Source organism: Sphingomonas sp. GM_Shp_2 (assembly GCF_026540875.1).
Classification (GTDB): Bacteria; Pseudomonadota; Alphaproteobacteria; order Sphingomonadales; family Sphingomonadaceae; genus Sphingomonas; species Sphingomonas carotinifaciens.
Genome location: NZ_JALNUQ010000002.1, coordinates 1 through 111657 on the forward strand (window position 1 = coordinate 1; position 111657 = coordinate 111657).

The 111657-nt window shown below is 68.0% G+C and carries 112 protein-coding genes and 1 tRNA gene (1 of these 113 only partly in view); 66 read left to right on the forward strand and 47 right to left on the reverse strand.

The features are described 5' to 3' along the window. From OXR08_RS00750 to rimP, 5 genes are all read right to left on the reverse strand, one after another. Positions 1 to 131, reverse strand: a 131-nt coding sequence (locus tag OXR08_RS00750) for a translation initiation factor IF-2 associated domain-containing protein (RefSeq protein WP_267347298.1), incomplete at its 3' end; no start/stop codon positions are given. Positions 132 to 163: 32 nt separating this feature from the next. Further along, positions 164 to 925 (reverse strand): DUF448 domain-containing protein, encoded by a 762-nt coding sequence (locus OXR08_RS00755; RefSeq protein ID WP_267347180.1) that lies wholly within the window; start codon positions 923 to 925, stop codon positions 164 to 166. Beyond that, on the reverse strand, positions 906 to 1130 hold the full coding sequence (locus OXR08_RS00760; RefSeq protein ID WP_149681249.1) for a 4-oxalocrotonate tautomerase family protein: 225 nt from the start codon (positions 1128 to 1130) through the stop codon (positions 906 to 908). Before OXR08_RS00760 ends, OXR08_RS00755 begins: the two co-directional genes overlap by 20 nt. Further along, positions 1130 to 2773 (reverse strand): transcription termination factor NusA, encoded by a 1644-nt coding sequence (nusA, locus tag OXR08_RS00765; protein ID WP_112381578.1) that lies wholly within the window; start codon positions 2771 to 2773, stop codon positions 1130 to 1132. Before nusA ends, OXR08_RS00760 begins: the two co-directional genes overlap by 1 nt. Next, positions 2773 to 3348 (reverse strand): ribosome maturation protein RimP, encoded by a 576-nt coding sequence (gene rimP / locus OXR08_RS00770; protein ID WP_112381577.1) that lies wholly within the window; start codon positions 3346 to 3348, stop codon positions 2773 to 2775. The genes nusA and rimP overlap by 1 nt, the downstream gene beginning before the upstream one ends. 164 nt (positions 3349 to 3512) lie before the next feature. Here rimP and OXR08_RS00775 point away from each other — a divergent pair, with 164 nt between their 5' ends. Both OXR08_RS00775 and OXR08_RS00780 read left to right on the forward strand, forming a co-directional pair. Further along, on the forward strand, positions 3513 to 4688 hold the full coding sequence (locus OXR08_RS00775; protein ID WP_267347188.1) for a PQQ-dependent sugar dehydrogenase: 1176 nt from the start codon (positions 3513 to 3515) through the stop codon (positions 4686 to 4688). Further along, the gene (locus OXR08_RS00780) at positions 4685 to 5866 is read left to right on the forward strand and encodes a PQQ-dependent sugar dehydrogenase (protein ID WP_267347189.1); all 1182 of its coding nucleotides are present in this window, start codon (positions 4685 to 4687) and stop codon (positions 5864 to 5866) included. The genes OXR08_RS00775 and OXR08_RS00780 overlap by 4 nt, the downstream gene beginning before the upstream one ends. A 9-nt stretch (positions 5867 to 5875) precedes the next feature. Here the strand turns inward: OXR08_RS00780 and OXR08_RS00785 are convergent, their stop codons facing one another. The 3 genes from OXR08_RS00785 to OXR08_RS00795 all read right to left on the reverse strand — a co-directional run bounded on the left by OXR08_RS00785 (position 5876) and on the right by OXR08_RS00795 (position 7645). Continuing rightward, positions 5876 to 6700, reverse strand: a complete 825-nt coding sequence (locus OXR08_RS00785) for a WecB/TagA/CpsF family glycosyltransferase (protein WP_267347191.1) — start codon at positions 6698 to 6700, stop codon at positions 5876 to 5878. 97 nt (positions 6701 to 6797) lie between these two features. Further along, positions 6798 to 7211 carry a PaaI family thioesterase gene (locus OXR08_RS00790; RefSeq protein WP_112381574.1) on the reverse strand — a complete coding sequence of 138 codons (414 nt, stop codon included), beginning with the start codon at positions 7209 to 7211 and terminating at the stop codon, positions 6798 to 6800. Beyond that, positions 7208 to 7645 carry a PaaI family thioesterase gene (locus OXR08_RS00795; RefSeq protein WP_112381573.1) on the reverse strand — a complete coding sequence of 146 codons (438 nt, stop codon included), beginning with the start codon at positions 7643 to 7645 and terminating at the stop codon, positions 7208 to 7210. The genes OXR08_RS00790 and OXR08_RS00795 overlap by 4 nt, the downstream gene beginning before the upstream one ends. 65 nt (positions 7646 to 7710) lie before the next feature. On the opposite strand from OXR08_RS00795, the gene OXR08_RS00800 reads away from it, so the two are divergent. Continuing rightward, complete coding sequence (locus tag OXR08_RS00800) at positions 7711 to 8493, forward strand: crotonase/enoyl-CoA hydratase family protein (RefSeq protein WP_267347194.1); 783 nt, start codon at positions 7711 to 7713, stop codon at positions 8491 to 8493. 249 nt (positions 8494 to 8742) lie between these two features. Here the strand turns inward: OXR08_RS00800 and OXR08_RS00805 are convergent, their stop codons facing one another. Both OXR08_RS00805 and OXR08_RS00810 read right to left on the reverse strand, forming a co-directional pair. Next, a complete protein-coding gene (locus OXR08_RS00805) occupies positions 8743 to 9015 on the reverse strand; it encodes a hypothetical protein (protein ID WP_267347196.1) in 273 nt (90 codons plus the stop codon). A gap of 71 nt (positions 9016 to 9086) precedes the next feature. Next, positions 9087 to 10424: a DEAD/DEAH box helicase gene (locus tag OXR08_RS00810; RefSeq protein ID WP_149681241.1), complete on the reverse strand. Its 1338-nt coding sequence runs from the start codon at positions 10422 to 10424 to the stop codon at positions 9087 to 9089. Between the two features lie 268 nt (positions 10425 to 10692). On the opposite strand from OXR08_RS00810, the gene OXR08_RS00815 reads away from it, so the two are divergent. Together OXR08_RS00815 and OXR08_RS00820 are read left to right on the forward strand one after the other, a co-directional pair. Next, entirely contained in the window at positions 10693 to 11697 is a 1005-nt protein-coding gene (locus OXR08_RS00815; protein WP_267347197.1) for a fumarylacetoacetate hydrolase family protein, read from the forward strand. Beyond that, complete coding sequence (locus OXR08_RS00820; RefSeq protein ID WP_267347199.1) at positions 11697 to 12104, forward strand: hypothetical protein; 408 nt, start codon at positions 11697 to 11699, stop codon at positions 12102 to 12104. The genes OXR08_RS00815 and OXR08_RS00820 overlap by 1 nt, the downstream gene beginning before the upstream one ends. A gap of 16 nt (positions 12105 to 12120) precedes the next feature. Here the strand turns inward: OXR08_RS00820 and sugE are convergent, their stop codons facing one another. Next, the gene (gene sugE, locus OXR08_RS00825) at positions 12121 to 12438 is read right to left on the reverse strand and encodes a quaternary ammonium compound efflux SMR transporter SugE (protein ID WP_112381568.1); all 318 of its coding nucleotides are present in this window, start codon (positions 12436 to 12438) and stop codon (positions 12121 to 12123) included. Between the two features lie 212 nt (positions 12439 to 12650). Here sugE and OXR08_RS00830 point away from each other — a divergent pair, with 212 nt between their 5' ends. The 5 genes from OXR08_RS00830 to rarD all read left to right on the forward strand — a co-directional run bounded on the left by OXR08_RS00830 (position 12651) and on the right by rarD (position 18049). After that, complete coding sequence (locus OXR08_RS00830; protein ID WP_267347201.1) at positions 12651 to 13934, forward strand: 3-methyl-2-oxobutanoate dehydrogenase (2-methylpropanoyl-transferring) subunit alpha; 1284 nt, start codon at positions 12651 to 12653, stop codon at positions 13932 to 13934. 50 nt (positions 13935 to 13984) lie between these two features. Beyond that, positions 13985 to 14992 (forward strand): alpha-ketoacid dehydrogenase subunit beta, encoded by a 1008-nt coding sequence (locus tag OXR08_RS00835; protein ID WP_267347299.1) that lies wholly within the window; start codon positions 13985 to 13987, stop codon positions 14990 to 14992. Between the two features lie 2 nt (positions 14993 to 14994). Further along, positions 14995 to 16353 carry a dihydrolipoamide acetyltransferase family protein gene (locus OXR08_RS00840; protein ID WP_267347203.1) on the forward strand — a complete coding sequence of 453 codons (1359 nt, stop codon included), beginning with the start codon at positions 14995 to 14997 and terminating at the stop codon, positions 16351 to 16353. Between the two features lie 14 nt (positions 16354 to 16367). Then, complete coding sequence (locus tag OXR08_RS00845; RefSeq protein WP_267347204.1) at positions 16368 to 16598, forward strand: hypothetical protein; 231 nt, start codon at positions 16368 to 16370, stop codon at positions 16596 to 16598. Positions 16599 to 17152: 554 nt separating this feature from the next. Beyond that, the gene (gene rarD / locus OXR08_RS00850) at positions 17153 to 18049 is read left to right on the forward strand and encodes an EamA family transporter RarD (protein WP_267347206.1); all 897 of its coding nucleotides are present in this window, start codon (positions 17153 to 17155) and stop codon (positions 18047 to 18049) included. A 6-nt stretch (positions 18050 to 18055) separates the two neighbouring features. Here rarD and OXR08_RS00855 read toward each other — a convergent pair whose 3' ends face one another. From OXR08_RS00855 to pgi, 6 genes are all read right to left on the reverse strand, one after another. Then, complete coding sequence (locus OXR08_RS00855) at positions 18056 to 19489, reverse strand: glucoamylase family protein (protein WP_267347207.1); 1434 nt, start codon at positions 19487 to 19489, stop codon at positions 18056 to 18058. A 58-nt stretch (positions 19490 to 19547) separates the two neighbouring features. Continuing rightward, the gene (locus OXR08_RS00860) at positions 19548 to 22589 is read right to left on the reverse strand and encodes a carboxypeptidase regulatory-like domain-containing protein (RefSeq protein ID WP_267347208.1); all 3042 of its coding nucleotides are present in this window, start codon (positions 22587 to 22589) and stop codon (positions 19548 to 19550) included. Positions 22590 to 23013: 424 nt separating this feature from the next. Beyond that, positions 23014 to 24363 (reverse strand): glutathione-disulfide reductase, encoded by a 1350-nt coding sequence (gorA, locus tag OXR08_RS00865; protein WP_267347209.1) that lies wholly within the window; start codon positions 24361 to 24363, stop codon positions 23014 to 23016. Further along, on the reverse strand, positions 24363 to 24776 hold the full coding sequence (locus OXR08_RS00870) for a PIN domain nuclease (protein WP_267347211.1): 414 nt from the start codon (positions 24774 to 24776) through the stop codon (positions 24363 to 24365). The genes gorA and OXR08_RS00870 overlap by 1 nt, the downstream gene beginning before the upstream one ends. After that, positions 24773 to 24964 carry a type II toxin-antitoxin system VapB family antitoxin gene (locus OXR08_RS00875; protein WP_267347212.1) on the reverse strand — a complete coding sequence of 64 codons (192 nt, stop codon included), beginning with the start codon at positions 24962 to 24964 and terminating at the stop codon, positions 24773 to 24775. Before OXR08_RS00875 ends, OXR08_RS00870 begins: the two co-directional genes overlap by 4 nt. 44 nt (positions 24965 to 25008) lie before the next feature. Beyond that, a complete protein-coding gene (gene pgi, locus OXR08_RS00880) occupies positions 25009 to 26502 on the reverse strand; it encodes a glucose-6-phosphate isomerase (protein WP_267347214.1) in 1494 nt (497 codons plus the stop codon). A gap of 150 nt (positions 26503 to 26652) precedes the next feature. Between pgi and lepB the strand changes: the two genes are divergently transcribed. From lepB to era, 3 genes are all read left to right on the forward strand, one after another. Beyond that, a complete protein-coding gene (lepB, locus tag OXR08_RS00885) occupies positions 26653 to 27516 on the forward strand; it encodes a signal peptidase I (protein WP_112381558.1) in 864 nt (287 codons plus the stop codon). Next, complete coding sequence (gene rnc / locus OXR08_RS00890) at positions 27465 to 28178, forward strand: ribonuclease III (RefSeq protein ID WP_149681229.1); 714 nt, start codon at positions 27465 to 27467, stop codon at positions 28176 to 28178. Before lepB ends, rnc begins: the two co-directional genes overlap by 52 nt. A gap of 240 nt (positions 28179 to 28418) precedes the next feature. After that, positions 28419 to 29312 (forward strand): GTPase Era, encoded by an 894-nt coding sequence (gene era / locus OXR08_RS00895; protein ID WP_267347217.1) that lies wholly within the window; start codon positions 28419 to 28421, stop codon positions 29310 to 29312. Positions 29313 to 29316: 4 nt separating this feature from the next. Here the strand turns inward: era and OXR08_RS00900 are convergent, their stop codons facing one another. After that, a complete protein-coding gene (locus OXR08_RS00900) occupies positions 29317 to 30045 on the reverse strand; it encodes an NAD-dependent deacylase (protein ID WP_267347218.1) in 729 nt (242 codons plus the stop codon). A 200-nt stretch (positions 30046 to 30245) separates the two neighbouring features. Between OXR08_RS00900 and OXR08_RS00905 the strand changes: the two genes are divergently transcribed. The 6 genes from OXR08_RS00905 (at position 30246) to OXR08_RS00930 (ending at position 36586) form a co-directional block, all read left to right on the forward strand. Further along, complete coding sequence (locus OXR08_RS00905; RefSeq protein ID WP_160146731.1) at positions 30246 to 30401, forward strand: hypothetical protein; 156 nt, start codon at positions 30246 to 30248, stop codon at positions 30399 to 30401. A gap of 118 nt (positions 30402 to 30519) precedes the next feature. Beyond that, entirely contained in the window at positions 30520 to 31248 is a 729-nt protein-coding gene (gene dapB / locus OXR08_RS00910) for a 4-hydroxy-tetrahydrodipicolinate reductase (protein ID WP_112381801.1), read from the forward strand. Beyond that, positions 31245 to 31907, forward strand: a complete 663-nt coding sequence (gene nth, locus OXR08_RS00915; RefSeq protein WP_267347220.1) for an endonuclease III — start codon at positions 31245 to 31247, stop codon at positions 31905 to 31907. Before dapB ends, nth begins: the two co-directional genes overlap by 4 nt. A gap of 14 nt (positions 31908 to 31921) precedes the next feature. Next, the gene (locus OXR08_RS00920) at positions 31922 to 33664 is read left to right on the forward strand and encodes a copper resistance system multicopper oxidase (RefSeq protein ID WP_267347300.1); all 1743 of its coding nucleotides are present in this window, start codon (positions 31922 to 31924) and stop codon (positions 33662 to 33664) included. Continuing rightward, a complete protein-coding gene (locus OXR08_RS00925) occupies positions 33661 to 34593 on the forward strand; it encodes a copper resistance protein B (RefSeq protein WP_267347221.1) in 933 nt (310 codons plus the stop codon). The genes OXR08_RS00920 and OXR08_RS00925 overlap by 4 nt, the downstream gene beginning before the upstream one ends. Before the next feature lie 199 nt (positions 34594 to 34792). Continuing rightward, positions 34793 to 36586 (forward strand): ABC transporter ATP-binding protein, encoded by a 1794-nt coding sequence (locus OXR08_RS00930; protein WP_267347222.1) that lies wholly within the window; start codon positions 34793 to 34795, stop codon positions 36584 to 36586. Positions 36587 to 36766: 180 nt separating this feature from the next. On the opposite strand, the gene topA is transcribed toward OXR08_RS00930, so the two are convergent. Then, a complete protein-coding gene (gene topA, locus OXR08_RS00935) occupies positions 36767 to 39352 on the reverse strand; it encodes a type I DNA topoisomerase (protein WP_267347223.1) in 2586 nt (861 codons plus the stop codon). A 303-nt stretch (positions 39353 to 39655) separates the two neighbouring features. Here topA and OXR08_RS00940 point away from each other — a divergent pair, with 303 nt between their 5' ends. Then, positions 39656 to 39985: an SMR family transporter gene (locus OXR08_RS00940; RefSeq protein WP_267347224.1), complete on the forward strand. Its 330-nt coding sequence runs from the start codon at positions 39656 to 39658 to the stop codon at positions 39983 to 39985. Positions 39986 to 40020: 35 nt separating this feature from the next. Here OXR08_RS00940 and dprA read toward each other — a convergent pair whose 3' ends face one another. Then, on the reverse strand, positions 40021 to 41103 hold the full coding sequence (dprA, locus tag OXR08_RS00945; RefSeq protein ID WP_267347225.1) for a DNA-processing protein DprA: 1083 nt from the start codon (positions 41101 to 41103) through the stop codon (positions 40021 to 40023). Beyond that, a complete protein-coding gene (gene plsY, locus OXR08_RS00950) occupies positions 41096 to 41704 on the reverse strand; it encodes a glycerol-3-phosphate 1-O-acyltransferase PlsY (protein WP_240313384.1) in 609 nt (202 codons plus the stop codon). Before plsY ends, dprA begins: the two co-directional genes overlap by 8 nt. Before the next feature lie 117 nt (positions 41705 to 41821). On the opposite strand from plsY, the gene murI reads away from it, so the two are divergent. Both murI and hemA read left to right on the forward strand, forming a co-directional pair. After that, positions 41822 to 42619, forward strand: a complete 798-nt coding sequence (gene murI, locus OXR08_RS00955) for a glutamate racemase (protein ID WP_267347227.1) — start codon at positions 41822 to 41824, stop codon at positions 42617 to 42619. A 179-nt stretch (positions 42620 to 42798) separates the two neighbouring features. Beyond that, entirely contained in the window at positions 42799 to 44040 is a 1242-nt protein-coding gene (gene hemA, locus OXR08_RS00960) for a 5-aminolevulinate synthase (RefSeq protein WP_112381546.1), read from the forward strand. Positions 44041 to 44232: 192 nt separating this feature from the next. On the opposite strand, the gene OXR08_RS00965 is transcribed toward hemA, so the two are convergent. From OXR08_RS00965 to OXR08_RS00975, 3 genes are read right to left on the reverse strand one after another with little or no spacing between them, the layout of a single operon-like run. Further along, positions 44233 to 44670, reverse strand: coding sequence for a DUF3429 domain-containing protein (locus OXR08_RS00965; RefSeq protein ID WP_112381545.1), 438 nt, complete (start codon positions 44668 to 44670; stop codon positions 44233 to 44235). Beyond that, positions 44670 to 45218 (reverse strand): Uma2 family endonuclease, encoded by a 549-nt coding sequence (locus OXR08_RS00970; protein WP_267347229.1) that lies wholly within the window; start codon positions 45216 to 45218, stop codon positions 44670 to 44672. Before OXR08_RS00970 ends, OXR08_RS00965 begins: the two co-directional genes overlap by 1 nt. A gap of 11 nt (positions 45219 to 45229) precedes the next feature. Beyond that, a complete protein-coding gene (locus OXR08_RS00975; RefSeq protein WP_267347230.1) occupies positions 45230 to 45715 on the reverse strand; it encodes a hypothetical protein in 486 nt (161 codons plus the stop codon). A gap of 137 nt (positions 45716 to 45852) precedes the next feature. Here OXR08_RS00975 and rpiB point away from each other — a divergent pair, with 137 nt between their 5' ends. The 6 genes from rpiB to OXR08_RS01005 all read left to right on the forward strand — a co-directional run bounded on the left by rpiB (position 45853) and on the right by OXR08_RS01005 (position 49599). Then, positions 45853 to 46290 carry a ribose 5-phosphate isomerase B gene (rpiB, locus tag OXR08_RS00980; RefSeq protein WP_267347231.1) on the forward strand — a complete coding sequence of 146 codons (438 nt, stop codon included), beginning with the start codon at positions 45853 to 45855 and terminating at the stop codon, positions 46288 to 46290. Then, the gene (gene glyA / locus OXR08_RS00985; protein WP_267347232.1) at positions 46287 to 47597 is read left to right on the forward strand and encodes a serine hydroxymethyltransferase; all 1311 of its coding nucleotides are present in this window, start codon (positions 46287 to 46289) and stop codon (positions 47595 to 47597) included. The genes rpiB and glyA overlap by 4 nt, the downstream gene beginning before the upstream one ends. 7 nt (positions 47598 to 47604) lie before the next feature. Continuing rightward, on the forward strand, positions 47605 to 47790 hold the full coding sequence (locus OXR08_RS00990) for a hypothetical protein (protein ID WP_267347233.1): 186 nt from the start codon (positions 47605 to 47607) through the stop codon (positions 47788 to 47790). Between the two features lie 9 nt (positions 47791 to 47799). Continuing rightward, the gene (gene nrdR / locus OXR08_RS00995) at positions 47800 to 48264 is read left to right on the forward strand and encodes a transcriptional regulator NrdR (RefSeq protein WP_112381539.1); all 465 of its coding nucleotides are present in this window, start codon (positions 47800 to 47802) and stop codon (positions 48262 to 48264) included. 206 nt (positions 48265 to 48470) lie between these two features. Beyond that, positions 48471 to 48818 carry a GIY-YIG nuclease family protein gene (locus tag OXR08_RS01000; RefSeq protein WP_112381538.1) on the forward strand — a complete coding sequence of 116 codons (348 nt, stop codon included), beginning with the start codon at positions 48471 to 48473 and terminating at the stop codon, positions 48816 to 48818. Positions 48819 to 48870: 52 nt separating this feature from the next. Continuing rightward, positions 48871 to 49599, forward strand: a complete 729-nt coding sequence (locus OXR08_RS01005; RefSeq protein ID WP_240313383.1) for an RNA methyltransferase — start codon at positions 48871 to 48873, stop codon at positions 49597 to 49599. A gap of 200 nt (positions 49600 to 49799) precedes the next feature. Here the strand turns inward: OXR08_RS01005 and OXR08_RS01010 are convergent, their stop codons facing one another. After that, positions 49800 to 50102: a chorismate mutase gene (locus tag OXR08_RS01010; RefSeq protein ID WP_112381536.1), complete on the reverse strand. Its 303-nt coding sequence runs from the start codon at positions 50100 to 50102 to the stop codon at positions 49800 to 49802. A gap of 191 nt (positions 50103 to 50293) precedes the next feature. On the opposite strand from OXR08_RS01010, the gene rpsD reads away from it, so the two are divergent. The 4 genes from rpsD (at position 50294) to aguB (ending at position 54826) form a co-directional block, all read left to right on the forward strand. Further along, complete coding sequence (gene rpsD, locus OXR08_RS01015; RefSeq protein ID WP_112381535.1) at positions 50294 to 50908, forward strand: 30S ribosomal protein S4; 615 nt, start codon at positions 50294 to 50296, stop codon at positions 50906 to 50908. Positions 50909 to 51040: 132 nt separating this feature from the next. Further along, the gene (locus OXR08_RS01020; RefSeq protein ID WP_267347234.1) at positions 51041 to 52678 is read left to right on the forward strand and encodes a M28 family peptidase; all 1638 of its coding nucleotides are present in this window, start codon (positions 51041 to 51043) and stop codon (positions 52676 to 52678) included. Then, entirely contained in the window at positions 52675 to 53646 is a 972-nt protein-coding gene (locus tag OXR08_RS01025; protein WP_267347235.1) for an agmatine deiminase family protein, read from the forward strand. Before OXR08_RS01020 ends, OXR08_RS01025 begins: the two co-directional genes overlap by 4 nt. A gap of 331 nt (positions 53647 to 53977) precedes the next feature. Continuing rightward, a complete protein-coding gene (aguB, locus tag OXR08_RS01030) occupies positions 53978 to 54826 on the forward strand; it encodes an N-carbamoylputrescine amidase (RefSeq protein WP_112381799.1) in 849 nt (282 codons plus the stop codon). Here the strand turns inward: aguB and OXR08_RS01035 are convergent. Then, positions 54814 to 55497: a uracil-DNA glycosylase gene (locus OXR08_RS01035; protein ID WP_267347236.1), complete on the reverse strand. Its 684-nt coding sequence runs from the start codon at positions 55495 to 55497 to the stop codon at positions 54814 to 54816. The genes aguB and OXR08_RS01035 overlap by 13 nt on opposite strands. Here OXR08_RS01035 and folK point away from each other — a divergent pair. The 3 genes from folK to OXR08_RS01050 all read left to right on the forward strand — a co-directional run bounded on the left by folK (position 55496) and on the right by OXR08_RS01050 (position 57334). Then, positions 55496 to 55975, forward strand: coding sequence for a 2-amino-4-hydroxy-6-hydroxymethyldihydropteridine diphosphokinase (gene folK, locus OXR08_RS01040; RefSeq protein ID WP_267347237.1), 480 nt, complete (start codon positions 55496 to 55498; stop codon positions 55973 to 55975). The genes OXR08_RS01035 and folK overlap by 2 nt on opposite strands. A 19-nt stretch (positions 55976 to 55994) precedes the next feature. After that, positions 55995 to 56070 (forward strand) — tRNA-Lys (locus OXR08_RS01045). A gap of 22 nt (positions 56071 to 56092) precedes the next feature. After that, a complete protein-coding gene (locus OXR08_RS01050; RefSeq protein WP_267347238.1) occupies positions 56093 to 57334 on the forward strand; it encodes an FAD-dependent oxidoreductase in 1242 nt (413 codons plus the stop codon). A 67-nt stretch (positions 57335 to 57401) separates the two neighbouring features. On the opposite strand, the gene OXR08_RS01055 is transcribed toward OXR08_RS01050, so the two are convergent. Together OXR08_RS01055 and OXR08_RS01060 are read right to left on the reverse strand one after the other, a co-directional pair. Next, positions 57402 to 57536, reverse strand: a complete 135-nt coding sequence (locus OXR08_RS01055; protein ID WP_260173177.1) for a hypothetical protein — start codon at positions 57534 to 57536, stop codon at positions 57402 to 57404. Positions 57537 to 57813: 277 nt separating this feature from the next. Continuing rightward, a complete protein-coding gene (locus OXR08_RS01060) occupies positions 57814 to 58044 on the reverse strand; it encodes a hypothetical protein (protein ID WP_267347239.1) in 231 nt (76 codons plus the stop codon). A gap of 213 nt (positions 58045 to 58257) precedes the next feature. Here OXR08_RS01060 and OXR08_RS18665 point away from each other — a divergent pair, with 213 nt between their 5' ends. Beyond that, the gene (locus OXR08_RS18665; RefSeq protein WP_267347240.1) at positions 58258 to 59196 is read left to right on the forward strand and encodes a methyltransferase; all 939 of its coding nucleotides are present in this window, start codon (positions 58258 to 58260) and stop codon (positions 59194 to 59196) included. Positions 59197 to 59235: 39 nt separating this feature from the next. Here OXR08_RS18665 and msrA read toward each other — a convergent pair whose 3' ends face one another. Continuing rightward, positions 59236 to 59775, reverse strand: a complete 540-nt coding sequence (gene msrA / locus OXR08_RS01070; RefSeq protein ID WP_112381528.1) for a peptide-methionine (S)-S-oxide reductase MsrA — start codon at positions 59773 to 59775, stop codon at positions 59236 to 59238. A 56-nt stretch (positions 59776 to 59831) separates the two neighbouring features. Between msrA and galE the strand changes: the two genes are divergently transcribed. Together galE and OXR08_RS01080 are read left to right on the forward strand one after the other, a co-directional pair. Continuing rightward, on the forward strand, positions 59832 to 60869 hold the full coding sequence (gene galE / locus OXR08_RS01075; RefSeq protein ID WP_267347241.1) for a UDP-glucose 4-epimerase GalE: 1038 nt from the start codon (positions 59832 to 59834) through the stop codon (positions 60867 to 60869). 1 nt (position 60870) lies between these two features. Next, entirely contained in the window at positions 60871 to 61749 is an 879-nt protein-coding gene (locus tag OXR08_RS01080; RefSeq protein ID WP_267347242.1) for a CoA ester lyase, read from the forward strand. Between the two features lie 211 nt (positions 61750 to 61960). Here the strand turns inward: OXR08_RS01080 and OXR08_RS01085 are convergent, their stop codons facing one another. After that, positions 61961 to 62620 (reverse strand): phosphatase PAP2 family protein, encoded by a 660-nt coding sequence (locus OXR08_RS01085; protein ID WP_267347243.1) that lies wholly within the window; start codon positions 62618 to 62620, stop codon positions 61961 to 61963. A 56-nt stretch (positions 62621 to 62676) separates the two neighbouring features. Here OXR08_RS01085 and OXR08_RS01090 point away from each other — a divergent pair, with 56 nt between their 5' ends. Continuing rightward, entirely contained in the window at positions 62677 to 62820 is a 144-nt protein-coding gene (locus tag OXR08_RS01090; RefSeq protein ID WP_160146730.1) for a hypothetical protein, read from the forward strand. Beyond that, the gene (locus OXR08_RS01095) at positions 62820 to 63014 is read left to right on the forward strand and encodes a hypothetical protein (protein ID WP_112381524.1); all 195 of its coding nucleotides are present in this window, start codon (positions 62820 to 62822) and stop codon (positions 63012 to 63014) included. Before OXR08_RS01090 ends, OXR08_RS01095 begins: the two co-directional genes overlap by 1 nt. A 3-nt stretch (positions 63015 to 63017) precedes the next feature. Here the strand turns inward: OXR08_RS01095 and OXR08_RS01100 are convergent, their stop codons facing one another. Continuing rightward, positions 63018 to 63914 carry an L-threonylcarbamoyladenylate synthase gene (locus tag OXR08_RS01100; protein WP_267347244.1) on the reverse strand — a complete coding sequence of 299 codons (897 nt, stop codon included), beginning with the start codon at positions 63912 to 63914 and terminating at the stop codon, positions 63018 to 63020. A 77-nt stretch (positions 63915 to 63991) separates the two neighbouring features. Here OXR08_RS01100 and OXR08_RS01105 point away from each other — a divergent pair, with 77 nt between their 5' ends. The 4 genes from OXR08_RS01105 to OXR08_RS01120 all read left to right on the forward strand — a co-directional run bounded on the left by OXR08_RS01105 (position 63992) and on the right by OXR08_RS01120 (position 68218). After that, on the forward strand, positions 63992 to 65725 hold the full coding sequence (locus OXR08_RS01105; RefSeq protein WP_267347245.1) for an acyl-CoA dehydrogenase: 1734 nt from the start codon (positions 63992 to 63994) through the stop codon (positions 65723 to 65725). A gap of 145 nt (positions 65726 to 65870) precedes the next feature. Then, complete coding sequence (locus OXR08_RS01110; RefSeq protein ID WP_160146729.1) at positions 65871 to 66683, forward strand: sugar phosphate nucleotidyltransferase; 813 nt, start codon at positions 65871 to 65873, stop codon at positions 66681 to 66683. A gap of 2 nt (positions 66684 to 66685) precedes the next feature. After that, positions 66686 to 67339 (forward strand): PIG-L family deacetylase, encoded by a 654-nt coding sequence (locus tag OXR08_RS01115; RefSeq protein WP_267347246.1) that lies wholly within the window; start codon positions 66686 to 66688, stop codon positions 67337 to 67339. A gap of 60 nt (positions 67340 to 67399) precedes the next feature. Further along, a complete protein-coding gene (locus tag OXR08_RS01120; RefSeq protein WP_112381519.1) occupies positions 67400 to 68218 on the forward strand; it encodes an arylamine N-acetyltransferase in 819 nt (272 codons plus the stop codon). A gap of 37 nt (positions 68219 to 68255) precedes the next feature. Here the strand turns inward: OXR08_RS01120 and OXR08_RS01125 are convergent, their stop codons facing one another. After that, positions 68256 to 68612: a GntR family transcriptional regulator gene (locus tag OXR08_RS01125; RefSeq protein WP_112381518.1), complete on the reverse strand. Its 357-nt coding sequence runs from the start codon at positions 68610 to 68612 to the stop codon at positions 68256 to 68258. 38 nt (positions 68613 to 68650) lie between these two features. Then, positions 68651 to 69229, reverse strand: a complete 579-nt coding sequence (locus tag OXR08_RS01130; protein ID WP_267347247.1) for a nitroreductase — start codon at positions 69227 to 69229, stop codon at positions 68651 to 68653. A gap of 135 nt (positions 69230 to 69364) precedes the next feature. Between OXR08_RS01130 and OXR08_RS01135 the strand changes: the two genes are divergently transcribed. Beyond that, positions 69365 to 70960: a peptide MFS transporter gene (locus OXR08_RS01135; RefSeq protein WP_112381516.1), complete on the forward strand. Its 1596-nt coding sequence runs from the start codon at positions 69365 to 69367 to the stop codon at positions 70958 to 70960. 38 nt (positions 70961 to 70998) lie between these two features. Here OXR08_RS01135 and OXR08_RS01140 read toward each other — a convergent pair whose 3' ends face one another. Together OXR08_RS01140 and OXR08_RS01145 are read right to left on the reverse strand one after the other, a co-directional pair. Next, complete coding sequence (locus OXR08_RS01140; RefSeq protein ID WP_267347248.1) at positions 70999 to 71991, reverse strand: aldo/keto reductase; 993 nt, start codon at positions 71989 to 71991, stop codon at positions 70999 to 71001. After that, positions 71988 to 73235: a cation:dicarboxylase symporter family transporter gene (locus OXR08_RS01145; RefSeq protein ID WP_267347249.1), complete on the reverse strand. Its 1248-nt coding sequence runs from the start codon at positions 73233 to 73235 to the stop codon at positions 71988 to 71990. The genes OXR08_RS01140 and OXR08_RS01145 overlap by 4 nt, the downstream gene beginning before the upstream one ends. A 75-nt stretch (positions 73236 to 73310) precedes the next feature. Between OXR08_RS01145 and glmM the strand changes: the two genes are divergently transcribed. The 7 genes from glmM to OXR08_RS01180 all read left to right on the forward strand — a co-directional run bounded on the left by glmM (position 73311) and on the right by OXR08_RS01180 (position 79941). Then, positions 73311 to 74651, forward strand: a complete 1341-nt coding sequence (glmM, locus tag OXR08_RS01150; RefSeq protein WP_112381513.1) for a phosphoglucosamine mutase — start codon at positions 73311 to 73313, stop codon at positions 74649 to 74651. Between the two features lie 48 nt (positions 74652 to 74699). Beyond that, positions 74700 to 75485, forward strand: a complete 786-nt coding sequence (gene thiD, locus OXR08_RS01155) for a bifunctional hydroxymethylpyrimidine kinase/phosphomethylpyrimidine kinase (protein ID WP_267347250.1) — start codon at positions 74700 to 74702, stop codon at positions 75483 to 75485. Next, positions 75485 to 76093 (forward strand): ribonuclease HII, encoded by a 609-nt coding sequence (locus tag OXR08_RS01160; RefSeq protein WP_149681195.1) that lies wholly within the window; start codon positions 75485 to 75487, stop codon positions 76091 to 76093. Before thiD ends, OXR08_RS01160 begins: the two co-directional genes overlap by 1 nt. 177 nt (positions 76094 to 76270) lie before the next feature. Beyond that, complete coding sequence (locus OXR08_RS01165) at positions 76271 to 77401, forward strand: site-specific DNA-methyltransferase (protein WP_112381510.1); 1131 nt, start codon at positions 76271 to 76273, stop codon at positions 77399 to 77401. Positions 77402 to 77606: 205 nt separating this feature from the next. Continuing rightward, positions 77607 to 77927 (forward strand): hypothetical protein, encoded by a 321-nt coding sequence (locus OXR08_RS01170; RefSeq protein WP_112381509.1) that lies wholly within the window; start codon positions 77607 to 77609, stop codon positions 77925 to 77927. Next, positions 77924 to 78988: a dihydropteroate synthase gene (folP, locus tag OXR08_RS01175; RefSeq protein ID WP_267347251.1), complete on the forward strand. Its 1065-nt coding sequence runs from the start codon at positions 77924 to 77926 to the stop codon at positions 78986 to 78988. The genes OXR08_RS01170 and folP overlap by 4 nt, the downstream gene beginning before the upstream one ends. Positions 78989 to 79056: 68 nt before the next feature. Continuing rightward, a complete protein-coding gene (locus OXR08_RS01180; RefSeq protein ID WP_267347252.1) occupies positions 79057 to 79941 on the forward strand; it encodes a bestrophin family ion channel in 885 nt (294 codons plus the stop codon). Positions 79942 to 80041: 100 nt separating this feature from the next. On the opposite strand, the gene OXR08_RS01185 is transcribed toward OXR08_RS01180, so the two are convergent. After that, complete coding sequence (locus tag OXR08_RS01185; protein WP_267347253.1) at positions 80042 to 81454, reverse strand: sigma-54 dependent transcriptional regulator; 1413 nt, start codon at positions 81452 to 81454, stop codon at positions 80042 to 80044. A gap of 187 nt (positions 81455 to 81641) precedes the next feature. Between OXR08_RS01185 and OXR08_RS01190 the strand changes: the two genes are divergently transcribed. From OXR08_RS01190 to cobA, 13 genes are all read left to right on the forward strand, one after another. Beyond that, the gene (locus OXR08_RS01190) at positions 81642 to 81764 is read left to right on the forward strand and encodes an aa3-type cytochrome c oxidase subunit IV (protein WP_235903855.1); all 123 of its coding nucleotides are present in this window, start codon (positions 81642 to 81644) and stop codon (positions 81762 to 81764) included. Continuing rightward, complete coding sequence (locus tag OXR08_RS01195; protein ID WP_267347254.1) at positions 81764 to 82915, forward strand: NAD(P) transhydrogenase subunit alpha; 1152 nt, start codon at positions 81764 to 81766, stop codon at positions 82913 to 82915. Before OXR08_RS01190 ends, OXR08_RS01195 begins: the two co-directional genes overlap by 1 nt. A 53-nt stretch (positions 82916 to 82968) precedes the next feature. Further along, the gene (locus OXR08_RS01200) at positions 82969 to 83262 is read left to right on the forward strand and encodes a proton-translocating transhydrogenase family protein (RefSeq protein ID WP_112381504.1); all 294 of its coding nucleotides are present in this window, start codon (positions 82969 to 82971) and stop codon (positions 83260 to 83262) included. A 23-nt stretch (positions 83263 to 83285) separates the two neighbouring features. After that, a complete protein-coding gene (locus tag OXR08_RS01205) occupies positions 83286 to 84734 on the forward strand; it encodes an NAD(P)(+) transhydrogenase (Re/Si-specific) subunit beta (protein ID WP_112381797.1) in 1449 nt (482 codons plus the stop codon). 121 nt (positions 84735 to 84855) lie between these two features. After that, positions 84856 to 85794, forward strand: a complete 939-nt coding sequence (locus tag OXR08_RS18670) for a winged helix DNA-binding protein (RefSeq protein WP_267347255.1) — start codon at positions 84856 to 84858, stop codon at positions 85792 to 85794. A gap of 285 nt (positions 85795 to 86079) precedes the next feature. Then, positions 86080 to 86277: a hypothetical protein gene (locus OXR08_RS01215; protein WP_112381502.1), complete on the forward strand. Its 198-nt coding sequence runs from the start codon at positions 86080 to 86082 to the stop codon at positions 86275 to 86277. A 651-nt stretch (positions 86278 to 86928) separates the two neighbouring features. Then, positions 86929 to 87510 carry an ANTAR domain-containing protein gene (locus tag OXR08_RS01220; RefSeq protein WP_112381501.1) on the forward strand — a complete coding sequence of 194 codons (582 nt, stop codon included), beginning with the start codon at positions 86929 to 86931 and terminating at the stop codon, positions 87508 to 87510. After that, on the forward strand, positions 87507 to 88703 hold the full coding sequence (locus tag OXR08_RS01225) for a CmpA/NrtA family ABC transporter substrate-binding protein (RefSeq protein ID WP_267347256.1): 1197 nt from the start codon (positions 87507 to 87509) through the stop codon (positions 88701 to 88703). The genes OXR08_RS01220 and OXR08_RS01225 overlap by 4 nt, the downstream gene beginning before the upstream one ends. 714 nt (positions 88704 to 89417) lie before the next feature. Further along, on the forward strand, positions 89418 to 90665 hold the full coding sequence (locus OXR08_RS01230) for an MFS transporter (protein ID WP_267347257.1): 1248 nt from the start codon (positions 89418 to 89420) through the stop codon (positions 90663 to 90665). 23 nt (positions 90666 to 90688) lie between these two features. Continuing rightward, positions 90689 to 93208, forward strand: coding sequence for a nitrite reductase large subunit NirB (gene nirB, locus OXR08_RS01235; protein WP_267347258.1), 2520 nt, complete (start codon positions 90689 to 90691; stop codon positions 93206 to 93208). After that, positions 93205 to 93543 carry a nitrite reductase small subunit NirD gene (gene nirD / locus OXR08_RS01240; RefSeq protein ID WP_112381497.1) on the forward strand — a complete coding sequence of 113 codons (339 nt, stop codon included), beginning with the start codon at positions 93205 to 93207 and terminating at the stop codon, positions 93541 to 93543. The genes nirB and nirD overlap by 4 nt, the downstream gene beginning before the upstream one ends. 85 nt (positions 93544 to 93628) lie before the next feature. Next, positions 93629 to 96253, forward strand: coding sequence for a nitrate reductase (locus OXR08_RS01245; protein ID WP_267347301.1), 2625 nt, complete (start codon positions 93629 to 93631; stop codon positions 96251 to 96253). Then, positions 96243 to 97013 carry a uroporphyrinogen-III C-methyltransferase gene (gene cobA, locus OXR08_RS01250; protein WP_267347259.1) on the forward strand — a complete coding sequence of 257 codons (771 nt, stop codon included), beginning with the start codon at positions 96243 to 96245 and terminating at the stop codon, positions 97011 to 97013. Before OXR08_RS01245 ends, cobA begins: the two co-directional genes overlap by 11 nt. A 113-nt stretch (positions 97014 to 97126) precedes the next feature. Here the strand turns inward: cobA and OXR08_RS01255 are convergent, their stop codons facing one another. From OXR08_RS01255 to OXR08_RS01290, 8 genes are all read right to left on the reverse strand, one after another. Continuing rightward, positions 97127 to 98140, reverse strand: coding sequence for a phytase (locus OXR08_RS01255; RefSeq protein WP_267347260.1), 1014 nt, complete (start codon positions 98138 to 98140; stop codon positions 97127 to 97129). Next, complete coding sequence (locus tag OXR08_RS01260) at positions 98137 to 100923, reverse strand: TonB-dependent receptor (RefSeq protein WP_267347261.1); 2787 nt, start codon at positions 100921 to 100923, stop codon at positions 98137 to 98139. The genes OXR08_RS01255 and OXR08_RS01260 overlap by 4 nt, the downstream gene beginning before the upstream one ends. 241 nt (positions 100924 to 101164) lie before the next feature. After that, entirely contained in the window at positions 101165 to 102268 is a 1104-nt protein-coding gene (locus OXR08_RS01265) for a Gfo/Idh/MocA family oxidoreductase (RefSeq protein ID WP_267347262.1), read from the reverse strand. 74 nt (positions 102269 to 102342) lie between these two features. Continuing rightward, complete coding sequence (gene msrB / locus OXR08_RS01270) at positions 102343 to 102792, reverse strand: peptide-methionine (R)-S-oxide reductase MsrB (protein ID WP_267347263.1); 450 nt, start codon at positions 102790 to 102792, stop codon at positions 102343 to 102345. 17 nt (positions 102793 to 102809) lie between these two features. After that, positions 102810 to 103745, reverse strand: coding sequence for an FAD:protein FMN transferase (locus tag OXR08_RS01275; protein WP_267347264.1), 936 nt, complete (start codon positions 103743 to 103745; stop codon positions 102810 to 102812). A 29-nt stretch (positions 103746 to 103774) separates the two neighbouring features. Beyond that, positions 103775 to 104602 carry a DUF4198 domain-containing protein gene (locus tag OXR08_RS01280; RefSeq protein WP_267347265.1) on the reverse strand — a complete coding sequence of 276 codons (828 nt, stop codon included), beginning with the start codon at positions 104600 to 104602 and terminating at the stop codon, positions 103775 to 103777. A gap of 11 nt (positions 104603 to 104613) precedes the next feature. Further along, a complete protein-coding gene (locus OXR08_RS01285; protein ID WP_267347266.1) occupies positions 104614 to 105093 on the reverse strand; it encodes a DUF2271 domain-containing protein in 480 nt (159 codons plus the stop codon). 12 nt (positions 105094 to 105105) lie between these two features. Continuing rightward, positions 105106 to 105798 (reverse strand): PepSY-associated TM helix domain-containing protein, encoded by a 693-nt coding sequence (locus OXR08_RS01290; RefSeq protein ID WP_267347267.1) that lies wholly within the window; start codon positions 105796 to 105798, stop codon positions 105106 to 105108. A gap of 355 nt (positions 105799 to 106153) precedes the next feature. Between OXR08_RS01290 and OXR08_RS01295 the strand changes: the two genes are divergently transcribed. Further along, positions 106154 to 106396 carry a hypothetical protein gene (locus tag OXR08_RS01295; RefSeq protein WP_112381793.1) on the forward strand — a complete coding sequence of 81 codons (243 nt, stop codon included), beginning with the start codon at positions 106154 to 106156 and terminating at the stop codon, positions 106394 to 106396. Between the two features lie 372 nt (positions 106397 to 106768). Here the strand turns inward: OXR08_RS01295 and OXR08_RS01300 are convergent, their stop codons facing one another. The 3 genes from OXR08_RS01300 to OXR08_RS01310 all read right to left on the reverse strand — a co-directional run. Continuing rightward, positions 106769 to 108217 (reverse strand): globin-coupled sensor protein, encoded by a 1449-nt coding sequence (locus OXR08_RS01300; protein ID WP_267347268.1) that lies wholly within the window; start codon positions 108215 to 108217, stop codon positions 106769 to 106771. 69 nt (positions 108218 to 108286) lie between these two features. Beyond that, entirely contained in the window at positions 108287 to 109660 is a 1374-nt protein-coding gene (locus OXR08_RS01305; RefSeq protein WP_267347269.1) for a hypothetical protein, read from the reverse strand. 117 nt (positions 109661 to 109777) lie between these two features. Then, positions 109778 to 111657, reverse strand: partial view of a polysaccharide biosynthesis tyrosine autokinase gene (locus tag OXR08_RS01310; protein ID WP_267347270.1) — the 3' portion only. 310 nt of this gene lie beyond the right edge of the window; the window shows 1880 of its 2190 coding nt (coding positions 311–2190); its start codon lies off the right edge, out of view; the stop codon is at positions 109778 to 109780.

The following is a 111657-nucleotide window of genomic DNA, read 5'->3' on the forward strand; positions in this document are numbered from 1 at the left end:
GCTTCGCCCGGACGGCCGAGGACGCGGCGACGCTTGGTCTCCACGATCACGGTGTTCGAGCGGCCGTGGCTGAAGCTCTGCTTCACCTTGCCGGTCTCGACCGTGCGCTTCAGCCCCAGAGGCTGGCGCATTCCGAGTTTCGGCTTGTCGTTGTCGGTCTCGCTCACTCAAATTCCTCGTGTACGTTCACGGCCGGTCGGTCACCGGAAAGGTCGGACGCCGATGCGCCTTGCGAGGCCGTTTCGCAAGGCGTTGCCACAGGGTCGGGTCCGATAAAATGCAGCCAGCGGTCGAGCGCTTCGCTCACCCGCTTTGCTGCGTTACGATCTGTCAGGCCGATATGTACCACATTCTCGCGGCCCAACGCCAACGACAATATGGGGCGTGCCACCGGCAACGCCAACCCCTTCAGGTCGGAGCCTTCGCGGTCCGAACCGACCCGCCACGCCTGTGCCAGACGGCGGGTGCCATCGGGCTTGGCATCCGCGGCATGGTAGAGCGCCTGCAACTGGCCGGAGCGTGCCGCAGTCTCGATCCGGTCGGACCCGGTGAGCAGCGCACCGGACCGCGACTCGAGCCCCAGCCGGTCGAGCGCATTGCGCTCCAGTGCCGCGGCGATCAGCGCGGGCAGGTCATCGGGGATCTGGAAATCGGCCGATTTGAAGGCACGCGCCAGTGCGCCCTTCAGCCGGCCCTTTTTCAGCGCGACCTCCAGTTCCGCACGGTTCACGCCGATCCACGCGCCCCGGCCGGGCGCCTTGGCACGGACATCGGGCAGCACGCGGCCGTCCGGCGCCAGCGCAAGACGCACCAGCCCGTCGCGCGCCTCGCGCTCGCCGGACAGGATGCAGCGGCGGACGGGGGCACCGTCCGCTGCCGCCTCTGCCTGTCTTACAGCGTCGCGCTCATTGCCCCGGGACCGCATGCGCGTCTCCCTTCGGGGCATCGCGGTCGGCGATCAACTGACCGCCGGCGCCGTAGTTTTCCGTCGACACTTCCTCGATCACGATCTGGACGGCGGCCGGGTTCTTGCCCAGCCGCTCCACCATCGAGCGGGTCACGTCGGCGACGATATCGGCCTTTTGCGCCTTGGTGGCGGAGCCGGCCAGGCGGATGGAAATAAACGGCATCAGGCCTGTTCGTCCTCCCCGGTTGCAGTGTCGGCGTCGGAGCCGGCCGCAGCCTCGGTGCCCTCTTCGCCCTCTTCGTCGGCGAACCAGTGGGCGCGCGCGGCCATGATGATCTCGTTACCCTGCTCGTCGCTGAGGCCGTATTCGGCAAGGATGCCGCCCTTGGCCTCGCGCTTGGGCGCATCGTCGCCGCGGCGACGCGGCTCGGCGCGCTTCTTCTCGACCAGCTCGTCGGTGGCGAGATCGGCGAGATCGTCCAGCGTCTTGATGCCCGCCTTGCCCAGCGTGACCAGCATCGCCTCGGTCAGATAGGGGATGTCGGCCAGGGCATCCTCGACGCCCAGCGCCTGACGCTCCTCGCGATTGGTCTGCTCGCGGCGGTCGAGCGCTTCCTGCGCACGGCTTTGCAGCTCCTGCGCCAGATCGTCGTCGAAGCCCTCGATGCTCGCCAGCTCGTCGATCTCGACATAGGCGACCTCTTCGAGCGCGCCGAAGCCCTCGGCGACCAGAAGCTGAGCCAGCGTCTCGTCCACGTCCAGCTCGTTCTGGAACAGTTCGGAGTTCTGCACGAACTCCTTCTGGCGCTTCTCGGAGGCGTCGGCCTCGGTCAGGATGTCGATCGCCTTGGCGGTCAACTGGCTGGCGAGGCGGACATTCTGGCCGCGGCGGCCGATCGCCAGCGAAAGCTGGTCGTCGGGCACCACCACCTCGATCCGGTCCTCTTCCTCGTCGATCACGACGCGGCTGACGTTCGCGGGCTGGAGCGCGTTCACCACAAAGGTCGCGGTGTCGGGCGACCAGGGGATGATGTCGATCTTCTCGCCCTGCATCTCCTGCACGACGGCCTGCACGCGGCTGCCCTTCATGCCGACGCAGGCGCCGACCGGATCGATCGACGAGTCGTGGCTGATGACGCCGATCTTGGCGCGGCTGCCCGGATCGCGGGCGGCGGCCTTGATCTCGATGATGCCGTCGTAGATTTCGGGCACTTCCTGCGCGAACAGCTTCTTCATGAAGTCCGGGTGCGCGCGGCTGAGGAAGATCTGCGGCCCGCGATTCTCGCGGCGCACGTTCAGGATCAGCGAGCGGATGCGGTCGTTGACGCGCACCGCCTCGCGCGGGATCTGCGCGTCGCGGCGGATCACGCCCTCGGCGCGGCCGAGATCGACCACGATGTGGCCGAATTCGACGCGCTTGACGACGCCGGTGATGATCTCGCCCTGGCGGTCGCGGAATTCCTCATACTGGCGCTCGCGCTCGGCATCGCGAACCTTCTGGAAGATCACCTGCTTGGCGGCCTGCGCCGCGATGCGGCCGAATTCGATCGGGGGCAGCGGATCGACGATGAAGTCGCCGACATTTGCGCCCTTTTGCAGCTTCTCGGCACCCTTCAGGTCGATCTGCTTGTAATAATCGTCGACCTGCTCGACCACTTCCACGACGCGCCACAGGCGCAGGTCGCCGGAATTGGGGTCCAGCTTGGCGCGGATGTCGTTTTCCGCACCATAGCGGGCGCGGGCGGCGCGCTGGATCGCATCTTCCATCGCCTCGATGACGATCGCCTTGTCGATCATCTTCTCGGATGCGACGGCGTTCGCGATCGCGATCAGTTCCGCCTTGTTGGCGGAAACGGCGGTGGCCATCAGTGCTGTCCTTCCGTGGTGGCGCCGTCTTCGGGCGCGTCCTGGTAAAAGAATTCGTCGGCGCCCTCGGTGGAGAGCGGCTGGGTGGCGGCGATCAGGCGATCGGTCATGAGCAGCTTTGCGTCGGCAATCTGGTCGAACCGCACCGTCATCGGCTTGAACTTGTTGACGTCGATCGTCACCGCATCACCCTCGACCCCGATCAGGTCGCCGGTCAGTTGCTTGCGGTTGTCGATCGGCTCGGCAAGGTAGATGCGTGCCTCATGACCGGCCCAGTCGGCAAAGTCCTGAAGCCGGGTCAACGGGCGATCGATGCCGGGCGAGGATACCTCCAGCCGGTACGCATGATCAATCGGGTCGCGGCCCTCCGCCTCCATCTGGTCGAACACGTCGGAGATGCGGCGCGACAGGGCGGCGCAGTCGTCGATGGTCAACTGGCGGGTATCGGGACGCTCGGCCATGACCTGCAGCGTCGGGTCCGACTGGCCGCCATACATCTTCACGCGCACCAGGGCGAAGCCGAGCGCCTGGGCCTCGGGTTCGATGATCGACGTGAGAAGGGCGATGTCCGCCATGCAAGATCCCGGATATGCAGGTTCGGCGCCGCGGTGCCGTTGCCCCGCAGCCTCTTTCACCTGACGATGTTAGAGAGTGATGCAGGATATACGCCCAAACGGGGCAAGGTACAAGCATCCTTCGGCACGGTTCCGCGTTGGATGGCAAAATCGGGAGGATGTTGATGCATGTAGGTCTGCTCGCGCTGTTGCCGGTGGCGCTGATCGCCTGTTCGGGCAATGTCGAGGCGCCGGGTGCCGACAACGCGACGATGCAGGGGGCCGCGACGCAGGGGGGCGCGACGCAAGGGGCCGCCAATGTCCCGGCAGGCGCCAAGCCGTTTACCGAGACGGTGATCGCCGACTTCGATTCGCCCTGGGCGGTGGCCTTTCTTCCCGACCGGCGGATGCTGGTCAGCGAAAAGGACGGGCGGATGCTGATGCTGTCCGCCGATGGCCGGACGCGGCGCGTGATCGCGACGCTGCCGGTCGATTCGGCCGGGCAGGGCGCGTTGATGGATATCGTGCCGGCGCCGGGCTTTGCGCAGAACAAGCAGGTCTATTTCAGCTATTCGGCGGCAGGCGATGGCGGCAAGGGCGTGGTGCTGGCGCGCGGCGTGCTGGCCGACGACCGGCTGCGCCAGATCGAGGCGCTGTTCCGTGCCGGGCCGCTGGTCGAGGGCAACGGCCATTATTCGGGGCGGATCGCCTTCTCGCCCGATGGCAAATACCTGTTCTTCACCGCCGGTGACCGGCAGAAATTCACGCCTGCGCAGGACAAGCAGGCGACGCTGGGCAAGGTGCTGCGCCTGACGCTGGATGGCAAGCCGGCGCCGGACAATCCGCTGGCAGCGCAAGGGTTCAACCCGGCGGTCTGGTCCTATGGCCACCGCAACCTGCTGGGCCTGGCGTTCGATGCCCAGGGTAATCTCTGGGAGCAGGAGATGGGGCCCAAGGGCGGCGACGAGGTCAATCTGATCCTGCCGGGGCGCAATTACGGATGGCCCAACGCGTCGAACGGATCGCATTATGACGGTCGCGACATTCCCGATCACAAGCCCGGTGACGGTTACGAGCCGCCCAAGGTGTCGTGGAACCCGGTGATTTCGCCGGGCGGGCTGATGATCTATGCGGGCAACCGCTTCCCGCAGTGGAAGGGCGACGCGTTCATCGGCGGGCTGTCGAGCACGTCGCTGGTGCGCGTCGACCTGAACGGGACCGCGGCCAGCAAGGGCGATCAGTGGGACATGGGTGCGCGCATCCGCGACGTGGCCGAGGGGCCGGACGGCGCGATCTACGTGCTGGAGGATGGTGACGACGGGTCGCAGGGGCGGCTGATCCGGCTGGATCCGCGGTCATGAGCCCGCGGCGTGCCACGCCCTTCGCACTCGCCCTGTTGCTGCTGGCGGGCGCGTGCGGCGACGATGATGGCGGCGGATCGATCGCGCCGGTGCCCGCCCCGACCGGTACGCCGACCCCGACGACCCCGACGCCGACCCCGCCCACGACCAGCGTGACGCAAAACGCGGTCGCCACTTTCGACAACCCCTGGGCGATGGTGTTCCTGCCCGACGGGCGGATGCTGGTGACCGAAAAGCCCGGGCGGCTGCGCATCGTGACGACGACCGGCACGGTCTCGGCCGCGGTCGCCGGGGTGCCGGCAGTGGCCTTTGCCGGGCAGGGCGGGCTGCAGGACGTGGTGCTGGACCCGCAATTCGCGACCAACAACCGCGTCTATCTGAGCTATGCCGAGGCGGGCAGCGGCGGCAAGGGGCTGGCGGTGGCGCGGGGCACGCTGGTCACCGATGGCACCGGCGGGCGGCTGGACAATGTCAGCGTGATCTGGCGACAGGACCCCAAGGTTTCGGGCGACGGGCATTTCGGCGGGCGCATGGCGTTCTCGTCCGACCGCCGGCTGTTCGTGACCGCGGGCGAGCGGCAGAAGGGCGCGCCGGCGCAGGACCTCGCCCAGACGCTCGGCAAGATCGTGCGGATCGACCCCGATGGCGCGGTGCCCTCCACCAACCCGTTCGTCGGGCGCAGCGGCGCCAAGGCGGAAATCTGGACGCTGGGCCATCGCAACCCGTACGGCCTGGTCTTTGCGGCCGATGGCCGGTTGTTCGAAAGCGAGCAGGGGCCGGAGGGCGGCGACGAGTTCAACCTGATCGAAGCGGGCCGAAACTATGGCTGGCCGAACGTGTCGGAGGGGAACGACTATGGCGGGGCGCCGATCCCCCGGCATTCGACCAACACCGCCTTTACCGCACCGCTCGTCAGCTGGACGCCGGTGATCGCGCCGGGCGGGATGATCCAGTATACCGGCACGCGCTTTGCCGGCTGGACCAACGATTTCGTGCTGGCCGGGCTGGTCAGCCAGGGACTGGTGCGGGTGCGGGTGAACGGCACGACGGCGAGCGAGGTCGGCCGGCTGGCGCTCGGCGCGCGCATCCGCGAGGTGGAACAGGGCCCGGACGGCACCTTGTGGGTGCTGGAGGACGGCGCGCGAGGGCGGCTGGTGCAACTGACCCCGGCGGGGTGATGGGGCCGGTCAGGCGACCGGCACCGCCTCGCGCTCGTCGTCGAACTGGTGCTTGGGCGGCAGCGGCACCGGGCGGGGTTCCTCCTCCGGCTTGAAGTTCGCCTGTCCCCAGGCGGCGACGAGCAGGAAGAAGTGGACGATGCCGACCGAATAGCGCCTGGCGAGGCGCTGCGGCTCGCTGGCCAGGCGATAGGCCCATTCCATGCGCGCGTCGCGCACCCATTGCGGCGCCCGCTGCTTGGCGCCGGTCAGCCATTCGAACAGCGCGCCGACCCCCATGGCGAGCGGCACGTCCAACCGGTCCGCATGGTCGAGGATCCAGCGTTCCTGGAGCGGATTGCCCATGCCGACGATCAGCACGTCGGGTCTCGCATCGCGGATCCGCTCGATCACCGCATCCTCGTCCTGCCACAGCGAAAAGCCGTCCTGCGTGCCGACGACTTCGGTCGACCAGCTTTCGGCAAAGATGCGCGCTGCCGCCTCGACATTCTCGGGCGTGCCGCCGACCAGGAACAGGCGCAGCTTGCGCCCGAGCCGCTCGAAGAAGAATGGCGTGAAGTCGGTGCCGTTCAGATTTTCGACGAAACCGCGCCCGCTGACCAGTCGTGCGCCGATCTCCGCCCCGATCCCGTCGCTGACCACCAGCACGTCCCGGCGCGACGCCATGCGGCGGCCGATCTTCTGGCATTCGACGACGAAATTCTGATTGGCGAAGAACAGGATCGTCCGCCGCCTGAGCGCGAGACGATGCCGTAGCGCTTCCGCCAGAACATGACGGTCGCAGTTGATGACCGGGAATCCCCCGATCGACCTTTTCGTGCTTGCCCCCTGCATACCTGCCCCCAGGTCCGCTTTCGTTGTGAGGCAAAGCTTAGATGTGGCGCGGGGTTCGGTTCCAGCGCGAAGAGGGGCTAGGCCGGGTGCGGAGATACTACTCCGAAAGAACGGGTTCCGGCCGGCTGATCCGGTAGGTCATGCGCGCGGCCGCGATCGGGCGGTCGCGGTCGTCCTGCCAGGCGATCGCCTCGACATTGGCGATGCGGCGGCCCAGGCGGACGATGCGTGCCGCGGCACGGGTGGTGTGATCGCGCCCGCCGCGCATGAAATCGACGGTGACGGTGACCGGCTTGATCCGGCCCCCGCCCTCCTCCTCCAGCCCGTGCGCCAGCATCGCGATCGCCGCCACCTCCAGCAGCCCCGCGATCGCACCGCCATGGAGAAAACCAGGACGGCCGATGACGTCGTCGGCAAAGGGCAGGACGAGTTCGGGCGCGCCGTCGGGCGTGCGTTCGATCGTGCAGCCGAGGAGGTGCGCATAGGGCGGCAGCGTCTGGGGCGGGTTCATGATTGGCGGGTGTCGCGCAGGCCGGTGGTCATGAAGGTGCCGGTGACGTGTGCGACGGGATCGTCGGGGTTGCCGTCATGCGCCTGTCCGCGGACAAAGGCGATGGAATGGGTGACGCGGTAGCATTCGCCGTGACCGATGACGGTGGCGCCGGGGGTGGCGGGGCGGAGATAGTCGACGCGCAGATCGAGCGTCGCATGGGCCACGAAACGTCCGCGTTTCAACCAGACCGCCAGGCTGGTCGCCATGTCCATGATGGTGATGATCGGCCCCGATGCGATGACGCCGCTTTCCGGATCGCCGACCAGCGCCGGATCATAGGGCAGCGCCAGTTCGGCCCAGTCGGGCCCATGCGCATGATAGCGCATGCCCAGCCGGCCGCCATGGCCGCCAAAGCCGCCTGCTGCGGCGAAACGGTCGATATCGAACCTCATCGCAACATGCTGTACACCGCTGGGCATGCGGCGCAATCGGCGCCAGGCGTGAGTGGAGAGTGGTGATGGAAGACCGGGTGGCGATCACGCTGGCCGATGGCGTTGCCGAGGTGCGGCTGGCCCGCGCCGCCAAGATGAACGCGATCGATGCGCCCATGTTCGCGCAGATCGCCGACACGATCGCCGCGCTGGCAACGCGGGCCGAGGTGCGCGTCGTCATCCTGTCGGGCGAGGGAAATGCCTTTTGCGCCGGGCTGGACATGGCGGCGATGGCGGGCGGCGGATCCGGCCTGTTGACCGAGGAGCGGACGCACGGCGCGGCAAACCTGGTGCAGCAGGCCGCTTGGGGCTGGCGGACCCTGCCGATGCCGGTGATCGCGGCGGTGCACGGCGTCGCCTTCGGTGGCGGGTTCCAGATCATGTCGGGCGCGGACATCCGGCTGGCGCACCCCGCAACGCGCTTCGCCATTCGCGAGATGCACTGGGGACTGGTGCCCGACATGGCGGGCGTCGCCTTGTGGCGGGGCATGGTGCGTGACGACGTGGTGCGCGAGTTGACCTATACCGCGCGGGAATTTTCGGCCGAGGAAGCGCAGGCGTTCGGCTTCGTCACCCGCCTGACGGAGGATCCGATGGGGTCGGCGCGCGATCTGGCGCGGGTGATCGCGGCACGCAGCCCCGATGCGGTGCGCGAGGCCAAGGGCCTGTTCGCGGTTGCCGCGGACGGTGATGCCGCCACCATCCTGCGCGCGGAAAGTGCCGCACAGTTGCGGCTGATGCGAGGGGCGAACCAGCGGGAGGCGGTGATGGCGAATCTGGAGAAGCGGGCGGCGCGGTTTCTTGATTGAGTAAAATTTGGTTCACGCGAAGCCGCGAAGCCGCGAAGAAGATCTAATATTCGCGCGGAGGCGCGGAGGCGCGGAGGGGATTCGTTGGGGGCATTTGTTGCGTCCCCATCGATTGAGTGAGCGGTGAAGCGCTTTGCGCTTCCATAGAGTGTATGTGCGCACAGGTGGCGTCTCTGCGTTCTCTGCGCGCATGATGATTTGATGACGCTTCGCGTCGTGCGCCGGTTGGCGAAGCGTCAATTGCAGGCGTTACAGCAACACCGTTTGCGGTTTCGGCTTGGCCTGTTCGATCGCGACCAGGACCATGGCTTCCCAGATGGCGGGATCGCCGGCGGCCGCCATGTGCTGATCGGGTTCGCGCAGCGTGCGCAGGACGGCAAGCGCGTCGGGCAGGTGATCCCTCCAGTGATCGTCGACCATCGCGGAGGCCGATTCGGTTTCGCCGCCGGCGTTGATGCTGATCCGCTGGCCGCAAAGTACCCGTGCGATACGTTCGGCAGCGGGTGTGTGGGCGATGTCCATGGCATCCTCCTTTTAGGGATCGATGCCGGGACAACGCCCTGACCCTGATGGTTTATCCCTGCCCCTGGCCTTTAGCCCTGGGCGGGCGCGCCAGCGCTGCGGCCACCACCGCCCCCGCCGCCACGGCGACGCTGACGGCCGCGGGGTCCGCGCGGATCGCTGGGGCGTGCCGCATGCGTCGCCTTGGGTCGCGGCTGCTGGCGCGGCCGGTCGGCGCGCGGGGCGGGGTCCGCTCCGATCGCCTTGACGCGCTGTGCCTTGATCGCCTCAGCGCGTTTCACGAAGTCGGCGGGAAGCGGGGTGACCGGGATCTTCTGGCGCGTCAGCTTCTCGATGTCGCGCAGATAGGGCCGCTCGTCCTCGGCACAGAAGGCGATGGCGATGCCCGAGCGACCGGCACGCGCGGTGCGGCCGATGCGGTGGACATATTGTTCGGGTACGTTGGGCAACTCGAAATTCACCACATGGCTGACGCCCGAAACGTCGATGCCGCGTGCGGCGATGTCGGTCGCGACCAGGATGCGGACCTCGCCCGACTTGAACGCGCCCAGCGCACGCTCGCGCTGTGCCTGGCTCTTGTTGCCATGGATCGCGTGCGAGGCGATGCCGTTGCCCGCCAGCAGCTTCACCACGCGGTCCGCGCCGTGCTTGGTACGGGTGAAGACCAGCGCACGGTCGATCGCCGGATCGCCCAGCACGATCGTCAGCAGCGCCTGCTTCTCCGTCTGGGTGACGAAGGTGACATATTGCTCGACCCGCTCGGCGGTGGTCGCAACGGGCGTGACCGAGACGGTCGCCGGATCGTCGAGGAACTTGTCCGCCAGCTCGCGGATCTGGGTCGGCATGGTGGCCGAGAAGAACAGCGACTGGCGCTTCTTCGGCAGCATCTTCACGATGCGGCGCAGCGCATGGATGAAGCCCAGGTCGAGCATCTGGTCCGCCTCGTCGAGGACCAGGATCTCGATCATCGACAGGTTCAGGAGCTGTTGCTCGACCAGATCGATCAGGCGGCCGGGCGTGGCGACGAGGATGTCGACACCGCGCGACAGGTCGTTCTTGTTCTTGGCGATGCTGGTGCCGCCGAAGACGGTGGCGACGGTCAGCTTCGAGAACTTGCCGTAGCCGCGCGCATTGTCGGCGATCTGGCTGGCGAGTTCACGCGTGGGAGCGAGCACCAGCATGCGGCAATGCGTCGGCAGCACACGCTTGTTGGCGGCGACCAGACGCTGGATCGAGGGCAGCACAAAGGCCGCGGTCTTGCCGGTGCCGGTCTGGGCGATGCCCAGCAGGTCGCGACCCTCCAGCAGGGTCGGGATCGAATCGCGCTGGATCGGGGTGGGCTCGGCATAGCCCTTGGCTTCGAGCGCGCGGACGAGCGGCTCCGACAAACCGAGTTCGGAAAAGGACATGAGAATAGCCTTGGCAGCGGGCGCAGCCGCGATCGGCCGGCGCACCGGGGGGAAGAATGATGCCCCGCGTGACAAGGACAGCCTTTGATCGAAATATCGCGCCGGCGCCGGGACCAGGGTCCGTTCACGCTTGCCATGAACCGGCACGATCGGCGGCTCCCTTGGCTTGCAAATGTGAAAAAGTCAAGCCGCCCGACGGTTGCGTCGCGGGGTTGATCCGCGCCCCCGCTTCCGGCACGCCTGTGCCAAACAACGGAGAGGAACGCCCATGAAGCTTGCCAGCCTGAAGGGGGGTCGCGACGGCCGCCTCGTCGTCGTGTCGGACGATCTGGCCTGGTATGCCGATGCCGCGCACATCGCGCCGACATTGCAGGCGGCGCTGGACGATTGGGACCGGCTGGCGCCCGACCTCGCCAATCTGGCGACCGACCTGGCGCATGACGCGATCCCCAAGGGACGCTTTCACGAACATGATGCCGCCGCCCCGTTGCCGCGCGCCTATCAATGGGCGGACGGGTCGGCTTACGTGAACCATGTCGCGCTGGTACGGCAGGCGCGGGGCGCCGAGATGCCCGACAGCTTCTGGCATGATCCGCTGATGTATCAGGGCGGTTCGGACGGGTTTCTGGGCCCGCGCGACCCGATCCCGCTCGCCGACGAAAGCTGGGGCTGCGACCTGGAGGCCGAGGTGGTGGTGGTGACCGGCGACGTGGCGATGGGCGCCAGCCGCGACGAGGCACTGGCGGCCATCCGGCTGGTCGGGCTGACCAACGACGTATCGCTGCGCGGGCTGATCCCCGGCGAACTGGCCAAGGGGTTCGGCTTCTTCCAGTCGAAGCCGGCCTCCGCCTTTTCGCCGGTGTTCGTGACGCCGGACTCGCTTGGCGACTGGTGGCGGGACGGCAAGCTGCACCGCCGGTTGATGGTCGACCTGAACGGCAAGCCGTTCGGCCGCGCCGAGGCGGGCGAGGACATGACCTTCGATTTCGGCACGCTGATCGCGCATGCGGCGAAGACGCGCGCGCTGGGGGCGGGGACGATCATCGGATCGGGCACCGTATCCAACCGGGATGCGGATGGCGGGCCGGGCAAGCCGATCGCGGAGGGCGGGGTCGGCTATTCGTGCCTTGCGGAGTTGCGCACGGTGGAGACGATCCGGGACGGCGCGGCCAGGACGCCGTTCCTGAAGGCGGGCGACACGGTGCGGATCTGGGCCGAGGACGACCGGCATCACCCGGTGTTCGGCGTGATCGAACAGGTGGTGGGCGGCTGATGCTGCTGCTGGCGGTGTTGGCGGTGGCGGCACAGTCGGGCCCGCCCGTCGATGCGCCGGGTGCGATCCTGCAGCAGATGGGGGCGTGGGATGCGCAGCGTGCCGCCCCGCTGCCGCCGCTGGAGCCCGCCGTGGTGGCGGCGGGCCGGGCGGCGCTGGACGGGCCCTATGCCGCGGATCGCCTGTCGCCGCGGCCGACCGACGAGCAGCTTGCCGCGGCCTGGAAGGCGGGCGGCGAGGATGCGGCGGCGGGCACGTTGCGGGCCAATGGATGCCGGCTGTCGTCACGCGAGCATCTGGTGTTCGTGTGCGGCTATGAACGGCGCGGCACGGACGGCATCTGGAAACCGGGCGTGGCGGCGATGACGATCGCGCAGGACCGGTGGCGGATCGTGGCGCGACCGTAAGGGCGCGTGCCTGGCCCTATCCGTCCGACAGCTTCATCAGGACCAGGCCGGAGACGATAAGGACCGCCGCGCCGATGCGCATGGGGTGCGCCGATTCGCCAAGGATCAGCACGCCCAGCACGAAGGCGCCCACCGCGCCGATGCCGGTCCATACCGTATAGGCGGTACCCAGCGGCAGGCTGCGCATCGCAAGCGAGAGCAGGCCGAAGCTGATAAACATGCCAGCAAAGGTGATGACCGAGGGCCATAGCCGGGTGAAGCCGTGCGATTGCTTCATCGCATAGGCCCAGACGACCTCGAACAGACCGGCGATGGCAAGGATGATCCAGGGCATGAGGCAGCGTCCTTCAAAGGCTTGCTGCCGGGCCGTCCCGGTCTTGAACACCCATAAGGGGCGGGAACGTGGTCGCCGCCCGCGCCAGATAGGCGAGCCGGCGGTTCGCGGCAAGACGGGGACGAAAAGCATCGCGGGGGCTTGAAATTTTATAACAGGCGGTTGAAACGAGTGATCGACCCGAAAAACGGGCGCCACTGAATGGAGAGAGCATGGCCGGACATTCCCGCGCCAATCTGCCGCCGCTGAGCCTGCATGTGCCCGAACCGCGTTTCCGGCCGGGCGATGCGGTCGATTTCAACGGATTCGACGTGCCGCCCGCGGGCGCTGCGCGGCGCCCCGACACCGGCGATGCGCCGGCCGATTTCCATGAACTGTCCTATGGTCTCGTGCGGGTGCTGGACGATGAGGGCCATGCCGTCGGCCCCTGGGACCCGAAGCTGTCGCCGGACCTGTTGCGCCGGATGCTGCGCAGCATGGTGTTGCTGCGCGCGTTCGACGAACGGATGTTCCGGGCGCAGCGGCAGGGCAAGACCAGCTTCTACATGAAGGCGCGGGGCGAGGAGGCGGTGGCGGTCGCGGCGGCCTATGCGCTGGACGCCGACGACATGTGCTTTCCGTCGTACCGGCAACAGGGGCTGCTGATCGCGCGCGGCTGCCCGCTGGTCGACATGATGAACCAGATCTATTCGAACACCGGCGACAAGCTGGGCGGCAAGCAGCTGCCCATCATGTATTCCGAAAAGCGGTTCGGCTTCTTCTCGATCTCCGGCAATCTGACGACGCAATATCCGCAGGCGGTGGGCTGGGCGATGGCCTCCGCGGCGAAGGGCGACAACCGGATCGCGGCGGTATGGTGCGGCGAAGGGTCGACCGCGGAGGGCGACTTCCACTCCGCCTGTACCTTTGCCGCGGTGTACCGGGCGCCGGTCATCATGAACGTCGTCAACAACCAGTGGGCGATCTCCAGCTTTTCGGGTTTCGCGGGGGCGGAGGCGACGACCTTTGCCGCGCGCGCGATCGGATACGGGATCGCCGGCCTGCGGGTCGACGGCAACGACGGGCTGGCGGTCTATGCCGCGACGATGTGGGCGGCCGAGCGCGCGCGGCTGAACCAGGGATCGACGCTGATCGAGCTGTTCACCTACCGCGCCGAGGGGCACTCCACCTCCGACGATCCGACCCAGTATCGCTCCGCCGAAGAATCGGGCGCGTGGCCGCTGGGGGATCCGGTGGTGCGGTTGAAGGATCATCTGATCGCGCTTGGCGAGTGGAGCGAGGAACAGCACGCCGAACAGGACAAGGCGTGTGCGGAGGAGGTGCGCGCCGCGCAGAAGGCGGCGGAGGCGAACGGGATATTGGGGCACGGGCTGCACCAGCCGCTCGATTCGCTGTTCGACGGGGTGTTCGAGGAGATGCCCTGGCACCTGCAGGAACAGCGCCAGCAGATGCTGGACGAGGAAGAAGCGAGCGGGCGGCCGTGGGCGAGGAAGTGATGGGGGGCGAGGAAGCGATGACGGCAGGCACCCAGCCCGAAACCGCCCGGATGACGATGATCCAGGCGATCAACTCCGCGCTGGACGTGGTGATGGCGCGCGACCCGGACGTGCTCGTGATGGGCGAGGATGTCGGCTATTTCGGCGGCGTGTTCCGCGCGACCGCGGGGTTGCAGGCGAAATACGGCAAGACGCGCGTGTTCGACACGCCGATCACCGAAACCGGCATCATCGGCGTCGCAATCGGCATGGGCGCCTATGGCCTGCGCCCAGTGCCCGAGATCCAGTTCGCCGACTATATCTACCCCGCGCTCGACCAGTTGGTCAGCGAGGCGGCACGGCTGCGCTATCGCTCGGCGGGCGAGTTCACCGCGCCGATCACGGTGCGCTCGCCCTTTGGCGGCGGCATCTTCGGCGGGCAGACGCACTCGCAGAGCCCGGAGGGCATCTTCACCCATGTCTCCGGCATCAAGACGGTGATCCCGTCGACGCCGTACGACGCCAAGGGGCTGCTCATCGCGGCGATCGAGGACAACGACCCCGTCCTCTTCTTCGAGCCCAAGCGCATCTATAACGGCCCGTTCAACGGGCATTGGGATCGCCCCGCGTCGAACTGGTCGCAGCATCCCGGCGGTGCGGTGCCGACCGGATATTACAAGGTCGAGCTGGGCAAGGCCGCAGTGGTGCGCGCGGGCGAGGGCGTCACGGTCCTGTGCTACGGCACGATGGTCCATGTCGTCGCCAACACCGTGGCCGACATGGGGGTGGACGCGGAGATCATCGACCTGCGCACGCTGGTGCCGCTGGACATCGACACGATCGAGGCGTCGGTGAAGAAAACCGGGCGCTGCATGATCGTGCACGAGGCGACACGCACCGGCGGTTACGGTGCCGAACTGTCCGCGCTGGTGCAGGAACGCTGCTTCTACCATCTGGAAGCGCCGATCGAGCGGGTGACGGGGTTCGACACGCCGTATCCACACAGCCTGGAATGGGCATATTTCCCGGGGCCGGTCCGCATCGGACAGGCGCTCAAGAAGATCATGAAGGACGCTTGAGGATGGCGCGTTTCACCTTTCGCCTGCCCGATATCGGCGAGGGCATCGCCGAGGCGGAGATCGTCGCATGGCATGTCGCCGTGGGGGATCGTGTGGAGGAGGACCAGAACCTTGCCGACATGATGACCGACAAGGCGACCGTGGAGATGGAGTCGCCGGTGTCGGGCACGATCGTCGAGGTGGCGGGCGAGGTCGGCGAGATGGTGCCGATCGGCGCGGCGCTGGTGGTGATCGAGACCGAGGCGGCGGAGGCGGCGGAGGCGGTCGGCTCGGAGGAGGTGGCCGAGCAGATCGAGGCGGAAAATCCGGGGGTTGAGGAGGTTGCCGCTCCGGCTCCGGCCCCAACTCGGGCTCCGGCTCCGGCTCCGGCTCCGGCTCCGGCTCCGGCTCCGGCTCCGGAGAAGGTGGCAGCTCAGAGCGTGCCGCCTGTGGCGGCCCCTCACCCCGGCCCTCTCCCCGGCGAGGAGAGGGAGGCGCAGGCGGCTCCGGTTTCGCGTGAGCATCGGGCGCTGGCTTCGCCGGCGGTGCGGGCGCGGGCCAAGGAACTAGGCGTCGATCTGTCGCAGGTGCGGGCGGCCGAGGGGGATCGTATCCGTCACGCCGATCTGGACGCGTATCTGCGCTACGGTTCGGCGCAGGGCTATACATCCGATACCCCGCGTGCCTGGGCGGACGAGAGCGTCCGTGTGATCGGCATGCGGCGGCGGATCGCCGAGAACATGGCCGCCGCCAAGCGCAACATTCCCCACTTCACCTATGTCGACGAGATCGACGTGACCGCGCTGGAGGCGATGCGCGGCGACCTGAACGCGCATCGTGGCGATCGGCCAAAGCTGACGCTGCTGCCGTTCCTGATCGTCGCGATGTGCCGCACCCTGCCCGACTTCCCGATGCTGAACGCGCGCTATGACGACGAGGCGGGTGTGGTGACGCGGTCGGGGCGGGTGCATTGCGGGATGGCGACGCAGACCCCGGCCGGGCTGACCGTGCCGGTGATCCGCGACGCACAGGATCGCAACGTCTGGCAGCTCGCCGCCGAGATCACGCGGCTGGCCGAGGCGGCACGGGCCGGCACGATCCGCAGCGAGGAAATGGGGGGCGGCACGATCACCGTCACCTCGCTGGGGCCGCTGGGCGGCATCGCGACGACGCCGGTGATCAACCGTCCGGAAGTGGCGATCGTCGGGCCGAACAAGATCGTCGAGCGCCCGGTGTTCCGGGGCGACGACATCGTGCGCGCCAAGCTGATGAACCTGTCGATCAGTTGCGACCACCGGGTGGTCGACGGCTGGGACGCGGCCAGCTTCGTCCAGGCGCTGCGGACCTATCTGGAGACGCCGGTGTTGTTGTTCGCATCCTGATCGGAGGAACGGCGATGCGCGGGATGCATGGTGGCGACGTGACGGTGGACCGGGACGGGACGTTCCGGGGCATGGTGATGGGGGACCTGACCGTGGCGTCCGGATGCACGGTGGATGTCGCCGCGATGATCCAGGGCGACGTGGTGGTCGGCGCGGGTGCGGACGTTTGCGTGACCGGCATGGTGATGGGACGCGTCGTCAACCGCGGTGGGCGCGTCAGGGTGGAGGGGATGGTTTCGGGCTAGGCTGTGACCATGTTGCCTTAGGCCACGGCCGCGCCGGCTTTGGGGAGCTGCTTCGTGCGCCAACCTGTCTCTCGATCCACCGCCTCGATACGCGGCTGCGCCGCTACTCGACGGTTACTCGAGACGAACGGATCGGGGCGGGGCTGGCTTTGGGGAGTCGCTTCGTGTGCCAACCTGTCTCTCGATACACCGCCTCGATACGCGGCTGCGCCGCTACTCGACGGTTACTCGAGACGAACGGATCGGGCGAGGCTGGCTTTGGGGAGCTGCTTCGTGCGCCAACCGGTTTCTCGATACACCGCCTCGATACGCGGCTGCGCTGCTACTCGACGGTTACTCGAGACGAACGGATCGGGGCGGGGTTGGCTTTGGGGAGCCGCTTCATGTGCCAAGCTGTCTCTCGAAACACCGCTTCGATATGCGGCTGCATCGCTCCTCGGTAGTTACGTGAGGCGAACGGGTAGGGCGGGGTAACGTCAGCAGTTGCGAGCTCGCTTTGCGGTCGGCGCCATAGGCGCTTGCCAATCATGCTGCGCTGCAGGACAGGGCGGTTCATGACCGCCACCGCTTCTCCCGCCCGTACCGGCCTGATCCTGGGCATCGGCGCCTATGTGACCTGGGGGCTGTTGCCGCTGTACCTGAAGCTGTTGGCGGGAGTGCCGGCGTTTCAGGTGGTGGCGCATCGTATCCTGTGGTCGGTGGCGCTGTTGTTGCTGGTAGTGCTGGCCATGCGGCGGGGGGCGGCGATCCGGGCGGCGGCGCGGGGGCGGACGCTGTTGCTGCTGTGCGGGAGCGCGGGCCTGATCGCGGTCAACTGGCTGGTCTATATCTGGGCGGTCCAGCACGCGCATGTGCTGGAGGCGAGCCTCGGTTATTTCATCAACCCGCTGGTCAACGTGGCGCTGGGCGTCGCGGTGCTGGGCGAGCGCGTGCGGCGCGGGCAGGCGGTGGCGATCGGAATCGCGGCGGTGGGCGTGCTGCTGCTCGCGGTGTCGGGCGGCGGGGCGCTGTGGATCTCGCTGACGCTGGCGGTGACGTTCGGCGTCTATGGTCTGCTGCGCAAGGTGGCGGCGATCGACGCGCTGGGCGGCCTGACGGTGGAGACGCTGCTGCTCTCGCCCTTCGCCGCAATCTTCATCGCGCAGGCGCAGATGGCGGGAACGGGGGCGTTCGGGCAGTCGATGCGAATGGACGTGCTGCTGGTGCTGGCCGGCGCGGTGACGACGGCGCCGCTGCTGATGTTCGCGGCGGCGGCGCGGCGGATGCGCTATGCGACGCTGGGGCTGCTCCAGTATCTGGCGCCCACCTTGCAGTTCCTGCAGGCGGTGCTGCTCTTCGGCGAGACGCTGAAGCCCGTACACATCGTGACCTTTACCCTGATCTGGGCGGGATGTGCGCTCTACGCCTATGACAGCGTGCGCGGCAGCCGGACGCCGGCGACGCGCGCCTGATGCCCCTCAGCCCATCCAGCCGCCGCTGAACCCGGCGCGTTCCAGACCGCGGCGCAGGTGCGGATTGCGCTTCATGGTGTTCCAGACGAGGCCGGTGCGATGGTTCTCGATCATCGCGACGATCGGGCCCTGATCGATGCCGAGATGATCGGTCGCGACCCAGCCGGTGCCGGGAACGATGGAGCCATGTTGCAACCGGTGTTCGGTCTGTTTCAGCGTCAGGTTGAAGCTGTCGCGAAAGCCGTATTCGTCGTAGATGCCGGGGTAGCGCGCGATCATCGCCTGCGCGGTCGGAATGACGATTTCGGGCGCGAAGGCGATCGAGCCGAAGGCGGCGGTGGGCGCGATCGTGCCATCGTCGCGGTCGCCGGGGCCGCGCGCGGAGTAGCTGAAGAATTCGCGGTTGCGCCCGTCGATCTCCTGCACGAAGTCGCCGGGGCCGTCGCAGGCGGTGAAGCCCCACACATCCGCGCCGTAGCCGACCCATCCGCCCGGATTGGCAATGGCATAGCGTTGCTGCGCATAGGTGGCGCGGCGGCTGTTCTCGAAATAATCGATGCCGCGGCGGCGCGAATAGGCATCGGTCATGCCGCGGAAATCGACCCACACCTGGCTGTACTGGTGGCCGAACAGCGGCGGGAAGGCGGTATAGGCATCGACGTAACTGGCATCCCATGAGGGATCAAAGGTATCGGTCCAGCGCGTCCAGGTGTCGGCGGGCAAGGGGTGGCTGGGGGAGCCGAGCGCCAGCAGGTAAAGAATCAGGCTTTCGTTGTAGATGTTCCAGTCGCTGGAGATGAAGCCGCTTTCCGGCATCCAGCCCATCGACACGAAGGGCGCGCGCGGGGTGATCCAGGTCCATTCGACCGCGGTGTAGAGTTGCTCGGCAAGCGCGCGGATCTCGGATTCGCGGATATCCTCGGCATCGAACCAGCTTTGCACGAACAGCACGCCCGCCATCATCAGCGCGGTATCGATCGTCGACAGCTCGCATTTGGCGAAGCGATGCCCCTTCGTCATGCCGAGGAAGTGATAGAAGAAGCCTTTATACCCAGAAAAACCAGTGGGTTGGTCGCCCTGCGGGGCGGCGGCGAGGAAGCGCAGGGTGGCCAGGGTGCGGGTGCGGGCCTGGTCGCGGGTGATCCAGCCATTGGCGGCGCCGATCGGGTAGGCGGTGAGGGCGAAGCCGATGGCGGCGATCGAGGCGAAGGAGGGAGTGGGCCAGCGATCGGGCGCAAGGCCGGTCGCGGGGTCGGTCGAGTCCCAGAAATAGCGGAAGGTGCGCTGCTGAATGTCCTTGAGCAGCGCATCGGGCGCCGAGATCGGCGGGCCGAAGGGGGCGACCAGGATCGGCGGCGGGCTGACGCGGGCGGGGGTACAGGCGGCGACGATACCGGCGGTTCCGGCGGCGAGCAGGCTGCGGCGGGTCAGGGTCGACATGGAATCGGAAACGCCCGCCGCCTGCAAGCGGATGCATTGCAGGCGGCAGGGCCGCGGGTCAGAAGCGATAGCCGAGGCGGAACTGCACGCGGCGCGGCAGGGTCAGCACGCGCGTTGCGTTGGCCGCATCGGCGGGGCGCAGCGTATCGGGCGGGGTGGCGGACAAGTTGATGCCTTCGTCGAAGCCGGCAAAATTCTTGTTGTTGAAGGCGTTCAGCACGTCGACCGCTGCCTCAAAGCTGTCGCTGTTGCCGAAGATCGAGAAGCGCTTGGCCAGCGTCAGGTTGACCTCGCAAAAGGCGAACAGCCCCTTGATGCAGTTCTTTTCCGGATAGCCGACGCGGAACGAGCGCTGGCCCGGCTCGGTACCGTTGGTGGTATCGACGATGTTGTAGGCCGAGCCGCTGCCCAGCGTGGTGATCGTCGAGAATTTGAAGCCGAGCGGCAGATCGACGATGCCGGACAGGACGACGCGGTGGCGCTCGTCACCGACCGAGGGGCGCCAGCCATAGGCGTCGGGCACGACCTCATCGAGGCTGAACAGGTCGAACACGTCGTTCGCGCCGTTCTTCTCCGCCTTGCCGAGCGTGTAGGCGATGTTGAGGCCCCAGCCCGACGCCTCGGTATAGGTCTTGTCGAGGGTGAAGAAGAGCGCCTTGTAGCGGGTGTCGAGCCCGTCATAGCCAATCAGCACGTTCTGATAGCCGAGCGCGCGGACGGTGGAGAGCAGCGCCGGATCGTTGGGCGCGCCCAGGCCGCCATTCTGCCGCGTGGCGAACAGATAGGTATAGCCGTTGCGACCCCGCTGGTACGATCCGGAAAGCGACGCCTGGAACGGCCCGACGCGCTGGCGGATGCCGAACGAGACCTGATCGTTGACCGGCGGCTTCGTGTTGTTCTTGGTCGCGAGCAGTTCGGGCAGGCCGGTTTCGGGCTGCGTCGAGAGCAGGGTGAGCAGGCCGTCGCGGGTCAGGTAGCTGGGGTTCCAGGCGACGGTGGGCAGGCCGCGGCGCGGCGTGCCGGTCGGCGAGAAGCGGAACACGCCGACCGGGTTGATCGTGCGGCTGAGTTCGTCGACCGTGTTGTTGAAGTTGTTGCGATCATAATAGCGGCCGGCGCCGCCGAAGATGACCGTCGACTGGTCGTCCTTGATATCCCACGAAAAGCCGAAGCGCGGCGCGATGGCGCCGGCGAACGGCTTGCGGTTGTTACCCGTCGATATGTAGTTTTCGGGATCGAAGTAGAAGGTGCTGGGCAGCGCACGCAGCGCGGCGGCGGCATTGTCGGGGGTGCGGAAATTGTTGTTCTTCGCGTTAGTCTCGTAATCCCAGCGCACGCCGATGTTGAGTTGCAGCCGGCCGGTGACGTCCCAGTCGTCCTGCGCATAGACACCGACCTGCGTGTTCGAGCCGTAGATGCGGCCATTGCCGAGGCCGAGGCGCGCCTCGGACGGAAAGGCGAAGGTCAGGTCGTCGCTGGTGTCGTTGGGCGTGCCGGCATTGTCGGCGCGGTTGAAGGTGTAGCGCGGCTGGATATAGGCGTTGTTGATGAATTCGATGTCGGTGATCTCGACGCGGCCGCCGACCTTGAAGACATGGGTGTCGAGGCCGGTATAGGTCAGGTCGTTACGGAAGGTGTAGCTTTGCTGCACCTCGCGCCTGGTCGAATCCTTGCCGCCGAAGACGATGACGCCGGCATAGTCGAAAGAGGGCAGGTCCGGGTTCAGCGACGTCGGATTGAAGATGTAGCTGAGATAGTTGGCGTTGAATTCGTTGACGAAGCTGTCGCCGGTATAGGTCCATTTGAACAGATAGGTGTCGACCGTGTTGATCTTGTTCTCAGCGCTTTCATAGCTGACATTGCCGTCGAAGCCCTGGATGTCGGTTTCCTGACGGCGGCTGAACGACAGGTCGAATACCTGGCGCTCGTCCGGGGTCAGGGTCAGCTTGCCGAAATAGAAGTCCTGGCGGAACGGGCTGACAAAGGCGCCCTCGAACTCGCTCAGGCGGCGGCCGGAGAATTGCTCGAACTCGTTGATCGCGGCCTGTTCGCCGCTGGAATTGACGATCAGCGCGCGGTCCTGATCGTTGCCCTCATAGGCGCCGAAGAAGAACAGCTTGTCCTTGATGATCGGGCCGCCGAGCGAGGCACCGTACTGCTTGCGCTCGAATGCGGGCTTGGGATCGCCGCGGCGACGGACGATATAGTCGGTCTGGCTGAGCGAGCGGTCGGTATATTGGCCGAAGACCTCGCCGTGGAATTCGTTGGTGCCCGACTTCGTCACCGAGGTGATGATCGCCGAGCCGGCCTGCTCATATTCCGCCTTGTAGTTCTGCGTCAGGACGCGGAATTCCTGCACCGCGAGCTGGCCAAAGGGGTTGCCGCGGCTGTTCTGTTGCCCCGCGACGCCGCCTTCGCGCAGCTTGTTCTTCAGGCTGACGCCGTCGATGAAGACGTTGACCTGGCTGGCCGCCGAGGCGCCGGCCTGAAACCCCTTGTTCGTCTCGGAATCATTGTAGCGGACGCCGGGGGCAAGCGCGGCGAAGCTGAGGAAGTTGCGGTCGGTCTGCGGCAGGGTGCGGATCTGTTCCTGGGTTATGTTGGTCGCGATCTCGCTGGTCTTCACCTCGACGAGGCGGTTGCCGGTGACGACGATCTCACCGCCATCGCCGCCGCCGGGGGCGGCCGGCGGCGTGCCGTCGATCGTGGTTTCGGTCTCGGTCCCCGGCGCCGGGGTCGGCGCGGGCGCGGCGAGGCGGATATCGAGCGTCGCGGACTGGCCGATCGACACGATGACGAGGCGTTCGGCGGTCTCTCCGCTGGTGGCGGTGGTGGTGATGCGGTACTGGCCGGGACGCAGGCCGTTGAGGACAAAGGCGCCGTTCCCGTCGGCGGTGCTGCGCTGCGTCTGGTTGGTGCCGGTATTGACCGCGGTCACCGTGGCGCCGGCGGCGGGGGCGCCGTCCGGCCCGGTCACCTGGCCGCGGATCGAGGCGGTCGTCGTCTGCGCGGCGGCGGGCGCGGACAGGATCGCAGCACTTCCCAAAATGGTGGTGGTGGCCAGCGTGGCGCGCAGTGCGGCCGTCATCATCGTCTTCATCACGTTGTTCCCCATGGGCCGGACCCGATCGGGCCCGTGCCGGTCCTGCCTGTCGGGCTGCCGGCGCCGTGGGGCCCCCCGTCGCCGCCGGTTCTACCGGCCGGGACGTAAGGCTGGGCGGGGATGACCCGCCATCGGCAATCCTCTCCGTAACGGAGCCGTGCGCAACCCTGATGCCGTCGCCGCCGGGTGCGGGAGAGCCGCCCCTGCTTGTCGTTGCAGCAGAGCCGAACTGCTAATCCCGATCGCTTGTGTACGCCAAGCGACCTTATGGTGGAGCGTGTTGCATTCAGGGCCCGCTGTGGCGCGGCCGCCACGCGGCAGGAGGGCGGGGCGGCAGGGGCGGGCCGGCAGGGCAAAAATCGCCCGGCACCAGGAACCTTCCCGCGGGTGATGCGTGGGCGCGCACCCGCGGGAACACAGGTCAGCGCATCAGGACGAGTTCCTCGGCCATGGTCGGGTGCAGGGCGACGGTGGCGTCGAACTGCGTCTTGGTCAGACCCGCCTTTACCGCGATCGCCGCGGCCTGCAGGATTTCGGGTACGTCGGGGCCGATCATGTGCAGGCCGAGGATGCGATCCGTCTCGCTGTCGCACACCATCTTGTAGAGGGCGCGCTCGTCACGCCCGGCCAGCACGTTCTTCATCGGGCGGAAGTCGGACGAATAGACCTTGACCGATCCCAGCTTCGACTTGGCCTCCGCCTCCGTCATGCCGACGCCGGCAATGGGAGGATGGCTGAATACGGCAGAGGGGATGCAGTCATAGTCGACGCTGCTCGGCTTGTTGCCGAACACGGTGTCGGCAAAGGCCTGACCCTCGCGGATCGCCACCGGCGTGAGTTGGACGCGATTGGTGACGTCGCCGACGGCATAGATGCTGTCGCAGGTGGAGCGGTTCGCCTCGTCCACCTTGATCGCGCCCTTGTCGTCCAGCTCCACGCCGGCGCTTTCCAGGCCGAGGCCATGGGTGTTGGGCACGCGGCCGGTGGCGAACATCACGCAATCGACCACCACGGGTTCGTGGTTCGCCATGCTGACCTGCAGGCAGCCATCGTCCAGCTTCTCGATCCCCTGGAAGGTGGCGTCGAAGCGGAACTCGATCCCCTTCATCATCGAGATCTGAAGCAGGCGGTCCCGGATCGCCAGTTCATAGCCGCGCAGGATCTCCTTGCTGCGGTTCATCAGGATGACATGGGCGCCAAGCTGGTGAAAGATGCCGGCGAATTCGTTGGCGATATAGCCGGCACCGGCGATCAGGATGCGCTTGGGCACGGCGGGCAGATGGAACGCCTCGTTGGAGGTGATGCCGAGTTCATGGCCTTCGCATTCGGGCACGGCGGGGTGGGCGCCGACCGCGATCAGGATCTTGCCCGCGGTCTTTTCCGTGCCGTCGGCGAGGCGGACGCTGTTCGGGCCGGTCACGACGGCGCGCTGGTTGATGATGTCGACCCCGTGGCTTTCCAGCGTATTGGTATAGGCACCGTTGATCCGGTCGACCTCGGCCAGCACATTATCGCGCAGCGTCGGCCAGGAAAATTCGCACTGGTCGGGCACCTGCCAGCCGAAGCGCTTGGCATCGCTCAGATCCTCGGCGAAATGCGCGCCGATCGCGAGCAGCTTCTTGGGCACGCAGCCACGGATGACGCAGGTGCCGCCGACGCGGTATTCCTCGGCGACCGCAACTTTGGCGCCATGTGCCGCGGCAACCCGGCTGGCGCGCGTGCCGCCCGACCCGGCGCCGATGACGAACAGGTCATAATCAAAGTCGGACATCAATTCACTCCGGATGCGGGTTCCAGCACCGGGATCAGCCCCAGATGCCGTACGAAAGGGTCGAAGTCCCGGTCACTGTAAAGCAACGGGATGCCATCAAGGATGCAGCGCGTGGCGATGAGCGTGTCGATGGTCTTGCGGATGGTGATGCCAAGCGTGCGCAGGGTACGGTAGTGGCGGGCGGCTTCCACGGCGCATCGCTCCCCTCCGACCGGCACCACCGGATACACCGTCATCCTGCCGTGCAGCCGCCTGTATTCCGCGTCCGTCCGGCAGCCCTGCAGAACCTCCGTAAGTACCAGATCGGGAATGCCGATCGGCCTTTTATCGAGAATGGTATCGAGGTGATCGGCCTGGCGCGACGGGCGGCCGGTCAGGTAATCGATCCAGACACTGGAATCGACGAGGATCAATCACGCCTCATCGCGTCGAGGTCGCCGATCCATTCCATCTTGCCGCGCAACTCGCGGATGCCGGCCTGACGTTTCAACTGCACCAGTTGGCGAAGGGCGGCCTCGACCGCTTCCTTCTTTGTACGTGCGCCGGTCGCCTCCATGGCTTCGGCCATGAGTGCATCATCGATCTCGATATTGGTCCGCATGTGTATGGCTCCCAGGAGCCATACACATAAGAATTGCCGCGGCGTCAGTCGAGACCGGCGCGGGCGATCAGGTCGGTGGTGGAGGGGTCGAAATCACCGCCGCCCTTCTCCGCCGCCTTGGCCATTTCCTTGCCGAGTTCGACGCCGAACTGGTCGAAGGAGTTGATGCCGAGCAGTACGCCGTTCACGAAGACGCGCTGTTCGTAGAAGGCGATGAGGGCGCCGAGCGTGCGGGCGTCGACCGTGTCGAGCAGCAGGGTGGAGGAGGGGCGGTCGCCCGAGTAGCTGCGCGCCGGGTCGTCCGCCTGCTTGCCCTTCATGAGCGCCGCCCCTTGTGCGAAGGCGTTGAGGAGCAGTTGGCGGTGATGCTCTTCGGCGAGGGTGTCGCCGGGTTCGATGGAGGCGATGAACTCGACGGGGACGAGGTGGGTGCCCTGGTGGAGGAGTTGGAAGACGGCGTGTTGCGCGTCGGTGCCGACGCCGCCCCAGGTGATGGCGGCGGTGGGGCGTCCGACGGGCTGTCCGTCGATGGTGACGCCCTTGCCGTTCGATTCCATTTCGAGTTGCTGGAGGTAGCTGGGGAGGAGGCGCAGGCGCTCGTCATAGGCGAAGGGGGCGCGCGTCTCGGCACCGCGGACCTGGGTGTAGTAGAGGTCGGCGAAGGCGGCGAGGGCGGGGGCGTTCTCGTGGAGCGCGGTCAGGCGGAAATGGCGGTCCATCTCGGCTGCACCCTCCAGCAATTCCTCGAACTGGTCCCAGCCGAGCGCGAGCGCGGCGGGAAAGCCGATCGAGGACCAGAGCGAGTAGCGCCCGCCGACCGATTCCGAGAAGGGCAGCACGCGCGTCTCGTCCACGCCCCATTCCACCGCCTTGTCCGGGCTGGCGGTGAGCGCGATCACGCGGCCATACGGATCCTCGACGCCGTGTTCGGTCATCCATTGCAGGACCGAGGTGGCGTTCAGCATCGTCTCGGTCGTGGTGAAGGTCTTGGAGGCGACAACGAGCAGCGTGGTCGCAGGGTCGAAGCGCTTGAACGCTTCCTCCAGCGCGACGCCGTCGACGTTGGAGACGATCGCCACGTCGTAGCGATCGCTTTCGCGGCCGAGCGCATCGACCAGCAGATCGGGCCCGAGCGCCGAGCCGCCGATGCCGACGTGCAGGATGGAGCGGACGGGGCCGAGCGCCTCCGCCTCGATCGCGTCGATCAGCGCGCGCATCCGGTCGTGGAAACCGCGCGAGCGGGCGACGCTTTCGGGATTGCCCTCGCCGCGCTCGGCGGTGTGCTCGACCGCGCGGCCCTCGGTGACGTTGACCACCTCGCCGCCGAACAGCGCGTCGCGCTTGGCGGCAAGCCCCTGCGCCCGGGCGAGTTCGGCGAAGGCGGCGACCGCGTCACGGGTCAGGTGCGTCTTGGACCAGTCGAAATGGATGCCCGCCACGTCGAGGCTGAACGTCTTCAGCCGGTCGGGGTCCTCGGCGAAAAGCTGGAGAAGCGGCGTCCGGGGAAGCGCTTCGATCGTCGACCAGTCGGCAGCCATGGGTATATGTCCTTTGCATAAGGGGCCGTTATCCTGTCGGGGGTATGACAAGGCGACGGCGAAAGCCAAGCCCGAACGTTTCGCACCTGCGAAGGGATGCAGACGACCTGCCGCTTGACGCCGCCCAAGCGTTGCGCGAACCGATGACGCATGGCCGATACACCACCGCCCGCCGCCGCCCCGAAGGCGCAACCCGACAGCCCCAAGCGTTCGGAAGCGGGGGAGACGTTGCGCTTCCTGTTGAAGCTGGCGCTGTTCGTGTTCGTTATCCGCAGCTTCCTGTTCGCGCCCTATTCGATCCCGTCGGAATCGATGCTGCCGCGCCTGCTGATCGGCGACTATCTGTTCGTGACCAAGTGGAATTACGGCTATTCGCGCTGGTCGCTGCCCTGGGGCCTGCCGCTGATCCCGGGGCGTATCCTGGCGAGCGATCCGGCGCGCGGCGACGTGGTGGTGTTCCGCAGCCCCGACCCGGCGCCCGGCGACACCGACCCGGCGCATGACGATCACGACGTCATCAAGCGGGTAATCGGCCTGCCCGGCGACACGGTGCAGGTGCGCGGCGGGCAGGTGATCCTGAACGGCAAGCCGATCCCCAAGGCGCGGGTCGCCGACTTCACCCTGCCGCTGAGCCCGAATTTCGATGCGGAGAAATGCGGCGCCGATCATCTGGACGTGGTCGGCGGCACGCAGATCTGTCGCTATCGCCGCTATCGCGAGACGCTGCCCGGCGGGCGCAGCTACGACGTGCTGGATCAAGGCGACTTTCCCGATCGCGACGACACCGACGTCTATACCGTGCCCGCGGGCAACGTGTTCCTGATGGGCGACAACCGCGACGATTCGGCGGACAGCCGTTTTCCCGCACCGTTCGGCATGGGGTACATCCCGATGGAGCGGCTGGAAGGCAAGGCGGCGATCACCTTCTTCTCGACCGATGGCAGCGCATCGTGGCTGTTGCCATGGACCTGGTTCCAGGCGGCACGGCCGGCGCGGATCGGAGAAGGGTTTTGAACGTGCCTTCGGAATGGCTGGCCAGCGTTTTCGGCCGGGTGCCGAGGGACGCCGCGCCCTTCGCCCGCGCGCTGACCCATGGCAGCCAGGCGGCGGAGAATTACGAGCGGCTGGAGTTTCTGGGCGACCGGGTACTCGGCCTCGTCATGGCCGAATGGCTGTGGGAGCAGTTTCCGGATGAGCCCGAGGGGCAATTGTCCAAGCGGCTGAACGCGCTGGTGACGGGTGCGGTGTGCGCCGACGTGGCGCGCGAACTGGGCGTGCGCGACCATCTGCGGCTGGGCAAGCAGGCGCGCGACGACGGCGCATCGGAAAGCGACAATGTGCTGGGCGACGTGATGGAGGCGCTGATCGGTGCCTGGTACCGCGAAGCCGGGCTGGAGGCGGTGCGCGCCTTCATCCACCAGGCCTGGGGCGACCGGGTGCATGCCCATGCCAAGGCGCCGCAGCATCCTAAATCGGCGTTGCAGGAATGGGCCGCGGCGAGCAATCGCAAGCCGCCCGAATATGAAGTGACCGACCGGTCGGGGCCGCAGCATGCGCCGCGCTTCACGGTGACGGTGCGGGTCGGCAAATCGGCCGAGGCGACGGCGAGCGGAGCGAACAAGCAGGAGGCCGAGACGGCGGCGGCCAAGGCGTTGCTGGCGAAGGTCCGCGGGTAAGGGGGGAGCGGCAGTTTCGTCCCGGTCCGTTCGTGTCCGGAGCGGGTGACGAGGCCGGGTTTCGTGCGCCAATCTGTATCCCAATACACCGTCTCGATATGTGGCTGCGCCGCTACTCGATGGTTACTTGAGACGAACGGGGAAGGGGGATCATGCCGGTGCGGCTCGGGACGAGCCGCTTATTCTCTCGCCGACCGATTTCTGCTAACGGGGCGGCCTCTCTTCCCCGGAAAGCCTAGAATGACTCAACATTGCGGCCTCGTCGCCGTCGTCGGTGCACCCAATGCCGGCAAGTCCACGCTGGTGAATGCGCTGGTGGGCCAGAAGGTCGCGATCGTCAGCCCCAAGGCGCAGACGACGCGCGCCAAGTTGCTGGGTGTCGCGATCGAGGGCGACGCGCAGATCCTGCTGGTCGACACCCCCGGCATCTTCGAGCCGAAGCGGCGGCTGGACCGGGCGATGGTGGCCGCGGCCTGGGGCGGGGCGGAGGGCGCCGACATCCTGGCGCTGGTGGTCGACGGCAAGGGCGGTCTGGGGTCCAAGGTGACCGACATCGCCGAGGCGATCGCCGACCGGCCGGAGCCCAAGCACCTGATCCTGAACAAGGTCGATCTGGCGGACAAGGCCAAGCTGCTGGTCCATGCCGAAAAGCTGAACGCGCTGGTCCCCTTTGCCGAGACATGGTTCGTCAGCGCGGCGACGGGCGACGGCGTGGCCGAGTTGAAGCGTACATTCGCGAGGCTGGTCCCCGAAGGGCCGTGGCATTATCCGGAGGACCAGGTGTCCGACGCGACCGAGCGCGCGCTGGCTGCCGAGGTGACGCGCGAGCAGCTTTACCTGCAACTCCATGCCGAATTGCCCTATGCCAGCGCGGTCGAGACCGAGGCGTACAAGGAGCGCGAGGACGGGTCGGTCGAGATCCACCAGCAAATCCTGGTCGAGCGGCCGACGCAGCGTGCGATCGTGCTGGGCAAGAGCGGCGCCCGGATCAAGGAGATCGGCGCGCGCGCCCGCACCGAACTGGCGCAGTTGCTGGGCCATCCGGTGCACCTGTACCTGCACGTCAAGGTCCGCCCCGGCTGGGACGAGGACCGCGACGTGTATCGCGACCTGGGGCTCGACTGGGTGGAGTGACCCGTCAGCCGAGCAGCGAATCGACCCAGTCGGGGACGAGGACGCTTGCCGGCCCCAATCGGCTTTCGGCGAACCGGTCGCTGCCGGCCGAGCGTTCGAGATTGAGTTCCAGCGTGTCCGCGCCGTACGCGCGGGCAAGCTGGACGAAGCCGGCGGCGGGATAGACCGCGCCCGACGTGCCGATCGACACGAACAGGTCCGCGCCCGCCAGAGCCGCCTCGATCCGGTCCATCGCATAGGGCATCTCGCCAAAGAACACGATGTCGGGCCGCAGCGCGGGGGCGCCGCAGGCGGGGCAGGAGGTGCCGGGTGGCAGATCGCCCTGCCAATCGGTGCGTTCGTCGCAGGCGGCACATAGCGCCGAGCGCAGCGCGCCGTGCATGTGGACGAGCCGGCGTGTTCCTGCGCGTTCGTGCAGGTCGTCGACATTCTGCGTGACGATGAGCAGGTCGCCCGGCCATGCCGCGTCGAGCCGGGCGAGCGCGCGGTGTGCGGCATTGGGTACGGCCTCGCCAAGGGCGGCGCGGCGCGCATCGTAGAAGCCGTGCACGAGCGCGGGATCGCGGGCCAGCGCCTCGGGCGTGCAAACCTCCTCGATCGTATAGCTTTGCGGCACGCCAAAGCGGTCGCGCACGTCCCAATGGGTGACGCCGGCGGTGGAGCGGAAGGTGGGAATGCCCGATTCGGCGGACAGCCCGGCCCCGGTCAGGACGACAAGCGATGGCGTGGTCATGGGAGGAGGATATCCGGGGCACGGCCGCCAGGAAAACGGGAATGCAGCCCGATTTCCGAGCATTGTACGATTGCGTACATACCCCTTGGCTGTGCCGCTTTGGTGCAGGGACTGTGACCTGGTTCATTGCTGCGCGCTGGTGCGGTGGATAAGCCCATGCCAGATTTTGCCGCCTTTGTTGCTTGTTCGCGGAGTTTTGCATGAACCCCTATTCCGAAGCGCAGTCGCTGCTGATCCGCGCACGTGAGCTGATGGACGGTGCCGGTGACACGCTGGTCGCCGCACAGATCGAATTGCCGCTGGAGTCGCTGGACCGGCGGCTGGAAGCCGAAGCCGGCGACGTGGCGCGCGGCTGAAAGCCGGCCGGCCAACCCTCTCGCCCCCTTGCGCGGGCGCCGCGTTCTGGCAGAGCGGGGACATGACCGATCATCCCATACCGTCAGTCGCCCGTGCACCCCGGTGGGAGCGTCGGGCATGACCGCGATCGGCATCTATGGCAGCGCCGGGCGAATGGGCCGCGCGATCGCCGACCTGATCGAAGTGGAAGGCGCGACGCTGGCCGGTGGGGCCGATTCGCGTGACGATCCCTTGCCGCTGGCGCGCGCCGCCGACGTGCTGGTCGATTTTTCCACCGCCGGTGCGCTCGACGCGCATCTGGCGGCGGCGCGCACCGCCGGGACCGCGATCGTGATCGGCACGACCGGGCTGAGCGCGCAGCAGCATGCCGCGATCGATGCGGCGGCGGCCGAGATCGCGGTGTTGCAGACCGGCAATACCTCGCTGGGCGTCACGCTGTTGTCGATCCTGGTCCGCGAGGCCGCGGCGCGGCTGGGTGCGGACTGGGACATCGAGGTGCTGGAAATGCACCACCGGCACAAGGTGGATGCGCCGTCGGGTACCGCGCTGTTGCTGGGCGAGGCGGCGGCGGCGGGACGGGGCACGAGCTTGAGCGAACTGCGCGTCGACGGACGTGCGGGCCTCGTTGGCGCTCGCACCGAAGGGACGATCGGCATGGCGTCGCTGCGCGGGGGATCGGTGGTCGGCGATCACAGCGTGATCTTCGCCAGCGAGGGCGAGCGGATCGAATTGAACCACCGTGCCGATGCGCGCTCGATCTTTGCCAAGGGCGCGGTGCGCGCCGCGCTGTGGCTGGCAGGGCAGGCGCCGGGGCGGTATCGCATGGGCGACGTGCTGGGCCTGTGAAAAAGGCCGACGTCGTCGAATTCTACGCGCGGCTGGCGGAGGCGAACCCGCATCCCGAAACCGAGCTGGAGTTCGTCAATCCCTACACGCTGGTCGTTGCGGTCGCGCTGTCCGCGCAGGCGACCGATGCGGGGGTGAACCGTGCGACGCGCGGCCTGTTCGCCACCGTCGATACGCCGGCCCTGATGCTGGAACTGGGCGAGGCGGGGTTGAAGGAGCAGATCAAGACGATCGGCCTGTTCAACACCAAGGCCAAGAACGTCATCGCGCTGTCGCAGATGCTGGTCGACGACTATGGCGGCGAGGTGCCGGCGGATCGCGACGCGCTGGAACGGTTGCCCGGCGTCGGGCGCAAGACCGCGAACGTGGTGCTGAACGTGGCGTTCGGGGCGGAAACCTTTGCGGTGGACACGCATATCTTTCGCGTGGGCAATCGCACCGGGCTGGCGCGCGGCAAGACGCCGCTGGCGGTGGAGCTGAAGCTGGACAAGGCGACGCCGCAGCCCTTTCGCCTGCACGCGCATCACTGGCTGATCCTGCACGGCCGCTATGTGTGCAAGGCGCGGCGGCCGGAATGCTGGCGCTGCATCGTCGCCGACCTGTGCGCGTACAAGCCCAAGACGCCGGCGCCGGAGGCGGCCGGCACGAAATCGGCATGAGCGAGGATGACGGCATGGTGAAGCTGACCCGCCGGGGCTTTCTGGGGGCGGCCGGCGCGGTGGCGGTGCCCGGCTGGGCGCAATCGGTGTCGGCGGGGATAGCCGCGCCCTTGCCCGAAGTGTCGGGCGAGGCGATCACCCTGACGGTCGCGCACCAGATGATGCGGGTCGACGGACGCGCCATGCACGGCATCGGCATCAACGGCAGCGTGCCGGCGCCGCTGATCCGGCTGCGGCAGGGGCAGACGGCGCGGCTGACCGTGGACAACCGGCTGGACGAGGAAACCTCGCTGCACTGGCACGGGCTGCTGGTGCCGTTCCAGATGGACGGGGTGCCGGGGATCAGCTTTCCCGGCATTCCGGCACGCAGCCGCTTCACCTACGAGTTTCCCGTCATCCAGGCGGGCACATACTGGTATCACAGCCATTCGGGGTTGCAGGAGCAGATGGGGCTGTACGGCCCGATCGTGATCGATCCCGAAGGAGCGGACCCGGTCGCGTTCGACCGCGAGCATGTGATCGTGCTGTCCGACCATAGCGCGATGCATCCGCATGCGATCTTCGGCAGGCTGAAGGCGCAAGGGGGGTATTTCAACTATCAGAAGCAGACGCTGGCCGGGCTGATCGCGGGACGCGACCAGTCGGCGGGCGAGCGGTGGATGTGGGGCGGGATGCGGATGGACCCCAGCGACGTGTCCGACGTGACGGGGTCGACCTATCGCTATCTGGTCAACGGTCATGGGCCGGCGGACAACTGGACCGCGCTGTTTTCGCGCGGAGAGCGGGTGCGGTTGCGCATCGTGAACGCCAGCGCGATGACGATCTTCAACGTGCGCATCCCCGGGCTGAAGCTGACGGTGGTGCAGGCGGACGGGCAGGATGTGCGCCCCGTCGCGGTGGACGAGTTCCAGATCGCGGTGGCCGAAACCTATGACGTGATCGTCGAGCCGGATGCGGCGACGGCCTATACGCTGGTGGCCGAAGCGTGGGACCGGTCCGGCATGGCGCGGGCGACGCTGGCGCCGCGGGTGGGCATGGCGGCGGCGGTGCCGGCGCTGCGCCGACGGCCGCTGGCGACGATGAAGGACATGGGGATGGGCATGGATCACGCGGCGTCCGCCACGCCCTGCGCGCCCGAGCATGCGGCGATGGGGCATTGCGCGGGTGGAGATGGCGCCCCCGCGCCGATGCGCCATGCGATGCGCGACTTCGCCAATGCACCCGAACTGCCGCGCACGCCGACGGTGCAGACGGTGGCGCCGATGCCGGTGGACCGGACGGGCGAGCCGCCACAGGGGCTGGCGGACGTGGCGCACCGTGTGCTGGTCTATCGCGATCTGGTCGCGCTGGCGCGCAATCCGGACGTGCGCGTGCCATCGCGCGCGCTGCGCATCCACCTGACCGGCAACATGGAACGCTATATGTGGGCGTTCGACGGGGTGAAGCTGAACGAGGTCAAGGCGCCGATCCCGTTCCGGCATGGCGAACGGGTGCGGGTGACACTGGTCAACGACACGATGATGGCGCACCCCATCCACCTGCACGGCCACTTCTTCGAACTGGTCACGGGGCACGGCGACCATGCTCCGCGCAAGCATACGGTGAACGTGGCGCCGGGGGGCACGGTGACCTTCGACCTGACCGCGGATGCGGTGGGCGACTGGGCGTTCCACTGCCACCTGCTCTACCACATGCATGCCGGCATGATGCAGGTGGTGACGGTGCGGCATGATGCCACGATGGAGCATGGCGCATGAGCGTGGTGCTGCTGGGCCTGCTGATGGCCGTGCCGCAGCATTGTTCGCCGGAACATGCGGCGATGGGACATTGCACGCCTGCCCCTGTCCGCTCAGGTGGGCACGGCGCGATGGATCATGGCGCGATGGATCATGGCGCGATGGATCATGGCGCGATGGGGCATGGTGCGAGCGCGGAGGCGCCGCCGGTAGTGGGCGATGCCCCGCCGCCGCCGGTACCGACGACACGCGCGGCGGATGCCTTTTACGATCCCGTCGCGATGGCGCGCGCGGAGCGGCGGATGCGGCGCGAGCATGGCGGCATGGCGATGCATCAGGTGATCCTGAACATCGCCGAGGTGCAGGTGCGGAACGGCCGCGACGGCTATCGCTGGGACGGCGAGGGCTGGTTCGGTGGGGATATTCACCGGCTGGTGGTGAAGAGCGAGGGTGAGGGGGATTTCGGGCGCCGCGTCGATGCGGCCGAGGTGCAGGCGCTGTATGCGCGCGCGGTCGATCCGTACTGGAACCTGCAGGCGGGCGTGCGGCAGGATGTCGGCGCGGGGGCACGGCGGACCTATGCGGTGCTGGGGGTCGAGGGGCTGGCGCCCTATTGGTTCGATGTCGAGGGCGCGCTGTTCCTGTCCGATCGGGGCGACGTGCTGGCGCGGGGCGAGGCATGGTATGACCAGCGGATCACGCAGCGGCTGATCGCGCAGCCGCGGGTGGAGTTCAACCTGGCGGCGCAGGACGTGCCCGCCAGCCGGATCGGCGCCGGGCTGTCGAGCGCGGAAGCGGGCCTGCGCCTTCGCTACGAGATCGCGCGCGAGTTCGCGCCCTATGTCGGGGTGTCGTGGGAGCGGCGTTACGGGGCGACGGCGCGGTATGCGCGTCGCGATGGCGGCACGGGCGGTTTTGCGCTCGCGCTGGGGGTACGGGCCTGGTTCTAGGCGCGGTGGCGGCGATCTGCTAAAGGCGGAGCCGGACTCGATCAGCGCGAAGGAGGGCGACGATGAACAATCCGTATCCGTCCATGCCCGGCGTTCGACGCGGCGGGTGTTTCGCGCACCCCTGACGCCCGCGGCTCGCGCGCGCGCCGCCATCCCGTTCCGCTGATCCAGGGACCGCGCCGATGGGTGCGGAATTATCATGACCGATGAAGACGATGACCTGTTTCCGCGCGCGTCGGTGTTGCGGCGCGTGCTGGGGTTCACCTTTGCATTGTGGCGGCGGGCGCCGCGGCTGGCGGCGGCATGTGCGCTGGCGATGATGCTGGGCACGCTGACCGAGGTGTTCGTGCCGCTGTTCGCCGGGCGGATGATCGATGCGGTGGGGCAGGGGGCGCGAGAGGCGGCGATGTCGGCCTTTGCCGCGATCGTCGCGCTGGGCGGGGCGATGGTCGTTTTGCGCCATCTGGGATGGTGGGCGATCACGCCCCTGACGCTGAACATGATGCGCGACGTGACGGTGGAAGCGTTTGCGCGCGTCCAGCGGCTGTCGAGCGACTGGCATGCCAATGCGTTTTCGGGGTCGACGGTGCGGCGGATCACGCGCGGCATGTGGGCGCTGGATACGCTGAACGACGTGCTGCTCCTGTCGCTGCTCCCCTCGGTGACGGTGCTGGCGGGGACGGTGCTGCTGCTGGGGCTGCACTGGCCGGTGCTGGGTGCGGTGATGGGGGTGGGCGCGGTTGCCTATATCGCGCTGACGGTCGGACTGGCGACGCGAGTGCTGGCGCCGATCGCGCGGCTGTCGAACCAGTGGGATACGCGGATCGGCGGCGTGCTGGCCGATGCGATCGGCACCAATGCGGTGGTCAAGGCCTTTGGCGGCGAGGCGCGCGAGGAGGAACGGCTGGCACACACCGTCGCCAAATGGCGGCGGCGCACGCGCCGGACCTGGATGGCGTTCACCTGGGCGGGATCGGGGCAACTGGCGCTGCTGTGGGTGATCCGCGTCGCGGTGACGGGCGTGGCGCTGTGGCTGTGGGGGCAGGACCGGGCGAGCGCGGGCGACGTCGCCTATGTGCTGACCAGCTATCTGGTGCTGAACGGCTATCTGCGCGACATCGGCCAGCACATCCATCAGTTGCAACGGTCGGTGAACGAGATGGAGGAACTGGTACAGCTCCATGAAGAGCCCGCAGGCGTCGCCGATCGGGTGGGTGCGCAGCCGATCCGGGTGAGCGACGGCGCGATCCGGTTCGAGGGGGTGACGTTCCGCTATGCCGGGCAGGACAGGCCGCTCTATGCCGCGCTGGACGTGGCGATCCCGGCGGGGCAGCGCGTCGGGCTGGTGGGGCCGTCGGGATCGGGCAAGACCAGCTTCGTCAAGCTGATCCAGCGATTGTACGACGTGGATGCGGGGCGCATCACCATCGACGGGCAGGATATCGCGCACGCCACGCAAGGGTCGCTGCGCGGCCAAGTGGCGATCGTGCCGCAGGAGCCGGTGCTGTTCCACCGGACGCTGGCGGAGAATATCGGTTACGGCCGGCCGGAGGCGAGCATGGCCGAGATCGAGGAGGCGGCGCGGCTGGCCAATGCGCACGACTTCATCATGCGGCTGCCCAAGGGATATCGGACGCCGGTCGGCGAGCGCGGGGTGAAGCTGTCGGGCGGCGAGCGGCAGCGGGTGGCAATCGCCCGCGCCTTCCTGGCGGATGCGCCGATCCTGGTGCTGGACGAGGCGACGTCGAGCCTGGATTCGGAAAGCGAGGCGGCGATCCAGCAGGCGATGGAGCGGCTGATGGTGGGGCGCACCGCGATCGTGATCGCGCACCGGTTGTCGACCGTCAGGGCGCTGGACCGCATTCTGGTGTTCGATCACGGGCGGATCGTGGAGGACGGGCCGCATGAGGCGCTGATCGCCGCCCAGGACGGGCGGTATCGGCGGTTGTTCGAGCGGCAGGCCGGCGCGGGAGTGGCGGAGATTGTGGGGTAGGGGTTGGGCGGTGGCTCCCTCGCCCTCTACCCCCGGGGAGAGGGAGGGGACCCGCGGCGTAGCCGTGGGGAGGGCGAGGGGTTGCCACGCAGCGCCGCATTGCTGGTCTGCCCCTCACCCTTCCCACTGCCCAAGGGCAGCGGGCCCCTTCCCTCTCCCCGGAGGGGAGAGGGGATTAGGTTAGAAGGGGGGATCTTCTTCCGCTGCGGCGGCTTTGGCGGCCGTTTTCTTTGCCGCTGGTTTCTTGGCTGCCGGCTTCTTCTCCGCCGTCTTCTTGGCCGCAGCCTTTTTCGGTGCGGCCTTTTTCTTCTTGGGCGGCGCGGCGGCGGCGCGGGCATCGATCAGCTGGGCGGCTTCCTCCAGCGTCAGTTGGTCCTTGTCGACGGTCTTGGGGATCGTCGCGTTGGTTTCGCCGTCGGTGACGTAAGGACCGTAGCGGCCCTCCATCAGCTTGATCTCGGCCTCGGTGCGGGGATGCTTGCCCAGGATCTTCAGCGGCTCGCGCGCGGCGCCGCGGGCGGGGCGACCGCCACCGGCCGCGGCATCCGCCAGCTTGGCGACGGCGGCGTTCATGCCGGTTTCGAACACCTCGGCGGTGGACTGAAGCCGGGCATATTTGCCGCTGTGCGCCAGATAAGGGCCGTAGCGACCGATCGAGGCGGTGATCGGCTCGCCCGTTTCCGGGTGGTTGCCGATGGTACGCGGCAGGCTGAGCAGCTTCAGCGCCCATTCCAGATCGAGATCGACATCCTTGGGAATGGAGGCGCGCTTGGCCTCCTTGCCCTCGCCGAGCTGGATATAGGGGCCGAAGCGCCCCGACTTGCGCTCCACCGGCAGGCCGGTTTCGGGGTCCTTGCCCAGCGTTTCCGGGCCGGTGTCCTCACCGGCCGCCTCGCCCCCTTGCGCGAAGCGGCGGGTGTATTTGCATTCGGGATAGTTGGAGCAGGCGATGAACGCGCCGAAGCGGCCGCCGCGCAGCGCCAGCTTGCCCTCTCCGCAATTGGGGCAGAGACGCGGGTCCGAGCCGTCCGCCTTTTCCGGAAAGAGATAGGGGGCGAGGAACTGGTCCAGTTCGGCGGTGATCGCCGAGGGCTGCTGTTCCATCACCTCGTTGGTGCGCGGCTTGAAGTCGCGCCAGAACGCCTCCAGCACCGCCTGCCACTGCGCGCGGCCGCCCGAGACGTCGTCGAGTTCCTCTTCGAGTTCGGCGGTATAGTCGAAGCCGACATAACGCTCGAAAAAGCGTTCAAGGAAGGCGGTGACGAGGCGGCCGCTTTCCTCCGCGAAGAAACGGTTCTTCTCGACGCGCACATAGGCGCGGTCCTTCAGCGTCTTGATGATCGAGGCATAGGTGGAGGGGCGGCCGATGCCGAGTTCCTCCATGCGCTTGACCAGCGAGGCTTCGGAGAAGCGGGGCGGCGGCTGGGTGAAATGCTGTTCGGCCTTTACGTCCTTCTTTGCGGGCGCATCGCCGTCGCGCAGGCGGGGCAGGCGGCGCGATTCCTCGTCCGCGGCATCGTCCTGACCCTCTTCGTAGAGCGCGAGATAGCCGGGGAAGAGCACGACCTGGCCGGTCGCGCGCAGCACGTGGCGGCCGGTGCCGTCGGCCATGTCGATGGTGGTGCGCTCCATGCGGGCGGATGCCATCTGGCTGGCGAGCGCGCGCTTCCAGATCAGGTCGTACAGGCGGCCGTGATCGCCCGAGCCGGCCCGGTCGCGGGAAAAGTCGGTGGGGCGGATCGCCTCGTGCGCTTCCTGTGCGTTCTTCGCCTTGGACTGATATTGCCGGGGTTTATCCGGCACATAGCTGGCGTCGTAGCGCTCGGCGACGGCCTTGCGCGCGGCCGAGATGGCGCTGCCGTCCATCTGCACGCCGTCGGTACGCATATAGGTGATCGCGCCGTCCTCATAGAGTTGCTGCGCGATCCGCATCGTGTGGTCGGCGGAGAAGCCGAGCTTGCGCGCCGCCTCCTGCTGGAGGGTCGAGGTGGTGAAGGGGGGCGGCGGGTTGCGCGTCGCGGGCTTGGTCTCGACCGACTGGACGGAGAAGCGGCCCGCCTCGACATCGGCCTTCGCACGCGTCGCATCGCCCTCGTTGCCGATCGACAGGCGGTCGAGCTTCCTACCCTCCCACTGGACCAGGCGCGCGGTGAAGGGGGTACCGTCCTGCTCCATTTCGGCGGTGACGGACCAATATTCCTGGGGGCGGAACGCCTCGATCTCGCGCTCGCGCCCGACGATCAGGCGCAGCGCCACCGACTGGACGCGGCCCGCCGACTTGGCGCCGGGCAGCTTGCGCCACAGCACCGGCGACAGGGTGAAGCCGACCAGATAATCAAGCGCGCGACGGGCGCGATAGGCGTCGATCAGGTCGGTATCGAGTTCGCGCGGATTCTGCATCGCGTGCAGGATCGCGGGCTTGGTGATCGCATTGAAGGTGACGCGCTCCACCGCCTTGGGCAGCGCCTTGCGGTTCTTCAGCACCTCGCGCACGTGCCACGAGATCGCCTCGCCCTCGCGATCGGGGTCGGTGGCGAGGATCAGGCGGTCGGCCTTCTTCGCCTCGTCGGCGATCGCCTTGAGCTGCTTGGCCTTGTCGGCGTAATTTTCCCATTCCATCGCGAACCCTTCATCGGGGTTCACCGAACCGTCCTTGGGCGGCAGGTCGCGGACGTGACCATAGCTGGCGAGGACGCGGTAATCGCCGCCGAGATATTTCTCGATGGTTTTCGCCTTGGCGGGGGATTCGACGATGACGAGCTGCATAAGCGGGGCGTGGTGTCCTTACGTGTACGCGCGAGGATGGGGAGGGGGAGACGGTGGCGTCAAGTCGTGGCGGCGCGGGCGGTTCCCGGCATGACCGGACAGGCACCACGCGGAAGTGGACACTACGTCCCCCCGCCCGTGTCCACTTCCGATCGCGGCGGGAGCGGTCCGGACGAAGAGGGGTAGTGCGGACCGGGTTCGTTTCATGCGCACCATATAAGATGAAGCGGGGCGTGTAGGACAGCGCCGATCGATCCGGTGCGGGGCATGACAGATGTGGCGGGGATCGTTAGCGTCCCCGGCATGGCGTATCTTTACCTGTTCATCGCGATCCTGGCGGAGGTGACCGGCACGTCCTTCATGAAGCTGTCGGAAGGATTTACCCGGCCGGTGCCGTCGCTGGTGACGGCCTTGGGCTATGCGATCGCCTTTTACTTCCTGTCGCTGACGCTGAAGACGATCCCGACGGGCATCGCCTATGCGATCTGGTCGGGGGTGGGCATCGTGCTGATCTCGGCGGTGGCGTGGGTGTTCCAGGGGCAGAAGCTGGATGCCCCGGCGATGATCGGCATGGCGCTGATCATCGCCGGGGTGGTGGTGATGAACGCCCTTTCGCGCGCCGGGGGGCATTGAGGAGTTGCCCTCTCCCCCCAGGGGGAGAGGGCGTTTTAGAGTTGCAGGCTGACGCGGGCGCCGGCGTGGCGTTCCAGGCGGCCGGCGAGTTCCAGTTCGAGCAGGACCGTGTGGACGATGGCGGGGGCCGCGTTCGCCTGGCGGATGAGTTCGTCGATCGCGACAGGGACGGGGCCGAGCAGCGCGGTGATCGTGCGGCGGTCGGCGTCGCTGGCGTCCTGCGGCGGCGGGCCGGTGTAGCGGCTGGTGGGCGCTTCGACCATGCGGGGGTCGAGGGGGCGGATCTGTTCGAGGATGTCGGCGGCGGACTGGATGAGGATGGCGCCGTCGCGGATCAGGAGGTTGCAGCCTTGCGCGCGGGGGTCGAGGGGGCTGCCGGGGACGGCCATGACGTCGCGGCCCATCTCGGTGGCGAGGCGGGCGGTGATGAGCGAGCCGGACTTCGGCGCGGCCTCCACGACGACGGTGCCGGTGGCGAGGCCGGCGATGATGCGGTTGCGCGAGGGGAAGTGGCGCGCGCGCGGCTCGGTGCCGGGGGGCTGTTCGGCCAGGAGGAGCCCGCGGGTGGCAACCGCCTGTTGCAGGTCGGCATTTTCGGGCGGGAAGGCGATGTCGATGCCGCTGGCGATGACGCCCACGGTGCCGGTGTCGATGCTGCCGGCATGGGCGGCGGTGTCGATGCCGCGGGCGAGGCCGGAGACGATCGTGACACCCTCCTGCCCCAGGGCGAGCGCCAGTTGGCGCGCGAAGCGGCAGGCGGCGGCGGACGCATTGCGCGCGCCGACGATCGCGACGCAGGGGCGGCGCGCGAGCGACAGATCGCCGCGGACGATGAGCGCAGGCGGCGCGGTGTCGATATGGGCGAGCAGGCGCGGATAATCGGGGTCGCCGAGGAAGAGGTGGCGCGCGCCGAGCCGGCGGACCTCCGCGATCTCGCGCTCGACCTGCGCCAGCGGGGGCGGGGCGGGGGCGGCACCCCCGCCGCGGCGGGCAAGAGTAGGTAGCGCGTCGAGCGCCGCCTGCGCGGTGCCGAAGCGGGCGATCAGTTGCGCATAGGTGACCGGGCCGATGCCGGCGGTGCGGATGAGGCGAAGGCGGGCCGCGACCTCGTCAGCCACGCGCGCGGCGGCCGATGCGCGGCTCCGTACCGGCGAGCAGGCGCTCGATATTGGCGCCGTGCTTCCACACGACGATGAGCGCGAGCGCGATCAGCAGCATGACCAGATCGAAGCGGCCGAAGATGGCGGCCGCGACCGGCGCGCTGATCGCCGCCGCCATGCCGGCCACCGCGGAGATGCGCAGCGTGGCGAGCAGGCCGAGCCAGACACAGGCGAAGACGAGCCCGATCGGCCAGTGGAGCGCGAGCACGACGCCCATCAGCGTCGCCACGCCCTTGCCCCCGCGAAAGCGCAGCCAGACCGGATAGCAATGGCCGATGAACGCGGCGGCGGCGGCGAGCGGCGCGTCACCGGGCGAGACATGCGCGACGATCGCGACGGCCGCGAACCCCTTGACGAGATCGAGCAGCAGCGTGGCGGCGGCCAGCCCCTTGCGGCCGGTGCGCAGCACGTTGGTGGCACCGATATTGCCCGATCCGATCTGGCGCAGGTCGCCCGCGCCGGCGAGCCGCGTGAGGATGATTCCAAAGGGGATCGACCCCAGCAGGTAGCCGAACAGCAAGGCCAGCACGGGCGGAGCCCAGACGATTTCGGTTGGCAACGATACCTCTCTTCCGATGCCGGAGCATAAGGGGGCCGGTCGGCGCTGTCCAACAACCTCCATCAGAATGGCGGCGATCTTGCCGGGCGGGCGCGCGAGCCGGTAGGAGCGGCGGCCATGAGCGACGCGCGGCCGATCCTGTTCTTCGATTCCGGTGTGGGCGGATTGTCGGTGGTGGCGCCGACGACCGAGCTGCTGCCGCGTGCGCCGATCGTCTATGCGGCGGATTCGGCGGGCTTTCCGTACGGCACCAAAAGCGAGGCGGAAATTGCGGCGCGCGTGCCCGCGCTGCTGGGGCGGCTGGTGGAGCGGTATCGCCCGCGGCTGGTGGTGATCGCGTGCAACACCGCGTCCACCATCGCGCTCCCCGCGGTGCGCGCCGCGCTCGACGTGCCCGTGGTGGGGACGGTGCCGGCGATCAAGCCGGCCGCGGCGATGAGCGAAAGCCGCGTCATCGGCGTGCTGGGCACCGAGGCGACGGTGCGCCAGCCCTATGTCGACGATCTGGCGGCGCGCTTTGCGGGCGACTGCACGGTGCTGCGCCATGGATCGGCGGCGCTGGTGATGCTGGCGGAGGGGGCGCTGGCGGGCACGGCGCCGTCGCTGGATGCGGTAGAAACGGAGTTGCAGGGTCTGTTCGGACAGCCCGGCGGCGAGCGGATCGACGTGATCGTCAACGCCTGCACGCACTTCCCGCTGCTGGAAGGGGACATGGCGGCGGTGGCGCCGGCGGGGGTGCGCTTCGTGGATGGCGGGCCGGGAATCGCGCGGCGGATCGCCTATCTGACGGATGGACAGGACTGGCCGGAGGCGCCGGTGGCGGGACGGCTGGTGTTCACCCGACTCGGGGACCGCGAGCAGGCGATCGCGGCGACGCTGGCGACCCGTGGTTTTCCCATGGTCGAGGCGCTGTAGCGGCGCCTTGTTGAAAACTCGCGAAAGAGCGAGTTTCGGGACTGGCGCCGTCAAACGCGCCCCGGCGCGTTTCAAACGACCCCTTGGGACAATTTGTCCATGCGATTCGGGGCGGCTCGATCACTGTGGGCGGGTCTATCCGCTGGCCTTGTTAACCGGCGTCGCCTACATGTTGGTTCATGAGCATCGACGGCACGGACGTGCGCGTGGACTATTCGCGCGTTTTTACCCAGGCAATCGACCGGCTGCACGCCGAGGGCCGCTACCGCGTCTTTATCGACATCCTGCGCAACAAGGGCGCGTTCCCCAATGCGCGCTGCTTTGCCGGGCATAACGGGCCCAAGCCGATCACGGTGTGGTGTTCCAACGACTATCTGGCGATGGGGCAGCACCCCAAGGTGATCGCCGCGATGGAGGAAGCGCTGCACGATGTCGGCGCAGGCTCGGGCGGCACGCGCAACATCGGCGGCAACACCCATTACCATGTCGATCTGGAAGGCGAACTGGCCGACCTGCACGGCAAGGAGGCCGCGCTTCTGTTCACCAGCGGCTATGTCTCGAACGAGGCGACGCTGGCGACGATCGCCAAGATCCTGCCGGGCTGCATCATCTTTTCGGACGAGCTGAACCACGCATCGATGATCGCGGGCATCCGCAATTCGGGGTGCGAGAAGCGGGTGTTCCGCCACAACGACGTGGCGCATCTGGAAGAACTGCTGCGCGAGGCGGATCCGTCGGTCCCCAAGCTGATCGCGTTCGAGAGCGTCTATTCGATGGAGGGCGATGTCGCCCCGATCGCGGCGATCTGCGACCTGGCGGACCGGTACAACGCGCTGACCTATCTGGACGAGGTGCATGCGGTGGGCATGTACGGCGCGCGCGGCGGCGGCATTTCCGAGCGTGACGAGGTGGCGGACCGGCTGACGATCATCGAGGGAACGCTGGGCAAGGCGTTCGGGGTGATGGGCGGATATATCGCTGCGGACCGGATGATCGTGGACGTGATCCGCTCCTATGCGCCGGGGTTCATCTTCACGACCTCGCTGTCGCCGGTGCTGGTCGCGGGTGTGCTGGCCAGCGTGCGTCACCTGAAATCCTCCAGCGTCGAGCGCGAGGGACAGCAGGCATCCGCCCGGATGCTGAAGGCGATGATGCGCGAGGCCGGCCTGCCGGTGATGCTGGGCGACACGCATATCGTACCGGTGATGGTGGGCGATCCGGTCAAGGCCAAGAAGATCAGCGATATCCTGCTGGCCGAATACGGCGTCTATGTGCAGCCGATCAATTATCCGACCGTGCCGCGCGGCACCGAGCGGCTGCGCTTCACGCCCGGGCCGGCGCATACGCCGGCGATGATGCGCGAACTGACCGATGCACTGGTGGAGATCTGGGGGCGGCTGGAATTGCGGATGGCGGCCTGATTCTTCTCGGGCTTGAGAGAAGGTTTTCGCGCGGAAGCGCGGAGGTGTTCCGCCGGAAGGCGATCATACCGCTACATCGTCGGGTCGTGATGATAGGGGTGCGCTTGCTCGCACGAAACACCTCTGCGCCCCCTGCGCGAACATCATTTCTGCTTCGCTTCGTGCGACCTCTCCCGCCGGAAAGGGATTGGGTCAGCGGGTCAGCAGCGCCATCAGGATCGTCAGGGTGCCGAGGCCGAGCGACAAGGGGATGCGCAGGCCCATCCAGCCGGTTGGGGCTTCGCCGGTGGTCGCCAGATGGCGGTCGACCAGCAGGGTCAGGAACACCGCGCTGCCGAGCAGGACCAGTGGCCATGTCGTCGACAGGCGGAAGACGGCGAGCAGGAACAGCGCAAAGGCGACGAGCGAGGGCGTGACCGCGGCAAGCAGCAGCGGCGTCTGCCGCGTTTCGCGACCGAGCGCGAGCGTCCACCACAGGCCGCCCAGGAAGCTGAAGATCAACGCGGTATAGGCGAAGGTGACGATCGGCCAGGCGGGGTCGGGGATGACGATCTGCGCCAGCACCAGGGCCAGCGGCGGGAGCAGGCCGGAAAAGCCGAGCAGGCGTGCCGGGGCGGAGACATGCGCCATCAGCCGAGCGTGACCTGTACATCGGTGCCGGGCACGGGCAGCGGCGCGCCGAATCGGACGGTGCGGATGTCCGCATAATCGCCGTCGATCGGCTCGGCATGGATGTGGACAACCGCGCGGGCACCATCGACCACCCAATAAGTGGGGATGCCCGCCGCAGCGTAGAGCAGGCGCTTCAGGCTGAGGTCGCGGGCCTGCGTCGTTTCCGATACCTCGACCACCAGCCGAAGATCGGCCGGCCGCAAGAGGCGGTGTTCGGTAACCGGCGCCACAAGCAGCGCTGCATCGCAGGCGACCACCGTGTCGTTGGTCAGCGCAATTCCCACTTCACCACGAACCAGCGTTTCGTCGGCGACGCGGGCGAGGCGTATGAGGATGCTTGCCTGTGATGCGGCATGCGGGCTCATGGGAGGATTCATCCGTTCCAACTCTCCCGCGACCAGTTCGACCTTCATGCCCTCGAAGGCGCCGGCTTCGCCCATGCGCAGGAACTCCGCCGCGGTGAAGCGGGCGCGGGTGTCGGGGGCAAGGCGGACGGGGAGGTTCACGGGGCGTGATCCTATCGCAGCAGGCGGATGCGGCAATAGCCTTCACCGGGCTTCACCGTCAGGCATTCCTTTTGCCCGGCAAGCCATTTCAGGCCGGTCGCTTCCCCATCGGTGGGGCGCAGCATCAGATCCTCGCCGTTGCGGGTAAAGGCGATGCCATCGTCCTTCGCCACGCCGGCGAACTTGCCCTTGTTGTCGAGGTCCCACTGCATCTCCAGCCGGTATTTTCCAGGCGAGGTGCCGTGGCGGACGACGAGGTACATGCCCTCCACACCCCTGTAGCGGCCGACCAGATCGGCCTGATGCGTCTCGACGCTGTTGCGCGGCGAGCCGGAGAAGGTGGTGGAGTCGCCCGCCGGCGTGCGCGTCTTGGGCTGAACCGTGCCGGACGCGGTGATGTTGGTGGCGGCTTCGTTGTCCGCGGCGGGACCGGAACAGGCGGCACCGGCACAGATGACGGGGACCAGCAGGGAAAGGGAAAGCAGGCGAAGGATCATGGCGGGGCAACCCGTGACGGGGGCGTACCGTTCCCGGGCATGACTTCCCGTGCATGACTTCGCAGTGGCAATATGCGCGCGGGGGGCGTAAAGGCGCGCGCATTCTATTTTCGCTGTCGCCCGGAGCCTTTCGACCCATGCGCATCGCCATCGCTTCCGATCATGCCGCGGCCGGGTTGAAGGCGGTGTTGGCGGGATGGTTGCGGGAGCGGGGGCATGATGTGATCGACCTGGGGGCCGATGGCAGGGCCAGCGTGGATTATCCGGATTATGGCTATGCGGTGGCCGAGGCGCTGGCCGAGGGACGGGCCGAGCGCGGGGTCGCGCTGTGCGGGTCGGGCGTCGGTATCTCGATCGCCGCCAACCGGCACGCCGCCTGCCGCTGCGCGCTCGTGTCCGAGCCGCTGACCGCCGCCCTGTCGCGCCAGCATAACGACGCCAACGCGATCGCGATGGGCGCGCGCCTGATCGGCGAGGAGATGGCCAAGGCCTGCCTCGACGCTTTCCTGTCCACCCCCTTCGAGGGTGGACGCCACCAGCACCGTGTCGACAAGCTGTCGAAGGAGTTCGCATGAGCACGCAGCCCCAGGATATCGCCGCCGTCCAGCCTGATGGCTTCTTCACCCGCAGCCTGGCCGAGGCGGATGCCGCGGTGTTCGCCGGCGTGCGCCACGAGCTGGAGCGCGAGCAGACGCAGATCGAGCTGATCGCGTCGGAAAACATCGTCTCCAAGGCGGTGATGGAGGCGCAAGGCTCGGTCTTCACCAACAAATATGCCGAGGGTTATCCGGGCAAGCGCTATTACCAGGGCTGCGCGCCGTCGGACGAGGTCGAGCAACTGGCGATCGACCGCGCCAGGCAGCTGTTCGGCTGCGACTTCGTCAACGTGCAGCCGCATTCGGGCGCGCAGGCGAACGGCGCCGTCATGCTGGCGCTGGCCAAGCCCGGCGACACGATCATGGGCCTGAGCCTGGATGCCGGCGGCCACCTGACCCACGGGGCGCGCGCCGCGATGTCGGGCAAGTGGTTCAACGCGGTGCAGTACGGCGTCGACCCCGAGACGCACCTGATCGATTACGAGCAGGTCGCCCGCCTGGCGCGCGAGACGAGCCCCAAGATCATCATCGCAGGCGGCTCCGCCTATCCGCGGGTGATCGACTTTGCGAAGTTCCGCGCGATCGCGGACGAGGTCGGTGCCTATTTCATGGTCGACATGGCGCACTTTGCCGGGATCGTCGCGGGCGGGCTGCACCCGACCCCCTTCGGCCACGCGCATGTGGTGACGACGACCACGCACAAGACGCTGCGGGGCCCGCGTGGCGGCATGATCATGACCAATGACGAGGCGATCGCCAAGAAGATCAACTCGGCGGTGTTCCCCGGGCTGCAGGGCGGGCCGCTGATGCACGTGATCGCGGCCAAGGCGGTGGCCTTTGGCGAGGCGCTGCGCCCCGATTTCAAGACCTACATCGCCGCGGTGGTGGAGAACGCCAAGGTGCTGGCCGCGACGCTGCAGGAGCGCGGCGCGAACCTGGTGGCGGGCGGCACCGACACGCATCTGGCGCTGGTCGACCTGACGCCGCTGGGCATCACCGGCCGCGACGCGGACGAGGCGCTGGAGCGCGCAGGCATCACCTGCAACAAGAACGGCATTCCCAACGACCCGCTGCCCCCGGTCAAGACCAGCGGCATCCGCGTCGGCAGCCCCGCCGGCACGACCCGCGGCTTCGGTCCGGCCGAGTTCCGCGAGATCGGCCACATGGTCGCCGACGTGCTGGACGGATTGAAGGCCAGGGGCGAACATGGGGACCCGGAGGTCGAGGCGGACGTTCGTACCCGCGTGCGCGCCCTTTGCGCACGGTTCCCGATCTATCAGGGGTAAAGGCGTAATGAGCAAAATCGACAACAAGATGGCCGAAATACAGGACACGATCAGTGCTTCGCCGGACCTTAAGAAGTCCATGATGAAGTGGGCCGCTCTGGGGGCGGTGGTGGCCATTCCGCTTCCCTTCACCATGCCGCTGGGCGCCGTTGCCGGCGCGACCTATGCGTACTGGAAGCGTAAGAAGGGCTGACGATCCGCGATGCGCTGCCCCTTTTGCGGCCATGAAGACAGCCAGGTGAAGGACAGCCGCCCCACCGAAGACGGGGCGGCGATCCGGCGCCGGCGGCAGTGCGAGGGGTGCGCAGCGCGGTTCACCACGTTCGAGCGCATCCAGTTGCGCGAACTGGCGGTGTTGAAGAGCGAGCACCGGCGCGAACCGTTCGATCGCGAAAAGCTGCTCCGGTCGATTTCGATCGCGGCGCGCAAGCGGCCGATCGAGCCGGTGCGGCTGGAAAAGCTGGTATCCGGCATCCAGCGGCAACTGGAGACGAGCGGGGACGGCGAGGTGTCGTCCAAGCGGATCGGCGAGATGGTGATGGAAGGGCTGAAGGGCCTCGATTCGGTCGCCTATATCCGGTTTGCGAGCGTGTACCGCGAGTTTGGCGAGGCGAAGGATTTCGAGGCGTTTGCGGGGACTGTGGAAGAGGTGGCGCGGGGGGAGTGAGGGGACTCCAGCATGTCCTCTGCCTTCGATGAACCATCCCCGTTCGTGCTGAGCGAAGTCGAAGCACAGCCACCGACGCTTGGCCTTCGACTTCGGCGCCACGCGCCGAAGTTTATCCTGAGCTTGTCGAAGGGCTCAGGCCGAACGGATGTTGCGTCTCATTCCATGCACCACGGACCGAGGTGCATGGAGGGTGGAAGCAGCCGATGACCTTTTGGGCATATCTCCTGCGCTGTAGCGATGGCAGCTATTATGCCGGTCATACGGACGATCTGGAGCGGCGTATCGGGCAGCACCAGAGTGGCGACATGCAGGGATATACGCAAAGGCGCCGCCCCGTGAGGCTTGTTTGGTCGCAGGATTTTGTCCGACGTGATGAGGCGCTGGCTGCCGAGCGACAGATAAAGGGCTGGTCGCGGCGCAAAAAGGAAGCGCTGATCGCCGGCGACTGGGCGGACCTGCACGATGCGGCGATCCCGCCGGGGGAGCGTGCCCTTCGACTTCGCTCAGGGCGAACGGCGGGTGGGGGCAGACTGCGCGGATCTGGAGAATGATGAGCGATGGCGGACGAACGGTGATGGGGGTGATGAGGACATGGAATTGAACGTGCAGGATAGGACCACCCCGCCCCCCGTCATCGTGCTGGTGCGGCCGCAGTTGGGCGAGAATATCGGCAAGGCGGCGCGGGCGATGTTGAATTTCGGGCTCCTGGAGATGCGGCTGGTGGCGCCGCGGGACGGTTGGCCCAACCCGGCGGCGGGGCCGGCGGCGTCGGGGGCGGACGTGGTGCTGGAGCAGGCGCGGGTCTATGAGAGCGTGGCCGACGCGGTGGCGGATTGCTCGCAGGTCTATGCCACCACGGTGCGCAAGCGCGGGGTGACCAAGCCCGTCGTGACGCCGGAGGTCGCGGCCGGGGAAATCCATGCCGGGCCGGGACGCTCGGCGATCCTGTTCGGGCCGGAACGCTCCGGACTGGAAACCGACGACGTGGCGGTGGCGCGGACGATCATCACCGTGCCGATCAACCCCGAATTCGGCAGCCTCAATCTCGCGCAGGCGGTGATCCTGGTGGCGTATGAGTGGTCGAAGGGCGTGGCGCTGGCGCAGCCACCGGAAACCGAATTGCCGCCGGTGGCACCGCAGGGCGAGCTGGACGGGATGATCGGACAGCTGGAGGAGATGCTGGAGGGCGTGGGGTATTTCTTCCCGCCCGACCGGGTGCCCGCGACCAAGCGGACGCTGCGCACGCTGCTGACCAAGCCGGGCTGGTCGAGCCAGGAGGTGCGGACACTGCGCGGGGTATTGTCGACGCTGGCGCGGCCGCGGGGGCGGTAGAGCCAGATGACATGAGGTTGAACACTCTATCCGTTCGTCTCGAGTAGCCGTCGAGTAGCGGCAAGGCCGCGTATCGAGACGGTGTATCGAGAGATGGGTGGGCGCGCTGGGCGGTCTCTCGATACGTCATCTCGATACGCTGCCTGATGGCAGCTACTCGATGACTACTCGAGACGAACGGGGTGAGTTGGCGGAGGCTATCAGCGGCGGTCGAAGGCGGCGAGTTCGTAGGCGATCGAGGCTTCGACCAGCGTTTCCCACAAGTCCGCCACGACCTGTTCGGGAACGCCGAGCCGTACCGCCTCGGCACGGGCCTGGTCGATCACCTGGGCCTTGCGCGCCTCGTCCCGGACATGGCCGCGCTCGGGCTTGATGCGGGCGGCGGCGTCCATATAGGCGAAGCGGCGGGCAAGCAGCGCGACCAGATCGCGGTCGAGCTGGTCCACGCCGGCGCGGACCTCCGCCATGGTGGTGCAGTCGGGGCCGGAAAGGATCGTGGTCATGACCGCGCGCTGTGAAGCGTGGCGGCGGCGGTGTCCATTCTTGACTCTCGGGCGGCCAGCGGCTAGGCGCGCGCCTTCGCAATCGCCCCCGCACCCCGGTGAAGCGGAGGGCCCGCGCGTGTCTGCATCGTCAGGTTCGTACGGCGCGATCTACCGGGAATACCGTTGTTAGCTGTTGCCAAGGAATACACATGTCGAAGCGTCATAGCGCAAAGTACAAGCTCGACCGCCGGATGGGCGAGAACATCTGGGGTCGCCCGAAGAGCCCGGTCAACAAGCGCGAATACGGCCCCGGCCAGCACGGCCAGCGCCGCAAGGGCAAGATGTCGGACTTCGGCATCCAGCTGCGCGCCAAGCAGAAGCTGAAGGGCTATTACGGCGACGTCACCGAGAAGCAGTTCAAGGCGTCGTACATCGAGGCCGCCCGTATGAAGGGCGACACCGGCCAGAACCTGATCGGCCTGCTGGAGCAGCGCCTGGACATGATCGTGTACCGCGCCAAGTTCGCGCCGACGATCTGGGCCGCGCGCCAGCTGGTCAGCCATGGTCACATCCGCGTCAACGGCGTGAAGTGCAACGTCGCGTCGCGCCGCTGCTTCGTCGGCGACGAGATCACGCTGGGTTCCAAGGCGCAGGAAATGGCGCTGGTGATGGAAGCGCAGCAGCTCGCCGAGCGTGAAGTGCCCGATTACGTCGCCGCCGACGGCACCGCCAAGGTGACCTTCGTTCGCGTGCCGACGCTGGACGAGGTGCCCTATCCGGTGAAGATGGAGCCGAACCTGGTCGTCGAGTTCTACTCGCGCTAAGCTTCGGACAATCCGGACGGAATATGGAAGGGCGGTCCCGCTGGGGCCGCCCTTTTCCTTTGGGCGGAGTGCTGGACGCGTGCGCGGCGGGTTGGCAAGAAGGGCGCCGATAATCCGATACGGGGGTCCCGCATGCGCCAAGCCATTCTTGCCACGTTGCTTTTTTCCGCCGCCGGGGTGGCGACCGCGCAGACCAAACCGGCGATTTCGGTGGAAACGCTGAAGACGGTGACGCAGACGCTGGCGTCCGACGCCTATGAAGGGCGCGCCCCGACGACGCCGGGCGAGGACAAGACGGTTGCCTATATCGTCGAGCGCTTCAAGGCGGCGGGGCTGAAGCCGGGCAACAAGGGAAGCTGGTTCCAGGACGTGCCGATGGTGGAGATCACCGCCACCGACGTGCAGCCGATGACCTTTACCGGCGGCAAGACGCCGCTGTCGCTGGCGTATCGCACCGACATGGTGGCCGGCACGTACCGCGTGACGCCGGGAATCGCGGTCAAGGACAGCGAGGTCGTCTTCGTCGGATACGGCATCACCGCGCCGGAAAAGGGCTGGGACGATTATGCCGGCATCGATGTGCGCGGCAAGACGGTGGTGATCCTGGTCAACGATGCCGACTGGCAGGTGCAAGGGCGCGAGGGGCCGTTCGAGGGGCGCGCGATGACCTGGTACGGGCGCTGGCCGTACAAGTTCGAGAATGCCGCCAAACATGGTGCCGCGGCGGCGATCATCGTTCATCAGACCGAGCCGGCGGCCTACCCCTGGGCGGTGGTGCAATCGTCCTGGACGGGGCCGCAACTGGAACTGGACGAGGCGGGCGATCACATGGACCAGAGCCAGGTGATCGGCTGGATCCAGCAGGCCTCCGCTCAGGCGCTGTTCCGCTCGGCGGGCAAGGATCTCGGGGCGCTGACCAAGGCGGCGCAGGCCAAGGGGTTCAGGGCGGTGCCGCTGGGCGTCAAGATGTCGACCGGCTTTGCCAACACGATCCGGCGGCAGGCGTCGAAGAACGTCATCGGCGTGCTGCCGGGGACCACCGCGCCGGGCGAGACGGTGCTGTATTCGGGGCATTGGGACCATCTGGGCCGCTGCGACGCGGTGGACGGCGACGATATCTGCAATGGCGCGGCCGACAACGCAACGGGGATCGCCGGGCTGGTCGCGCTGGCCGAGGCGCAGGTGAAGGCGGGGCCGGCGAAGCGGTCGATCGCGTTCCTGGCGGTGACGGCGGAGGAAAGCGGGCTGCTCGGCTCGCGCTATTATGCCGAGCATCCGGTCTTTCCGCTGGGCCGGACCGTGGGCGGGGTGAACATGGACGTGCTGAACGTCGTGGGGCCGGTGAAGGACTTCGTGCTGACGGGTGCGGGCAAGTCGGAGATCGAGGACCTTGCCCGCCCCCTGGTCGCCGCGCAGGGGCGGACGATCAGCCCGGAGGCGAATCCGGAGCGGGGCAGCTATTACCGGTCGGACCATTTCTCCTTTGCCAAGCTGGGCGTGCCGATGCTGTCGGGCGGATCGGGGCAGGATCAGGTGGAGGGCGGGGTCGCCGCCGGCCATGCCGCGCGCGAGGATTATGTCGCCAACCGCTACCACAAGCCGTCCGACGAATATGATCCCAACTGGAACTGGGGTGGTGCGATCCAGGACCTGAACGTCTATTACGCGCTCGGCCGCAAGCTGGCGGACGATACGGGCCTGTGGCCTAACTGGTATCCGACCGCCGAATTCCGCGCCATCCGTGACCAGAGCAGGGCAAAGACCAAGTGACCACCACGACACCGCCACCCGCCGAATGGGCGCCGCATGCCGCCGTCTGGATCGGCTTTCCCAGCCATGCCGAGCTTTGGCAGGAGGATCTGGAACAGGCGCGACAGGAAGTCGTCGCCTTTGCCACCGCCGTTCATGCCGACGGGCGCGGCGAGACGGTGATCCTGGTCGCCGCGGACGGCGAGGCGGCGGAGGCGGCGCGCGCGCTGGCGCCGTTCGCCGAGGTGGTGGTGCAGCCGTTCGGTGACATCTGGCTGCGCGATACCGGGCCGATCCTGTTGGGCGACGGATCGGCGCGGCTGTTTGGCTTCAACGGCTGGGGCGGCAAGTACGACCTGCCCGGCGACGACACGGTCGGCGAGCGGCTGGCCGAGGATCGCGGGCTTGGCGCGACGCGCTGCGACTGGATATTGGAGGGCGGTGCGATCGACGGCGACGGCACCGGCACGGTGGTGACCACGCGCCAGTGCCTGCTGAACCCCAATCGCAACCCCGAACTGACGCAGGAGGGCATCGAGCGGCGGCTGGCGGACGATCTGGGGCTGACCCGCGTGGTGTGGCTGGGCGACGGGCTGCTCAACGACCATACCGACGGGCATGTCGACAATCTGGCGCGCTTCGTGGGCGAGAATCGCGTGGCGATCCCGGAAGCGTCGGAGAACGACCCCAACTGGCAGGTGTATAACGCGGCGCGTCGCGATGCGGCGGCGGCGGGGCTGGAGGTGGTCGCCGTGCCCTCGGCGGGCCGTGTCCTGCGCGACGGGGAGGTGATCCCGGCGAGCTACATGAACTTCTATATCGGCAATGCCGCGGTGGTGGTGCCGGTCTACGGTACCGAGAACGACGCGGCGGGCGTGGCGGCGATCCAGGCTCTTTTCCCGGACCGCGAGGTCGTGGGGTTGCGGGCGGATGCGATCTTGACCGGGGGTGGCAGCTTCCACTGCATCTCGCAGCAGGTGCCTCGCTGAATTTGTTCACGCGAAGACGCGAAGACGCGAAGAGGGCGGGGCCTTGGCGGTCGGGAGACCGGCTGGCTCCGTTGCTGAGGGTAAGCAGGTCCGCTTTCGCAACCTCTTCGCGGCTTCGCGGCTTCGCGTGAGTCTTCTTCCGTTTTGATTGACGCGGAGGCGCGGAGGATGTTGCGTGAGTCATGCGCTTTCGCTTTTGCCATTGGTCGGGATTGTCTTCCGGCCGAGAGGGCGTGGTTGGGGGCGGCGAGCGCAACTCTCCGCGTGAACAAATAGCCGATCGCCACGCGGGCGGATGACGAATCGGGTGGCGGCCCCTATGTGGGCGGCCATGACCGAGATCTCCGTCGCTGCGCTGCAGCTCGCCTTCTCCGACGATATCGATGCCAACATCGCCAATGTGTCGCGCCTGGTGCGCGAGGCGGCGGGGCGGGGGGCGCAGGTGATCCTGCCGCCCGAACTGTTCGAGGGCGAATATTTCTGCCGCGTCGAGGACGAGGGGCTGTTCGCCAACGCCAAGCCCGTGGGCGAGCACAAGGCGGTGCTGGCGATGCAGGCGCTGGCGGCCGAATTGAAGGTGCATATCCCGACCAGCTTCTTCGAGGCGGACGGGCCGCATCATTACAACTCGCTGGCGATGATCGGGCCGGACGGCCGTGTCGCGGGTATCTATCGCAAGAGCCATATCCCGGACGGGCCGGGATATGAGGAGAAATTCTATTTCCGCCCCGGCAATACCGGCTTCAAGGTGTGGGACGGGCCGGGTGCGACGCTGGGCGTGGGCGTGTGCTGGGACCAGTGGTATCCCGAAACCGCGCGCGCGATGATGCTGATGGGCGCGCAGCTGCTGTTCTACCCCACCGCGATCGGCAGCGAGCCGCACGACACCTCGCTGGATACCGCGCGGCTGTGGCGGCGCGCGATGGTGGGGCATGCGGTGTCCAACGTCGTGCCGATCATCGCGGCTAACCGGGTGGGCACAGAGCACGGCCAGACTTTTTACGGCACCAGCTTCATCTGCGACGAGCGCGGCGACATCCTGGCCGAACTGGACCGCGAGGAAGAGGGCGTCATCACCGCGACGCTGGATCTGGACCGGGTGAAGCGGCACCGCGCCGCCTTCGGCTTCTTCCGCGACCGGCGGCCCGAACTCTACGGACGGCTGGTTCAGGATATCTGATTGCGGCCGATGTCCACGGCGCGGGCGAAAACCGCGTCGAACATTTCGGGGGTCAGGCGGCCGGTATTCTGGTTGTACCGGGAGCAGTGATAGCTGTCGATCAGCACCATGCCGCTGGGCATGCGGTGTTCCGCCAGATGCCCGAAGCGGGCCTTGGGCAGGCGGCCGCCGAGCGCCTTGACCGCGGACTGGTGCGCGATCTGGCCGAGCGCGATCACCACGCGCAGGTTGGATAGCGCCGCGACCTGGTCTTCCAGAAAAGTGCGGCAGGTACGGACCTCGTCGGGGCTGGGCTTGTTCTCGGGCGGCAGGCATTTGACCGCGTTGAGGATGATCGCGCCGGTCAGGCCGAAACCGTCATCGACATGGCCGGCAAAGGTGCCGGTCGTCAGCCCGTGCCGGGCCATGGTGTCATAGAGCAGCGGCCCGGCGCCATCGCCGGTAAAGGGGCGGCCGGTGCGGTTGGCACCGTGCTTGCCCGGTGCGAGACCGACCACGCCCAGCCACGCGCCCGGATCGCCGAAGGCGGGGACCGGCGCATTCCACCAGTCGGGGTGTTCGGTGCGAAGATCTTCGCGCACGCTCACGAGGCGAGGGCAGCGCGGGCAATCGTGCGGCGGCTCGGTCTGCGGGAGTGCGGCGGCGGGCGGGGTGGGATAGGGATCGGACATGGTGACCACAACTTATGCCATCGCGCTCGGCTCCAATCGACCCGGCCGTCACGGAACGCCGGCCGACGAGGTCCGTGCGGCGGTGGCGGCGCTGGGGGATGGTGTGCGCGGCGTGTCGGCGATCATCACCACCGCGCCGCTGGGGCCGTCGATACGCGCTTTTGCCAATGCGGCGGTGCTGGTGGAGAGTGCGATGGCGCCGCCGGCGATGCTGCGGCACCTGAAGGCGATCGAGCGGGCGTTCGGGCGGCGGCGGGGGCGGCGCTGGGGCGCGCGGGTGATCGATCTGGACATCGTGCTGTGGTCGGGGGGGCGCTGGCGGTCGGCAGGGCTGGTGGTGCCGCATGCCGCCTATGCGACGCGGGACTTCGTGCTCAGGCCGCTGGAGCAGGTGGCGGGGACGTGGCGCGCGCCGGGTACGGGGCGGCGCGTCCGCCATCTGGCACATATGGTTGACCGCAGGCGTCCACGCCCCTAACTGCGCTGGCACCCGATGGGGGTCCGTAGCTCAGTCGGTAGAGCAAGCGACTTTTAATCGAGAGGTCCCGGGTTCGAGCCCCGGCGGACCCACCACGGGTAAGGGGTGCATCGGCAGATGGACGGCGAGCGCAACTACGACATCGTGATCGTCGGCGGCGGGCATGGCGGCGCACAGGCCGCGATCGCGCTGCGCCAGGCCAAGTTCGAGGGCAGCATCGCGGTCGTCGGCGATGAGCCCGACCTGCCCTATGAGCGACCGCCGCTATCGAAGGAATATCTGTCCGGCGAGCGCGCGTTCGAGCGCATGTTGCTGCGCCAGCCGCAATTCTGGGACGAACGCGCGGTGACGATGATGCCGGGGCAGCGGGTCGTCGGCGTCGACGCGGGCGGCCACCGCGTGACCACCGCGGGTGGCGACAGCATCGGTTATGGCCGGCTGATCTGGGCGGCGGGCGGCGCGGCGCGGACGCTGACCTGTCCGGGAGCCGATCTGGCCGGGATATATGGCATCCGCACGCGCGGGGATGTCGACCGGATCCGGCAGGCGCTGGACGGCGTGGCGCGCGTCTGCGTCGTGGGCGGCGGCTATATCGGGCTGGAAGCGGCGGCGGCCCTGGTCAAGTTCGGCAAGCAGGTGACGGTGCTGGAGGCGCTGCCCCGCGTGCTGGCGCGGGTGGCCGGCGAGCCGTTGTCGCGCTTCTACGAGGCGGAACACCGTGCGCACGGCGTCGACCTGCGGCTGAACGCAGGCGTGGCGGAGATCGTCGGCGAGGACGGCCGGGTGTGCGGCATGCGGCTGGCGTCGGGCGAGGCGATCGCGTGCGAGATGGTGATCGTCGGCATCGGCATCGCGCCGGCGGTCGCGCCACTTCTCGCGGCGGGTGCCGCGGGCGGCAACGGCGTGGATGTGGATGCGACCTGCCACACCACGCTGCCCGATATCTATGCGATCGGAGACTGTGCGGCACATGCCAACGCCTTTGCGGCGGGCGCGCAGATCCGGCTGGAGTCGGTGCAGAATGCCACCGACCAGGCCAATGTCGCGGCGCAGGCGATCATGGGTATGCCGGTCGCGTATCACGCGGTGCCGTGGTTCTGGTCCAACCAATATGATCTGCGGTTGCAGACGGTGGGATTGTCGACCGGATATGATCTGGCGGTGGTGCGCGGCGACACGGCGTCACGCAGCTTCTCGGTCGTCTACTTGCGCGGCGGGCGGGTGATCGCGCTCGACTGCGTCAATGCGACACGGGATTATGTGCAGGGCCGCAAGCTGGTGGCGGCGGGGGCGGCGGTGCCGGCGGCACGACTGGCCGACGCAAGCTCACCGCTGAAGGATATCGTCATCGCCGCGTGACGGCGGCAACCGGACAGGAATTGCGTGGGGCGCGCCGGGCGCGGCCCCCACGGCAATTGGACAGGGTTCAGGCGGCGCGCGAAACGGCGGCGGTACGAACGTCGTCGTTGGCAGCGGTAACGAGCGGCGCGACGGTCGCGACCTGGGTACCCAGAACCGCATTGCGGCGAGCGGCGAAAAGCAGAGCGATCAGGCTGAACATAATGGCCTCCATGGAGAAATGCTGCGATGCAGCGTGCTGCCTCCATGTGGCGCGGGTGGGCGATTGCAGCAAATGCAAGCTTTGCCGGTGCAGTTGCAAGAATCGAAGTTAAGTAGCTGGTAAGGCTGTCGGGGTGCTTGCCGATCGGGCGTGGCACCACGTCGCCCCGTTCGTATGCAGACAGCGCCGCACGCTCTCGCTCCGCGGCTTTGCCGCTACTCGGCAACTGTTCGGTACGAACGGGGGTGGGTGAGGAACAGCCCTATAGGCTCAGACCCTAGCGCGCGGTGTTGCGGCCTTGCAGCGAAGCGCCGGCCGCCTGCTGATTGGCTTCATCCACGGCGGCCCATTCGGCGGCGGTGCGGCAGACGCGCTTGCTCAAGCGCGATCCGACCGGCGTTTCACGGCGGCAGATCTTCTTTTCCGCCGGTGCCGGGTCCTTGGCGGGGGCGGCGGCATCCTGCGGTGCCGAGAACATGGCGAGGGCCAGAAACATCACGGTCATCATCGATCTCCCATCGAACTGAAGCGGCAGGATCGTTCGCTTTACCTGATTGTGCAACCCGCTCGTCGGCCAAGGCGCCTGCGCACTGATCGCGATCAGTGTATTTGTCGGGAAACGTACAAAGCGTGGGTCGTTACTGCACGATAATAAACGTGGACGATCAGCATGTTAACCCAGGTAAACGTTGTTCTTGATCCCGACGCCACGCAAGGGGAAGTGGCCTGGTTCTCGCCCGAGCGCCGCGCCGCATTGCTGGTGCTGCTGCGCGCGCTGGACGCGCGTGACTATCGCTTCGTGACGGCGACGCCGGCGACGCATGCCCGCGTGCTGAAGCGCCCGACGCGCCGGATCGCCGGATCGCTGCGCGACATATTGGGCTGGAGCCTGCCGTTCACGCGCGACGTGGTGGATGCCGACATGATGGCGCTGCTGGAGGCGGCGGGCGCGGTTCGGCCCCTGGGTGGGGAGCGTTATGCACCGACCCTGCGTGCGTCGACGGTGGAGGGACATCTGTTCCTGCATTCCGCCTATCCGACCCTTGCCGAGGATTCGGTGTTCCTGGGACCGGACAGCCACCGTTTCGCGCAGTTCATCGCGGCCGGCATGGCGCCCGATGCGCGACGGGTGCTGGATTATGGGGCCGGGGCGGGCGTGGGCGGGATCACCGCCGCGGCGCGGACCCGGGACGGGCACCTGACGCTGGCGGACATCAATCCCAAGGCGCTGTTCCTGGCGGGCATCAATGCGGAGCATGCCGGGTTGCGACATGCCTGCATGCAGGTGCAGGCGCCGCGCGATCTGGATGCCGGATATGACCTGATCGTCACCCATCCGCCGTTCATGATCGACGAAGGCCGACGTGCCTATCGCGATGGCGGCGATCTGTACGGGGCACGGCTGTCACTGGAATGGGTGATGCAGGGCAGCGCGCTGCTGGCACCGGGCGGGCGCCTGATCCTGCATACCGGCGTGTCGATCGTGGAAGGGCGCGACGTGCTGCTGGATGCGCTGCGCGAGCGCCTGCCGGCGACGGGGTTCGAACTCGACTATCGCGAGCTGGACCCGGACATCTTCAGCGAGGATCTGGACCAGCCCGGCTATGGCGAGGTGGAGCGCATCTCCGCGATCGGGCTGATCCTGTACCGGACGGCGTGACGGCTGCCGCCCCCCCGGATGCGGGAGGGCGGCAACGGGTCAGGCGGTGACCGCGCGCGAGCGGGCGGCGAAGCTCTTGCGCAGCTTTTGCAGCTTGGGCGGGATCACCGCCATGCAATACGGGTTCGAACGGCCCGAGGTTTCCCAATAGTCCTGATGGTAATCCTCCGCCGGATACCATTCGGCCATCGGTTCGATGGTGGTGACGATGGGCTTGGGCTGGTCGGCCTGGTTCCGCTCGATCGCCGCCTTCATCGCCGCTTCCTGTTCGGGCGAGGCGGGGAACATCGCCGAGCGATACTGGGTGCCGACATCGTTGCCCTGGCGGTTCAGCTGCGTCGGATCATGCGTGGCGAAATAGATGTCGAGCAGATCGTCGAGAGCAAGCTGTTCGGGATCGAAGCCGATGCGGATCGCCTCGGCATGGCCGGTATCACCGCCGCACACCTGCTTATAGGTCGGGTTGGCGACGCTGCCGCCGATATAGCCGCTTTCGACCGACTCTACGCCGATCACGTCCTTGAACACCGCCTCGGTACACCAGAAACAGCCGCCGGCGAGTGTCACATAGTCGGTCATGGAATAACTCCTTGGTCTTTGCGCTTAGATAAGAAGCCGCTACCGCGAGGCAATCCATGGACGGCCAAGGGAGTGACGGGCGGATGAGCGACACGCGGTTGAGCGGCAAGGTGATGGTCACCGGCGGCGCAGGCTATATCGGCAGCCATGCGGTGCTGGCGCTGGCCGATGCCGGCTACGACGTGGTGGTGGTCGACAATCTGGTCACCGGCTTTGCCTGGGCGGTCGATTCCCGCGCGACGCTGGTCGAGGCCGACGTGTCCGACATCGAGACGATCCGCACCACGATCCGCGAGCACGGCGTGCGCGCGATCATGCACTTCGCCGGGTCGGTGGTGGTGCCCGAGTCGGTCAGCGATCCGCTGAAATATTATCGGAACAACACCGCGGCGAGCCGCGCGCTGATCGAGGCGGCGGTGGCCGAGGGCGTGCCGCATTTCATCTTCTCGTCGACGGCGGCGACCTATGGCACGCCGGAGCGGGTGCCGGTGCAGGAGGGCGATCCCAAGGCGCCGATCAATCCGTACGGCATGTCGAAGCTGATGACGGAGATCATGCTGAAGGACATCGCGGCCGCGCATCCGATCAACTATTGCGCGCTGCGCTACTTCAACGTGGCGGGGGCCGATCCGGCGGGCCGTTCGGGGCAGTCGACGGTGGGGGCGACGCACCTCATCAAGATCGCGGTCGAGGCGGCGACGGGCAAGCGCGGCCATGTCGGCGTGTACGGCACCGATTTTGCCACGCGCGACGGGACGGGCGTGCGCGATTACATCCACGTATCGGACCTGGCGGCGGCGCATGTCGCGGCGCTGGAACTGCTGGTGGCGGAGCCGGGCGAGAGCCATACGCTGAACTGCGGCTATGGTCGCGGCTTCTCGGTGCTGGAGGTGCTGGACGCGGTCGACCGGGTGACCAACATGACGATCGAGCGCCGCATGGAAGGGCGCCGCGCGGGCGATCCGGCAGAGCTGGTCGCCGACAACGGCGCGATCCTGGCGGCGCTGCCCTGGCGGCCGGAGCGCGACGATCTGGACGGGATCGTGCGCGATGCGCTGGCCTGGGAGCGCAAGCTGGCCGAGATGGGCAAGTAAGGTGCGGCTGCGCTCGCTGTTGTTCGTGCCTGGCGATCGCCCCGATCGCATGGCCAAGGCGTGCAACAGCGGCGCGGACGCGCTGATCCTGGACCTGGAGGATGCGGTCGCCCCCGCGGCCAAACCGGCAGCGCGGGAGGCGGTGGCGGCGTTCCTGCGCGAACCGCGCGATGGCCGGCCGGCGCTGTTCGTGCGGATCAATCCGCTGGACGGCGAACTGGCGGAGGAGGACCTGGCCGCGATCCTGCCCGCGGGGCCGGGCGGGCTGGTGCTGCCCAAGGCGGAGGGGGCGCGGACACTGGCGGCGCTGGACGCGCGGTTGAGCGGCGAGGTGGCGATCCTGCCCATTGCGACCGAGACGCCGGCGGCGATCTTTCAACTGGGCAGCTATGCCGGGGTGACGCCGCGGCTGGCGGGGCTGACCTGGGGGGCGGAGGACCTGCCCGCCGCGATCGGGGCGGCGACCTCGCGCGAGGCGGATGGCGGCTATACCGCGCCCTATCAGATGGCCCGGTCGCTGACCCTGTTCGGAGCGCATGCCGCGGGCGTGCCGGCGATCGAGACGGTGTATCCGGACTTTCGCGACCTGGACGGGCTGGCGGCCTATGCCGCGCGGGGGCGGCGCGACGGCTTTACCGGCATGATGGCGATCCATCCGGCGCAGGTGGCGGTGATCAACGCCGCCTTTACCCCGAGTGCGGAGGAACTGGCGGCGGCGCAGGCGATCGTCGATCTGTTCGCCGCCAATCCGGGAGCGGGCGCGCTGCAACTGAACGGGCGGATGGTGGATGCGCCGCACCTGAAGGCGGCGCGCGCGCTGCTAGAGCGGTTTCCGACCGATCTGCGTCATCATGATTGCATCAGGAAGGCTGCTGGCTAGGAGCGGCGCGAAGCAGGGGCTGGTCGGCCCCTGCGAGCGTCGCGACGACGTCCAGCGGCCTTCCTGATGCAACCCCTTCGGGGCGGGCCGATTTTGGCCCAGGGCCACGTCGCTCGTCGGTCACGATGCCCCGGCATCGCTCCGCTCCTCGCTTCTTGCCCTGAACCAAAATCGGCTCCGTCACGACGGCGCAGATCGGTCGGAAACCGCTCTAGCGCTCGCCGCCGATTGAGGCGCGGGCGCGCTCGGTCGCCCACCACCAGGCGAGCGCCCACAGCGTGCCGAACGACCAGCCGGCGAGCACGTCGGTCGGCCAGTGGACACCCAGATAGATGCGGCTGAGCCCGATCGCGCCGACGAGCAGCACGGCGACCACGACGGTGTAGGTGCGCGCCGCCGACTGTCGCAGCACCTGTGTCGAGAGGGCGGCGACCGTCAGATAGACGGTGGCGCTGTTGGCGGCGTGGCCGCTGGGGAAGCTAGCATTGGTCACGGTGACGAAATGATCGACCAGATCGGGGCGGGCGCGACCGGCCCATGCCTTGATCGCATCCACCGCCATGCCGCCGCTGATCGAGGCAGCGAGGACCGCCAGGGCGGTGAGCCACAGACGCTGCACGAGCAACAGCCCGGTGACCGCGATCACCACGAGGGTGAGGATCACGGCGCCGCCAAGCGCGGTGACGTCCTTTGCGACGCGCGGCAGCCATGACGGCCCACCCCATGCCCGCAAGGAGACAAGGATCGCGTGATCGAAGGCGAAGGACCAGCGATCCACCGCCAGCCCGACCAGAAGGACGAGGCCGAGTGCGACTGCGGCGGCGGCGATGCCGGCCAGGGCGGGGGGCAGGGTGCGGGCGCGGCGGATCATGCGGCTCCAACCCCCGTTCCGTGCGTTGAGGATGCAATCATAACAGGAGAGCGATCATGGCCGATCCCCAGTTCCCAGCCAATGACGACCAGACCACAGGCGAGAATGTTGCAAGCAAGAACGAGCCCGCCGAGCGCGAAGGCGGCGAATCGCTGGAAGAACAATTGACCGAGGATCTGAGCGTGCAGGGGGGCGAGTGATGGCGCCTCCGACCCGGCCCAACGACGATGACGGCGAACGCGCGGTGACCGGTGCGCCGATCGGCAGCAGCGCGGGATCGCGCGAAGCGGTGACGGGCGACGATCAGGGACCGGGCGAGGTCGGCGGAACGGACGACTATCCCGCGGATGGCAGCACGCCGGCGCGGGGCGACTCGGTGCCGCGGAACGATTGACGATCACGGATGCGCGGCGCGGCGCAGGCGGTCGTTGATCGCCTCGCCAATGCCGTCCATCGGGATGGGCGCAACCGCGATGCGCATCGATGCGGCGGCGTCCGCGCGGTGGAGTGCGGCGAACAGATTGGCCGCGGCCTCCAGCGGGTCCCCGGTGGCCGACAGCGTTTCATCGCCACCGACCGGACCATAGCCGATCAGCCATTCGTCCGCGTCGGCCCCGACCGCGTTCAGGCGGAGCGGCTTGGCAGGGGCGTAGTGGCTGGCGAGCTGGCCGGGCGCGGTGATGACGGCGGGATGCTCGGCGCCGCGGCTGACGCTGCCCAGCACGCTTTCCAGCATGGCGGCGGTGACGGGGCCGGGGCGCAGGATGGTGCGGCCGGCGACGATGGTGGATTCAAGGCCGGCAGGGGTAGCGCCGTCGTCGAGGATCAGGGCGGCGGCGCCCAGGCTGGCGGCGACGTGTTCGGCGGTGGTGGGGCTGATGCCGCCGCTGGCGTTGGCGGAAGGGGCGGCGAGGGGGACGCCGCAATGTTCGAGCAGCGATTGCATCGCGCGGTGGCGGGGGACGCGGAGTGCCACCGTGTCGAGCCCGGCCGTCACCAGCGCGGACAGCGGCCCGCCGGCCCTGAGCGGGCGGACCAGGGTGAGCGGGCCGGGCCAGAAGGCGGTGGCGAGCGCATGCGCCTCTTCATCGAAACCGGCGAGGGTTTCGGCGGTGGCGAGATCGGGGACGTGGACGATCAGCGGGTTGAAGGACGGTCGCCCCTTGGCTGCATAGATGCGCGCGACCGCGGCGCCGTCGGTGGCGTTCGCGGCAAGGCCGTAGACCGTCTCGGTCGGCACCGCGACCAACCCGCCGGCCGCGACGACTCGGGCGGCCTCGGCCAATGCAGCCATGCCGTAGGGTAAGATGCTGGGATTTGGAGAGGCCATGGCGGGCGGCTATATCGGGTTCCAACCAGAGCGATAAGAGGATGCCGATGCCCTTCACCCCGATCACCGCCGAGCAGCGGTTCGTGCTGGACCATGTCGTGCGCGTGGGCGAGCTGGCCGCGACCGAGCGGTTCGCGGCGGCGAGCGACGATGTGATCGATGCCGTGCTGGAAGGGGTGGGCGCGTTCGCCGCGGGCGAATGGGCGCCGCTGCTGCGTGCAGGCGACACGGTGGGTGCGCGCTGGACGCCCGAGGGCGTGCGCATGCCGGACGGCTATGCCGAGGCCTACCGCGATTATGTGGACGGCGGCTGGGGCACGATCGGAGTGCCCGAAGCGCATGGCGGCCAGGGCCTGCCCTTTGCGATCCAGACCGCGGTGCTGGACACGCTGGGCACCGCCAACATGGCGTTCGCGCTGTGCCCGACGCTGACGGTGGGCGCGATCGAGGCGCTGGCGCATCATGGCAGCGCGGAGCAGCAGCGGCTGTACCTGCCGCATCTGGCGACGGGGGCATGGACGGGAACGATGAACCTGACCGAGCCGCAGGCGGGATCGGACGTGGGCGCGCTGCGCACCACCGCCACCCCGCGCGGCGACGGAACATGGCGCATCAAGGGCACCAAGATCTTCATCTCGTTCGGCGACCACGACATGGCCGAGAACATCGTCCATCTGGTGCTGGCGCGGACGCCCGATGCGCCGGTGGGCACCAAGGGGATCAGCCTGTTCCTGGTGCCCAAGTTCCGGCTGGACGCGGACGGCCGGCCGGGTGCGGCGAACGACGTGCGGGTGGTGTCGATCGAACACAAGATGGGGCTGCATGCATCCCCCACCTGCGTGCTGTCGTTCGGCGATCATGACGACTGCGTGGGCGAGCTGATCGGGCCGGAGCATGGCGGCATGCGCGCGATGTTCACGATGATGAACAATGCGCGGCTGAACGTCGGATTGCAGGGCGTGCAGGCGGCGGAAGCGGCGACGCAGGCCGCCGTCGCCTATGCGCTGGAGCGGGTGCAGTCGGCCCGCGCGGGCGGCACCTCGCGCGATGCGGTGCGGATCGTGGAGCATCCCGACGTGCGGCGCATGCTGATGCGGATGAAGGCGCAGACGCAAGGAGCACGCGCGCTGGTCTATTATGCCGCGGGGCAGGTGGACCGGGCGGGAGCGGGCGATGCGCGGGCGCGGGGCCGGCTGGAGCTGGTGACGCCGCTGGCCAAGGCGCATGGCACCGACCTGGGCAACGAGGTCGCCTCGCTGGGCATCCAGGTGCATGGCGGCATGGGTTACATCGAGGAAACCGGGGCGGCGCAGTTCTTCCGCGACGTGCGCATCACCTCAATCTACGAGGGCACCAACGGCATCCAGGCAGCGGATCTGGTCGGGCGCAAGCTGGCGCTGGGGCGCGAGGCGAGCGGGGGCGGGGTTTTTGCCGAACTGATCGCCGACATGCGCGACGAGGCGCAGGACGCACGGCTGATCGCCCTGATCGATGCCTGCGAGGCGACGGGACAGGCACTGGCCGACGCGTCCGCCGACGATCGGCTGGCGGCGAGCTACCCCTTCCTGACCATGGTGTCGGTCGCGACCTGCGGCTGGCTGATGGAGCGGCAGGGGCGGGCGGCGACCGGCGATGCGCCGTCCATGCGGATGAAGCGGGCGTGCGTGCGCTTCTATCTGGAGCAGATCGTGTCCGAAGCACTGGGGCTGGTCGCGGCGGCGCAGGCCCCGGCCGATGTGCTTTATGCCGTGGAGGCGGAGCTTTTTGCGGAATAACAGGTAGATAGACATCCGAAACTGGGTAAATCTTGATCGAGTTTAGTTCTTAACGGCTAGTCCGGTTGCGCGATTTGGCGGCCGGGTGAAACGGCATAGCGTGGCCCCTGCAAAGGTTTTCGAACCATGGATGCGGGGAGTGCAGATGAAGGTCGTCCTGTTCTGCGGGGGGATGGGCACGCGGATGCGCGATTTCGCGCCGACGACGCCCAAGCCCCTGGTCCATATCGGCGAGCGGCCGCTCCTGTGGTACATCATGAACTATTATGCCCATCACGGGCACCGCGAGTTCGTGTTGTGCCTGGGATACGGCGTCGAGGCGTTCCTGACCTATTTCCGGCAGTCGGGGGCGGTGCCGATGCCGACGGTGGCGGGCGATGCGGTGGGCCATACGTTCCGGCTGGTCGACGAATGGGGCGACGTGCTGACGGTATCGCTGGTCGATACCGGGCCGCTGACCAGCATCGGGCAGCGGCTGAAGGCGGTGCAGCGCTATGTCGCCGGCGAACCGGTGTTCCTGGCCAATTATGCCGATGGCCTGTCGGACGCGCCGTTGCCCGATATCGTGCGGGTGCTGGAGGGGCGCGCCGATACGGTGGGCGTGATGATCGCGGTGCGCCCGACGCAGAGCTTTCATTACCTGCACCACGACCATGACGGCGTGGTGACCGGGATCGAGGCGGGAACCGGCATCGACGTGCGCATCAATGGCGGCTTTTTCGCGTTTCGCGCCGAGATCTTCGATTATCTGGGCGATGACGACGATCTGGTGGAAGGGGCGTTCGACCGGTTGATCGGCGAGCGGCGGCTGCTGGCGTTTCCTTATGACGGTTTCTGGCGGGCGTGCGACACGTTCAAGGACGTGATGGCGCTGGAGGCGGCGCGGCTGCCGGAACCGGCGCCCTGGGAGGTGTGGCGCGGGGAAGCGACGGCGGACCGGCGGGAAGCGGTGGGCTGACCATGCTGGGCCTGGCGCTGGGCGCGGACCCGGCCGCACCGTTGCGGGTGCTGTGCCTGGGGGCGCATTCGGACGATATCGAGATCGGTTGCGGCGGCCTGTTGCTGACGCTGGCGGCGCGGCGGCCGGCCCTATCGGTACGCTGCGTGGTGTTCAGCGGCGGCGACGACCGTGCGGCGGAAGCGCGGGCGAGCATCGGCGACCTGCTGGGCCAAGCCGCCGTGGTGGAGCCGCATGCCTTTGCCGACGGGTTGTTCGCGCACCGGGCGCCCGCGATCAAGGCGGTGTTCGAGGCGATCAAGCGCGAGGCGGCGCCCGACCTGATCCTGACCCATCATGTCGGCGACCTGCACCAGGACCATGCGCTGATCGGCACGATGACGCGCAACACGTTCCGCGATCACCTGATCCTGGGCTATGAAGTGCCGAAATATGATGCCGACCTGCATCCGACCAACGCCTATCTGCCGCTGAGCGCGCAGGTGGCCGAGCGCAAGGCGGCGCATATCCATGCGTCCTTCCCCAGCCAGCAGGGCCGGCGATGGTTCCGGCCGGAGACGTTCCTGTCGCTGGCGCGGCTGCGCGGCATCGAGTGCAATGCGCCGGAGGGCTTTGCCGAGGGCTATCATGTGCCAAAGGCGGTGCTGGCGGTGTAGGGCGCGACGGCTGCCGGATTTGCTTTCGACAAGTGCGGCGGGGCGCGCTACCGGCGGGGCATGTTCGATCTCGACGCTTATCTCGCCCGGATCGGCCTGCCTTCGCGGGTCACGCTCGATGTGGAGGGGCTGGCGCGGTTGCAGCGCGCGCATCGCCTGTCGATCCCGTTCGAAAATCTGGACGTCGTGCTGGGCCGCGCAATCGCCATCGACAGCGACGGCGTGTTCGCCAAGCTGGTGACCGGGGGGCGCGGCGGATATTGTTTCGAGCAGAACCGCCTGTTCCTGGATGCGCTGGCGGCGCTGGGCTTTGCCGCCCGGCCGCTGCTGGCGCGGGTGTGGCTGGGCGCGGGAGAGGTGCCGCCGCTGACCCACACGTTCAGCCTGGTGACGATCGGCGAGCAGGAGTGGATCGCCGACCCCGGTTTTGGCGGCAGCTATGCGCCGCCGCTGCCATTGGTCGAAGGCGCGGAAGGGATCGCGCCCGATGGTGCACGGTTCCGGCTGGTGCGCGACGTGCAGCATGGCTGGATGCTGCTGCGCGACGGCGATGCCGCGACCACCGACGGGCGCGGGGGTGGTGAGGGGTTCCAGCCGCAATACAGCTTCACCACCGAGCGGGTGTGGGACGCCGACCTGGCGATGGGCAATCACTGGGCATCGACCGCGCCGGGCAGCCGGTTCACCAGCCTGCGGATCGCCAGCATCGTGCTGCCGCATGGTTTTGCGTCGTTGACCGACCTGCATTATCGGCGGCGGGCGGGCACCGAGCAGGCCGAAGGGGCGATCACCGACCTGCGCGTGTATCGCATGCGGTTGAGCCTGATGTTCGGGATCAACCTGGGTGCCGACGAAGTGGCGGCGCTGTTTCCGGGGTGAGCGGTAATACGCCCTCTCCCCCAAGGGGAGAGGGTATTTATGCCCGTTCGCGCTCCATCAGGTCGTTCAGGTCCAGGCCGAGCAGCGTGATGTGGTCGCGGATGCGGGGCCACTGGGTGTTGACAAAGGTGTCGCGCTCGGCGGCGCGCAGGCGCTCGGCCGCGCCCGCCAGCACGAACATGCCGACGCCGCGGCGGACCTCGACATAGCCGTCGTCCTGAAAGCTTTGATAGGCCTTGGCAACGGTGAGCGGGTTGGCGCCGTTCGCGGCAGCGAAGGCGCGGACCGAGGGCAACTGGTCCCCCGTGCGATAGGTGCCGTTGAGGATGCCGGCGGCAATGGTGCCGCGCAGGCGGATATAGACCGGGCTGTCCTCGCCGCTAAGTGCTGTCATGCTGAGTTAATACAGCATGCGAGCGGGTGAGTCGACGGTCAATCACCCCATTGTGAGACGAGGCGTTCCATATCGGGGCGGGGGCGTTCGTCGAGCGGGCGGCCGGGGGTGCCGATGAAGAAGAAGCCGACGATGCGCTCGGGCGCCTGGCCGAAGGCGTCGCGCACCACCGCCGAAAAGGCCGGCCAGCCGGTCAGCCAGCCGGCGCCGTAGCCGAGCGCGTTCGCCGCATGGAGCAGGTTCATGCCGACCGCCCCGGCGGACAGCTCCTGTTCCCACATCGGGATATGGCTGTCGGGCCGGGGGGCGGAGAGCAGCACGACCAGCGTGGGCGCCTGATGTGCGAACTGGTCGAGGGCGGCGATTTCGGTGGCGGACGCCTGCGGACGCTCGGCACGGTAGGCGGTGGTGATGACCTGCGACAGCCGGGCACGCTGGTCGTCGCCAACGATGACGAAGCGCCAGGGGGCGAGCTTGCCGTGATCGGGGGTGCGTGCGGCGATCGCCAGCATCTGCGCAAGATCGGCGGCATCGGGACCGGGGCCGATAAGGTCGCGCGGCTTGGCCGAGCGGCGCGTGGCGAGAAAGGCGAGGGGGTGCGAGCGGTCGTTGAGCATGTCACATCCTTACCGATCTACGCACGATGTTTACAGGCGCGGCTTTGCCGGCAGGTTTACAGGCGCGGCTTTGCCGCTAGGGTTCGGGCGTCCGGCACGTGGGGAGCGTGCCACCTGAATGGAGTGATCGCCCGTATGGCGAGTGCGTATGTGGCCGCAAGCCGCGGCAAGACGTTTCTGGGCCACCCACGCGGCCTGTTCCTGCTGTTCTTCACCGAAATGTGGGAGCGCTTTTCCTATTATGGCATGCGCGCGATCCTGGTCTTCTACCTGACCAAGCATTTCCTGTTCACCGACGAACCCGCCTTCGGCATCTACGCGGCCTATACCTCGCTGGTGTACGTCACGCCGGTGATCGGCGGCTATCTGGCGGATCGCTATCTGGGCGCCAGACGCGCGGTGCTGGCGGGCGGGATATTCATCGCCTTTGGCCATATCCTGATCGCACTGGTCGAAGGGCCGCAGGGTGCGCAAGGGGGCTATCTCAACGGCTTCTACCTGGCGCTCGCCTCGATCGTGGTGGGCACCGGCTTCCTGAAGGCCAATATCTCGGTGCTGGTCGGGCAGCTTTATGCGCGCGACGACGCCAGGCGCGATCCCGCCTTCTCGATCTTCTACATGGGGATCAATGTCGGCGGATCGCTGGGGCCGATCGTGTGCGGCGTGCTGGGCGAGACGGTGGGCTGGGCCTGGGGCTTCGGCGCCGCGGGTGTCGGCATGGTGCTGGGCCTGGTCGCGTTCATCTCGCTGAAGCACGAACTGCACGGCGCGGGCGAGGCGCCGTCGCTGCCGGTGCTGAAGGAGCGGGCGGTGCTGGGGCTGAGCCGCGAATGGGCGATCTACGCCGTCGGCATCCTGGCGGTGCTCGGGCTGTGGGTGCTGATCCGCTATCAGGAGGCGGTGGGCACGCTGCTGCTGGTGTTCGCGGCCGGCACGGTGGCGTTCATCCTCTACAAGGCGGTGTTCACGCTGGACAAGGTGGACCGCGACCGCATCTTCGGCGCGCTGTTCCTGATCGCGCTGTGTCCGCTGTTCTGGGCGCTGTTCGAGCAGGCGGGGTCGTCGCTGAACGTTTATACCGACCGGTCGGTGGATCGCACGATCCTGGGCTGGGAGGTGCCGGCATCGGCCTTCCAGTCGGTCAACGGCATCTTCATCATCCTGCTGGCCCCGGTCTTCGCCTGGCTGTGGACGGCGCTCGCCAAGCGGCGGCTGGACCCGAGCGCGCCGCTGAAATTCGGTATCGGCCTGATCGGGGTGGGTGCCGGCTTCCTGGTGCTGGTGGCGGGTGCCGCGGCCTATGCGGGCGCGCCGACGCCGGTGATCTTCATCTTCCTGGTCTATCTGATCCACACCATGGCGGAGCTGTGCTTCTCGCCGGTCGGGCTGGCGGCGATGACGCGGCTGTCGCTGCCCAGCATGACCGGGCTGATGATGGGTACCTGGTTCCTGGCGACGGCGGCGGGCAACTTCATCGCCGGCCTGATCGCGCAGGCGAGCGGCGGCGAGGGGGCCGGACCGGAAAAGGTGCTGGAGGTCTACGGTCGGATCGGCTGGTTCTCGATCGGGGTCGGCGTGGTCGTGCTGGTGATCTCGCCGCTGGTCGCGCGGCTGATGCATCTCGATCTGTTGAAGGAGGATGCCGGGCACGGACTGGCCGGCGAGGACGCGCTGGCCGAGCCGGCGGCGGCGGGGATCGATACGCGGGTCGAGAAGGCGCCGCGGCGGTGAGGCGTGGGGTGGGGCACGGCGCCCCACCCCGCGAACCGTCAGAGCCGGGTCATCGACAGGGCTTTTTCGCCGTAGCGCGGGCCCGCGGTGCCGCCGCGCGGGGCGGCCTCTTCGAGGCGTTGCAGGTCTTCGGCCGAGAGCGTGAGTTCGGCGGCGGCCATCGAATCCTCCATCGTCCGGCGCTGCTTGGCGCCGGGAATAGGGACGATGTCGTCACCTTGTGCGAGCAGCCAGGCGAGCGCGACCTGTGCCGGGCTGGCGCCGTGGGCGTCGGCGATGCTGCGCGCGACATCGACGATCTTCAGGTTCTGCCCAAAATTCTCTTCCGAATAGCGGGGGTCGTTGCGGCGATAATCCCCTTCGGGCAGGTCGTCGCGCGTCTTGATCTGGCCGGTCAGGAAGCCGCGGCCGAGCGGGCTGTAGGGCACGAACCCGATGCCGAGTTCGCGCAGGACGGGAAGGATGTCGCCCTCCACATCGCGCTCCCACAGCGAATATTCGGACTGGACCGCGGCGATCGGGTGGACGGCGGCGGCGCGGCGGATGGTGTCCGCACCCGCCTCCGACAGGCCGAGGCGGCGGACCTTTCCTTCCTCGACCAGTCGCGCCATCGCGCCCACCGTATCTTCGATGGGCACGTTCGGGTCGACGCGGTGCTGGTAGAAGAGATCGATCGTCTCGACGCCGAGGCGGCGCAGCGAGCCCTCGCAGGCACGGCGGACATTGTCGGGGGTGGAATCGACCCCGGTCATGCCGTTCTCGTCATAGCGGAAGCCGAATTTGGTCGCGATGACGACGCGGTCGCGCCGGCCGCGGACGGCGCGGCCGAGCAGTTCCTCGTTGACGAGGGGGCCGTAGATTTCGGCGGTGTCGAACAGGGTGACGCCGAGATCGATCGCACGCTGGATCGTCGCGATGCCCTCGTCCGCATTCGCCTCGCCATACATGCCGCGGCCGATGCCAGCCATCGGCATGCAGCCGAGGCCGAGTGCCGACACCTCGAATTCCGGGCCAAGGCTGCGATATTTCATGGATGTCCCTCATGGTCGGTCGTGCCGCTGAGGTGCGAAACGGTTGCGGTGGCGGCGAGGTCCATGCTGACATTGCCGAGTGTGCGGAAGATGTCCGGAAAGGTCTCGATGGCGATGAGCAGCCCCAACGGTGCGATGGGCACGCCGAGCGCCTGACAGACGGGGGCGATCGAGGCGTAAAAGGTGATCTGCGCCGGCAGGCTGACCGAGCCGAGCGAGACCAGCACGCCGACGAACACCGCCGAGGCGAGCGCGCCCGGCGTGATCGCGATGCCGAACCAGTGGGCGATATAGACGGCGATGCCGATGTTCATCGCCGGCTGCGTGCCGCGCAGGATCGCGACCGCGAGCGGCAGCACCATGCCCGCGGTGGACTCCGCAATGCCGAGGCGCCGGGCGCCCTGAAGCATCGCCGGCAGGCTGGCGAGGGAAGATTGCGTGCTGATCGCCACCGCCTGCGCCGGCGCCAGCGCACGGGCGAAGCGGACGATGCCGATGCGACCGCCGACCAGCGCCAGGGCATAGGCCATCAGCATGACGAGCACACCGATCGCCGAGACGATCAGAACATAGTGCGCCAGCGCGCCGAAGGCCGCGGTGCCGGCGCGGGCGCCGACGACGAGGGCCAGCGCGAAGACGCCGATGGGGGCGAGGCGGAGGACCCATTCGATCAGGATCAGCATGGCGTCGCGGATCGCGGTGAAGAAGTCGATCAGGCGCGCGCGCGGCGCTTCGTCGAGGCGGGTGATGGCAAAGGCGAAGGCGAGGGTGAAGACGATCAGCGACAGAAAGGCGTTGTTCGCCGCGGCGCTGACCACGTTGGTCGGCACGATCGATGCGATGAACTCGCCCAGCGGTGGCGGCGGCGCGACGGAGGCTGCATCGGTGAGAGCGGCGCGCAAGGCTGCGGCGGCGGCCTGCGGCACCGGGAAAAGGTCGAGCAGGAGGGGGCCGGCGAGAGCGGCCATGGTGCCGGTGGCGGTGACGGTCGCGACGAACAGGATGATCGCGCGCGCCGCGATCCGGCCGGCGCGGGCCGCCTGCGCGGTGGCGGCGACGCCGGTGACAAGCAGCGAGACGACAAGGGGGACAACCGTCATCTGGAGCGCGTTGAGCCACAGCGTGCCGAGCGGCTGGCCGATCGCGACGGCATAACCGGCGGCAACGGGTGAGATGCCGGCGATGGCGACGCCCGAAAGCAGGCCGATGACGAGGCAGAGAAGGATCAGGGGGGCTCGCGACATGCTCGCTCTTTGCAGGATTGGCGGCTAACGCACCGCAACGAGGATCAACCCCTAGCTCCGCGGACGGGAGGCGGCATGGCAAGAAAATATTTCGGCACCGATGGTATTCGCGGGGCGACCAACAGCGGCGCGATGACCGCGGCGATGGCGATGAAGGTCGGCATGGCGGCCGGCGCCTATTTCCTGCGCGGCGACCACCGCCACCGGGTGCTGATCGGCAAGGATACGCGCCTGTCCGGCTATATGCTGGAATCCGCGCTGGTCGCGGGCTTCACCAGCGTCGGCATGGACGTGATCATGGTCGGCCCGCTGCCGACCCCTGCGGTCGCGATGCTGACCCAATCGATGCGCGCGGATATCGGCGTGATGATCTCCGCCAGTCATAATCCTTTTGCCGACAATGGTTTGAAGCTGTTCGGGCCGGATGGCTACAAGTTGTCGGACGAGGCCGAGGAGGCGATCGAGGCGATGATCGACGGCGAGGTGCCGCTGGTGCCGTCGAGCCAGATCGGGCGGGCGCAGCGCATCGACGACGCGCAAGGGCGCTATATCCATTTCGCCAAGTCGACCTTCCCCGAAAAGCTGCGGCTGGACGGTTTGCGCGTGGTGATCGATTGCGCGAACGGTGCGGCGTACAAGGTCGCGCCCGCCGCCCTGTGGGAACTGGGCGCGGACGTGGTCGCGATCGGCGTCAGCCCCAACGGCACCAACATCAATGCCGGCGTCGGATCGACCGCACCCGCGACGCTGGCCGAGACGGTGGTGGCGAGCGGCGCGGACATCGGCATCGCGCTGGACGGCGATGCGGACCGGCTGATCGTGGTGGACGAACAGGGCCGGGTGGTGGACGGCGACCAGCTGATGGCGACGATCGCCACCAGCTATGCGCGCGCCGGGCGGCTGGCCGGCGGCGGGTTGGTCGCCACGGTGATGTCGAACCTGGGGCTGGAGCGGCATCTGGCGGCGCAGGGGCTGGGGCTGGTGCGTACCAAGGTGGGCGACCGGCACGTGCTGGAGGCGATGCGGGCGCGCGGCTTCAACGTCGGCGGCGAACAGTCCGGGCATATCATCCTGTCCGACTATGCGACCACCGGCGACGGGCTGGTCGCGGCGTTGCAGGTGCTGGCCGAGGTGAAGCGCGCGGGCGCGCCGGCAAGCGAGGTGCTGCACCGGTTCGAGCCGTTGCCGCAACTGTTGAAGAATGTCCGCTTCGCCGGGGGCAAGCCGCTGGAGGCGGATAGCGTGAAGGCGGTGATCGCCGAGGCGGAGGCCGAGTTGCAGGGTCGCGGCCGGCTGGTCATCCGGCCATCGGGCACCGAACCGGTCATCCGCGTAATGGCCGAAGGCGACGACCGTGCGCAGGTGGAGCGCGTGGTGGACCGGATCTGCGATGCGGTGCGCGTGGCGGCGGGCTGAGACGCCTGCCGCTTGCGGGCGGGATGGGGGAAGGGCATGGCGGGAAACATGATCTCCGCTGCGTCCCTTCCCCGCATCCTCGTCGTCGCCGGGTCCGATTCCGGCGGGGGCGCCGGTATTCAGGCGGATATCAAGACGATCACGATGCTGGGTGGTCATGCGATGACCGCGATCACCGCGATCACCGCACAGAATACGGTCGGCGTGCAGGACGTGCATCCCGTGCCCGCCGACATGGTGGTGCGGCAGATGCGATCGGTGCTGGACGATCTGGGCGCGGATGCGGTGAAGATCGGGATGATCGGGTCGGCCGCGACCGTGCATGCGGTGGCCGATGTGCTGGAGCCGCTGAACCTGCCGGTCGTGTTCGACCCCGTGATGATCGCGACCAGCGGATCGGTGCTGGCCGATGCCGAGACGATCGCGGCGTTCGCGCGCCTGATGCGCCTCGCCGCGCTGGTGACGCCCAACCTGCCCGAACTGGCGGCGCTGGGCGGCGAGGCGGCGGTGCGCGCAAGCGGCGCGGCGGTGCTGGTGAAGGGCGGACACGGCGAGGGACCGGTGATCGAGGACCGGCTGGTCGCCGCCAATGGCGCGGAGACGCGCTGGACACATGCGCGGATCGATACGCGGCATACGCATGGCACGGGATGCACGCTGGCGAGCGGCATCGCGGCCGGGCTGGCGGCGGGGCTGACGCTGGACCGGGCGTGCGACCGGGCCATCGCGTTCGTGCAGGCGGCGCTGGCCGCGGCACCGGGGCTGGGCGCGGGGCATGGGCCGATGGGGCATGCGCTGGGCACCGTACCCTTCGACGCGGTGGGGCCGCGCTGATGCCCAAGCGCAACCATGATGCAGCGTGGGGGCCCCTGGTCGCCGGGGTCGACGAGGCCGGGCGCGGGCCGCTGGCCGGGCCGGTGGTGGCGGCGGCGGTGATCCTGCCGGCCAAGGGCGTGCCGCGGGGGCTGGACGATTCCAAGAAGCTGACGGCCAAGGTGCGCGCCGAGCTGAGTGCGCGGCTGCACGAATGTGCGCGGGTGGGGATCGGCATCGTCGAGCCCGAGGAGATCGACCGGCTGAACATCTATTGGGCGACGATGAAGGCGATGACGCTGGCGGTGGACGCGCTGTGCGCGGATGGCGGCTGCGCGCCCGGCCATGTGCTGGTGGATGGCAACCGCCTGCCGCGCTGGAGCTATGTCGCGACCGCGATCGTCGGTGGCGACGCGAAATCGCCGGCGATCGCCGCGGCCTCGATCGTCGCCAAGCACCGGCGCGACACGATCATGATCGCCGCGTCCGAATCACATCCCGAGTATAACTGGCACTCGAACAAGGGGTACGGGTGCCGCCATCACATGGCGGCGCTGCGCGAATATGGGCCGACGCCGCTGCACCGGCGCAGCTTTGCGCCCGTGGCGCAGGCTTCTCTGCCGCTTTGAGTCCGTAGCGACACACCCCCATCGGTTGGGGTGACGACCAAAGCCTGACTCAACATGTGGCCCCAAACACCTTTCGTTCCGTCGCGACTCGCGCGAATCCGCCGAGTCGCGCATTGAATCAGCGCTTGACGGATGACTCCGCAAAGGTCGATCTGACCCCAGTTGAAAGGGGTAACCATGGGTTTGGTGCAGGCGATCGCACGGCCGAAGAGGCGCGAAGAGGCCGACGTGCAGGTGCTGCCGCTGGACCAGATCCTGATGGGCGACTGCATCGCGGCGATGCGATCGCTGCCGGCGAAGTCGGTCGACATGATCTTCGCCGACCCGCCCTATAACCTGCAACTGGGTGGCGAACTGTTCCGGCCGGACGGCAGCCATGTCGATGCGGTGACCGACGACTGGGACAAGTTCGACACCTTCGCCGCCTATGACGCGTTCACCCGCGCCTGGCTGGCCGAGGCGCACCGCATCCTGAAGGATAACGGTACGATCTGGGTGATCGGCAGCTATCACAACATCTTCCGCGTCGGCACCGCGGTGCAGGATCTGGGCTACTGGATCCTGAACGACATCGTGTGGCGCAAGGCCAATCCGATGCCTAATTTCAAGGGCACGCGCTTCACCAACGCGCATGAAACGCTGATCTGGGCGTCGAAGGGCGAGAAGGCAAAATACACCTTCAACTATCGCAGCATGAAGACGCTGAACGACGAGATCCAGATGCGGTCGGACTGGGAGTTTCCGATCTGTGGCGGCGGCGAGCGGTTGAAGCGGGACGGGGTGAAGGTGCACCCGACGCAAAAGCCCGAGGCGCTGATCTACCGCATCCTGCTGGCCTGCACCAAGCCGGGCGATGTGGTGCTCGACCCGTTTTTCGGCACCGGCACGACCGGCGCGGTCGCCAAGCGGCTGGGGCGGCGCTGGATCGGGATCGAGCGAGAGCCGGGCTATTGCGCCGCCGCCGTCGCGCGCATCGCGGCGGCGCTGCCGCTGGACGAAAGCGCGCTGGCGACGATGCAGAGCCCCAAGGCCAAGCCGCGCGTGGCGTTCGGCGTGCTGGTCGAGAACGGCTATCTGGCGGCGGGTACGGTGCTGACCGATCACAAGCGGCGGTTCCGCGTGACGGTGCGTGCCGACGGATCGCTGCTGAGTGCGTGCGGGCGCGAGGGATCGATCCATCGGCTGGGATCGGCGTTGCAGGAAACGCCGGCGTGCAACGGCTGGACCTTCTGGCATTATGAGGACGGCGACGTGCTGAAGCCGATCGACACGCTGCGCCAGACCTATCTGCTGGCGACGCAGCCATAAAGTGCGAGGATTGCGCCGGCGACGTTCGCCGGGCAGTATGACCCGATGCAGTCGAGCATGACCTTGCGAATTACCGGGCGGCGATATGGCGCCGACCGTGATGTCGCGCGCCCGGATCGCCGCCGCACCTAGCGTCGCCTCGCATCCCGGCCGTGATCGCCGAACCTTTGCGGGGCCTAGCGTCAAGCTTCTTCAAAGGTCGCTCATGTCCGTTCCGTTATGCGCCGAGCGCGCGCCCCTGCCTGTCCGTTATCCCGACGATACGCTGCTAACGATCACCGGGCTGACTATTGCCTGCCCCTCCACCTTGCTGCGCGTGCTGGACGCGGTCGTCGTGCTGGGCGGGGTGCCGACCGAGATCCGGGTGCGGCGGGGCCGCGCATCCTTCCGGCTTCATCTGCTGGTGGCGATCCATGTCGGTGGCGAGCGGATGCGCGATCGCCTGGCGGCCATCGTCGGCGTCCGCTGTGTCAGCGTGGCGCGAGGTTTCCATTGTTCGCGCTTTGTGGAAAGCGCAAAACCATGACCAGCCTGCACCTGCGCCCCATCCAGTTCGTCGATACGCCGATGGGCCATGACGGCCGGGTGGCGCGCCTCGCCGGTGGATTGCAGTGGTTTGCCGCCTATGAAGTGCGCGAGGGCGACGGGCGGCGGGTGGTTCCGGTGGCTGACTTCGCAGCGGAACTGGGCGGGGATGCGCGCGCGGCGAGCCTGCATGTCGCGATCACCGCGCCGCGCGCGCCGCTGGTGCTGGGACCACGGACACTGCGTTTCGACCAGCCGCAGGTCGCCGCGATCCTGAACGTCACGCCAGACAGTTTTTCGGATGGGGGTCGGCATCATGACGATCCGGGGGAAGCGGCGGCCAGCGGGGTGGCGATGGCGGCCGCGGGGGCGGCGCTGATCGATCTGGGCGGCGAATCGACGCGGCCGGGGGCGACCACGGTGTGGGAGGGGGACGAAACCCGGCGCGTCGTGCCGGTGGTGGAGCGGCTGGCGCGTGCGGGTACGCTGGTGTCGATCGACACGCGCAAGGCCGGGGTGATGGAGGCGGCGCTGGCGGCGGGGGCGGGGATCGTCAACGACGTGTCGGCGCTGCTCTGGGACGACCGCGCGCTGGAGGTGGTGGCGAAGAGCGGTGCGCCCGTCATCCTGATGCACTCGCCCGATCCGGAAAAGGGCGGGCATGGCCGCCCCGGATACCGCGACGTGGTGACCGAGGTGTTCGACTGGCTGGAGGCGCGGATCGCGGCGGTGACGGCGGCGGGCGTCGACCGCGCCCGGATCCTGGTCGACCCCGGTATCGGCTTCGGCAAGTCGCTGGCCGAGAATCTGGCGCTGGTGAACGGGCTGGCGATGCTGCACGGACTGGGATGCCCGATCATGCTGGGGGCCAGCCGCAAGCGGATGATCGGCGCCCTGTCCAACGAGGCGCCGGTGACCGAGCGGCTGGGTGGCAGCGTCGCGCTGGCGCTGAAAGGTGCGGAGCTGGGCGCACAGCTGATCCGGGTGCATGACGTGGCGGAGACGGTTCAGGCCTTGCGCATCTGGCGGGGTTTGCGCGATCAGGCGCTCGTCGGCGGATAAATCGCCGATAACCTGCATCAATTCGGGGTGGCGTGCGTTGCCCCGGCTTCAACGAAAGGAAACCGCCCTTGATCGTCGATGCCGTTCCACGCGTACGCGTCATCATTACCGAAGTCTGGCGTCCGCTGCTCGGCCTGTTCGTCTGGGACGTGATCGTAACGGCGGCCTATTATCTGATGCCGATCAAGGCGCCGTCGCTGCCGTTGACGCTGTTCGGTTCGGCGCTGGCGCTGTTCCTGGGCTTCCGCACCAACTCGGCCTATGCGCGCTGGTGGGAAGGCCGGGGCCTGTGGGGACTGATGATCAACGCATCGCGCAACATCGCGCGCTCGACCCGCAACTTCATGCCCGATCCCGAGGCGCGCGACCTGAAGCGGTCGATCGTGCTGCGCCAGATCGCCTATGTGAACGCGCTGCGCTGTCAGTTGCGCAAGCAGCCGGTGGACGAGGCGGTGCTGAAGTTCCTGTCGCAGGGCGAGGCGGAGCCGGCGCTGGCCCGCGTCAACACCGCCAACGGCCTGCTCGACGGTACCGGCCGCCGCATCGCGGACGCCCGGGCCAAGGGCTGGATCGACACCATCCAGCAGACGCAGATGGAGGCCGTGCTGGTCGACATCGCGAACGCGCAAGGCGGCATGGAGCGGTTGAAGAACACCCCGCTGCCCAATCAGTACCGGTTCATGCCGACCTTCTTCACGCGGCTGTTTTGCGTGCTGCTGCCGATCGGTCTGGTCGAGACGCTGGGCTTCGCCACGCCGATCGGGTCGACGATCGCGGGCCTGATGTTCCTGGCAACGCTGCAGATCGGCGACGATCTGGTCGATCCGTTTGCGGATACCGTCCACGACCTGCCGCTGAACGCGATGTGCCGCACAATCGAGATCGACCTGCTGCAATCCATCGGCGAGGAAGCGCCGGAGCCGATGAAGCCCGTGCACGGCATTCTCTGGTAAGGGACGGTGCCCGAAGCGTCGGGCGCGCTATCCGGCCCACCACCTCCGTTCGCTCAGCGCGAACGGGAAGGGGGCGCATGCCGGCGGGTGAGCAGTCCGCTCAGGCGGCGTGGTCGATGCCGAGTTCGCCGAGCTTGCGGTACAGTGTCGAGCGGCCGATGCCGAGGCGGCGGGCGACCTCGGTCATGCGACCGCGATAATGGCTGATGGCAAGGCGGATGACATCGGCCTCGATCTCGTCGAGCGGGCGCAGGTTGCCGTCGGGATGGAACAGGCTGATGCCGCCGCTGGTCACCCCGGACTGGGGCGCGGCGGGGCGGCGTTCACCCAGGCTGGCGATCTGCGGGAAATCGGCGCGGGTGAGCATGTCGCCTTCGCACACCACCGCGGCGCGGAACAATGCGTTCTGCAACTGGCGGACATTGCCGGGCCAGTCATAGCGTGCGAGCAGCGCCAGCGCGTCGTCGGTGATGCCGAGCGCGGGCAGGCCGGGTTGCTGGGCGATGCGGGCGAGCAGATGGCGGGTAAGCGCCGGAATGTCGTCGACCCGGTCGCGCAGCGGCGGGATGGTGACCTGTACCGCATTCAGCCGGTAATAGAGATCCTCGCGAAAGCGTGATGCCTCCACCGCGTCGAGCAGGCGCGCATCGGCCGCGGCGATCACCCGGACGTCGACGATGCGCGGGTGGCGGCCGCCCATCGCATGGACCTCGCCGGTTTGCAGGAAGTGCATCAGCCGCGCCTGCGCCTCCAGCGGCATTTCGCCGATATCGTCCAGGAACAGCGTGCCGCCATCGGCCTCGATGAACTTGCCGATCTTGCGCGAAAAGGCGCCGGTGAACGCGCCTTCCTCATGCCCGAACAGCTCGCTTTCGACCAGATTGGCGGAAATCGCGCCGCAGTCGACGGTGATCATCGGCGTGTTCGCACGCGGGCTGGCGGCGTGCACCGCCTCTGCCACCACCGCCTTGCCGACGCCGCTTTCCCCCTCGAGGAGGACGGGGACGCGGGCGCGCGCCGCCTTGGCCGCGATGGCAAGCGCGGCGCGGAATTCGGGCGCGGCGCCGACGATCTCGTCAAAGGCGAGCAGCGCCGGGATCTTCTCGGTCAGCGGACGAAGCTCGCCGCCGGTGGTCGCGGCGACCGCGGCATCGAGCGCGGCCAGCAGCCGTTCGGGGGCAAGCGGCTTGACCAGAAAGTCGGTGGCGCCGGCCCGCATCGCGTCCACCGCCTGCGTAACCGAACCGTTGGCGGTCAGCATCAGGATCGGCAGCGTCGGGCGATGACGGCGCAGTTCGGTGATGAAGGGCGCCGCATCGGTATCGTCCGACCAGTCCATCAGGATCGCATCGAGCTGCATCCCTTCCTGCGTGCCGAGCGTGGCCAGCGCCATGTCGGCATCGGCCGCAAAGATCGCCCGCCAGCCGCGACGCTGGGCAAGGGCCGCCACCAGCCGGCGCTGGGCCGGCTCGTCGTCGATCAGGAGTAGCAGGCGCTGTCCGTTGCGCGTCATGATCGATCCCGTATCCCGTTGGTGGAGCCCCGAACTAGGGGTCAGCCTTTAAAACCGCCTTAAATCGGGACAGTCTACCCTTAAAAAACGCTTGCGGACGTACGGTACGGATATGTGCCAGGTCTTGAGGCGCGGCGATGGTCTGGCTAAGCTGGTCTTCGGCGACATAAAATAACGGGATGAGGCCATGGCCGGCAACGGAGACATGAAGGCGCACGTCGGGACCTATCATGCGATGATCGGCCTGTTGAAATGGGGTTCGGTGGGTGTGGCGATCCTCGTCGCGCTCGTGATCTGGCTGATCTCCTGATGAACGCCCCCGCCGGGGGCTCCCCGAAGATCGCGGTGCTGCGCGAGCGGGCCGAGGGCGAGACGCGCGTGGCCGCGACGCCCGAGACGGTGAAGAAGCTGGTCGCGCTTGGCGCACGCGTGGCAGTCGAAACCGGTGCGGGTGCCGGGGCGACCCTGGCCGACACCGCCTATGCCGAGGCCGGGGCGGAGATCGGCGAGGCCGGGGCGGTGGTCGCGGGTGCGGACATCGTGCTGGGCGTGCAGGGGCCCGATCCGGCGCTGCTGACGGGTGCGGCGCCCGGTGCCTGGGTCGTGGCGGCGCATGATCCGTTCGGCACGCGGGCGCGGCTGGATGGCTATGGCACGGCCGGGCTGGAGGCGCTGGCGATGGAGTTCATGCCGCGCATCACGCGCGCGCAGTCGATGGATATCCTGTCGTCCCAGTCGAACCTGGCGGGGTACAAGGCGGTGCTGGAGGCGGCGAACGCCTATGGCCGGGCCTTTCCGATGATGATGACCGCGGCGGGCACGGTGGCGGCGGCGCGCGTGTTCGTAATGGGCGTCGGCGTGGCGGGATTGCAGGCGATCGCCACCGCGCGGCGGCTGGGCGCGCAGGTGTCCGCCACCGACGTACGCGCCGCCACGCGCGAGCAGATCCAGTCGCTGGGCGCGAAACCGATCTTCGTCGAGCAGGTGGCCGGGATCGAGGGCGAGGGCACCGGCGGCTATGCCGGCGAGATGAGCCCGGAATATCAGGCCGCGCAGGCCGAACTGGTGTCCGGCCATATCGCCAAGCAGGATGTGGTCATCACCACCGCGCTGATCCCCGGCCGCCCGGCACCCCGGCTGGTGAGCGACGCGCAGGTGGCGAGCATGCGGGCCGGATCGGTGATCGTCGACCTGGCGGTAGAGCAGGGCGGCAATGTCGAGGGCGCGGTCGCCGGCGAGGTGGTGGTGCGCCACGGCGTGTCGATCATCGGCTATCCGGCCCTTGCGCGGCGCCTGCCGGCGGATGCCTCCGCGTTGTTCTCGCGCAACCTGTTCAATTTCCTGTCCGCCTTCTGGGACAAGGAGGCGGGGCGGCCGGTGCTGCCCGATGGCGACGAGATCGGCGACGCGATCCGCCTGACGCGGGGCGGCCGGGTGGTGCACCCGAGGCTGGTATCGTGATGCCCCGGCGCGGCCCGCCATCTCCCATCGCGCATCGTTCCGGAGAGGAATAGATGGACTTCATCTCGATCGTGTCGGTGTTCGTGCTGGCCTGTTTCGTCGGCTATTATGTGGTGTGGTCGGTCACGCCGGCGCTGCATACGCCGCTGATGGCGGTGACCAACGCCATTTCGTCGGTCATCATCGTCGGCGCGCTGATCGCCGGCGCGGCCGCCGGGTCGCCGGGGGCCAAATGGCTGGGGCTGGCGGCGGTGGTGCTGGCGAGCATCAACATCTTTGGCGGCTTTGCAGTGACGCAGCGGATGCTGGCCATGTACCGCAAGAAGGAAAAGGCGGGCGCGAAGTGAGCGGGCTCGGCATGGGGGGCGGCATGGGCGAACGCGCGGTGCACGACCTGGCGGCGAACCCCTGGGTGTCGCTGGCCTATCTGGTCGCCGGGGTCTGCTTCATCCTGGCGCTGCGTGGCCTGTCCAGTCCGGAAACCAGCCGGCAGGGCAACCGGCTGGGCATGATCGGCATGGGGATCGCCGTCGTCACCACGCTGGTGACGCACGAACTGGCCAGCCTGCCCGAGATACTCGCGGCGATCGCCATCGGTGGCGGTATCGGCTTCGTGGTGGCGCGGCGCATCGCGATGACGGCGATGCCGCAACTGGTCGCGGCATTTCACTCGCTGGTGGGTCTTGCGGCGGTGCTGGTCGCGGCGGCGGCCTATCTGAACCCGCAGGCGTTCGGCATCGCCGATCTGGTGGTGCCGCTGATCGGTCAGCCTTTTGCCGTCATCCATCCGGTCAGCCGGATCGAGATGGGGCTGGGCGTGGCGATCGGCGCGATCACCTTTTCGGGCTCGATCATCGCCTTCCTGAAGCTGAACGGCAATATGGGCGGCAAGCCGATCCTGCTGCCCGGCCGGCACGTCATCAACCTGGCGCTGCTGGGCGGAACCCTGGCGCTGATCGCGACCTTTGTCGGCGACCAGAGCCCGTGGATCTTCTGGACGATCACCGCGCTGTCGTTCGTGCTCGGCTTCCTGCTGATCGTGCCGATCGGGGGCGCGGACATGCCGGTGGTGGTGTCGATGCTGAACAGCTATTCGGGCTGGGCGGCGGCCGCGATGGGCTTCACGCTGCACAACACCGCGATGATCGTGACCGGCGCGCTGGTCGGGTCGTCGGGCGCGATCCTGTCCTATATCATGTGCCGGGCGATGAACCGCAGCTTCGTCAGCGTGATCGCGGGCGGCTTCGGCGCGACCGCGGCGAGCGGCGGCGATGCGGGCGCGATCGACCGACCGTGGAAGCGGGGCAGCGCGGAGGATGCGGCCTTCCTGATGGCCCAGGCGGAGCAGGTCATCATCGTGCCCGGATACGGCATGGCGGTGGCACAGGCGCAGCACGCGCTGCGCGAGATGGGCGACCTGCTGAAAAAGGAGGGGGTGCGCGTCAAATATGCGATTCACCCCGTCGCGGGCCGCATGCCGGGGCATATGAACGTGCTGCTGGCCGAGGCGAACGTGCCCTATGACGAGGTGTTCGAACTGGAGGACATCAACGCCGAATTCGCGCAGACCGACGTCGCCTTCGTGATCGGTGCGAACGACGTGACCAATCCGGCGGCCAAGACGGACAGGACCTCGCCCATCTACGGCATGCCGGTGCTGGACGTGGAGCGGGCCAAGACGGTGCTGTTCGTGAAGCGGTCGATGGGCGGCGTCGGCTATGCCGGTGTGGACAACGAGGTCTTCTACCGCGACAATACGATGATGCTGCTGGCCGATGCCAAGAAGATGGTCGAGGAGATCGTCAAGGCGCTGGGATAGCAGCGGCACGGACGCGGCATCGTCTCCCGGATGCCGGCGACCGTCAGGCGATGCGCCGGCCCGCAGATCCATGCGGCGGCGTGGGCGAAGGCGCGCGTTTGCGTGGTCGAGCGGGGGTGACGTGCAGGACGAGATGGGGTTTGGCGGCGGGTTTGCCGTGGTGGTGGTGGGCGCGGGTGCGCGCGGGCATGAGATCGAGGAGGCGATCGTGCTGGCGGGTGGGCGGATGCTGCGGCGGATCGCGTGGGAGGCGATGCCGGCCGAGCTGATGCGGCAGGTGGCGCAGCCGGTACTGGTCGCCGATGCCCGCGGGGTGGGCGAGGACCTGCTGGCCGCGATGCTGCCGCGGCTGGAGACGACCGCGGCGGCCCTGGACCTGCCGGTGATCGTCTGCCTGGATGTGGCAGAGATCGACGTGGTCGCCGGCGCGCTGCTGGGCGTGCAGGCGCAGTTGCTGTGCGGGCCGAGCGTCGCCGACCTGATCGGCGCGCTGGTGCTGGCGCGCGGATCGGGATCGACGCCGATGCTCAATGCCTATGCGCGCGAGGGCGAAGGCGAGCGGCTGCGGCGCCTGAACGCCGAAGTGGCGCGGATCGCCCAGGCGCTGGCCGAGCTTGCCCGGCGCGAGGCGGATGCGCCGGCCGGCGGGGCGGCGGACGTGGAGGATCGCCACAGCGCCTTTCGGGCGGAGCCGGCACGTCCTGCGCCGCGGGCCGATCCGGGGGACGCGGCGGCGGTGCGCGCGATCATCCGGCGGCGGCGGATGCGGGATGCGCTGTTCCCTGGCAATCTGTTCGAAGACCCGGCCTGGGACATGCTGCTGGACCTGTATGCGGCGCGACTCGAGGGGCGGCGCGTGTCGGTATCGAGCCTGTGCATCGCCGCTGCGGTGGCGCCGACCACGGCACTGCGCTGGATCGGCAAGCTGACCGAGGCCGGATTGTTCGTGCGCGAGCCCGATCCCGCGGACCGGCGGCGCGCGTTCATGGCGTTGTCCGACGCGGCGGCGGCGAAGATGCACGATTATCTGGCCGCTGCCAACGGGTCCGATCCGGTCTGATCCCCCCTTGCACGACGACGAATGACTTGGAAGTGGCTTTGTCGGGGTGGCGACAAGCATGATGTAAACACAACATCACTGTGTCTGTTCTTGTGTATTGTCGTTGTTGAGAGTGTATCGCAGCCATAGATCTTCTGCTGCAAATTCTTATCAAGAAGAAAGTCTGTGATAGTCATTATCAACTACCATGATAATGGATCGCAACTGTCGATTTTGCTTGTTGCAGGGAACGAAACGGGCGTAACGATCATTTCAGCAACAACGACATCGAGACAGGAGCTTATCATGCCGCTCACCACTGCCGGCGCCGCAGCCTGCGCCAAGTGCAAGTTCTTCGACACCGACTCCGCCCGTTCGGACGCGTCGCTGGGCCTGTGCCGCTACAACCCGCCGATCAGCCAGCCGAGCGGTGAAGCCGCCGGCGTCTGGCCGAAGGTGGAAGCCAGCGACTGGTGCGGTCACTTCGAGGCGGTCGCCGCCTGAACGGCGCGATTACGCTGAATTGATCGACGGATGACGCCGGTCGCGACTTCGGTCGTGGCCGGCGTTGTCGTGTCTGGGGGGCTGACCGGAAATAATGTGGCGGTGTTGCCGTGCCGGGGGGGCAGGAACACCGTGTTCGCGGGATTCTCGTCGGGGCGCCCACCACAACCCGGCATCGGGACAATCCGCGTATCGTCGCAGGAACTTGAACAGCGAGGGGTGGGGCTTCATGCCCTGCATCCGGACCCGCCCTGCAACGCCGCGTCCGGGGCCGGAACCCAGAGCCTGATGACAATTGTAACCGTTCGCGGCGAATAGAGATTGCGTAGTTCCGCAGGACCGGATCGAAGTGACCCGGTGAACATGCTGGACTCATCGTATCGAGCTACCGTCCCACGTGCCAACGTGTCTCTCGATACACCGTCTCGATACGCAGCTTTGCCGTTACTCGACGGCTACTCGAGACGAACGGATAAGGTATCGGTCCGATGTCATCGCGGGCTGACGGATCGGCGATCGGATCATCTCTGCGTCCTCCGCGCCTCCGCGCGAGCATCATTCTTCGCGTCTTCGCGTGAAACCACGTAATCAGCATTTACGAAACACGGCCCGGCCTTGCCGATCATGCTGCGGGGCAGCATAAACGGGACCATGCGGATCGCGATCATCGATACCAGTACGACGCGCGCCGCGATCATTTCCGATGGCCTGCGCGAGGCGGGGCTGACCGATCTGGCGGTGATCGATCCGCGCGGGCCGCTGGTGGCGCAGGTGGAGGCGGCCCGGCCCGAGGTGGTGCTGATCAACCTGGAAAATCCCAGCCGCGACATGCTGGAGGATTTTTTCGCCATGTCGCGCGCGCTGGCGCGGCCGATCGCGATGTTCGTCGACCAATCCGATGCGGAGGCGACGATGGCGGCGGTGGATGCGGGCGTGTCGGCCTATATCGTCGACGGGCTGGCCAAAGCGCGGATCAAGCCGATCCTGGATCTGGCGGTGCGGCGGTTCCAGGCATTCTCGCGATTGCAGGACGAACTGGCCGAGGCGAAGAGTGCGCTGGCCGACCGTGCCGCGATCGACAAGGCCAAGGCGATCCTGATGAAGCGGCGCGGGATCGACGAGCCGGCGGCCTATGCGCTGCTGCGTGGGCATGCCATGTCGTCCAACCGGCGCATCGCCGAGGTGGCGGATGCGATCATCACCTCCGACGCGCTGATGGGAGAGTTGCCGTGACGCTGACGCCCGTGCGCATCGGGTTCCTGCCGCTGGTCGATGCCGCGCTGCCCATTCTGGCGCGCGAGCGGGGCTTTGCCGAGGCGGAAGGCCTGGCGATCGATCTGGTCCGCGATGCGACCTGGGCGGCGGTGCGCGACCGGTTGCTTTACGGACATAGCGACGCGGCGCATCTGGTCGCGCCGCTCGCCATCGCGACCACGCTGGGGCGGGACCGGCCGGCGGTGCCGATGGCGGTGCCGTTCGTCCTGGGGCTGAACGGCAATGCGGTGACCTTTTCCACCCGGCTGGCGGACGAGGTGGAGCTGGGCGACACGCTGGGCGATCCACACGCGATCGGCGCGGCGTTGAAGGTGGTGGCGGGGACGCGGCGGCTGCGCTTCGGCGTGGTGCATCGCCATTCCAGTCACAACTACATGCTGCGCTATTGGCTGGCGGGGGTCGGCATCCGGCCGGATACGGATGTGGACATCGTGGTGACCAGCCCGTTGTTCGCCGCCGATGCGCTGGCGGCGGGGGATGTGGACGGCATCTGCGTCGGCGAGCCGTGGAATTCGATCGCGGTGGATCGCGGAGTCGGGCGGATCGCGCTGGCGACGGCGCAGATCTGGCGGCGGGGCGTGGAAAAGGTGCTGGCGATGCGCGCCGATACCGCCGAGCGCGATCCCGACAGGGTGGCGCGGCTGATCCGCGCGCTGCACGCCGCGGCCGAATATTTCGTGCGCCCCGACACGGTGGAGGACACCGCCGCGCTGCTGGCACAAGCGCGCTATCTGGATGCGCCGGCCGATGCGGTGCTGCGCGCGATCACCGATCGTATCCGCCTGTCGCCGGGGGCCGAGCCGGTGCGTTACCCCGACTTCATGTTCCAGCACCGGGAAGCGGCGAACTTTCCGTGGCGCAGTCAGGCGGCGTGGCTCTACAGCCAGATGGTGCGGTGGGAGGGCATCGCGTTCGATGAGGGCGATGCGGCGGCGGCGGCGGGGACGTTCCGGCCAGACCTGTACCGTGCGGCGCTGGCCGGGTCGGGGGCGGTGTTGCCCGGGGCAAGCTCCAAGCTGGAGGGGGCGCTGGCCGAGCCGATCGGGGCGGGCGCGACGCAGGGGCGGTTGATGCTGGGGCGCGACGGGTTCTTCGACGGGCGGGCGTTCGATCCCGACGATGTGGCGGGGTATTTGCGGTCGTTGCCCTGAGGCGCGAGCGTCGGAAGATTTTTGTTCACGCGTGGGACGCGGAGATCATCGTCCAGCCGCTGCGGCTCGCCCGTAGCGGGGGCTAGAGCAGGAGCGCGGAGGATGCCTCCTGCGCAACACCTCTGCGTTCTCCGCGCCTCCGCGTGAACATTATTTCTTCTGCTTTTGCGGTTCGGCGCTTGCTAGATCATCGTGCGTTAAACCTGTGTCATCACATCCGTTCGGCCTGAGCGAAGTCGAAGGCCAAGCGCCGGTGGTTGTGCTTCGACTTCGCTCAGCACGAACGGAGCGGGGTAGATCGGATTTCACGCAGCTTGCTCTAGGCTGTGAACTTCACTTTGACCCGTTCGTGCTCAACCTGTCTCTCGATACGCCGTCTCGGTACGCGGCTTCGCCGCTACTCGACGGCTACTCGAGACGAACGGATAAAGGTTCGACCTTAGCGGCGTTTCATTCTCCGGAAGCGGGACGGCAATGCTGCGGTTGCGAAAGGGGGTTGCGCGGCGGGGGCGAATCAGGCACCTTTCCCTTCGTCCGGCAATGGCGTCGGGCACGAAATCACCACGCGATGCCGCCTCCAACGTCGGGGGCGCCGCGTGACGGCGGAGCCGGCCTAGCCGATCCGCCTAACGGCAACGAAGCCGCCAGGATGCGCCAGCGATGGCCGCCGTCCTGGCGGCTTTTTCTTTGTCCTCGGCACAAGGGGAAGCGCGCATGGCGACGGCATATTGGAAGGACGATAAGGCGAAACAGGCAGCGGGGGCCGGCGGCTTCTGGGCCAGTGGGCACACGCCGACGCTGGTCGCGGCGTTCCTGTATTTCGATCTGGCGTTCATGGTCTGGGTGTTGCTGGGGCCGTTGGCGCCGGAGATTGCGCGGTCGCTGATGCTGACGCCGGCCGAGAAGGGGCTGATGGTGGCGACGCCGACGCTGGCGGGGGCGATCCTGCGGGTGGTGAACGGCCTGTTGGTCGACCGGATCGGGCCGAAGCGGGCGGGCGCGATCAGCCAGGTGATCGTGATCGTCGGGCTGGCAGTGGCCTGGGCCTTTGGCGTGACGAGCTTTGCCGGCACGCTGGCGCTGGGCGTGGTGCTGGGTTTTGCGGGCGCGAGCTTCGCCATCGCCCTGCCGCTGGCCAGCCGCTGGTATCCGCCCGAGCATCAGGGCAAGGCGATGGGGCTGGCGGGCATGGGCAATTCGGGCACGGTGCTGGCCGCGCTGTTCGCGCCCGCGCTGGCCGGGCTGTTCGGCTGGAACGCGGTGCTGGGCCTTGCCTGCATCCCGCTGTCGATCGTGCTGGTCGTCTATCTGCTGATGGCCCGGGATGCGCCGAACGCACCGCCGCCCCGCAGCCTGGTCGAATATATGAGCCCGTTGCGCCAGGCCGATGCGTGGTGGCTGATGGGCTTCTACGCGGTGACGTTCGGCGGGTTCGTGGGACTGGCCGCCAGCCTGCCGATCTACTTCACCGACGCGTTCGGGTTGAGCACGGTGCAGGCTGGCTATGCGACCGCGGGATGCGTGTTCGCAGGGTCGCTGGTGCGGCCGATGGGCGGGGCGATGGCCGATGCGATCGGCGGCGTGAAGGCGCTGACCGGGGTGTTCGCCGTTGCCGCCCTGGCGCTGGTCGGCGTGGCGCTGGCGGGCAGCTTTACCGCGGCGCTGGCCTGTTTCGTGCTGGGGATGCTGGCGCTGGGCACGGGCAACGGCGCGGTCTTCCAACTGGTGCCGCAGCGCTTTGCCGCGGAGATCGGGGTGATGACCGGGCTGGTCGGCATGGCGGGCGGGGTGGGCGGTTTCTACCTCGCCTCGTCGCTGGGGCTGGCCAAGCAGATGACGGGCAGTTTCGCCCCCGGTTTCCTCGTCTTCGCCGCGCTGGCGGTGGCGGCGCTCGCCGGGCTGACGCTGGTCAAGCGCGGCTGGCGGGCCAGCTGGGGCACCGCCGCCGGCGTGCGGATCTGACCGACTTTTCGAGGATGGATGCTATGGAATATTCTCCTGTAGTGGCCGCGCCCACCGAATTGCGCGAACGTCTGCCAGAGGGCGGAGCCCGAGAACATCTGGTCGTCATTGGCAACGGCATGGCCGGGTGCCGGGCGGTCGAGGAAGTGCTGGCGCGCGATCCGAACCGGTACCGGGTGACGATCTTCGGCGCCGAGCCGCTGGTGAACTATAACCGGATCATGCTGTCGCCGGTGCTGGCGGGCGAGAAGACGTTCGACGAGATCGTCATCAACGGGACCGACTGGTACGCGGATAACGGCATCACGCTGATATCGGGCGACCCCGTCACCGCGATCGACCGGGAGGCGCGCACCGTGACCTCGAGAAGGGGCGTGACGGTGGATTATGACCGGTTGCTGATCGCGACCGGATCGGACCCCTTCATCATCCCGGTGCCGGGCCGCGATCTGCCCGGCGTCATCAGCTTTCGCGACATGAAGGATGTGGATCACATGCTGGCGGCCGCTGCGCGCGGGGGCAGTGCGGTGGTGATCGGCGGGGGCTTGCTGGGGCTGGAGGCGGCGCACGGCTTGTCCCTGCGTGGCATGAAGGTGACGGTGCTGCACATCATGCCGACGCTGATGGAGCGGCAGCTGGACGAGGCGGCGGGCTGGCTGCTGAAGCAGGCGCTGGAGGCGCGCGGGCAGGTGGTGCTGACGGGGGCGGATACCGCGGCGATCCTGGGCGATACCCATGTCACCGGCGTCGCGCTGAAGGACGGGACGGAGATCCCGGCCGACCTCGTCGTCATGGCCGTGGGCATTCGGCCGTGCACCGCGCTGGCCCGCGAGGCGGGGTTGGACGTGGGTCGTGGGATCCGGGTGGACGACCATATGGTCACATCCGACCCCCGCGTGCTGGCGGTGGGCGAATGCGTCGAGCATGACGGGCAGGTCTATGGCCTCGTCGCGCCCTTGTGGGACATGTGCCGGGCGCTGGCCGACGGGTTGACCGATGCGCATAGCGGCTATCGGCCGTCCGCGACCTCCACCAAGCTGAAGGTGGCCGGGCTGGACGTGTTCTCCGCGGGCGATTTCTCGGGCGGCGACGGGGCGGAGGACATCGTCCTGCGCGATGCGGCGCGCGGCATCTACAAGCGCGTCGTGGTGCGCGACGACCGCATCGTCGGCGCGGTGCTGTACGGCGATACCGCGGACGGGAACTGGTATTTCGACCTGTTGAAGCGGCAAGAGGATGTGGCCGACATCCGCGACGCGCTGATCTTCGGCCAGGCCTTCGCCTCGGGAGGGGGCCAGGCGGACCCTAGGGCGGCCGTTGCGGCGCTTTCCGACGATGCGGAAATCTGCGGCTGCAACGGCGTGACCAAGGGCAAGGTGGTGGCGTGCATCGCGGCCGGTGCGCACAGCGTGGATGCGGTGCGCGGCACCTGCAAGGCGTCGGCAAGCTGCGGATCGTGCACCAACATCGTCGAAAGCCTGCTCGCGCTGACGCTCGGCGGGGGCGCGGTCGAGGCGGGGCCGAAGACCATGTGCAAATGCACCAGCTTCGGCCATGACGATGTGCGGCGCGAGATTGTGGCGCAAGGCATGCGTTCGATCCCCGAGGTGATGCACAAGCTGCACTGGTCGACGCCCGATGGCTGTTCGTCGTGCCGGCCGGCGCTGAACTATTATCTGCTCTGCGCGCTGCCGGGTGAATATAAGGACGACCAGCAGAGCCGCTTCGTCAACGAGCGGATGCACGCCAACATCCAGAAGGACGGCACCTATTCGGTGGTGCCGCGCATGTGGGGCGGGCTGACCAACCCCCGCGAGCTGCGCGCGATCGCCGATGTCGTGGAGAAGTACGACGCGCCGATGGTCAAGGTGACCGGCGGGCAGCGGCTCGACATCTTCGGGATCAAGAAGGAGGACCTGCCCGCGGTGTGGGCGGACCTGAATGCGGCGGGCATGGTTTCGGGCCATGCCTATGGCAAGTCGCTGCGCACGGTGAAGACCTGTGTGGGCAGCGAATGGTGCCGGTTCGGCACGCAGGATTCGACCGGCTTCGGCGTGAAGATCGAGCGGGCGACCTGGGGGTCGTGGATGCCGCACAAGTTCAAGATCGCGGTGTCGGGATGCCCGCGCAACTGCGCCGAGGCGACGATCAAGGACTTCGGCGTGGTGTGCGTCGACAGCGGTTACGAATGCCATGTCGGCGGCAATGGCGGGATCAAGGTGCGCGCCACCGACCTGCTCTGCAAGGTCGCGACGGAAGCCGAGGCGATGGAGATGTGCGCTGCCTTTATCCAGCTCTACCGCGAGGAGGCGCGCTATCTGGAGCGGACCGCGCCGTGGATCGAACGGGTGGGCCTTGCCTATGTCCAGTCGCGGCTGCTGCCCGATGCGGGCGCGCGCGGCGAACTGGCGGCGCGGTTCTTCTACTCGCAGAGCTTTTGGCAGGACGATCCCTGGGCCGCGCGCGTCGAGGGGGCCGAGCGCGAGATCCATGCGCCGATGGCGCGCTTCACCCCCGTTCCCGTGCTGGAGGAAATGGCATGATTGGCGAATGGCTCGATATCGGCTGGGTCGACGAGATTCCGGTGCGGGGAAGCCGCACCGTGCAGGTGGAGGGCGGCGACGACATCGCGGTGTTCCGCACCAGCGAGGGCAAGGTCTTCGCGCTGCTCGACCGGTGTCCGCACAAACATGGGCGGCTCTCCCAGGGCATCGTGCATGGCGGGGCGGTGGCGTGCCCGTTGCATAACTGGCGGATTTCGCTCGTGACCGGTGAGGCGTTGGGCGAGGACCGGGGGTGTACGCCGGTCGTGCCGGTGAAGGTTTCCGGGGGGCGGGTTTTGATTTGTCGGGCCGCTACCTTGAAGGCGGCGGCGTGAGGGGGAGCGCGACCTTGCTCCCGCTCCCCTGCGGGGAGAGGGGTTGCCTCGGGCGGTGTCGCCTGTGACGGCCCCTCACCCTCGCATCGCTGGCGCGACGGGCCCCTCCCTCCCCCCGGAGGGGAGAGGGGTTAAAACCACCTGCGCTTATTGCGGGGTGGGGTGTGGGATCGTGGCCACCGTTACTGGCGATAGGCAAGTCGCCATTGCGGGCGATCCGGAGCATCCGGCCAATCGCGGGCGGTTGTGTTCCAAGGGGACGCATCTGGGGGAGACGGTGGGGCTGGAGGGGCGGTTGCTCGCGCCGATGATCGGCAGGCGGCGGGCGTCGTGGGACAAGGCGCTGGATCTGGTTGCGCGGCGGTTCCGCGAGACGATCGCGCGGCACGGGCCGAACAGCGTCGCCTTCTACGTCTCGGGCCAGTTGCTGACCGAGGATTATTATGTCGCCAACAAGCTGATGAAGGGATTCATCGGATCGGCGAACATCGACACCAATTCCAGGTTGTGCATGTCGAGCGCGGTGGCCGGGCACAGCCGCGCGTTCGGCGAGGACGTGGTGCCGGCCAGCTATGACGATCTGGACGCGGCCGAACTGATCGTGCTGGTCGGATCGAACACGGCATGGTGCCACCCGATCGTCTATCAACGTATTCGCAGTGCCTGCGAGGCGGGTGCGAAGCTGGTGGTGATCGATCCGCGTCGGACCGAGACGGCGGAGGAGGCGGACCTGCACCTCGCCATCCGGCCGGGCAGCGACGTCGCCTTGATGAACGGCCTGCTCCACTGGTGCCGTGACGCGGGCGCGGTGGACGCCGCCTATCTGGCCGCGCATGTCTCGGTACCCGAGGATTTCTGGGGCCGGACCGGAGAGGGCAGCGACTTGTGGTCGGTGGCGCGCACCTGCGACGTGGCGCCGGCCGACCTTCGACGCTTCTTCGAGATGTTCGCCGCGACGCCGCGGACGGTGACGATGTTCAGCCAGGGGGTGAACCAGGCGCTGGCGGGCACCGATCAGGTGAATGCGATCCTGAACGTGCATCTGGCGACGGGGCGGATCGGCAAGCCGGGTGCGGCGCCGTTTTCGATCACTGGCCAGCCCAATGCGATGGGCGGGCGCGAGGTGGGGGGGCTGGCCTCGACGCTGGCGGCACACCGCGACTTTGCGGAGGCGAACCGGGCGGCCGTGCAGCGTTTCTGGGCGTCGCCGACGATCGCGGAGAAGCCGGGGCTGAAGGCGGTCGACCTGTTTCGCGAACTGGGCAATGGCCGGATCAAGGCGCTGTGGGTGATGGCGACCAATCCGGCGGTGTCGATGCCCGATGCGGGTGCGGTGCGCGCAGCGCTGGCGGCGTGCCCGTTCGTGGTGGTGAGCGACGTGGTGGCGGAAACCGACACCAGCGTGCACGCGCATGTCCGCCTGCCCGCCGCCGCCTGGGGCGAGAAGGACGGCACCGTCACCAATTCGGATCGCACGATCAGCCGGCAGCGCGCGCTGTTCCCGCTGCCCGGCGAGGCGAAGCCCGATTGGTGGATCGTCAAGGAGGTCGCGCGGCGCATGGGGTGGGGCACCGCCTTCGCCTATGACCGGCCCGCCGAGATCTGGCGCGAGCATTGCCGGCTGTCGACCTATGCGCCCGGTGACCAGCGGCTGTTCGCGCTGCCGGGGCAGGCGGCGAAGGGCAATGCCGATTACGAGGCGATGGCACCGTTCCGCTGGGGCGGCACGCCTTTTGCCGATGGGCGCTATCCGACGCCGGACGGCCGCGCGCGGCTGGTGCCGGTGGTGCAGAAGGCGGTGGCGCCGCCGCTGAAGGACTGGCCGTTGACGCTCAACACCGGGCGTTACCGGGACCAGTGGCATACGATGACGCGTACCGGGTTGTCGCCGAAGCTGGCGCGGCACCGGGAGGAGCCGTTGGTGGAAGTGCATGGCGACGATGCCGCGCGCGAAGGGCTGGTGGATGGCGGGCTGGCGCGCGTCCGCACGCCGCAGGAGGAGAGCCTGTACCGGGTGCGGGTGAGCGAGGCGCAGCGGCCCGGTGAACTGTTCGTGCCGATCCACTGGACCGACCGGACGGCGAGCGGCGGGCGCACCGGGCTGCTGCCGCGACCACTGGTCGATCCGGTGTCGGGGCAGCCGGGGTTCAAGGCGTCACCGGCGGCGATCGCAGCGGTGACGTGCCGGTGGCGGGGCTTTCTGATCGTCGCGGGCGAGGGCGCGCGGCCGGAGTGTTTGTGGGCGACGCGGGTGGCGGTGCCGGCGGGGGTGCTGTGGGAGTTGGCGGGGGACGGTGATCCGGCGGTGCTGGAGGCGGTGTTGCCGAAGGGGGCGCGGATCGAGGCGGCGGATGCCAGCCGGGGCACGAAGCGGGTCGCGGTGCTGGTCGACGGGCGGCTGGTCGCGGCGCTGTTCGTGACGGAGACCGGGCTGTTGCCGTCGCGCGACTGGTTGATCGAACAACTCGGCGCGGCGCAGGCGGCGCCCACCGTGCTGGCCGGGCGGGCGCCGGGCGTGGCGGTCGATCGCGGGCCGATTGTGTGCGCCTGTTTCGACGTGGGATTGAAGACGATCGTCTCGGCGATCGCGGCCCAAGGACTAGCCGATGTCGCCGCGATCGGCGCGGCGCTGGGCGCGGGCACCAATTGCGGGTCCTGCCGCCCCGCCATTGCCAGGATATTGAGCCAAGGAGCGACGCATGCCGCATGACGATTTCACCCCCGGCACCGTCTGGCTGGTCGGGGCCGGGCCGGGCGATCCGGACCTGTTGACCCGCAAGGCGGAGCGGCTGATCGCGCGCGCCGATATCGTGTTCTTCGACGCGCTGGTCGGGCCGGCTGTGCTGGATCTGGTGCCCCCCGGGGTCGAACGGGTGAGCGTCGGCAAGCGGTCGGGGCGGCATTCGAAGGATCAGGGCACGATCGACGAACTGATCGTGGCGGCGGCGCGGGGGGCCAAGCGGGTGGTGCGGCTGAAGGGCGGCGATCCGTCGATCTTCGGACGGTCGACCGAGGAGATCACGGCGTGCCGGGCGGCGGGAATAGCGGTCAGGGTGTGCCCCGGCATCACCGCGGCGAGCGCGGCGGCGGCCTCTGGCGTCGCCTCGCTGACCCTGCGTGGGCTGGCGCGGCAACTGACCTTTGTCACCGCGCACGCAAAGGCGGGCGAGGCGCTGGACCTGGACTGGGCGGGGCTGGCGGGGGCGGACCGGACGCTGGCGGTGTATATGGGGCGCGCGGCGGCGGCCGAGGTGTCACGTTCGCTGATCGCGGCGGGGCGGGCGGCGGACACGCCGGTGATGATCGCGGTGAACGTGTCGCTGCCCGACGAGCGGATCATCCGCGGGCGGCTGGATGCGCTGGCGTTCCTGGCGGCGGCGATCAGTGATCGTGATCCAGCGCTGTTGCTGATCGGGGAGGCGGTGGCGGGAACGGCTGTGGCGACGCACGTGGAATATGAAGTGGCATAGTCGCCCTCACCCTTTCCCTCCCCCGGCGGGAGCATCGGGTGAACAGTGCCCCGCACTGTTCACCCGATGCTGGAGGGAGCGGCGAAGCCGCAGAAGGGTGAGGGTGACGGAGCTTACTTCCCCAATGCCTTCAGTATCTTTTCCCAGCTGACATATTTGAAGTTCTGCGTTTCGGGCGCGTTGTCGCCGTCCTGTGCCACGAACAGGCCGCGGGGATAGTCGGGTCCGAAGTCGCCGAGCGCGAGTTCGATGCCGTCGGTCTCGCTGGTGCCGTCGATCGGGCCGCCGTCGATGCGGAAGCGGCCGGCATAGGTGACGCCCGGCAGGCGGTAGAGCGTATAGGCGTTGTCGCCCTGGCTGGAGGCGACGAGATAGCCGCCGTTGCGCCCCTGCGGTGCCAGCGCCAGCCCCTCGGCATCGGCGAACAGCGTCCTGCCATCGACCTGCGCGATGGGCGTGCCGGTGACGGGGGCCGCCGGATCGGCGGCAAAGCGCCACAGGCCGACATCCTCCTCCGCGACGTAGAGAAGGCCGGTGCGGTCGTCGACGACGCAACCCTCCGCCTGCGTGGCGACCTTCATGCTGCGCACCGTTTTTACCTGGGGGGTGGCGCCGGCGGTGTCGATCGCGACCTGGTCGATGCGGCCATCCTTGAGGACGACGAAGCCGAACAGCGCCTTGTCGCTGGCCCTCGTCCACAGGCACATGCCGTACGCTTCGCCGGTGCCCACCGGATAGCGGCCCAGCGGTTGCAGGCGGGCGGCGGCGGTGTCGAGCAGGAACAGCGACACATGCGCGGTCGCCACGTCCGCACGGTCGCTGGCGGCGACGACGACGTGGCCCCCCAGGTCGCGCAGATCGACATTGTTGAGGCGCGCGGCGGGGGTGAAGGACAGGCGTTTGCCCTTCATGTCGTAGACGTGGATACCCGCCTTCTTGTCGGTGCCGATGACCAGGCTTTTCGCCGGGTCGGCGGCGTTGCGCCAGATGGCGGGGTCGTCGGCGGCGTCGGCAGCGGTATCGACCGGATCGGTTTCCGCGGTGGCGGGAACGTTTGGAGCGACATCGCTGGCCGGCGGCACCGTGGCGCAGCCGGCGAGCAGCCCGGCGAGCAGCAGCGCCCTCACAGCTTCACCCGCACGCCGCCGAAGATCGTGTAACCGAACTTCTCATATTCATAGACGCGCTGGCGATTGCCGTAATAGCGCACGCCCGGCGAGTTGGTCAGGTTCTTGCCCTCCACGAACAGGTTGAGCGCCTCGTTGAGCTGGATGCTGCCCGTCGCGTCGAGCTGGCCGCGGCCCTCCCAATAGAGGTCCAGTTCGGGGGCGTCGGCGTTGATCTCGTCCAGATAATCCGAACGCTTGGTGTAGGCGACGCGCAGGTTGACGGGGCCGCGCTCGTAAAAGAGCGAGGCGTTCCACATGTGTTTGGACTGGCCCGGCAAGCGGAAGACCCGGCGCCCGGCATAGGCCTGCGCCAGTTCCGCCTCGCCCTGGGTATAGGTGTAGTTGGCGAAGATGCCGAAGCCGCCGAGGACGCCGGGGAGGAAGGCGAACTGCTGCTGCCAGTTGACCTCGACGCCGTAGAGATGGCCGTCGGGCGCGTTTTCGGGGGTGGTGATGAACGCGCTGGGGGCATCGCCAAAGGGACCGCGGCGGGTGACCGTGTAGCGATAGTCGGTCAGGTCCTTGTAGAAGCCGTTGACCGCGATGATGCCGAGCGGGCGGATGTAATATTCGAGGCCGGCATCGATATTGTTGGCGAGGACCGGGCGCAGGTTCGGGTTGCCGGCCTCGACACGCACGGTGTTCCCCTCCGTCTCGTTGAGGAGGCGGGGCGCGATCTCCGGGAAGTTCGGGCGGTTGATCGCGCGGGTGAGCGCGAGGCGGCCGATGACGTTGGGGGTGAACGCCTGGCGCAGCGTCAGGTTCGGGAAGAAGTCGGTATAGCCGTTCTTGCCGATCGCGGCGCTGGCCGGGGTGGTTGCGCGAAAATCGGTGGTCTCGACGCGCAGGCCGGCGATCAGCGTGGTCGGGCCGAACTCGAACTTGCCCATGCCGAACACGCCCATGATCTTTTCATTGGCGCGGTAGTCGGCCGCGATCGAGTCGGGCAGGCGGCGCTGCGAGGCGGCCTTGGTCCGGTCGAAATAGGCGTCTGCGGCGCCGGTATCGATGCGGTTGCCCAACACATAGTCGAAGTTGCGCGATTCCTCGTCGGACAGGAGGCCGGTCAGCGTCTCGGTCGGGGCGGCCGTAGCGCGGCGGTCGCGGAAGCGTTCCTCGTCGGCACTGATGTTGCGTTCGCGGTACTTGCCGCCGGTGCTGAGCGTCGCGACGCCGTCGCCCATCGGTACCGGCAGGTCGAAGCGGGCCGAGGCGCTGAACTGGTCGTTCTTCGTCGTGTTCGACCGGTAGGTGTTCTCGTAGAAGCTGTAGCGGTCGGTTTGCAGATGCTCGTTCGAGGTGAACAGCGAATAGCTCGGCAGATCGGCATTGTTGCCGAAATCATAGGAAAGCCGCGGACGCAGCGACGAGCGGAACAGCAGTTCGTCACGGCGCGGATAGGTTTGTGCGGATTCGGTATAGGCCGCGTCGAAGCGGAAGGTGCCGTCGCCCAGCCGCTGTTCGCCGCCGGTGGTGACCGACCAGATCTCGTTCACCTGCACGCGGTGGCGTACCTGCTTGGTCAGGCGCGTGTTGGTAAAGGTGGCGGCGGTGTCGGTAGAGCCGGGTTGCAGCGTGCCATCGGTCCAGATGATGGCCAGGCGATCGCGAAACTCATCGTCCTTGAACCGGGCATAGGAGCCGCGAACCCACAGGCGGGTGGCGTCGGACGGGCGCCATTCGAACGCGCCGGTGCCGGCGATCCGCTCGCGCTTGGTGTCGTAATCCTTGAACAGCGTCTCGGTGACGCGCAGCAGGTCGCCGACATAGTCCCAGCCATTCTCGACATTGTCGGGGCGGCGATGGGTGCGCGAATAGCTGCCCGAGACGAGCACGCCGAACTGCTTGTCCGCGCCGAACCGGTCGCTGACCGATCCGGAGGCGCGGTAGTCGCTGCCCTTGCCGAACTGGTTGTAGCTGGCGCCGGCCATGCCGGTCAGCGCGAAGCCGCGGCGGTCGAAGGGCGAGCGGGTGGTGATGTTGACCGCGCCGGCGATCGAGTCCGCTTCCTGATCGGGGAGCAGCGACTTGGACACTTCGAGATTGGCGACGATGTCGGAGGGCAGGGTGTCGAGATCGACCGCACGGGTGCTGGGATCGACCGAGGCGATCTGCACGCCGTCCACCGAAATGGCCGACCATTCGCTGGGCGCGCCGCGGACGTTGATGTAGCGGCCCTCGCCCTGATCGCGCTCGATGCCGACGCCGGGGGCGCGTTGCAGCGCCTCGGCGATGTTGGGATCGGGGAAGCGGCCGATCGCGTCCGCCGAGATGATGGTGACGGTGTTGTCGGCCTGACGCTGCTGGTTGAGCGCGCGGGCGGTGTTGTCGAGCAGCGAGGCGCCGACGACGACGATCTCGTTATCGGCGGTGCCGGCGGCGGGCAGCGTGACCTCGACGCGGGCGCCGCGATCGGCGGGGGTGATGAGGCGCGTCTGGCGGGGACGGCCAAGATAATCGATCAGCAGCGTCACGTCGCCCTCGGCGGGCACGGAGACGGTGAATTCCCCCTGCAGGCTGGTCGTCGCCTCGATCCCGGTGCCCTCCACGACGATGCGCGCGCCGGGCAGGGCGACGCCGGCGGCGTCATAGACGCGGCCCGAGATGGTGGGGCCGGCAACGGGTGCGGCGGCGGCGACGGGCGTCGCATCCGGCGCGGCCCGAGCCGGTGCGGCGGCCAGGGTGATGGCGAGAAGCGAGGCACCCGCAAGCATGCGGATACCGGGCGTGGCGGCGTTCATGATGTCCCCCCTGGGCGCTTGATCGTGAGTGCCGGCGCATCGGGCGCCAGTCGCTGAAGGGGGGCTTTGGGGCAGCGATGTTACAGGGGCGCGCCAATTTGGTGACGGGTCGGTGATGGATTCGTGACGGGGGTGTTACGGGCGCTCGAAGCTCTTTCCCCCTCGGGGAGAGGGGTCAGCGATGAGCGCCTGCTGGTAGTTGCAGAACCCTCCCCCTCCCCGTGGGGGAGAGGGAGTGAAATCATGCCAGCTTGATCTGGCGGCCTTCGCGTGCGGAGCGGTAGATTGCTTCGATCAGGCGGAGGTCGGCCAGGCCCTCCTCGCCCGCGACGATCGGCTGGCGACCGGTCAGCGCGCATTCGGACAGGTGATCGAGCTGGCCGACGAACTGGTTGACCGGGCCGGGGGGCACGTCGCGCACCGCTTCCTTGCCGTCCTTGCGGATGCGCATGCGCTGCCCCTCGTAGGAGGTGGCGGGTTCCAGGTCGATCCAGCCATCGGTGCCGACGACGCGGTAGCGATTATGGTTCGAGCTGTAGCTGGACACGCAATCGGCGATCGCCCCGGAGGGGAAGCGCAGCATGAAGTTGATCTGGTCCTCCACGGTGCGGAAGCGTGGATCGCTCTTGTCGGTGGACTCGACCGCGGTGACCGAGACGGGTTCCTCGCCCATGAGATAGCGCGCGGCGTTCAGGCTGTAGATGCCGATATCCATCAGCGACCCGCCGCCCGCCATCGCCTTGTCCAGCCGCCACTGGTTCGGCTGGGCGTTGAAGCCGTGTTCGGCGGTGACGATGCGGGTGCGCCCGACATGCGCCTGCCGGGCCAGCTGGATCGCAAGAACGTTGTGCGGCTCGAACCGGGAGCGGTAGCCGATCATCAGCTTGCGGTTGGCGCGTTTGGCGGCGGCGATCATCGCCTCGCACTCGGCGGCGCTGACTGCCATCGGCTTTTCGCACATGACGTGCTTGCCCGCCTGGCTGGCGCGGATCGAGTATTCGGCGTGCATGTTGTTGGGCAGGACGACATAGACGATGTCGATATCGGGATTGTCGCGGATGCGATCATAGTTCGCGTAGCTGTAGCGGTGCGTCTTGGGGATGCCGTATTCGTCGCCGTAGCGGGCGAGCTTTTCCGGCGTGCCGCTGACCAGGGCGACGAGGCGCGAGGACCGGCAATTCCTGAACTGCGGCATGATCTGGCGCGTGGCATAGCCGCCCAGGCCGACAACGGCGTAGCCGAGCTTGCGACCGGGGGCCTGGGCCAGGGCGCCGGATGCTGCGCCCGCCAGACCGAGGCCCATCAGATTGAGCGCGGTGCGCCGATTAAAATCCTCTCCGATCATGGACTTGTCTCCCATTTTCCCACCCGTGCACAGCCTGCACGGGTGGGGGGAGCTTGTCCATCGGCAAGGGCGGGTCAGCCCAGGTCTTCGACCTGATCGAGATAGTCGCCATATCCCTGCGCCTCCATCTCCTCGCGAGGCACGAAGCGTAGCGCGGCGGAGTTGATGCAGTAGCGCAGGCCGCCCCGGTCGCGCGGGCCGTCGGGGAAGACATGGCCGAGATGGCTGTCGCCATGCGCCGAGCGGACCTCGGTGCGGACCATGCCGTGGCTGCGGTCGTGCAGTTCGGTGACATGGGCGGGCTCGATCGGCTTGGTGAAGCTGGGCCAGCCGCAGCCGGACTCATATTTGTCCGACGAGGCGAAGAGCGGTTCGCCGGACACCACATCGACATAGATGCCGGGCTTCTTGTTGTCCAGCAGCGCGCCGGTGCCGGGGCGTTCGGTGCCGCTCTGCTGGGTGACGTAGAATTCCTCGGGGGTCAGCCGGGCGATCGCCTCTTCGGTGCGGGCATAGCGGGTCATGCGAACGTCTCCTGTTCCTACGGTTCGAGCATCGCGAGCAACGCGGGGCTCAGCCATTCGTCCCATGTCCCGCGCCGCCGCATCACCAGCCGCGCGGCAAGCGCGTGGCGGATGGCAAAGGCGGCGCCTGCATCCGGGCCCAGCACGGTCAGCGCGGTGGCGAACGCATCCGCCTCCATGGCGCTGGGGTGGATCACGCTGGCGGCGACGACGCCGTGCGCGGCCGGGCGGCCGGTGCGGGGGTCGAGATTATGGTCGCCACGGATGTAGGTGCCCGAGGTGGCGACCGCCAGATCGTGGAGTGCGATGCGCAAGGGGGCAAGGGGGGCGCCGGGCGGGTTTTCGATATCGACCCACCAGGGGTCGCCATCGGGGCGGATGCCGGTGCCGCGGAGTTCGCCGCCGATTTCGACAAGGGCATGGCCGATCGGCAAGCGACGCAGGACGTTTGCGAGCGCATCGACGGCGTGGCCCTTGGCGATGCCGGACAGGTCGAGCGCGAGGCCGCCGGGCTGGCGGAGGCGGCGGGCGGCGGCGTCCCAGGCGAGGTGTTGCCAGCCGTTGCGGGGGCCGGACGCCCGGGTGGGGCCGTGACCATGGGCGTTGACGAGGTGGCCGATGGCAGGGTCGAAGGCGCCGTCGCTCGACCCGGCGATGCGCAGGGCGGCGGCGATGACATGGGCGAAATCGGGAGGCAGGTCGATCCAATGGCCGGCGGGCGCGCGGTTGAAGCGGGACAGGACCGAGTCCGTGTCCCAGTGGCTCATTTCCGCAACGATGCGCGCCAGCGTCTGCGTGATCGCCGCGGCGATCGGGGCGGGGTCGGCATGACCGGCATAGAGGACGCGCCAGCGGGTGCCCATGGTCGGGCCCTCCAGCGTGACGATCGGTGCGGATGCGTCACGCGTGGCGAAGGCGGCGGGGTCGATACGGGTGGGGAGGGCGATGCGCATGTCGACCGTCGCCCTGCCCCATCCGCGCCTTACGGTGCCATCACTTCCAGCGTGGTGACATAGCCCAGCCGACGCTCGGTGGCACGCGGCGTGGTGGTGGTGTTGTCGGTCGCGGTGGCGTTCAGCCAGTACATGCCCGCGGCCGGCCAGGTCACGGTCAGGAGCCCTTGCGCATCGGTGGTCAGGTCCATCGCGTTCTCGGAGTCGCGGTAGCGCTTGCCGCCGGGAATGACGGTGACCTTGAGGTTGGCGGCCGGCTTTCCGTCGACGAGGAAGCGGAACTTCGCCGGCTCGCCCGCGACCAGCTCGTCCGGGTGGGTGACGGGGGACAGCTCCAGACCCTTGTTGGTCGGCTTGAACACGGTCGTGGTGGGCGCGCCGGCGGTCACAAAGATCTCGTTGCGGTTGACGATCTCGGTCAGCTTCACGTCGGTCGCATTCGCCGGGATATCGGCGACAGTCAGCGGCGGCGGCATGTCGGGGCGGGGCGGGCCGCGGCGGCCGATGCGCTTTTCCTCGCCATTTACCTTGAAGCTGCCCATGACGGCGCTGTTCTCGCTGCCGATCTTCCAGGTGCCGGGCTTGTCCAGCTTCACGTCGAAGACAGAGCGGTAGCGGCCGGTGGCGCCGTTCTGAAGCTGGCCGGGGGTGCCGTCCGGTTGCCAGACCTTCATCGCATCGAGCCGCATCGGCTGGTGATCGAAGAAGAACAGGTCGTTCGACACCGCCGCATCGACCGTCACCCAGCTGCCGGTGCCCGAGAAGATCGTGCCCGACGGGAGCAGCCAGCCGCGATGCGCGGATACGGCAGCGGGGATGGACAGGAGCGCGGTGGCGACAAGCAGGAAGCGCTTCATGGAGAACTCCTTTAGCGGGCGGAGAGGGCGACGGCGCCGAGTTCGGACGTGCCGCTTTTCTGCGCGGTGCCGTTCGGCACGGTGACGGGGATGCTGACCAGTTCGCGGCCGCCGGTCTCGCGCGCAGCCTCGACGTTCAGGACATATTGGCCGGGCTTCAGATCGGCGGGCAGCGGGATGCGATACTGGCCGGGGGCACGGGTGGCCCCGCTGACGCCGTTTGCGGGCATCGCCATGCTGCGCCCGCCCTTGCGCCACCAGGACCGCAGATCGGCGAGCCATTTGGTGCCGGGCTCGTTGCCGCCCTTCTTCACGTCATACCATAGCGCTACCGTGCGCGCGGGGCCGCCGGCCGCCGGCTCCAGCCAGACCGCGACATAGGGCTTGTGATATTCGGCGACGTTCAGGCGCGGAATGGTGACGGTGACCGTACCGGCGGTGGCCGGCGCGGCGATCATGCCGATGCCGAGCAGAAGCGGCGATGGACGCATGGAAAAACCCCCTCAGTGGATGAACAGGATGGCGAGCAGTGCCGGCACGACCAGCCCGGCGGCGACCAGCGGCCAGGTGGACGGCCGGTGGCGGGCATGGAGCTGAAGCAGCAGCAGCCCGGTCAGCGTGAACAGGATGCAGGCGACGGCAAAGACATCGATGAACCAGAACCAGGCGGTGCCCGCGTTGCGCCCCTTGTGCAGGTCGTTGAGGTAGGAGATCCAGCCGCGATCGGTGATCTCCGCCGTGATCCGGCCGCTGGCGCGGTCGATCGACAGCCAGGCGTCGCCGCCGGGGCGGGGGAGGGCGACATAGACCTCCCCATCCGACCATTCGGCGGCGTGGCCGGCGGGATCGAGGCCGACCGCGCGCTTGGCGGCAGCAGCGACCTTTGTGGGGAGCGGCGCATCCGGTGCCGGGGGCGGCACCGCCAGCGCGCGCACGATCAGCGGCGGCAGCGGTGCATTCCGGGTGGTGACAACCGGCGTCGCGGCGATCGAGGCGGCATGGTTGAGCGTAACGCCCGTGATCGCGAACAACAGCATCGCGACCAGCGACACGGCGGCGCTGATCCAGTGCCAGGTATGAAGCTGTTTGAGCCACCAGCCGCGCCATTTGCGCTTCGCCGGGCGGGACGCGCGGGCCGCCGGCTGGGGAGCGGCCGGTTGGGGAGCGGGGGAAGGGGAAAGGCGAAGCTGATCCACGCCGCCTGCCTAATCCTCGGCATGGTGCAATGCAAGGCTAATGCGAGTGATTATCACGGTTATGCAATCGTGGCGCATGCTTGCCCGCCGAGGCCGATACGGACGATTATGCGCTTTCCGCCAGGCCACTACTTGAATGCACCCATGTTGCGGTGCAACATAAGGGATTGTTCGAGGAGGCGTCATGGGCGTGCAGGAAACGATCATGGCGGTGGCATTGGTGTCGGTGGGCAGCATGCTGATGTGGCTGGAAGCCGCGTGGCGCAAGCGTTCGTAACATTCGCAACAGTAAAGAGGCTGGACTTCCGACTTGATTCAGGTCATGAGCGACACTCGCATTTTGGGAGTTCTAATCATGTTCGGTAAGATCCTTACCGCTGCTGCCGCAACCGTGCTCGTCGCGGCTCCGGTTGCAGCCGCTCCGGCCAACTCGGCCGCCAGCCTGTCGGTTGCCAAGTCGGCTCGCGCCGCTGCTCCGGCTGCCAAGAAGAACGAGCTCGCCGGTGGTGGCGTGATCGTTGCCGTGCTCGCCGCTGCTGCGGTCGTTGCCGGCATCGTGATCGTTGCCGACAGCGACGACGACTCGGACAGCAACTGAGCTGTTCCGCGCGGGCGGGCCTCCCGCTTCCAAGACGCTGAGCCGCCGCGCGGTCGATGGGGAGTCCTTCGGGGCTCCCCATTTTCGTTTGGGGGCGGGCTCGCGGCGTTGTCGCCTAATGGGATGGTTGGGCCGGGTGCTTCGGCACGAGCGGAGGTGGTGGGCTGGGTATGACACGCAACGCTTCAACCCCGATCCACATCCACCCCGTCCGTTCGCCTCGAGTAAGGATCGAGCTTGTCGAGAGCCTGTATCGAGAGGTGCCTGCTTGTGGCGAGGGTCTCTCGATACGCCGTCTCGATACGCAGCTTTGCTGCTACTCGACGACTACTCGAGACGAACGGATAGAGGGACAGTTGATGGCATCCCGCGTCAGCGCGTCGCGACCAGTCTGATCGGCTCTGCACGCCTCGGCACAGGCAGAGTCGCCGCCTGACCGAGCTGGAAGCGGGCGACCTCGCGGGCCAGTGCGTCGGCTTCGGCGGCGAGATCGCGGGCGGCGGCGGCGGCGTGTTCGACCATCGCCGCATTCTGCTGGGTGACGCCGTCCATCTCCGCCACCGCGGTGTTCACCTGCGCCAGCCCCTGCGCCTGTTGTCCCGCCGCCTCGGTGATCTGGGCGACCAGCGCGTCGACATCGGCGATATGGGCGATGATGCGCTCCAGCGCCTCGCCGGTGCTGTTGACCCGGTCGACGCCGACACGCACCTGTGCCGAGGCGCCGGTGATCCGTGCCTTTACGTCCTTGGCCGCGTCGGCCGAGCGTTGTGCCAGCGCGCGCACCTCCGACGCCACCACCGCAAAGCCCCGGCCGGCCTCTCCGGCGCGTGCGGCCTCGACTCCGGCGTTGAGCGCGAGCAGGTTGGTCTGGAAGGCGATGCCGTCGATCACCGCGATGATGTCGACGATCTCGGCCGAGGCGCGGGCGATGCCGTCCATCGCGGCCATCGCCTCGCGCACGATCGTGCCGCTGGTCTGTGCCTCGCCACGGGCCTGGCCGACCGCGCCGTTGGCGCGCGCGGCGTCCTCGGCGGTGCGGCGGACGGTGCTGGTGATCTGGTCCATCGCCGCGGCGGTTTCCTCCAGGCTGGCGGCCTGTTGCTCGGTGCGCTGGGACAGCGTGTCGGATGCGCCGCTGACCCCTGAGGAGCCGGTGTTGATGCGGGCGGCGGCATCCGCGACCTGGCCGAGCGTGGCGGAAAAGCGGGTGCGCATCGATTCGAAATCGGCGGCGAGCGCTTCGTAGCCGGGGGGCAGGTCATCCAGCGTGGCGGTGAAATCGCCGCCCGCCAGCCGTTCGAGCACGCGGCCGACCTGTGCGATCACCGCCTCGCGCCGGGCTTCCTCGGCCTGGAAATAGGCGGACAGGGCGACGTCCATGTCGAGCAGCGACGCCTTCACCAGCGTGGTCGCGGTGCGCGACGCGGCAAGCGGGTTGAGCATGCCGCGGCGCAGGATCCTGGGCAGGATGTCTTCGAGGATGCGGGCATAGCCGCTGATGTACCAGGTGGGGGACAGGCCGATGCGGGCGTGGACGCTGCCGATGCGTTCGGCGCGGATGCGGTACTGGTCGTCCAGCGGGCCGGAGAAGAGGGTGAGCCAGTGGTCGAGCTGCTTGTCGCGGGCATGGTCCATCGCGGCGGGCGAGCCGAAAAAGGCGGCCGCCCTGGGCGTCGCGCGGATATGGTCGTACAGGCGGCGCAGCGCGGCGGGGGCGTGGCGCGCGACGATCTTGCGGACCGCCGGAAAGGCGCGGTAGCTGCCCGGCGTATAGCCGAAGGCGGCGAGTTTTTCCGTAAAGCTGGTGATCGGCTCGGACATGGTTCCTCCTGCCCGCATCGCTAGGCGCAAGAGGTGAAATCCAAGATAATAGAGTGCGTTGTTCCGGTTCTATCGGGCGAGAGACGCACCCATTTCGGATCGATGGGCCATGGGTAGCGAACGGCGCCACCGCGGACGTGCGGCCGCGGCCCGGGCCTGGAAGATCGTGTAGCCGCACAGGAAACCGTACAGGCCCAGCCCCTCCACCTGCCAGAAGGGCATGGTCGCCATGTTGAGCAGGAAGAAGGCGAAGTGGGCGGCGACCAGCTTGATGCGCTCGCCCGCGGCGCGAAAGGCGGCGGCGGCCATGACGATCCACAGCAGCACCATCGCGGCGACCCCGAACAGGCCGAGTTCGTAGAGCGTGCCGACCAGCGTGTTGTGCGGATAGACCTTGAACAGCCCTTCCCAGCTTTCCGGGCCGAAGCCGACAAGTGTCTGGACGGCGCCGCCCTCCTTCCACGCGTACAGATAGCTGCTCCAGATCAGCGGGCGGGCCGACATGACCTGGCGATCGGCATAGTCGAATTCGCGGGGGGGTTTGATGAGCTGGCCGGGGTGGGAGAGGAAGGTGACGAGGTCGGCGAACTTGTCGGCATAGAGGATGGCGGCGAGGGACAGGACGACGGTGCCGCCGACAAGTGCGCTCGTCGCCATGAAGGCGCGCTGTTCGCGCCGGACGCTGACCGTCATGCCCATGAAGAAGGTGGCGGCGGCGAGCGGGGCGAGCGCGAGGATCGACGTGCGGTATCCGGCGAGCTGGATGCCGATCAGGGTGACGAAGAGGAAGGCGATGCGGATGGCGGGGCGGACCGAGCGGGCGAAGCAGCCGACGGTGAAGCCCGCCACCAGCGCGACCGAGAAGGCGCCTTCGTGGTTATAGCCGCCGATCCAGACCAGGCCGTCGCCGGTTTCCGACCCCTTGGGCAGATGCAGCACCACCGACAGCGCCTGGAAGACGAGCAGCGGCAGGAAGGCGACCAGCGCCCAGCCGATGAAGCGCCCCTCCGGATCGAGGCGCAGCGCCTGGAACACGGCAACCGCGATGACGATCAGATAGGCGTATTTGACCGCGGTGTTGATGCCGCCGGCGGGATCGTGGTTGAGCACCGCGCTGACCATCGCGACGGCGATGATGAGATAGATCGGCAGCAATTGCCGGATGGCGAGATTGGCGGGGCGGACGATGAAGGCGAGCCCGATCGCGGTGACGCCGATCGACAGGAGCGCATTGCCCGACAGCCCGGCGCCGAGCCGCTTGAACATGTAGATGTGATAGGCGCCCGCAATGTAGCGGAGCCAGAGCGCGATGATGACGAACTTGCCCGGCACGCTGGCCGTGTTGCGGATCGCCATGACCAGCGGCACGATGAGCAGCAGCGTGACGGGGATGAGGACGCCGAGGCCGAAGGCGGGGCCGTAGCTGGAGAGGGTGGCGTTCATTTGTACCGCCCCTCCCCTTCAGGGGAGGGGTTGGGGGTGGGGCCTGTCCGCAGGCGCAGCGTTTGGCGAGGCGCCCCACCCCAACCCCTCCCCTGAAGTGGAGGGGCTTTTTCGTGCCTACCCCGCATAATAGCTGCTGTATTCGCGCAGATAGTAGCTGGCGTCGCCGAAGCCGGAGCGGGCGTGGTCGCGCATGTCGATCAGGGTCATGGCGACGCCCAGGACGTTGGCCTGGACGTCGTGGAGTTGGCGCAGCGCGATGCCGGCGGCCTTGGCGGGGGTATTGCGCCAGCGGACGAGGAAGACGACGCCGTCGGCCATGCTGGCCAGGACGCGGGCCTCGTCGACCGGCAGGACGGGGGGCGTGTCGAGCAGGATGAGGTCGTAGCGTTCGCGCAAGTGTTCGAGCAGGTCCGCAAAGCGGGTGGTGTCCGACAGGCTGATGCCATCGGCGTTCGGGCGCTGGGGCAGCAGGTCGGCGTTGGTCAGCGCATCCTTGATGATCGCCTGATCCAGCGTGGCGTTGCCGTCGATCACCTCGTCCAGCCCGACCTCGACCCGCTCGGCGAATTCGCGGCTGAAGGCACGGCGGCGGGCGTCGCAGTCGATGAGGAGGACGCGTGCGCCGGCACTGGCGGCGGCGCGGGCGAGCGCCATGGCGGTGGTCGTCTTGCCCTCGCCCGGCACCGAGGAGGTGATCGCGACGACGCGCATCGGCGAGCCGGACTGGGCGAACTGGATCGAGGTGCGCAGCGTCCGGAACGCCTCGGCAAAGACCGATTGCGGGCGTTTCAGCAGCAATTCCGCCGGCGGCGCGGGCAGGCCGCCCTTGCGATAGGCGGGCAGCGTGCGCGCATCGGGGATGGAGGCGAGCGTGGGCAGGCCCAGCGTCCGTTCCACCGCCTCGCCGGTTTCCAGCCCGCGTTCGAGCAGTTGCAGGAGAAGGACGAGCAGGGCGGCGACCCCGAGGCCGCCGACGATCGCCATGGCGGCATACATCAGCGCCTTGGGGCTGCTGGGCCCACCGGGAACGCGCGCCTTGCTGACCACATAGGAGTCGGAGCGTTCGAGGCCCGCCTGCGCCACCGTCTGGCGATAGCGGTCGAGAAAGGCCTGGTAGAGCGTGCGGGCGGATTCGGCGTTGCGCTCCAGCTCGTTCAGCCGCACCGAGGCTTCGTTGTCGCCGGCCAGGCGACCGCGCGCCGCGGCGATCGATCCGGACAGCGAGGCGGCGCGCTGTGCCGCGATCGTCGCCTGGTTCGAGACGTTGGCGACGACGCGGCCGACCTCCGCCTTGATCTGTTCGTCGGTGGAGGCGAGTTCGCCGCGCGCCCGCACCAGTTCGGGATGGATCGGGCCGTAGCGCTTCTCCAGCGCGGCGACCTCGCGTGCGGCCTGGGCGCGTTGCGAGCGAAGCGCGCTGACCACGGGCGAATCGAGCGACTCGCCCAGTTCCTCGCCGCTGCGGCCGCGCGCCAGTTGCGCGCGCGCGGTGGACAGGCGCGCCTGGGCGGCGGCGTTCTCGGCCTGGGCCTGGGCGAGCTGGGTGGACAGGTTGGACATCTCCTCCTGCGTCACCGTGCTGGCGCTGGAGAGGGCGAACAGGTTGTGCGAGGCGCGGTAGTCGGCGACCGCGCGTTCGGCGCCGAGCACCTGGACGCGCAGTTGCTGAAGCCGCTGTTCGAGGAAGGTGCGGGCGCGGGCGGTGGCCTGGGTCTTCACCCCGGTCTGGCCGGCGACATATTCCTCGATGATCGCGTTCGTCACCTTGGCGGTCTGGATCGCCTCGTCCCCCTCGAAGGTGACGCTGATCGCGTAGGACAGGCCGTCACGCTTCACCAGCAGGTTGCCGAGGATGGTGCCGATCGCGCGCTGGCGGCCGATCAGGTCGGGCTCGCCGGCGGGGGGCGCGGGCTGATCCTCCAGCGCCTTGTTGAAATTGGGGTCGCGTTCGAGGTGCAGCCGGTCGACGACGCGGCCGATCAGCTCGGGCGAGC

Coding starts and splice junctions, on each gene's coding strand:
- OXR08_RS01170 (WP_112381509.1), top strand. CDS start 77,607: ATGTCCGTTCCGTTATGCGCCGAGCGCGCGCCCCTGCCTGTCCGTTAT.
- OXR08_RS00840 (WP_267347203.1), top strand. CDS start 14,995: ATGGCGCGTTTCACCTTTCGCCTGCCCGATATCGGCGAGGGCATCGCC.
- OXR08_RS00810 (WP_149681241.1), bottom strand. CDS start 10,424: ATGTCCTTTTCCGAACTCGGTTTGTCGGAGCCGCTCGTCCGCGCGCTC.
- nirB (WP_267347258.1), top strand. CDS start 90,689: ATGGAATATTCTCCTGTAGTGGCCGCGCCCACCGAATTGCGCGAACGT.
- OXR08_RS01110 (WP_160146729.1), top strand. CDS start 65,871: ATGAAGGTCGTCCTGTTCTGCGGGGGGATGGGCACGCGGATGCGCGAT.
- OXR08_RS01055 (WP_260173177.1), bottom strand. CDS start 57,536: ATGTTCAGCCTGATCGCTCTGCTTTTCGCCGCTCGCCGCAATGCGGTT.
- OXR08_RS00815 (WP_267347197.1), top strand. CDS start 10,693: ATGAAGCTTGCCAGCCTGAAGGGGGGTCGCGACGGCCGCCTCGTCGTC.
- glmM (WP_112381513.1), top strand. CDS start 73,311: ATGGCAAGAAAATATTTCGGCACCGATGGTATTCGCGGGGCGACCAAC.
- era (WP_267347217.1), top strand. CDS start 28,419: ATGACTCAACATTGCGGCCTCGTCGCCGTCGTCGGTGCACCCAATGCC.
- OXR08_RS01200 (WP_112381504.1), top strand. CDS start 82,969: ATGGACTTCATCTCGATCGTGTCGGTGTTCGTGCTGGCCTGTTTCGTC.
- OXR08_RS01035 (WP_267347236.1), bottom strand. CDS start 55,497: ATGTCCGATCCCTATCCCACCCCGCCCGCCGCCGCACTCCCGCAGACC.
- OXR08_RS00975 (WP_267347230.1), bottom strand. CDS start 45,715: ATGATCCTTCGCCTGCTTTCCCTTTCCCTGCTGGTCCCCGTCATCTGT.
- rpiB (WP_267347231.1), top strand. CDS start 45,853: ATGCGCATCGCCATCGCTTCCGATCATGCCGCGGCCGGGTTGAAGGCG.
- OXR08_RS01105 (WP_267347245.1), top strand. CDS start 63,992: ATGCCGATGCCCTTCACCCCGATCACCGCCGAGCAGCGGTTCGTGCTG.
- OXR08_RS00755 (WP_267347180.1), bottom strand. CDS start 925: ATGCGGTCCCGGGGCAATGAGCGCGACGCTGTAAGACAGGCAGAGGCG.
- OXR08_RS01135 (WP_112381516.1), top strand. CDS start 69,365: ATGGCGAGTGCGTATGTGGCCGCAAGCCGCGGCAAGACGTTTCTGGGC.
- OXR08_RS00800 (WP_267347194.1), top strand. CDS start 7,711: ATGGAAGACCGGGTGGCGATCACGCTGGCCGATGGCGTTGCCGAGGTG.
- OXR08_RS00790 (WP_112381574.1), bottom strand. CDS start 7,211: ATGAACCCGCCCCAGACGCTGCCGCCCTATGCGCACCTCCTCGGCTGC.
- OXR08_RS01285 (WP_267347266.1), bottom strand. CDS start 105,093: ATGCGTCCATCGCCGCTTCTGCTCGGCATCGGCATGATCGCCGCGCCG.
- OXR08_RS01195 (WP_267347254.1), top strand. CDS start 81,764: ATGAACGCCCCCGCCGGGGGCTCCCCGAAGATCGCGGTGCTGCGCGAG.
- OXR08_RS01305 (WP_267347269.1), bottom strand. CDS start 109,660: ATGAACGCCACCCTCTCCAGCTACGGCCCCGCCTTCGGCCTCGGCGTC.
- OXR08_RS01280 (WP_267347265.1), bottom strand. CDS start 104,602: ATGAAGCGCTTCCTGCTTGTCGCCACCGCGCTCCTGTCCATCCCCGCT.
- OXR08_RS00860 (WP_267347208.1), bottom strand. CDS start 22,589: ATGAAGACGATGATGACGGCCGCACTGCGCGCCACGCTGGCCACCACC.
- sugE (WP_112381568.1), bottom strand. CDS start 12,438: ATGCCCTGGATCATCCTTGCCATCGCCGGTCTGTTCGAGGTCGTCTGG.
- OXR08_RS01205 (WP_112381797.1), top strand. CDS start 83,286: ATGGGCGAACGCGCGGTGCACGACCTGGCGGCGAACCCCTGGGTGTCG.
- murI (WP_267347227.1), top strand. CDS start 41,822: ATGAGCGACGCGCGGCCGATCCTGTTCTTCGATTCCGGTGTGGGCGGA.
- nirD (WP_112381497.1), top strand. CDS start 93,205: ATGATTGGCGAATGGCTCGATATCGGCTGGGTCGACGAGATTCCGGTG.
- OXR08_RS01300 (WP_267347268.1), bottom strand. CDS start 108,217: ATGTCCGAGCCGATCACCAGCTTTACGGAAAAACTCGCCGCCTTCGGC.
- OXR08_RS00760 (WP_149681249.1), bottom strand. CDS start 1,130: ATGCCGTTTATTTCCATCCGCCTGGCCGGCTCCGCCACCAAGGCGCAA.
- msrA (WP_112381528.1), bottom strand. CDS start 59,775: ATGACCGACTATGTGACACTCGCCGGCGGCTGTTTCTGGTGTACCGAG.
- OXR08_RS01000 (WP_112381538.1), top strand. CDS start 48,471: ATGACCTTTTGGGCATATCTCCTGCGCTGTAGCGATGGCAGCTATTAT.
- OXR08_RS01010 (WP_112381536.1), bottom strand. CDS start 50,102: ATGACCACGATCCTTTCCGGCCCCGACTGCACCACCATGGCGGAGGTC.
- msrB (WP_267347263.1), bottom strand. CDS start 102,792: ATGACCCGCTATGCCCGCACCGAAGAGGCGATCGCCCGGCTGACCCCC.
- OXR08_RS00795 (WP_112381573.1), bottom strand. CDS start 7,645: ATGAGGTTCGATATCGACCGTTTCGCCGCAGCAGGCGGCTTTGGCGGC.
- OXR08_RS01185 (WP_267347253.1), bottom strand. CDS start 81,454: ATGACGCGCAACGGACAGCGCCTGCTACTCCTGATCGACGACGAGCCG.
- OXR08_RS01260 (WP_267347261.1), bottom strand. CDS start 100,923: ATGAACGCCGCCACGCCCGGTATCCGCATGCTTGCGGGTGCCTCGCTT.
- OXR08_RS01190 (WP_235903855.1), top strand. CDS start 81,642: ATGGCCGGCAACGGAGACATGAAGGCGCACGTCGGGACCTATCATGCG.
- OXR08_RS01265 (WP_267347262.1), bottom strand. CDS start 102,268: ATGATCGGAGAGGATTTTAATCGGCGCACCGCGCTCAATCTGATGGGC.
- rimP (WP_112381577.1), bottom strand. CDS start 3,348: ATGGCGGACATCGCCCTTCTCACGTCGATCATCGAACCCGAGGCCCAG.
- thiD (WP_267347250.1), top strand. CDS start 74,700: ATGATCTCCGCTGCGTCCCTTCCCCGCATCCTCGTCGTCGCCGGGTCC.
- OXR08_RS00845 (WP_267347204.1), top strand. CDS start 16,368: ATGCGCGGGATGCATGGTGGCGACGTGACGGTGGACCGGGACGGGACG.
- lepB (WP_112381558.1), top strand. CDS start 26,653: ATGGCCGATACACCACCGCCCGCCGCCGCCCCGAAGGCGCAACCCGAC.
- rarD (WP_267347206.1), top strand. CDS start 17,153: ATGACCGCCACCGCTTCTCCCGCCCGTACCGGCCTGATCCTGGGCATC.
- OXR08_RS00785 (WP_267347191.1), bottom strand. CDS start 6,700: ATGCAGGGGGCAAGCACGAAAAGGTCGATCGGGGGATTCCCGGTCATC.
- OXR08_RS01095 (WP_112381524.1), top strand. CDS start 62,820: ATGGCGCCTCCGACCCGGCCCAACGACGATGACGGCGAACGCGCGGTG.
- OXR08_RS00965 (WP_112381545.1), bottom strand. CDS start 44,670: ATGGCGCATGTCTCCGCCCCGGCACGCCTGCTCGGCTTTTCCGGCCTG.
- OXR08_RS01050 (WP_267347238.1), top strand. CDS start 56,093: ATGGACGGCGAGCGCAACTACGACATCGTGATCGTCGGCGGCGGGCAT.
- OXR08_RS00925 (WP_267347221.1), top strand. CDS start 33,661: ATGAGCGTGGTGCTGCTGGGCCTGCTGATGGCCGTGCCGCAGCATTGT.
- OXR08_RS01120 (WP_112381519.1), top strand. CDS start 67,400: ATGTTCGATCTCGACGCTTATCTCGCCCGGATCGGCCTGCCTTCGCGG.
- rpsD (WP_112381535.1), top strand. CDS start 50,294: ATGTCGAAGCGTCATAGCGCAAAGTACAAGCTCGACCGCCGGATGGGC.
- OXR08_RS00930 (WP_267347222.1), top strand. CDS start 34,793: ATGACCGATGAAGACGATGACCTGTTTCCGCGCGCGTCGGTGTTGCGG.
- galE (WP_267347241.1), top strand. CDS start 59,832: ATGGACGGCCAAGGGAGTGACGGGCGGATGAGCGACACGCGGTTGAGC.
- aguB (WP_112381799.1), top strand. CDS start 53,978: ATGACCGAGATCTCCGTCGCTGCGCTGCAGCTCGCCTTCTCCGACGAT.
- gorA (WP_267347209.1), bottom strand. CDS start 24,363: ATGTCCGACTTTGATTATGACCTGTTCGTCATCGGCGCCGGGTCGGGC.
- OXR08_RS01085 (WP_267347243.1), bottom strand. CDS start 62,620: ATGATCCGCCGCGCCCGCACCCTGCCCCCCGCCCTGGCCGGCATCGCC.
- OXR08_RS00905 (WP_160146731.1), top strand. CDS start 30,246: ATGAACCCCTATTCCGAAGCGCAGTCGCTGCTGATCCGCGCACGTGAG.
- folK (WP_267347237.1), top strand. CDS start 55,496: ATGGTGACCACAACTTATGCCATCGCGCTCGGCTCCAATCGACCCGGC.
- OXR08_RS01140 (WP_267347248.1), bottom strand. CDS start 71,991: ATGAAATATCGCAGCCTTGGCCCGGAATTCGAGGTGTCGGCACTCGGC.
- OXR08_RS00780 (WP_267347189.1), top strand. CDS start 4,685: ATGAGCCCGCGGCGTGCCACGCCCTTCGCACTCGCCCTGTTGCTGCTG.
- hemA (WP_112381546.1), top strand. CDS start 42,799: ATGAGCATCGACGGCACGGACGTGCGCGTGGACTATTCGCGCGTTTTT.
- OXR08_RS01295 (WP_112381793.1), top strand. CDS start 106,154: ATGTTCGGTAAGATCCTTACCGCTGCTGCCGCAACCGTGCTCGTCGCG.
- OXR08_RS00775 (WP_267347188.1), top strand. CDS start 3,513: ATGCATGTAGGTCTGCTCGCGCTGTTGCCGGTGGCGCTGATCGCCTGT.
- nrdR (WP_112381539.1), top strand. CDS start 47,800: ATGCGCTGCCCCTTTTGCGGCCATGAAGACAGCCAGGTGAAGGACAGC.
- OXR08_RS01125 (WP_112381518.1), bottom strand. CDS start 68,612: ATGACAGCACTTAGCGGCGAGGACAGCCCGGTCTATATCCGCCTGCGC.
- topA (WP_267347223.1), bottom strand. CDS start 39,352: ATGCAGCTCGTCATCGTCGAATCCCCCGCCAAGGCGAAAACCATCGAG.
- OXR08_RS01230 (WP_267347257.1), top strand. CDS start 89,418: ATGGCGACGGCATATTGGAAGGACGATAAGGCGAAACAGGCAGCGGGG.
- OXR08_RS01275 (WP_267347264.1), bottom strand. CDS start 103,745: ATGCGCATCGCCCTCCCCACCCGTATCGACCCCGCCGCCTTCGCCACG.
- OXR08_RS01215 (WP_112381502.1), top strand. CDS start 86,080: ATGCCGCTCACCACTGCCGGCGCCGCAGCCTGCGCCAAGTGCAAGTTC.
- OXR08_RS01160 (WP_149681195.1), top strand. CDS start 75,485: ATGCCCAAGCGCAACCATGATGCAGCGTGGGGGCCCCTGGTCGCCGGG.
- cobA (WP_267347259.1), top strand. CDS start 96,243: ATGCCGCATGACGATTTCACCCCCGGCACCGTCTGGCTGGTCGGGGCC.
- dapB (WP_112381801.1), top strand. CDS start 30,520: ATGACCGCGATCGGCATCTATGGCAGCGCCGGGCGAATGGGCCGCGCG.
- OXR08_RS01020 (WP_267347234.1), top strand. CDS start 51,041: ATGCGCCAAGCCATTCTTGCCACGTTGCTTTTTTCCGCCGCCGGGGTG.
- OXR08_RS00990 (WP_267347233.1), top strand. CDS start 47,605: ATGAGCAAAATCGACAACAAGATGGCCGAAATACAGGACACGATCAGT.
- OXR08_RS01165 (WP_112381510.1), top strand. CDS start 76,271: ATGGGTTTGGTGCAGGCGATCGCACGGCCGAAGAGGCGCGAAGAGGCC.
- OXR08_RS00855 (WP_267347207.1), bottom strand. CDS start 19,489: ATGTCGACCCTGACCCGCCGCAGCCTGCTCGCCGCCGGAACCGCCGGT.
- OXR08_RS01220 (WP_112381501.1), top strand. CDS start 86,929: ATGCGGATCGCGATCATCGATACCAGTACGACGCGCGCCGCGATCATT.
- OXR08_RS00820 (WP_267347199.1), top strand. CDS start 11,697: ATGCTGCTGCTGGCGGTGTTGGCGGTGGCGGCACAGTCGGGCCCGCCC.
- OXR08_RS01115 (WP_267347246.1), top strand. CDS start 66,686: ATGCTGGGCCTGGCGCTGGGCGCGGACCCGGCCGCACCGTTGCGGGTG.
- OXR08_RS00835 (WP_267347299.1), top strand. CDS start 13,985: ATGACGATGATCCAGGCGATCAACTCCGCGCTGGACGTGGTGATGGCG.
- OXR08_RS01100 (WP_267347244.1), bottom strand. CDS start 63,914: ATGGCTGCATTGGCCGAGGCCGCCCGAGTCGTCGCGGCCGGCGGGTTG.
- OXR08_RS01130 (WP_267347247.1), bottom strand. CDS start 69,229: ATGCTCAACGACCGCTCGCACCCCCTCGCCTTTCTCGCCACGCGCCGC.
- OXR08_RS00805 (WP_267347196.1), bottom strand. CDS start 9,015: ATGGACATCGCCCACACACCCGCTGCCGAACGTATCGCACGGGTACTT.
- OXR08_RS01060 (WP_267347239.1), bottom strand. CDS start 58,044: ATGATGACCGTGATGTTTCTGGCCCTCGCCATGTTCTCGGCACCGCAG.
- folP (WP_267347251.1), top strand. CDS start 77,924: ATGACCAGCCTGCACCTGCGCCCCATCCAGTTCGTCGATACGCCGATG.
- pgi (WP_267347214.1), bottom strand. CDS start 26,502: ATGGCTGCCGACTGGTCGACGATCGAAGCGCTTCCCCGGACGCCGCTT.
- OXR08_RS00920 (WP_267347300.1), top strand. CDS start 31,922: ATGGTGAAGCTGACCCGCCGGGGCTTTCTGGGGGCGGCCGGCGCGGTG.
- OXR08_RS00900 (WP_267347218.1), bottom strand. CDS start 30,045: ATGACCACGCCATCGCTTGTCGTCCTGACCGGGGCCGGGCTGTCCGCC.
- OXR08_RS00875 (WP_267347212.1), bottom strand. CDS start 24,964: ATGCGGACCAATATCGAGATCGATGATGCACTCATGGCCGAAGCCATG.
- OXR08_RS01145 (WP_267347249.1), bottom strand. CDS start 73,235: ATGTCGCGAGCCCCCCTGATCCTTCTCTGCCTCGTCATCGGCCTGCTT.
- OXR08_RS00830 (WP_267347201.1), top strand. CDS start 12,651: ATGGCCGGACATTCCCGCGCCAATCTGCCGCCGCTGAGCCTGCATGTG.
- glyA (WP_267347232.1), top strand. CDS start 46,287: ATGAGCACGCAGCCCCAGGATATCGCCGCCGTCCAGCCTGATGGCTTC.
- nusA (WP_112381578.1), bottom strand. CDS start 2,773: ATGGCCACCGCCGTTTCCGCCAACAAGGCGGAACTGATCGCGATCGCG.
- OXR08_RS00940 (WP_267347224.1), top strand. CDS start 39,656: ATGGCGTATCTTTACCTGTTCATCGCGATCCTGGCGGAGGTGACCGGC.
- rnc (WP_149681229.1), top strand. CDS start 27,465: ATGGACCTGGTTCCAGGCGGCACGGCCGGCGCGGATCGGAGAAGGGTT.
- OXR08_RS01090 (WP_160146730.1), top strand. CDS start 62,677: ATGGCCGATCCCCAGTTCCCAGCCAATGACGACCAGACCACAGGCGAG.